General features: G+C 44.2%; 81 protein-coding genes, 6 pseudogenes and 1 riboswitch (1 of these 88 running past the window's edge). Of the genes and pseudogenes, 64 read left to right on the top strand and 23 right to left on the bottom strand.

Annotation, left to right across the window (positions count from 1 at the left end; genetic code table 11):
- Together ASG93_RS28275 and ASG93_RS28280 are read left to right on the top strand one after the other, a co-directional pair.
- Positions 1-816, top strand: the 3' portion of a protein-coding gene (locus ASG93_RS28275; protein ID WP_056837514.1) for a protein phosphatase 2C domain-containing protein. It extends 45 nt beyond the left edge of the window; the window shows 816 of its 861 coding nt (coding positions 46-861); its start codon lies off the left edge, out of view; its stop codon occupies positions 814-816.
- Positions 817-958: 142 nt separating this feature from the next.
- Entirely contained in the window at positions 959-1,216 is a 258-nt protein-coding gene (locus ASG93_RS28280; RefSeq protein WP_056837515.1) for a hypothetical protein, read from the top strand.
- A gap of 424 nt (positions 1,217-1,640) precedes the next feature.
- On the opposite strand, the gene ASG93_RS28285 is transcribed toward ASG93_RS28280, so the two are convergent.
- Both ASG93_RS28285 and ASG93_RS28290 read right to left on the bottom strand, forming a co-directional pair.
- Entirely contained in the window at positions 1,641-1,871 is a 231-nt protein-coding gene (locus tag ASG93_RS28285) for a cold-shock protein (RefSeq protein ID WP_056837517.1), read from the bottom strand.
- Between the two features lie 63 nt (positions 1,872-1,934).
- The gene (locus tag ASG93_RS28290; protein WP_056625586.1) at positions 1,935-2,135 is read right to left on the bottom strand and encodes a cold-shock protein; all 201 of its coding nucleotides are present in this window, start codon (positions 2,133-2,135) and stop codon (positions 1,935-1,937) included.
- A 264-nt stretch (positions 2,136-2,399) separates the two neighbouring features.
- Here ASG93_RS28290 and ASG93_RS28295 point away from each other — a divergent pair, with 264 nt between their 5' ends.
- The 6 genes from ASG93_RS28295 (at position 2,400) to ASG93_RS28320 (ending at position 7,686) form a co-directional block, all read left to right on the top strand.
- Entirely contained in the window at positions 2,400-2,693 is a 294-nt protein-coding gene (locus ASG93_RS28295; RefSeq protein WP_056837519.1) for a barstar family protein, read from the top strand.
- 31 nt (positions 2,694-2,724) lie between these two features.
- Positions 2,725-2,952, top strand: coding sequence for a hypothetical protein (locus ASG93_RS28300; protein ID WP_056837521.1), 228 nt, complete (start codon positions 2,725-2,727; stop codon positions 2,950-2,952).
- 141 nt (positions 2,953-3,093) lie between these two features.
- Positions 3,094-4,464: a UTP--glucose-1-phosphate uridylyltransferase gene (locus ASG93_RS28305; protein WP_056837523.1), complete on the top strand. Its 1,371-nt coding sequence runs from the start codon at positions 3,094-3,096 to the stop codon at positions 4,462-4,464.
- A 532-nt stretch (positions 4,465-4,996) separates the two neighbouring features.
- A complete protein-coding gene (locus ASG93_RS28310; protein WP_056837525.1) occupies positions 4,997-5,572 on the top strand; it encodes a dihydrofolate reductase family protein in 576 nt (191 codons plus the stop codon).
- Between the two features lie 185 nt (positions 5,573-5,757).
- Positions 5,758-5,919, top strand: a 162-nt coding sequence (locus tag ASG93_RS28315; protein WP_162262889.1) for a EutP/PduV family microcompartment system protein, incomplete at its 3' end; no start/stop codon positions are given.
- Positions 5,920-6,924: 1,005 nt separating this feature from the next.
- Positions 6,925-7,686: a metallophosphoesterase gene (locus ASG93_RS28320; RefSeq protein WP_056837530.1), complete on the top strand. Its 762-nt coding sequence runs from the start codon at positions 6,925-6,927 to the stop codon at positions 7,684-7,686.
- 305 nt (positions 7,687-7,991) lie between these two features.
- On the opposite strand, the gene spoVB is transcribed toward ASG93_RS28320, so the two are convergent.
- From spoVB to ASG93_RS28335, 3 genes are all read right to left on the bottom strand, one after another.
- Positions 7,992-9,542, bottom strand: coding sequence for a stage V sporulation protein B (gene spoVB, locus ASG93_RS28325; RefSeq protein ID WP_056837532.1), 1,551 nt, complete (start codon positions 9,540-9,542; stop codon positions 7,992-7,994).
- A gap of 1,600 nt (positions 9,543-11,142) precedes the next feature.
- Entirely contained in the window at positions 11,143-11,364 is a 222-nt protein-coding gene (locus tag ASG93_RS28330; RefSeq protein WP_056837533.1) for a hypothetical protein, read from the bottom strand.
- Between the two features lie 474 nt (positions 11,365-11,838).
- A complete protein-coding gene (locus tag ASG93_RS28335; protein ID WP_056837535.1) occupies positions 11,839-12,531 on the bottom strand; it encodes a DUF6022 family protein in 693 nt (230 codons plus the stop codon).
- A 258-nt stretch (positions 12,532-12,789) separates the two neighbouring features.
- On the opposite strand from ASG93_RS28335, the gene ASG93_RS28340 reads away from it, so the two are divergent.
- The 6 genes from ASG93_RS28340 (at position 12,790) to ASG93_RS28365 (ending at position 19,319) form a co-directional block, all read left to right on the top strand.
- On the top strand, positions 12,790-13,383 hold the full coding sequence (locus ASG93_RS28340) for a TetR/AcrR family transcriptional regulator (protein ID WP_056837537.1): 594 nt from the start codon (positions 12,790-12,792) through the stop codon (positions 13,381-13,383).
- 424 nt (positions 13,384-13,807) lie between these two features.
- On the top strand, positions 13,808-14,272 hold the full coding sequence (locus ASG93_RS28345; RefSeq protein ID WP_056837540.1) for an HAD family hydrolase: 465 nt from the start codon (positions 13,808-13,810) through the stop codon (positions 14,270-14,272).
- 315 nt (positions 14,273-14,587) lie between these two features.
- Positions 14,588-16,369 (top strand): diguanylate cyclase domain-containing protein, encoded by a 1,782-nt coding sequence (locus ASG93_RS28350; RefSeq protein WP_056837542.1) that lies wholly within the window; start codon positions 14,588-14,590, stop codon positions 16,367-16,369.
- Between the two features lie 472 nt (positions 16,370-16,841).
- A complete protein-coding gene (locus ASG93_RS36005; RefSeq protein ID WP_200984539.1) occupies positions 16,842-17,006 on the top strand; it encodes a hypothetical protein in 165 nt (54 codons plus the stop codon).
- A 447-nt stretch (positions 17,007-17,453) separates the two neighbouring features.
- Positions 17,454-18,140 carry a hypothetical protein gene (locus tag ASG93_RS28360; RefSeq protein WP_056837546.1) on the top strand — a complete coding sequence of 229 codons (687 nt, stop codon included), beginning with the start codon at positions 17,454-17,456 and terminating at the stop codon, positions 18,138-18,140.
- Positions 18,141-18,434: 294 nt separating this feature from the next.
- Positions 18,435-19,319, top strand: coding sequence for a DUF4846 domain-containing protein (locus tag ASG93_RS28365; RefSeq protein WP_056837549.1), 885 nt, complete (start codon positions 18,435-18,437; stop codon positions 19,317-19,319).
- A 284-nt stretch (positions 19,320-19,603) separates the two neighbouring features.
- Here the strand turns inward: ASG93_RS28365 and ASG93_RS28370 are convergent, their stop codons facing one another.
- Positions 19,604-20,683 (bottom strand): DUF5667 domain-containing protein, encoded by a 1,080-nt coding sequence (locus tag ASG93_RS28370; protein ID WP_056837551.1) that lies wholly within the window; start codon positions 20,681-20,683, stop codon positions 19,604-19,606.
- 323 nt (positions 20,684-21,006) lie between these two features.
- On the opposite strand from ASG93_RS28370, the gene ASG93_RS28375 reads away from it, so the two are divergent.
- The 10 genes from ASG93_RS28375 to ASG93_RS28415 all read left to right on the top strand — a co-directional run bounded on the left by ASG93_RS28375 (position 21,007) and on the right by ASG93_RS28415 (position 36,831).
- Entirely contained in the window at positions 21,007-22,359 is a 1,353-nt protein-coding gene (locus tag ASG93_RS28375; RefSeq protein WP_056837554.1) for an ABC transporter substrate-binding protein, read from the top strand.
- 144 nt (positions 22,360-22,503) lie between these two features.
- Complete coding sequence (locus ASG93_RS28380; protein ID WP_235550990.1) at positions 22,504-24,258, top strand: sensor histidine kinase; 1,755 nt, start codon at positions 22,504-22,506, stop codon at positions 24,256-24,258.
- An 8-nt stretch (positions 24,259-24,266) separates the two neighbouring features.
- Positions 24,267-25,886: a response regulator transcription factor gene (locus ASG93_RS28385; RefSeq protein ID WP_056837558.1), complete on the top strand. Its 1,620-nt coding sequence runs from the start codon at positions 24,267-24,269 to the stop codon at positions 25,884-25,886.
- 338 nt (positions 25,887-26,224) lie between these two features.
- Complete coding sequence (locus ASG93_RS28390; RefSeq protein WP_056837560.1) at positions 26,225-28,072, top strand: GH32 C-terminal domain-containing protein; 1,848 nt, start codon at positions 26,225-26,227, stop codon at positions 28,070-28,072.
- Positions 28,073-28,096: 24 nt separating this feature from the next.
- Positions 28,097-29,014: a carbohydrate ABC transporter permease gene (locus ASG93_RS28395; RefSeq protein ID WP_063891977.1), complete on the top strand. Its 918-nt coding sequence runs from the start codon at positions 28,097-28,099 to the stop codon at positions 29,012-29,014.
- Between the two features lie 19 nt (positions 29,015-29,033).
- Positions 29,034-29,870, top strand: coding sequence for a carbohydrate ABC transporter permease (locus tag ASG93_RS28400; protein ID WP_056837561.1), 837 nt, complete (start codon positions 29,034-29,036; stop codon positions 29,868-29,870).
- Between the two features lie 209 nt (positions 29,871-30,079).
- A complete protein-coding gene (locus tag ASG93_RS36870) occupies positions 30,080-30,208 on the top strand; it encodes a hypothetical protein (protein ID WP_268796067.1) in 129 nt (42 codons plus the stop codon).
- Positions 30,209-30,234: 26 nt separating this feature from the next.
- Complete coding sequence (locus ASG93_RS28405) at positions 30,235-31,740, top strand: glycoside hydrolase family 32 protein (RefSeq protein ID WP_056837563.1); 1,506 nt, start codon at positions 30,235-30,237, stop codon at positions 31,738-31,740.
- Between the two features lie 104 nt (positions 31,741-31,844).
- Complete coding sequence (locus tag ASG93_RS28410) at positions 31,845-35,657, top strand: GH32 C-terminal domain-containing protein (protein ID WP_056837565.1); 3,813 nt, start codon at positions 31,845-31,847, stop codon at positions 35,655-35,657.
- A 55-nt stretch (positions 35,658-35,712) separates the two neighbouring features.
- Complete coding sequence (locus tag ASG93_RS28415) at positions 35,713-36,831, top strand: Gfo/Idh/MocA family protein (protein ID WP_056837567.1); 1,119 nt, start codon at positions 35,713-35,715, stop codon at positions 36,829-36,831.
- A 31-nt stretch (positions 36,832-36,862) separates the two neighbouring features.
- Here the strand turns inward: ASG93_RS28415 and ASG93_RS28420 are convergent, their stop codons facing one another.
- Positions 36,863-37,726, bottom strand: a complete 864-nt coding sequence (locus ASG93_RS28420; RefSeq protein ID WP_056837569.1) for a helix-turn-helix transcriptional regulator — start codon at positions 37,724-37,726, stop codon at positions 36,863-36,865.
- A 148-nt stretch (positions 37,727-37,874) separates the two neighbouring features.
- Here ASG93_RS28420 and ASG93_RS28425 point away from each other — a divergent pair, with 148 nt between their 5' ends.
- On the top strand, positions 37,875-39,848 hold the full coding sequence (locus tag ASG93_RS28425; protein WP_056837571.1) for a glycoside hydrolase family 127 protein: 1,974 nt from the start codon (positions 37,875-37,877) through the stop codon (positions 39,846-39,848).
- A 644-nt stretch (positions 39,849-40,492) separates the two neighbouring features.
- On the opposite strand, the gene ASG93_RS28430 is transcribed toward ASG93_RS28425, so the two are convergent.
- Positions 40,493-40,915: an SRPBCC family protein gene (locus tag ASG93_RS28430; protein WP_056837573.1), complete on the bottom strand. Its 423-nt coding sequence runs from the start codon at positions 40,913-40,915 to the stop codon at positions 40,493-40,495.
- 223 nt (positions 40,916-41,138) lie between these two features.
- Here ASG93_RS28430 and ASG93_RS28435 point away from each other — a divergent pair, with 223 nt between their 5' ends.
- The 14 genes and pseudogenes from ASG93_RS28435 (at position 41,139) to ASG93_RS28490 (ending at position 50,731) form a co-directional block, all read left to right on the top strand.
- Positions 41,139-41,897, top strand: a complete 759-nt coding sequence (locus tag ASG93_RS28435) for a cyclase family protein (RefSeq protein ID WP_082615165.1) — start codon at positions 41,139-41,141, stop codon at positions 41,895-41,897.
- 37 nt (positions 41,898-41,934) lie between these two features.
- On the top strand, positions 41,935-42,111 hold the full coding sequence (locus tag ASG93_RS34585) for a CPCC family cysteine-rich protein (RefSeq protein ID WP_235551004.1): 177 nt from the start codon (positions 41,935-41,937) through the stop codon (positions 42,109-42,111).
- 228 nt (positions 42,112-42,339) lie between these two features.
- Entirely contained in the window at positions 42,340-42,660 is a 321-nt protein-coding gene (locus ASG93_RS28440; protein ID WP_056837575.1) for an ArsR/SmtB family transcription factor, read from the top strand.
- A complete protein-coding gene (locus tag ASG93_RS28445) occupies positions 42,653-43,096 on the top strand; it encodes an SRPBCC family protein (protein ID WP_063891978.1) in 444 nt (147 codons plus the stop codon). The genes ASG93_RS28440 and ASG93_RS28445 overlap by 8 nt, the downstream gene beginning before the upstream one ends.
- Positions 43,097-43,131: 35 nt before the next feature.
- Positions 43,132-43,578, top strand: coding sequence for a cupin domain-containing protein (locus ASG93_RS28450; RefSeq protein WP_056837578.1), 447 nt, complete (start codon positions 43,132-43,134; stop codon positions 43,576-43,578).
- A gap of 180 nt (positions 43,579-43,758) precedes the next feature.
- Entirely contained in the window at positions 43,759-45,786 is a 2,028-nt protein-coding gene (locus tag ASG93_RS28455) for a xanthine dehydrogenase family protein molybdopterin-binding subunit (protein WP_056837580.1), read from the top strand.
- Entirely contained in the window at positions 45,773-46,606 is an 834-nt protein-coding gene (locus ASG93_RS28460; protein WP_056837583.1) for an FAD binding domain-containing protein, read from the top strand. Before ASG93_RS28455 ends, ASG93_RS28460 begins: the two co-directional genes overlap by 14 nt.
- A 3-nt stretch (positions 46,607-46,609) precedes the next feature.
- Positions 46,610-47,110, top strand: coding sequence for a (2Fe-2S)-binding protein (locus ASG93_RS28465; RefSeq protein ID WP_056837586.1), 501 nt, complete (start codon positions 46,610-46,612; stop codon positions 47,108-47,110).
- A gap of 89 nt (positions 47,111-47,199) precedes the next feature.
- Entirely contained in the window at positions 47,200-47,589 is a 390-nt protein-coding gene (locus tag ASG93_RS28470) for a YmaF family protein (protein WP_056837587.1), read from the top strand.
- Positions 47,590-47,925: 336 nt separating this feature from the next.
- Complete coding sequence (locus ASG93_RS28475) at positions 47,926-48,318, top strand: DoxX family protein (RefSeq protein WP_056837589.1); 393 nt, start codon at positions 47,926-47,928, stop codon at positions 48,316-48,318.
- 273 nt (positions 48,319-48,591) lie between these two features.
- On the top strand, positions 48,592-48,990 hold the full coding sequence (locus ASG93_RS28480) for a VOC family protein (RefSeq protein ID WP_200984540.1): 399 nt from the start codon (positions 48,592-48,594) through the stop codon (positions 48,988-48,990).
- Positions 48,991-49,151: 161 nt separating this feature from the next.
- The gene (locus ASG93_RS28485) at positions 49,152-49,502 is read left to right on the top strand and encodes a YciI family protein (protein WP_056837591.1); all 351 of its coding nucleotides are present in this window, start codon (positions 49,152-49,154) and stop codon (positions 49,500-49,502) included.
- 20 nt (positions 49,503-49,522) lie between these two features.
- Positions 49,523-49,720, top strand: a pseudogene (locus ASG93_RS36665) (sigma factor); the annotation flags it as partial.
- Positions 49,721-49,831: 111 nt separating this feature from the next.
- On the top strand, positions 49,832-50,731 hold the full coding sequence (locus ASG93_RS28490) for an RNA polymerase sigma factor (protein ID WP_235551007.1): 900 nt from the start codon (positions 49,832-49,834) through the stop codon (positions 50,729-50,731).
- Between the two features lie 89 nt (positions 50,732-50,820).
- Here ASG93_RS28490 and ASG93_RS28495 read toward each other — a convergent pair whose 3' ends face one another.
- From ASG93_RS28495 to ASG93_RS28505, 3 genes are all read right to left on the bottom strand, one after another.
- The gene (locus tag ASG93_RS28495; RefSeq protein WP_056837593.1) at positions 50,821-51,414 is read right to left on the bottom strand and encodes an NAD(P)H-dependent oxidoreductase; all 594 of its coding nucleotides are present in this window, start codon (positions 51,412-51,414) and stop codon (positions 50,821-50,823) included.
- Positions 51,414-51,665 carry an SRPBCC family protein gene (locus tag ASG93_RS28500; RefSeq protein WP_082615151.1) on the bottom strand — a complete coding sequence of 84 codons (252 nt, stop codon included), beginning with the start codon at positions 51,663-51,665 and terminating at the stop codon, positions 51,414-51,416. Before ASG93_RS28500 ends, ASG93_RS28495 begins: the two co-directional genes overlap by 1 nt.
- A gap of 74 nt (positions 51,666-51,739) precedes the next feature.
- Positions 51,740-52,393, bottom strand: coding sequence for a TetR/AcrR family transcriptional regulator (locus ASG93_RS28505; protein WP_082615152.1), 654 nt, complete (start codon positions 52,391-52,393; stop codon positions 51,740-51,742).
- A gap of 192 nt (positions 52,394-52,585) precedes the next feature.
- On the opposite strand from ASG93_RS28505, the gene ASG93_RS36875 reads away from it, so the two are divergent.
- Entirely contained in the window at positions 52,586-52,720 is a 135-nt protein-coding gene (locus ASG93_RS36875) for a hypothetical protein (RefSeq protein WP_268796064.1), read from the top strand.
- 551 nt (positions 52,721-53,271) lie between these two features.
- On the opposite strand, the pseudogene ASG93_RS28510 reads toward ASG93_RS36875, so the two are convergent.
- Positions 53,272-53,603, bottom strand: a pseudogene (locus ASG93_RS28510) (winged helix-turn-helix transcriptional regulator).
- A gap of 201 nt (positions 53,604-53,804) precedes the next feature.
- Here ASG93_RS28510 and rpmF point away from each other — a divergent pair.
- Both rpmF and ASG93_RS28520 read left to right on the top strand, forming a co-directional pair.
- Positions 53,805-53,981, top strand: a complete 177-nt coding sequence (gene rpmF / locus ASG93_RS28515) for a 50S ribosomal protein L32 (protein WP_056837598.1) — start codon at positions 53,805-53,807, stop codon at positions 53,979-53,981.
- A 330-nt stretch (positions 53,982-54,311) separates the two neighbouring features.
- Entirely contained in the window at positions 54,312-55,067 is a 756-nt protein-coding gene (locus tag ASG93_RS28520) for an SGNH/GDSL hydrolase family protein (RefSeq protein WP_056837601.1), read from the top strand.
- 162 nt (positions 55,068-55,229) lie between these two features.
- On the opposite strand, the gene ASG93_RS28525 is transcribed toward ASG93_RS28520, so the two are convergent.
- From ASG93_RS28525 to ASG93_RS28540, 5 genes and pseudogenes are all read right to left on the bottom strand, one after another.
- Positions 55,230-55,997, bottom strand: coding sequence for an ABC transporter permease (locus tag ASG93_RS28525; RefSeq protein WP_056837602.1), 768 nt, complete (start codon positions 55,995-55,997; stop codon positions 55,230-55,232).
- Positions 55,998-56,253: pseudogene (locus tag ASG93_RS35545) on the bottom strand (ABC transporter ATP-binding protein); the annotation flags it as partial.
- Between the two features lies 1 nt (position 56,254).
- Positions 56,255-56,859: pseudogene (locus ASG93_RS28530) on the bottom strand (ABC transporter ATP-binding protein); the annotation flags it as partial.
- Between the two features lie 18 nt (positions 56,860-56,877).
- The gene (locus ASG93_RS28535) at positions 56,878-57,744 is read right to left on the bottom strand and encodes a pentapeptide repeat-containing protein (RefSeq protein ID WP_056837604.1); all 867 of its coding nucleotides are present in this window, start codon (positions 57,742-57,744) and stop codon (positions 56,878-56,880) included.
- Positions 57,745-57,757: 13 nt separating this feature from the next.
- Complete coding sequence (locus tag ASG93_RS28540; protein ID WP_056837607.1) at positions 57,758-58,087, bottom strand: PadR family transcriptional regulator; 330 nt, start codon at positions 58,085-58,087, stop codon at positions 57,758-57,760.
- A 257-nt stretch (positions 58,088-58,344) separates the two neighbouring features.
- Here ASG93_RS28540 and ASG93_RS28545 point away from each other — a divergent pair, with 257 nt between their 5' ends.
- The 16 genes and pseudogenes from ASG93_RS28545 to ASG93_RS28615 all read left to right on the top strand — a co-directional run bounded on the left by ASG93_RS28545 (position 58,345) and on the right by ASG93_RS28615 (position 76,280).
- Positions 58,345-58,824, top strand: a complete 480-nt coding sequence (locus tag ASG93_RS28545) for a DUF2975 domain-containing protein (protein WP_056837609.1) — start codon at positions 58,345-58,347, stop codon at positions 58,822-58,824.
- A 10-nt stretch (positions 58,825-58,834) separates the two neighbouring features.
- Positions 58,835-59,053 carry a helix-turn-helix domain-containing protein gene (locus ASG93_RS28550; protein WP_056837610.1) on the top strand — a complete coding sequence of 73 codons (219 nt, stop codon included), beginning with the start codon at positions 58,835-58,837 and terminating at the stop codon, positions 59,051-59,053.
- A gap of 2 nt (positions 59,054-59,055) precedes the next feature.
- Positions 59,056-60,303: a DUF4153 domain-containing protein gene (locus ASG93_RS28555; protein ID WP_056837612.1), complete on the top strand. Its 1,248-nt coding sequence runs from the start codon at positions 59,056-59,058 to the stop codon at positions 60,301-60,303.
- Positions 60,304-60,808: 505 nt separating this feature from the next.
- A pseudogene (locus tag ASG93_RS34595) lies at positions 60,809-60,946 on the top strand (RNA polymerase sigma factor); the annotation flags it as partial.
- A gap of 266 nt (positions 60,947-61,212) precedes the next feature.
- A riboswitch (cyclic di-GMP riboswitch) is annotated at positions 61,213-61,308 on the top strand.
- 76 nt (positions 61,309-61,384) lie between these two features.
- The gene (locus ASG93_RS28560; protein WP_056837614.1) at positions 61,385-61,849 is read left to right on the top strand and encodes a hypothetical protein; all 465 of its coding nucleotides are present in this window, start codon (positions 61,385-61,387) and stop codon (positions 61,847-61,849) included.
- Between the two features lie 15 nt (positions 61,850-61,864).
- Complete coding sequence (locus tag ASG93_RS28565) at positions 61,865-64,633, top strand: RICIN domain-containing protein (RefSeq protein WP_056837616.1); 2,769 nt, start codon at positions 61,865-61,867, stop codon at positions 64,631-64,633.
- Positions 64,634-64,803: 170 nt separating this feature from the next.
- Positions 64,804-69,231: a LamG-like jellyroll fold domain-containing protein gene (locus tag ASG93_RS28570; protein ID WP_056837617.1), complete on the top strand. Its 4,428-nt coding sequence runs from the start codon at positions 64,804-64,806 to the stop codon at positions 69,229-69,231.
- A gap of 279 nt (positions 69,232-69,510) precedes the next feature.
- Positions 69,511-69,756, top strand: a complete 246-nt coding sequence (locus ASG93_RS36670; protein ID WP_235550992.1) for a hypothetical protein — start codon at positions 69,511-69,513, stop codon at positions 69,754-69,756.
- A complete protein-coding gene (locus ASG93_RS36675) occupies positions 69,756-70,130 on the top strand; it encodes a reverse transcriptase domain-containing protein (protein WP_414858897.1) in 375 nt (124 codons plus the stop codon). The genes ASG93_RS36670 and ASG93_RS36675 overlap by 1 nt, the downstream gene beginning before the upstream one ends.
- 138 nt (positions 70,131-70,268) lie before the next feature.
- Positions 70,269-70,778 carry a hypothetical protein gene (locus ASG93_RS28580; RefSeq protein ID WP_056837619.1) on the top strand — a complete coding sequence of 170 codons (510 nt, stop codon included), beginning with the start codon at positions 70,269-70,271 and terminating at the stop codon, positions 70,776-70,778.
- A gap of 741 nt (positions 70,779-71,519) precedes the next feature.
- Positions 71,520-71,948, top strand: coding sequence for a hypothetical protein (locus tag ASG93_RS28585; protein WP_056837621.1), 429 nt, complete (start codon positions 71,520-71,522; stop codon positions 71,946-71,948).
- A gap of 297 nt (positions 71,949-72,245) precedes the next feature.
- Positions 72,246-73,208, top strand: coding sequence for a C45 family autoproteolytic acyltransferase/hydolase (locus ASG93_RS28590; protein ID WP_056837623.1), 963 nt, complete (start codon positions 72,246-72,248; stop codon positions 73,206-73,208).
- Positions 73,209-73,235: 27 nt separating this feature from the next.
- Positions 73,236-74,111, top strand: coding sequence for an AraC family transcriptional regulator (locus ASG93_RS28595; RefSeq protein ID WP_200984541.1), 876 nt, complete (start codon positions 73,236-73,238; stop codon positions 74,109-74,111).
- A 484-nt stretch (positions 74,112-74,595) separates the two neighbouring features.
- Positions 74,596-75,183 carry a signal peptidase I gene (gene lepB, locus ASG93_RS28605; RefSeq protein WP_056837626.1) on the top strand — a complete coding sequence of 196 codons (588 nt, stop codon included), beginning with the start codon at positions 74,596-74,598 and terminating at the stop codon, positions 75,181-75,183.
- Between the two features lie 40 nt (positions 75,184-75,223).
- Positions 75,224-75,700 carry a hypothetical protein gene (locus tag ASG93_RS28610; RefSeq protein WP_056837627.1) on the top strand — a complete coding sequence of 159 codons (477 nt, stop codon included), beginning with the start codon at positions 75,224-75,226 and terminating at the stop codon, positions 75,698-75,700.
- Positions 75,701-75,845: 145 nt separating this feature from the next.
- Entirely contained in the window at positions 75,846-76,280 is a 435-nt protein-coding gene (locus ASG93_RS28615) for a hypothetical protein (protein ID WP_056837630.1), read from the top strand.
- Positions 76,281-76,352: 72 nt separating this feature from the next.
- On the opposite strand, the gene ASG93_RS28620 is transcribed toward ASG93_RS28615, so the two are convergent.
- Positions 76,353-76,910: a 5' nucleotidase, NT5C type gene (locus ASG93_RS28620; RefSeq protein WP_056837632.1), complete on the bottom strand. Its 558-nt coding sequence runs from the start codon at positions 76,908-76,910 to the stop codon at positions 76,353-76,355.
- Between the two features lie 290 nt (positions 76,911-77,200).
- Between ASG93_RS28620 and ASG93_RS28625 the strand changes: the two genes are divergently transcribed.
- Complete coding sequence (locus tag ASG93_RS28625; RefSeq protein WP_235550993.1) at positions 77,201-77,677, top strand: GyrI-like domain-containing protein; 477 nt, start codon at positions 77,201-77,203, stop codon at positions 77,675-77,677.
- A gap of 114 nt (positions 77,678-77,791) precedes the next feature.
- Here ASG93_RS28625 and ASG93_RS28630 read toward each other — a convergent pair whose 3' ends face one another.
- Positions 77,792-78,151 carry a winged helix-turn-helix transcriptional regulator gene (locus tag ASG93_RS28630; protein ID WP_056837634.1) on the bottom strand — a complete coding sequence of 120 codons (360 nt, stop codon included), beginning with the start codon at positions 78,149-78,151 and terminating at the stop codon, positions 77,792-77,794.
- Positions 78,152-78,327: 176 nt separating this feature from the next.
- Between ASG93_RS28630 and ASG93_RS28635 the strand changes: the two genes are divergently transcribed.
- The gene (locus tag ASG93_RS28635) at positions 78,328-79,074 is read left to right on the top strand and encodes an NADPH-dependent F420 reductase (RefSeq protein ID WP_056837635.1); all 747 of its coding nucleotides are present in this window, start codon (positions 78,328-78,330) and stop codon (positions 79,072-79,074) included.
- 182 nt (positions 79,075-79,256) lie between these two features.
- Here the strand turns inward: ASG93_RS28635 and msrA are convergent, their stop codons facing one another.
- Together msrA and ASG93_RS34600 are read right to left on the bottom strand one after the other, a co-directional pair.
- Positions 79,257-79,784 (bottom strand): peptide-methionine (S)-S-oxide reductase MsrA, encoded by a 528-nt coding sequence (gene msrA, locus ASG93_RS28640; RefSeq protein ID WP_056837637.1) that lies wholly within the window; start codon positions 79,782-79,784, stop codon positions 79,257-79,259.
- Position 79,785: 1 nt separating this feature from the next.
- Positions 79,786-79,980, bottom strand: a pseudogene (locus ASG93_RS34600) (peptide-methionine (R)-S-oxide reductase); the annotation flags it as partial.
- Positions 79,981-80,479: 499 nt separating this feature from the next.
- On the opposite strand from ASG93_RS34600, the gene ASG93_RS28645 reads away from it, so the two are divergent.
- Together ASG93_RS28645 and ASG93_RS28650 are read left to right on the top strand one after the other, a co-directional pair.
- Positions 80,480-80,935 (top strand): hypothetical protein, encoded by a 456-nt coding sequence (locus ASG93_RS28645; RefSeq protein ID WP_056837638.1) that lies wholly within the window; start codon positions 80,480-80,482, stop codon positions 80,933-80,935.
- A 176-nt stretch (positions 80,936-81,111) separates the two neighbouring features.
- Positions 81,112-81,696 carry a suppressor of fused domain protein gene (locus ASG93_RS28650; protein WP_056837640.1) on the top strand — a complete coding sequence of 195 codons (585 nt, stop codon included), beginning with the start codon at positions 81,112-81,114 and terminating at the stop codon, positions 81,694-81,696.
- On the opposite strand, the gene ASG93_RS28655 is transcribed toward ASG93_RS28650, so the two are convergent.
- Positions 81,693-82,946 (bottom strand): sensor histidine kinase, encoded by a 1,254-nt coding sequence (locus ASG93_RS28655; RefSeq protein ID WP_056837643.1) that lies wholly within the window; start codon positions 82,944-82,946, stop codon positions 81,693-81,695. The two genes, ASG93_RS28650 and ASG93_RS28655, sit on opposite strands and share 4 nt — an antisense overlap.
- Positions 82,947-83,379: 433 nt before the next feature.
- Between ASG93_RS28655 and ASG93_RS28660 the strand changes: the two genes are divergently transcribed.
- Together ASG93_RS28660 and ASG93_RS28665 are read left to right on the top strand one after the other, a co-directional pair.
- Complete coding sequence (locus tag ASG93_RS28660; protein WP_056837645.1) at positions 83,380-83,700, top strand: hypothetical protein; 321 nt, start codon at positions 83,380-83,382, stop codon at positions 83,698-83,700.
- A 206-nt stretch (positions 83,701-83,906) separates the two neighbouring features.
- Positions 83,907-84,497 (top strand): hypothetical protein, encoded by a 591-nt coding sequence (locus ASG93_RS28665; protein WP_056837647.1) that lies wholly within the window; start codon positions 83,907-83,909, stop codon positions 84,495-84,497.
- Positions 84,498-84,699: 202 nt separating this feature from the next.
- Here the strand turns inward: ASG93_RS28665 and ASG93_RS28670 are convergent, their stop codons facing one another.
- Positions 84,700-85,017, bottom strand: coding sequence for an NIPSNAP family protein (locus tag ASG93_RS28670; protein WP_056837730.1), 318 nt, complete (start codon positions 85,015-85,017; stop codon positions 84,700-84,702).
- Positions 85,018-85,623: the final 606 nt, after the last annotated feature.

Below are 85,623 nucleotides of genomic sequence, written 5' to 3' on the forward strand. Positions count from 1 at the left end.
GTTGGGGTACTAAATGAGGATGCTATTATTATGCATCCGAAAGCAAATTTGTATGGAGCTTTGGATGGTGTATCTTCCTTGGTACCCTATCTAAATTCCAAAAAGGAAACTGGCGGTTTTATTGCTGCGAATCTGGTGAAAAACTACTTCGAATCTGTTACTGATCCTGGAAGTTTAAAGGACTACATGATTGAGGTGAATGATCTTCTTAGGGAACAAATGGTGCTCGCTAATATTGATCTGGAGAAAAAGGAAGAACTCTGGGGAGCGGCATTGGCAATCGTTCGTATTCAGGATGATGGTGTGGAGTTCATACAGACAGGGGATTGCATGATTCTAGCCGTGTATGCTAATGAAGAGGTTCGCCCATTAACATGGAGACAAGTTTCTCACTTAGAAGCTCCAGCATTCGCTAAATGGCAGGAAGGAATAACAAAAGGCTTAAAAAGCCAGAAAGAGCTTCATGAAACCGTTATTGATACAATAAGAAAGAACCGATATCGCGCTAATACAGATGGTGGTTACGGGGTTTTAAATGGGGAAAAGGATGCAGTTCGTTTTTTCGAATACGGGAAAATTAATCTGACGTATTTAAAACATATCATTTTGTTGACTGATGGGATGTTTTTACCAACAAATATCGTACCCGAACAGAGTTCGTATTGGAGCTTTGTTGCGCAAAGAATAATGAATAAAGGTATAAAACTTTATACTCAAGAATTAATAGAACTTGAGGATAGCGATCCTGAGTGTATTCGACATATTCGCTTTAAGAAATCAGACGATAAGACCGCAATGGTGATTAATTTCCATTAGCAATTATGCTAACGAAAACGATAGTTCGGTGGCCACAAACTTTGGATCACCTAATCAAAACATGTTTGAAGCTGCCGATTAGGTAGCTTTGTTTGTTTTTTAGGATAAGATGTTGGTATGAAATGAAAGGAGTAAAAGACAAATGAAGAATAACAAACCATTAAAGTTGGATGATCTAGTCGGTGAAATTGAACTTCAAATTGATGATGATACTTTTACTTTTATAAACACTAAAACAGGCGAAATTATTACATTAATGAGAGAAGAAATTGGGGCTACAGAAGATGAAAAGCCACTAGAAAAAATTCCTGAATGGCAGAGGAAGAACATTGAAAAAGCAATAAGCATAATTGAGGATGAAGAAGGGGTTTACGAGCATATCTTTTTCTTTGATTTTTGACCAGAACTGGGTAACGATAAGTAGTTCTTGTCATTAATTGCCGCGTAAATCGCGGTTTTTTTATTTTATGGGGTCAAATTCTTGTCAAAACCCAATGACTAGAACTTGATCCCATTCCCGATTTTGACAAGAACTTGATCTCATTCCCGACGGATCCGGCTCAAGGCGTAAAACCAATCATTGTTTCTACGTCATCCATAAAGATGATCTATTGACAGCTTAGAGGGGAAACATATGAAAAAACTAAAAAAATGATATTGCCGTTAGTTCTGGTATTTTTAACTGCTAGTTTGTGATGGGAAAGCGGATATTTCAGAAAACACGACTCCACCCAATATGATTGGAATAATCACCGCTATCGACAACAACGAAGAAAGGTTTCTAATTGTTTCATCTGACAATTCCTTCGCCTGCGACGAAATGCTTAGGAGATCAGTCTGCCTTTATGAAGAGACTTCATATTTTTATTGGAGTTAGAAATGATAGGGAGCATTTTCAAGCTACTTATCATGGGAAAAAGGCACTGATGGCAAGTCGGAACGTACTCAAACGAAAAGTTGTCCCGAATCCACGCCTTACAGGCTTCGTTATTACATACCCAGACTTTCGTGTCTTCCTGAATGAGATCTTCTACCGATTTTTTTCGAAAATACAACGTTTTCTCCTCCTTAAATTAAAAAACTGCCCTTAACACTTGTTAAGGACAGTTCATTGTGTATTACAGTTTTACAACATTTTCGGCTTGAGGACCACGGTTGCCTTGGGCTACATTAAACTCAACGCGTTGTCCTTCGTCCAATGATTTGAAGCCATCCCCTTGAATTGCGGAGAAATGAACGAATACGTCATTACCGCCTTCCATTTCAATAAATCCAAAGCCTTTCTCTGCGTTAAACCATTTTACTGTGCCTGTTTCCATAATTAAAATACCTCCAAATTGTTATTTAACATGCTTTTTTAAACGAAAAAATCACACATTGAAAAAGGTACCATTGCACAAATGATCACTTTTTCAATATGTGAGTTTATGTCCAAGCTGTTTATTTTAGTATTATAGCACACATTAGTATGACAAGCAAATTAATGTGTGCTGCGTCACCTTTGACAGGGAATTCCACATGGAGTGTTGAAAGAGCAGTATATGGTATTATTGCTTTGATGAAATGATTTATGGGGGAAACGTATGGAAGATGAAAGAAACGAACTCGTGCTAATAGATGTTTCACATATTACAACCTACAAAGAACTCCATTTACTGCTTAAAAAGCAACTTCAATTTCCCGATTTCTACGGCATGAATTGGAACGCATTTTGGGATGGGATTACAGGACTTATAGAGATGCCTAAAAGTTTGAGATTTATAGGATGGAATAATTTGAAAACTAACCTTCCTGATGACGCTCAAATAATGCAAGAACTATTGGACGACTTAAATAAGCAATATCCTTCTTGGGGTTGTAACGTGGAATACGAATGAAAGCACGATTTTATAGGAGGTAGGTAATTAAATGAATTACATATGCCCCATTTGTGGTTTTGATAAATTAGTTAATCCACCTTATGATGAAAAAGGGAATGAGTCATATGATATTTGCCTTTGTTGTGCTTTTGAATATGGAGTAGATGATTTTAATTATGGACTCGTAAATGTTTTCGAAAGATACAGAATGGATTGGATTAATGAAGGTGCAAAATGGTTTTATCCTTCTCATAGACCAGTGAAACGGGAACGATAGCGCGGCGATGGAACCGATCCATCGCTTGTTTTAGCTATTATCATGACCTGTGCACTTCGAGTTAATCTATGGTAGTTTTCCCTGTGATAAAATCAAGGAAGATTACGAAGCGATTGGTAGTCATTACATAGGAGGTTTTTCGTGGATAAACGATACGACGAACTCTATAAAAAGGCGCAAGCCTGCGGCCAGGAGCATATACTCAGGCTTTACCCGTCGCTTTCCGAAGCTTCGAAGAGCAAGCTGCTGGATCAGATAGAACAGCTGGATTTTGCCGCGCTCCGCGAGCTTTTTCATCATACGAAGCAGCCATCGGTAAGCACCGACGGTATTTCGCCTATGGAAGCTTACGATTCGGAGGATTACAGCGAGGAGGAGCGGAAGCAATTGACCGAGACCGGCTGGGACCGGCTTCGTCAAGGCAAGGTCGCAGCGCTTGTCGTCGCTGGAGGGCAGGGAAGCCGCCTGGGGAATGAAGGACCGAAGGGAACCTATAACATCGGGCTGCCGTCAGGAAAGTCGCTGTTCCAGCTGCAGGCCGAGCGCTTGCTCAACTTGTCCCGGAGAGCCGGGCGGTCCATCCCCTGGTACATTATGACCAGCCCGGAGAATCATCAGGAAACGGTGCGATATTTCCAGGCATCGCTGTATTTCGGCTATGCCCCGGATGACATTTTCTTCTTCCGGCAAAATGTCCTGCCGGCACTGGATTCCGTAGGACGCGTCCTGCTCTCCGCCAAGGACGAAATCGGTCTTACCCCCAGCGGGAACGGCGACGTCTTTGCTTCCATGAAGCGATCTGGCGCCTTGGACGACCTGAAACGTCGGGGAGTGGAGTGGCTGTTCTATTACAATGTCGATAATGCCTTGATCCGAGTCGCCGATCCGCTGTTTGTAGGGGCTGCTGCGCATCATAACCATCCGATTGCCACCAAAGTCGCGGAAAAAGCCTACCCCGAGGAAAAAGTCGGCATTCTTTGCCTGAAGGACGGCCGACCCGCCGTCGTGGAATACATGGACTTGCCAAAAGAGCTAATGTACGAAACCGATAGCTCGGGCCACTTGACCTACGGGCTGGGCAACCTTTCGATCCATCTGTTTCGCACAGATTTTATCGAACGGCATGCGGATACGAATATTCCTTATCACGCCGCTCACAAAGCGGTCAAATACATAGACGATCAGGGCCATCCGGTCCAGCCGGCGTCGCCAAACGCTTTTAAATTTGAAAAATTCATCTTTGATTTCTTCCCGCTCGACGAACGCATGACGGTATTGAAAATACGAAGGGAGGAAGAGTTCGCCCCTATCAAAAACAAGGAGGGCAAGGACAGCCCGGCGACAGCACGCCGACTTGTGCAGGATTTGTATAAGCGGTGGCTCCTGGAAGCAGGCGCAGCCCCCTCCGTGCTGGAAGGCCGGGATATCGAAATTTCCCCGTTGGTTTCTTATGCGGGGGAGGGACTGACTCCGGAAGTTTTGAAAGCTCTTCTTGACGCACAGTTTAACTGATAGTTAGCATTATTTATTGCAAAACGGATGGCTGTATCGGTTGCCGGTCTATAAGATTTTTTTTGTTGAAGTACGGAGAACGATAGTTGAATGATAGAAAAAAGCAGGCCAAGACTGTATTGTTCCTGTTTTGGACTGCTTTTTGTGTTTCTCCCACAAGAATACATTGAATACATGTAAACAATGTAAAAAGCTTTATATTTCAAGGGATTTTCACATGCTCGTTTAGATATCGTTAATTTGTTGGTGGTACCCCTTATGGTGATTTTGTCACCAAAATATACTCGTGAAATAAAAAAATCGTAGAACTTGGTTCTACGACCTAAAATTAATATCTTGTGGGGCGCCACAGATCTCTTCTCGCCTTCCGGAAACACAACCCTTTCTAACGTCGCCAAGGGTGCTGGGTGAGCATTAAACTAAACCGAGGGACGGGCAGTTTAGCTTAGCAATCCATAAGAAACAATCCAAGCTGAAATGTGCTAAAATGTAACTAATGTAGACATCCCTCATTAACAAAGGAGCACTGAAAATGAGAAAACTCGTTCTATTTTTGCACGCATCGCTTGACGGTTTTGTAGAAGGGCCAAACGGTGCAATGGACATTGGCTGGATTTCCTACGATGGTGATTTAGAGAAATACGCGAAAGAAATTCTAAGTACTGCCGACACCGTCATTTGGGGACGAGGGACTTATCAATTAATGCACGGTTATTGGCCATCTGTGCCTTCGAACCCATCAGCTTCGCAACATGAACGGAAACATGCCGAGTGGATCGATAAGACAGCTAAAATCGTTTTTTCCACGACGCTGGACAAAGTCGAATGGAACAATTCCAGACTGGTGAAAGAAGATGTCGAGGAAGAGATCAAGAACCTCAAACAGCAGCCAGGCAAGGATATGGTCATCCTCGGCAGTCCTAGGATCGCACACCACCTTATGCAGCTTGATTTAATCGATGAGTATAAAATTACGGTTTCTCCCGTCCTGATCGGCAGCGGGTTGCCGTTATTCCAAGGTCTCAAGGAGAAGGTCAATCTTAAACTTATCGAAAACAAGACCTTTGATTCTGGAGCCATAGGTCTCGTTTACCAGTCGGTTAGATGACCTTTTTCTCCTAAAATAGATTACGCTAACGGAAACTATAGCACAATAACAACAGGCTGCCGAAGATAAACTCGGTGGCCTGTTGTGCTAACGGGCAGTTATCTATGGCTTAACTTACATTAAAAGGAATCCCTACATATATGACGAAGAAATATGTATCACCGATATTAGGAGCCAAAAAAGGAATGAAAAAAATCCTCATTATTGGAATTGTAGCTAGTGGTAAGACGACATTGGCAAAACGCTTATCAAAGAAAATTAATGTACCTTGGTATGAACTCGATTCCATTGTTCATCATCAAACGTCAACCCTTTTATTCAAAATGGTTCCTTCCAGAAGCTTGATGNTTTCATAATTCAAAACCTTATTCATGAATGATTTGAGTGAAGCTCAAGAATTTGGCGTAAAGAAGAATGTGAAAGTCTACTTGCTAGATAGAGAGAATGTATAAATCGATAGCTAGGCTAAAGGTCAAGCTTATCAAAGAAAATTAATGTACCTTGGTATGAACTCGATTCCATTGTTCATCATCAAACGTCAACGGGGCGGTATAAGCGTACAGCAGAAGAGCAAATTGATGTTTTAATGGAAATTGATAAAAACGGAACATGGATATTTGAAGGAACTGATAGAGAATCCTATCAATGTTTATATCAAATGGCAGATACAATCATATTTCTTGATACTCCATTGTGGAAGMGTAGAATAAGAATTCTAACTCGATTCCTTAAGCAAAAACTCGGAATTGAAAAGTGTCMTTATAAACCAGATTTTTGATGTTAAAGATGATGTATAAATGGACACGGGATTTTGAACAAAATAGAAGCAGTTTTGAAACCAAGTTAAAACTATACAATGATAAGCTGATCAGATTAAATAATGACCTGAACTTTCCCTAATCTGACAAAGATTACGCTAACAGAAAACGATAGTACCATGACGAGCAGGCTGCCGGCATCATCGGCAGCCTGCTCAACTATCGGGCAGTAATGTGCAATGAAAATGGAATTTTAGGGTGAAACTTAGACAAACTTTGTTGCGTCTTATTTACTATTAGGAAGATATTGATGTGGGGGTGATTACGGTTAATAAATTGCCCCAAAAGCAAAAAATAGAGGATTGCAGTTTCAATGATCTCAAAATCAAGCAAGTCCAATATGCCTATTTATGTATTTGAACTGACATACGAAGGTAATACAAATCGGCTAACGAGCAGTAGCCTGTTTATATTGAGATAAATGGCCGATACGATAGGGAATTGAAATTACCTAACTCCAGATCTATTAATCCAAAATAATCTAGAACTAATGTTACTTCCACGAAATGAATCTTATAAGAGGAGGATGCTGAAGTGATTTATATTTCCATAGTGATTCTAATATTCTTATTTTATATAAGTTTAATTTTACCTACACAATGGTTAAAAATTGAGCAGATTAAACATCCTCTGAATTTAAATTTGAAAATCCTACAGATTAGTGATTTGCATGTAGAACGACTAAGAATAAGTCCATCGAAAATTACAACTATTATTCATCGCGAGAATCCAAATTATATTATTATTACAGGTGATTTTACCAAACGAAGTAAAAGTCTCTCCAAACTAGAAAAGTATCTAAGAGCATTGACTATTTGTAACGTGCCAATTTATTGTGTTCTCGGAAACCATGATTATCAGCAAAAAAATGTTAAGGATTTAATCAATCTACTTAGAAAATATGGTTTGCATTTATTAAGGAATGAATCGGTACATTTAGATCAATTTGAGTTAATTGGAATTGATGATTTTGATTCAGGTATGAGCAACATTGAAGCATCGTTCCACGCCGTTGATCACAATAGAACTAAAGTCGTTATTACCCACGATCCTAACGTAGTCTTACATTTAAATAAACACTATGACTTTTTAATGGCTGGGCATCTTCATGGTAAACAATTTAATATCCCATTTTTTTTTAGTATCAAAAATGCAGGAGACTTACCTAGGAGGGGAATATATAAAGGTCTCCATAATAATCAATATGGTACTTACTATATATCGAAGGGAATTGGACAGACGGGGATTAATGCAAGATTTCTAGTCAGAAGTGAGATAACATTGCACCATCTTTAGCTAGATAGAATTAAGCCTAGACGAGTAATTCGCATAGGCTTTTTTGTGTTGTTTGAATTGGGGAGTTTAACGCAAAGCGATAAACTTCGATTCATTTCTAACAGGGTTATGCAGGATGCTCAATTAATAACTAAAACGCGGCTGCCGGCACAGATCGGCAGCCGCATTGTGTGGGATCAACACATCCAGTTACTGCCGATAAAAACCATTCTGTAACCGCTATGTTCAATGGAAAAAGAACATTACGCTTTAAGCCAGCAGCGAAAAAACAGCCGATCATGGCGCTTTTTACTTTTCAAGTAAACCTACCATGGAATCGAAAATCTGTGACGCGTACTTTTCCAATTCAATGTACCCGTCAATACGAGTGCGGCGAAATAGAGAAACAAGGAACAGACGATTGAAGTGATTACGCACCATAACTGCGGCATACCGTGGCTGGCAACATAGTTATAGGTCCAGTGTCCGCATATCACCATCAGCATCATGCAGATCCCAACCTTGACATAAGGACGAATACTCCAATAAAATCCGATCGAGCTTGAGATGGAAAAGAAGTTTAGCAGTGTTTGTATCACAATGCCGATACCGATGCCGTAAGCAACGCCAATAATACCAAATTGGCTGCCGAACAAGAAGATCGAGACACCCTTGAATACGGTGGCTATTACGTAATTCCACAGCGTAGCATTCGCGCGGCCGAGCCCGAGCAGAATCGCATGAAGCGGAGCGTCGAAATAATGCAGGAAAAACATCGGCGCCAGTATTTTCAGAAGCAGTCCTGCTTCAGGTGCATTATAGACAAGTGCCGTTAGTGGAGTTGCCCACTCGTACAAGATAACGGTTGCCGGCGCGCCGATCAGGAGTCCCAAGATCATTGCCTGATTCATCCTCTCATGTATGAGCAGACTGTTCTTGTTCGCCGCTGCCTCGCCAATCGCTGGAATGAGAGCGGTGGACAAGGACTGCGTGATAAAGCTTGGCATGAAAAGCAGTGGAAACGCATAGCCGGCCAGCTGGCCGAATTGCTTCGTGGCTAACGCCGTGCCGATGCCGGCCAGCGCCAGGCTGGTTGTAATAAGAAGCGGCTGGAAGGTGCTGTATAACGAATGAATGACACCGTGCCCAGTCGTCGGCAGTCCGATCTGCAGCAGCTCGCCGAGTGTGCTTCTTCCTTGTTTCAAATGGCTTGCCCAAGTCTCGCCCGGTATCTTCGATTCACCGTATAGCTTGTAGCTTATCACCAGGAATAGGAGGCTGATCGCTTCGCTGACAACAGAGGCAGCCATTGCTCCGGCAGCCGCATAAGCGACGCCGTAAGGCAGCAATAGGTGGACCAGCGCAAGTACACAAGCGATTTGCACCGTATGCTCCAGCACATCGGAAGCGGCAATGGTCTTCATCTGCTGCATGCCGCGGAAATATCCCTTTAATACGGCGGAGACAGCGACGATCGGTGCGATCGGCGTAATCGCCAGCATCGCGTAATAAGCGCGTTGGTCGCTTAGCAGAATGGATGCGATCCACTCAGATCCAAGTAACGATATGGTTGTGAGCGCTACGCTCAAGACGCCGGTGACAGCGAGCGAGACATGCAGGATACGCCTCACTTTCATCCGTTCGCCGCGAGTGTGGGCCTCTGCGACCAACTTTGAAATTGCCACCGGCAATCCAAGCTCCGTAATCGTAATGACGAGCGGGACGAGCGGATGCGCCATCATCAAGATGCCGATTCCCTCTGCGCCCAGTACGCGAGCGATATACATGCCGCTGATAAAACCGAGAATACGGTTGATGAAAGCAGCGACAGACAAGACCAGCGTACCTCTCATGAACGATTGCCCGTGTTGTGACATGACTTGTGTCCTCCTGTTTATCGAATACTTAAATGTATTCAAAAATTGGAAAAGCATGCGAACAAGCCGGTGTAGATGTCATTTTTGGACAATGATGGCGCATAGCGGCGCGGCGGTCCCGTCATCGATTCAAGGGGCAGGCTCTATGACATTATATAAATCCTAGGGCAACCCTTGCTTCGTACTTGTAATGGCAGCAAGGGGGATGCAGGTAAGGAGAAGAGTATGGTGCGGGTGTTTGAGGACCATTATGATTTAACATAGCCATCTTTTAAGTGAAATTAAGAACACTTAAGTAAGCCACGAGCCGATCGGAGCATGTAATTGCACCATTACCTACCGTCTTTGTTTTAATACGAAGTAAAAAGGAAAGACAGATCCGACAACCATGCCCAAGATTCCGGCAATATATAAAGGTTTCATAGGTTTCATTTTGTTCACTCCTGCTAGATTTTTCTAAAGTATTCCACATATGTATAATAACTATCCAAACGAAGGTTCCTATGCATTACAATGACATGAGCTCCATCCCACAAATAAGAAAGGCGAAGTTATTCGACAATACAATTTAGCTGAAAATGAGCAGACTACGTAACATTTCAAAGGAATGTCGGTTTTTTGTGAGGTCGAAAACCCGCGTTTTGCTGGGTGGGGATTGGTATATTATGTCAGGAGTGGCTTGTTGCTATATTTCCAACAAACCCGGTCAAGTAAACCGGGTTTGTTGATGCTTTGATAGTATTTTACCGGTTAAGTAACAACTTTACTTCGATTTCTTTTGTTCTCCAGTTTTACCTGATGACGTGGCATGCTTTGGGTTGTTAGTGTCTTTAGTTTTGCTCATGTTTATTGTTCACCTCCTATCTTATACCATAAAAGTGTTTCTCAAAACCGTAATCCTTATTAGAAAAATGGTTGTTTTAATAAACCAGAACTTTCGTTCGAATGACGAGACAAGAATCTATATCAATTCCCCACTGAATGAAAGCATCAGTAGCATTAGCCCCTCCCGAGACCGGACTTTCATCGGCTGAAGATTTGTGCTTACTTTTTGACTCATAACAAAACCTCCATATCAATAATTGATTTCAAGTCAATTATAAGTGACTCAAAGTCAATTGTTAATGAGTAATGCATAATGAAATAAGAATAGGCCAATGGGCAGATCTCTCGAGAATTTAATTCTGATGGTGGGATATCGAAAGATGAATTGAGTAATCTTCTTTTGAGAACACGGTCCGAATCGGCAAGTATATTATCAGTTTTGTCCGAGGAGGATTTAAAAAGGGAAGTCATAATTCGCTATGACTTGGAGGATTGGAACAGAATGCTTCGGGTTAACGCTTTAGAAGATGGATACCATGCAGGGCAAATTGTGCTACTCTCCAAATTATTAAAAGATTCGAATGAACACATAACAGGACAGTATCATTGATCATTCATTCAACGGAAACGATAGTGGGAGCTGCCGCAAGGATAGCTTCTTTTTTTGTCCATTGAACGGGCAGTTTAATACAGTAGCGTTTTCAATTAAGCTTCAAAGAGCAAGCGACTTTGAATGGTTTAGAAGTGCTGATAGCAGGTAATGGAACGCAAATTATCATTGCTGACAAAGCGAGCATTTTTCTCGTATAAATAAATTTGCGTATCCTTCTTCGTAGAATTGGATAGCTTCTTCTTCGTTATCAAATTGTAACCATGTTCCACCTTGAACTTGTCTATTGAATTTTTCATCTGGATAAGTAAGAGGGATGATAGGACAAGTTCTATTATGGATAATGACTACTTCAGAGCTGATCTGCAACCACCACATATTTTGCATTGAATTACCTCCTTAAACTCTTAACAATGGTAATCATTATTATACTGTAATCATAGTAGATTTTTGATCCCGTACAACAGACGATTAAACTAAACGGAAAACTATAGCCCAATAAAAAGTCGATAGAAGATAGAACACTATTTTTACTTGGAAGCATTGCTCCAGATGTTCACCTAAAGACGCATCACATTTCTTTATAGGTGATGTACGGGATTATTCAAGAAGCATTGATTACAAAGGATGTTTATATAAATATAGTTCGCAAGAAGAAAGTCAATATATATTGGGATATTTTACACATTTAATCTGGCTGAAAGGTTGTTATTTACCTTGGTTGAGAAACAGAATGGAAGCTAATAAAGAAGTATTGAATTTATATACATGCTTGGACTTCCTTCCGCGAAAAAAAGACTTGAGGCTTATTCGAAGCAACTCAAGTCATGTGTTATTGAAGTGAAGGTTTACAACCAAATTTTACGAAGCAGGTCGTTTAAAAAAAGCGATAAGACGGCCCTCATGAGGAACAACGGATGCGAGCTCCCAACCTTCTTTGCCCCACTTGGATAGTGCATAATCCAAGACGCTAACCTCGGTCTCATTTTGAGTTAAATAATCACTTAATCCTGTTTCTGCACTATAATCCCATCTTTGAATTTGATCATTTTCTCTATTTTGATGAACGACTCCGCGATATTTTTTATTTAAGCGTATATTTGCTTTAGAGATAGCCGCGATAATTGAATCTTGTTCCGTTTCGTCTAAAGCTAAAATATCAGGAGCGAGAGGAACCTTAAACTTAACGTGAGAGTGAAATACTCGTAATACAAATGTTCCAACGGGCTTTTCATGTTCATCCTTCACTACACACCACATGCATCTTTCTCTTTCTTCCGGCGGACCCCAATGTTCCAAAGAATGAGGCATATTAAACCCCGGTTTTAAGTTATAGCCGGCATTCGTCACTTCTTTAAGAATGGGCTGTAACAGTTTATGAATATAAACGCCATAAGAAGGTTCTCCTATTTTTTCAAAGGTGTCCGTCAATTCGTCATAGTGATCCTGTAATACCGACACCCACATCTGTTGAATATGTTGATTCACATATGCTGCCAAACTCTGAATCGTAATTTCTTGGTTTGTTTCAAAATATTCTTTCCACGCTTTCATTCCTCACAGCTCCTTTTGTTAATGTAATTTTCATGCCTGAACGACCTTCTTATACCTCTGTTGCATGAATGAGTTTAACCCCCACCTTTCCCAACACTTTTTCGTTTAAACAACATGACGTTGTTTTGCTATAATTATATGGCGAAGGTGTAGCCCCAACAACCGATTCATTTCTAGGTAATGTTGTCTATACGACAAACAGACCGTAAGTGTATTGGGAAAATGATGAAATCATACAAATGGAGGGAGATTGTTTTCATGAAGAAGTCAGTGGATCCGCGTGTGAAAAGAACCCGGAATATGTTAAAAGAGGCACTGCTCGTTCTCATCGAAGAAAAAGGATTTGATGCGATCACGATACGTGATTTAACCGAACGCGCTGAAATCAATCGCGCTACGTTCTACCAGCATTACCAGGACAAATTCGATTTACTGGATCAAACCATTGATGAGATGCTGTTATCTTTTGCGACATATGCTTCTCCAAAAAGCTCGACAGAATTTACGGATAACGATGGTACAATTCCAATTTTCTCAAGAATGTTTGAATTTATCTCAGAGCATGAATTCTTTTTTCAAGTGATGATGGGGAAGCATAGTGTTCCTTTTTTCCAGAACCGCTTCCTTAACATTACCCGTAAGTTTATGGACGAGAAGATGAAGAATATTCATCCGCATCCTGAAAAAATGTCGATCCCGAAGGAGATTTTTATACAATATATGGTATTTTCAAATCTTGGTTTGATCTCCTATTGGTTAGAAAGCGATATGCAGTATTCGGCTAAATATATGGCAAAGCAGCTGTCCGAGTTGACAATTAGAGGTCCATTTACTGCAGCCGGACTAAAGTAAAACTCTTGGATGCCGAGGTGAACATGGGTCAGAAAGTCTGATTTGCCAGAACATAATTACTCTCAAGCACTTCGTTATCCGATTTAAACACGCCAAAATAATAAGACTTCATATCCATAGGCAATGTGTTCAACTTCCCTTTCCAAATGCCATAGGCATCAATTTCCTGGAGATACGAATCGGGGATCGAGGGATCCTATGCAGAATCGAGCTAGACTGCGATTGGTACGTTGCCAAATTACTTTAATCAATATCTACAGAAAGTTGCGAGTATAGGATTCAATAATAGGGTAAATATGAATAAACAACGTTACGCTAACGGAAACGATAGTTCAAGCATAGATAGCTGAAGGCGTACATCCTGTTTTCTGCCGATATGTATATGTTTAAAATGTAAAAATGAGAGAGCGAAAGGTGAAACGCTATGCAGCTGCTTATTCCTGGACAAGATAACCTACTAATAAATCATCTTGTTTTAGATTTTAATGGAACGATTGCTTTAGACGGACGGATTTTACCTAATGTCAAGGAGACGCTGTTAGAATTAGAGAAACTACTTAAGATCCATGTATTAACCGCTGATAGTAACGGTAGTGCCGCTAGAGAATGTGAGGGACTACCCGTAGAGCTGCACGTTATCGGCCAGGATGATCAACGAGAGGAGAAAAGAAGATTTGTTCGTACGATTTCACCAGGTGTTGCTGTTATTGGCAACGGGGTAAACGATGAACTAATGTTTCATGAAGCCGATCTATCAATCGCTGTAATAGGGCAAGAAGGCTGTGCAACGGCGACTTTATTGAGTAGTAAAATAGTCGTCACAGACATAATTGATGGATTGAATTTGTTGTTAATGCATCATCGGCTCATTCCAACGCTCAGAAAATAACAATTTTGTTAGTTCATTCTGCCAACGAAAACGATAGTTGAGGGGCTTGCTACGCGGCAGCTCCTCTTTTGTTTATTAAAGTAAAGGGTAGATTAGTACACGGAAGAAATGATTCTATGGAGATATGTGGAACTTATGATTTAGTAAATTCAATTAGAGGGAACGCCGGATGCCGGGAAACTGCGGAGGGATGGCATTTATTATCGTATGAAAAGGTGGTTTCTGTATTGAGCGAGTAAAATATATAATGATATAGTTAAGAGGTTCAGGTCTATTTAGACCGAGAAGAATTTTATTCACAACCGGAGGCATGAAATGAAATCATCTTACGACATCGAGACTCCGGCGTATACGTTATTTAACGTACCGTCTGATCATTCGCAGCGCCGAGTAGCCTTTATTATTGGGGCTGTCCTCGCTCTCATCACGCTTCTGTCCGTGCCGTTTGCACAGATCGAGTTACCAAAAAATAATACGTACTTGCCGACTTTGCTTGGGGCGGTTGTTTGCTTCGAATTCATTACTGTGTTTGTGTTATACAGCCAGTTTCGAGTGAACCGATTGCCACTTACTCTGATCTTATGCGGGGCTTATCTGTATTCCGCGCTCATGACACTGATGTATTTGCTGACGTTTCCAGGCTTCTTCCCTCCCAATAGTATCCGCGTCGGTGCTCAGACTGCAGAGTTGTTGTACGCGCTTTGGCATGTGGGATTCCCGCTCGCCATTCTCCTTTATACGATGATGGCGCATCGGTTGGAGAGGGTTAGCTTAACTAGGCGACAATCGTTGTGGGGGACAGTGCTCGTCGGACTGGGAGTGACGGGGATGGTTACGCTGATCGTTTATTGGGCTATTGTCTATGAGCCACATATCCCTATTCTGATGGACCACGGAAAAGTCACGGATTTATTCACATACGGTTTCGCTCTGCCGATTCTGCTGCTCAGTGCTGCCGCTCTGGTAAGCTACTACCGGCTGACGCGCGGAAGCACGGTCACTTCCTCCTGGCTATGTGTCGCGCTGCTCGCGACGATGCTGGATGTGGGCATTGTGCTGTTTGGAGGGAGTCGGTTCAGTCTTGGCTGGTATGTGTCCAAATTCGACACGTTCATCTTCTCTAATGTGGTGCTCGGCGGGATGATCTATGAATTTACCCGAATGTATGTGAAAATGACGGATCTCTATGAAGAGAGCCGCGTGGCGCAGCAAACCATCTCAGAGCAAAACAACATCATTGAGCGCATGCTGGCTTCAAGTCATGAAGGCATAACCATGTGCGATAGTCGGGGAAGAGTGCTGTTTGCCAACGGGAGATTCGAAGAGCTGTTCGGCAGACCACTCTCGGTAGGCGAGTCGCTGGAGTTCTATTGTGAAGGCATGAAATTGTTAGGTGGCGAAACGCTTAGCGGATCGATCCGTGCGTATTTAAACGGGCGGCAGGCTGCGATTCGAGAACTGGTAACGATACAAAATGAAACAAACGGCGAAGCCTGCTACTACGAGTATTATGTGAACCCGATCACAGGAGACAATGGGGCCACCTTCCACGGGCATTTGTTTGCCTTCGGAAACCGGACGGAAACGGTTCGTAAAGCTCATTACGATGAGCTGACCGGATTGGCGAACCGCCGCTATATCCGCGAGTGGCTTGAGCGGAGGGCTTCTCAGGAATCGGGCCTATCGGGGCCTTATGCTGTACTATTCCTGGACCTGGATGGATTCAAGCAGGTTAACGACACCCTCGGGCATGAAATGGGAGATCGGCTTCTGCAGGAAGTCGCTGACGTACTTCGCCGCTGCATAGGCGATCAAGGCATTGCAGGCCGCTGGGCCGGCGACGAATTTGTCATTGTGGTGGAACGGTTCGAGCAAGTACGGGAATTAGAGCAGTTGGCGGATGGCGTCATTACGTCCGTGCGGGGCATTCAGACGATTGACGGTTCGCCGGTTCACGTCTCGGGCAGCATAGGCATTACCGTAGTCCCATCGTCCGGTGAAGAGGCGTCGACATTGCTCCAGCAAGCGGACCAGGCCATGTACAAGGCCAAAGCAAGCGGCAAGAACCGTTACTGCTTCTATGGGCTGAGCGCTTAGTTTAAGCTGGATACATACCCTCGCTGGTTCATCCTTTGCTGCAATTAAACTGAAGAAGAGACTATGGGTACCTTTTTGTATACTGAAGTAAGCAGCGGAGGGATGACATGAGTACTATAGTGATATGCAGCTCCTTCTTTTTTTCATTGACGGGCAGCCGCAGATGACCCTTTGTAATTGGAGTCTTGCTAAACTACCGGAAACTATAGTTCAATAACGAAAAGGCTGCCGAATGGCAGTCCTTTTTTACGCTAATGAGCAGTAGAGTTTCAATTTCCGAAATATGGAAAAAATATATGAACGGAATATTACAACTAACGAATTCCAAAGGTACAATTAGAAAAGCTTTATATTGCGGAAACACGATGTTAAGCAGTGTAACATCCATGATTACTAATACTAAAAAATCCACATTGGGATATCCTATCCATGAAATGAAAAATAAGTTGAACAGGATAATGGAGGTGAGTCTGTGATCAATCGTAACGATGTCATTGAAGCAGATGGACAAAATTTTCATGATCAAACTGAAGATGTAGTCAAAGCGGTGCCTGCAACTACAGATGTGGACGAAGCAGTGGAAGCCATAACAGCGCATATTAATAAATATGATGTTCCCGAAGAAAATGAAAAGTAGAGGAAAACACCGGATTTTAAGCATTTGTTAGGCTAATGAAAAACAAGGAAGGAGCAGCTTACAGCTCCTTTCTCTTTTATTAAAGTAAACGGGCAGAAAATATAACGCGATCTCAGTAAGATCTGTAAGTCTATATTTTTCAACTAATCCGAAGCGCTTACTGCTCGTTTATTAACAATATTAATAGCCAATATACGTTTGTTACATATGGAAAACCATAATACCTCCACTACAGGGGGTATTTTTAATGCGACAATCAAAGTCAGTGGATATTTTCGAAACAAAGACAACCATTAAAACGTCTAAATAGTATCATTGGAATAATAAGGAATTAAATTCGTTCTTTCTTAAGTACACAGCGTCGCCTGACATCCCGAGCTAGGTAGATCATCGCCGTCGGACATCAAATAGTTCGAATGCGTCCAGCCGCTAGAGGAGACTATCAGAATGAAAAACATTATCCCACTGGGGATATTATTGCTCGTCTTTATGCTCATAGGATGTGGGGACAGGGGAATTGGTCCATATACGTCTGTATCGTCCCTTCCCCCAATGCCTGCAGCATCTGAGTCTCCTCCCAGCCCAACGCCAGTATCATCTCCTTCAGCTACAGAGGCAAACTTAGCGATAGAAGATGACTCAATCAGAGCGATAGGTACGCATTCGGAGGGGCGACTACTCGTCAAACCTGCGAACAAAGCGAGCGTAGCCCCTTTGGGCGCACCTAGCTGTTATGGGGCGGAGACTGATCTCCATTGGTCAGGAGACTATGAGGTGGTATGGGAATCCAAATCTGAGGGAATTGCAACCCCAATTAGTACATTTCCAATTGACTTCGAAATTGTACAACAAGATGACTCACCAGTCATCATGCAGCCATTTACCCTTGAAGATATGGATATATTTGCTTATGTTCCTCGTTACGCCGATTGTCATGGTCTCGAAACTTACCTTTTTGGAGTAAGTAATGGGAAGGCTTTTCCGATATCGCTTGAGATAAAACCTGGAGTGAATTGGGCTTCTATAAGCCAATTGCCGCACCATCCATTCAAAGTTGCCAACGGAGAATTTATCGTGACTGGCGGTTATGGGGCGGGCCAGGATTTCATTAACGTCTATCACTTTCAGATATGATCCAAAGAAAAAGTCAATGATTCTGAAAAGTACAAATCAAGTGAAGCCTAACGATATATAACTACTGCGAGATTTGGAACGTCCGCCAGGTGCTAGGCAGGAAGTACAGGACCCAAATGGAAGTAATACACAACTCTACCTTATTTGGAGGTCGTGAAATGGCGTTTCCGACACATATTGTATCGGCAGGCGGAATGCATAAGGGTTACGTGGTATGATATTGCTTGGTGATATAAACTATTATAAGGCCCGCATCGTCTAATTAATGACTTCCAAATGAACGGAGTGCTGCTATTGTTGAACAAAAGAGGTATGCTTATATTCATATCCTCTGCATTCATGCTTGTTTCCTGTCAAGGAAATCCGGGCCAAGGACCGGAGGGCATCGATTCTCCTGTGTCTGCCGTTAAGCCGTTGAAGGCCGATCTGATTCAACCAAATGGGACAAATGTGGCAGAACGCATTGCTGTGCCCAAGGGTTTCGAACGAATGCCTGTTGTGACCGGATCATATGAAGAATATTTACGTCAGTTTCCGCTTAAGCCTCATGGCTCCAAGGTTCATTTATTTAACGGTGAGTTAAAGGGGAAAGAGGTTTACGAAGCGGTATTGGATGTGGATGTGGGGGAGCGGGATCTCCAGCAATGTGCCGATTCGGTGATGAGACTGCGGGCGGAATATTTATACGGTAAGGGATGGTATGACAAGATACATTTTAACTTTACCAATGGCTTCAAAGCTGATTATGCTGCATGGACGAAAGGAAATCGGATTGAGGTTTCAGGGAATAAGGTTTCCTGGGTGAAACGCGGAGCCAGCTCCAATAGCTACGAGGGCTTCCGCAGCTATCTGAATATGGTGTTTGCGTATGCAGGCACTCTATCCTTGGCAAAGGAGATGGAGCATATAACTCTATCGGATATGCGACCCGGAGATGTTTTCCTCGAAGGCGGATCACCAGGACATGCGATTATAGTAATGGATATAGCCCAGAATCCAAAAAACGGCGAGAAGCTCTTTCTCCTGGCTCAGGGATATACGCCTGCACAAGAGATCCACATTCTGGAGAACCCTGCTAATGGCAAGGGAAATCCCTGGTACAATATCTCCTTTGGAGATAAATTGCAAACACCGGAGTGGAAATTTACGAATGAGCAGCTGTTTCGATTCTATAATTGAGAGCCAATGACTAGAACTTGATCCCATTCCCGATAGAATCAATTGAGCGCTCTCTATTGGGCTGGGAGCTTTCTAAAATCAAACATCCATGCACAACATGCCGAAAATAAAACAGGGCAAAAATGTGTCGCAAAAAAGCGACGGGTTTTTGCCCTGTTTTTAAGCTTGAGACAGACAGACAATGGTAACCTGGTCTTTGATCGTTAGCTTCTAAATCGTTATCTCTTCCCAATAAGGGAACAGACGACGTTAACGGAGTACAGTATATTAATAGCCTAGCGGTTTTATTCTTGTTTGCTACCTTTATTTTTATCGTGTCCGTTTCCATTCCCTTTTTCGCTACCTTTGTGTTGGCTATCGTTCTTTTTCTCTTTTGCTTTATCAGGTTTATTCATATGCTGGTTATCTTCGTCCTTCTTCGCTTGATCTGATTTTGTTACCAAGCTTTCCTGTTTCTCTTGGTCCGAGACAGGCTCGTTCGAGACTGGTGTTGGAACTGGAGATGGAACCAGCGAAGCAACCGGGGTCTGCTCTTCCTTAGCTGTTACGTTTTCATTCATCTTCCCCAGCTTCTCTTTTTTTTCGATTTTGGACAGTTTTTTATCCAGATGAGCAAACGACTTTTCTATATTTTTCATTAGAGCTAGTTGGGCTTTCGGATTTCCCACCTTTTCCAATGCTGAGGCTAAGGCTACAATATTGTGCTGTAAATCAACCTTTACCTTCAGTACCTGCTCCGGATTTTTCACTTCTGTTATAGGATTGATCAAATCTTCGGCTTCCGTTTGCTCGGGATCTACTGTCTGCTCGCTGTTCGGCTGAGCTGCGGCTGTTGTTGTAGTTTCTTGTTGTGTTGAATCCTCTGCTTTAGTAGCTTCTTGTGTAGTCTTTACGGTTGTCGATATGCCAGAAGCCTGACCTGTTTTTTGAACAGCACTTTGCTGAGTTTCCAGCGACTTCTGGAGAGATAGATTCGCCTCTTTCGTTTTTCCTTGAGCCAATAAGGCATTCGCTTCCTGAAGTCGATCTTGGGCAAATGCGGTAAGTAGTCGCGCCTCTTTCACGTCATTGACAGTTAGGGCCAATCGAATGTTTTCGTATATTGTTTTTACAAAGTAGAAGAAGTCTCCTGGCAAAAGATCTGGAGTCTCCGTTTTGGATTCGTTCAAAGTCGTACCTACTTGTGAGGAGAAAGTCGTATTCTGAGTGTCGCTCATGGATGCGGGACTGGACGACGGTGTTGTTGTTGTAATCTCCGAAGCTAATACGCTACCGGTACCCATGCTAAAAACGAGTATGCTGACCATGGCGCTTTTGGCAAGAAGGTTGGACCATTTTTGTTCTTTTGTAAACTTTACTATCAAGATTATTACCACCTTATGAAAGTATTTTAGCTGCAGCTGATACTAAGTTATACGAGACCCAAACGTATTTTCTGGGGGCAGGTAGGATTACGAACGTGGAATCAACGTATTTCCCAAAAGCTAAATGAACACTATTTGTTGGTGTACAATATAGCTTTGACGTAGATAATATGTTGAGATGAAGCTTGTTGCGCCCTTGTACAATAACCAGAATCATGATAATTTTATAAGTTCGAAGCAGAGAATATTGAATTTAATATCCCGGCCCCTTTGATATGATGATGACAAGAACAACAACAGATAAATGAAAGGGGCAATCACATTTGAAAAAACTAAGTCAAACAGTAGTAAGCGCTATCGTAGTCGGTGGTTTATTGGCGGGATGTTCAACGCAAAGTGAAGGTGGAAATACGTCGTCAGCAGTACCCAAACAAACGGATAATGCGGTTAAAAAAGAAGAGAAAGTCAAGCTGACGTTCTGGAGAAACTCGGGGAATGATACGGAGAATGCAGCCTATGACAAGCTTGTTGCTTCCTTCATGCAAAAGTACCCGGATATTTCTGTAGAAATGACACCGATTCCGTACTCCGACTATGACACGAAATTAAGAGTATCCATAGCTTCGGGCAGCCCGCCGGATATTATGGCGCTAGATGCTCCTACGGTCGGTTCGTACGCAAATGCCGGTGCTCTGAAGCCTTTGACCACATACTTCAAGACAGACGGGAATATCGATGATGTTCCTAAATCAACACTTGCGACCTACACGTATCAAAATGAAATCTATATGGCGCCATTAACGGAATCTTCGATTGCCATGTTCTATAATAAAAAGATGTTTCAAGCGAAGGGCATTTCGCTTCCTTCCAAAAATCCGGATGAGCCGTGGACATGGGATCAGGTGCTCGATGCTGCCAAGAAAATCAATGATCCAGCGAGTGGCATCTTTGGTATTGATCCTGCCCAAGGCTTCGGCAATGCGGGTGGCACGGCTTACTTCAAGTATCCGATCATTTGGCAGCTTGGCGGGGAGATTATGAGTCCTGACGGTAAAACGTCGAAAGGCTTTTTGGATTCACCGCAAACGAAGAAAGCCATTCAATTCTTCTCAGACTTGTATAACAAAGATAAAGTATCTGCTCTGGAGTATCCACCGGATCCATTCCCGAACGGCAAACTGGGAATCACGATTGATGGCTCCTGGTCTCTGGCGAATCTGAAAGAGAAGTTCCCGAATTTCAAGCTTGGCGAAGACTATGACATTGCTCCTCTGCCAAAAGGAACTGCACAAGCGGTAGCGAATGGCAGCTGGGCGCTTGGCATTTCCTCCAAAAGCAAACACCCTGATGAAGCTTGGAAGTTCGTCAATTGGGTAACTGGGCATGATGGACAAAAGACGTATGCTGGCATGACTAAGGATATCCCGTCCCGTTATTCGGCAGCGAAGGATTTCCCTGAATTGAATGAGTATCCGAAGAACATCTTCGTCATTCAAAATCAGAAATACGGCAGACCGCGTCCGATTACGCCGATCTTCCCGCAAATGTCCGATGCTGTGAACAAAATGTTTGAAGATGTGACCATCGGCAAACGGAATATTGACGCATCCATTGCAGAAGCCATCACGACGATCGATAAGGCTTATGCGGATGTGCAGGCACAGCAGAAAAAGTAGGTTTTTGAAGGTCATAGAGACGAATCATTTCGATGATCGTCTCTTTGTCGTTGTTTCCCTATAAGGTTGACGTGTATGATTAAAGGTGTGATGACTGGATAAGAAACGGGGGATTTCATGTTTTTTTCATTGAGGAGCCGTCTGATGGCTGTTTTCTCTATTTTGCTAATCCTCCCTTTTGCCGCACTTGCTTATATTCTTAGTGAGGAAGCGACGAAAACGATTAAAGCTTCGATTGAATCTTCAACCGCTCAAACCATCGAACAATTTGCTTCGCATGTCGTGACTCTGCTTACTCAAGTTGAAGATACGGGCAATCAGGTCGTGAGCAGCCGAACGACGCAGGAATGGCTAACGGTTCATTTGAATCCCGATAATACGATTCAGGAGCGAGTGCTTACGAAGCAGAGATTACGGGAGTATTTTTCTTCGTACGCAGTTAACAACTCTAACGGCATTTCGATCAGCGCTTTTGCCGAGGATGCCGGTGGATTGTGGACGCAAGATAGAACCTATAGAAATAGCAAATGGTTTACTGCATTTATAACAGAGGGCAAGCGCTGGACGACAGCGCATAAAGATATCGATCAGTCGGACGAATTCATGAGAGCAAGATCGATTAACAGCTTCCTTTTTCCACTGGTACAACTGCAATCGTTAAAGAATGTCGGGTTCATTAAAGTCAATTACCCCACAACCTTGCTTCGAAATGCGATTGAGAAGATTCGGGTCGGGAAGACGGGGAAAGTCATTTTGCTAACGAGTGAAGGCAATAGTGTGCTGGATCAAAATATGTCAGAGGATCGGGACATACTAAGGAGTGGTCTAGAGCAAATCGATAAACGATTCGAGGGGGAGATTAGCGGGATTTTCCCTATTGAGGATAAAGGGAGTACGAATCTGCTTTTTTTCCGCAAATTGCCTGCTCAAAATTGGACCATCGTAGGCACCGTTCCCGAAGGAGAATTGTATGAGAAGATCACTCATATCAGGCAAACGATGCTTTTGGTTACTGTCCTTTTGCTTATTCTCGCCATGCTGACAGCCTTTTGGTTGTCCGCAGGTATTACCAAACCGCTTAGTGTGATGGGGAAAGCGATGAAGCATGTACAGCGCGGCGAATTTAATCAGGCTCTGCATGTGATGCCGAAAGTCCGGGAAGGGCATAGTGAAGTGGACTATGTGACCGGAGTTTTTGAGCAAATGACGCATAGGTTGAGATATTTGATCGAAACCGAATTCGAAACGAATTTACGCCGAAAAAATGCCGAATATAAGGCGCTGCTGCTGCAAATTAACCCGCATTTTTATAATAATACGCTTGAAATCATTAGCGGTCTGGCGGCTATGAAGCGGGAAGACCTGGTCATGGACGCCACCGAGGCATTAGGTAAAATGATGAGGTATTCGCTGAACTTGAACAGTGATTTGGTTCGAGTAGCCGAGGAAATGAACTATATTCGTGATTATCTGTTCATTCTCCATTTGAGACATGAAGCTCGGTTACAAGTCGTCATAGAGGAAGATACCGAGGCTAAGGATTTCATGATTGCCAAGTTTATTATTCAGCCTCTGGTGGAAAATGCCGTGAAGTATAGTCTGGAGAAGGACGGCGTCGCACAGGTTACGCTGCGCACACAGGTGTTAGACGATAGATTGTTGATCTGTGTCAAAGATAATGGAATCGGCATGTCTCCCGAGTTGGTTCAAGATTTACTGGCTGAGATTAAGACGGGTGATTCTATTGCGATTCTAAGCAGCGAGGGGCAAAGCATCGGACTTCGCAATGTTTTATCACGATGTAGGTTGAATTATGGGGAGCATTTTCACTTAGGCTTACATTCCAGGTTGGGCGAGGGGACGGAAATGACCTTGTACCTCCCTCTGCTAAGGAGCTGACGACATAAATGTACAGAATCATGCTGATTGATGACGAAGTCGGCGTACGGAACAGTATTAAAGCCAAAATCGATTGGAAATCCGCCGGATTTGAAATTGAATTAGAAGCAGCTAATGGGCTGGAGGCTATGCAGCTTCTTAGTGAGCAGCCGCTGCCCGATGTTGTGATTACGGATGTCCGAATGCCGAAAATGGACGGTATTGCGTTTATCAAAGCTAGTAAAGAGAAGTTCCCCCATCTTCGGATCATCGTGCTTTCGGGTTACTCGGATTTTGAATATATGAAGGCTGCCATTCAGTTGGGTGTGAAAGATTATTTGTTAAAGCCTGTCGTACGCAGCGAATTAACGGCACTCCTTGCCAAATTATCCGAAGAATTGGAAGATGACCGTAATCGAATACGCGAACAAGACCAAGAGGAAATGAAGAATCATCAACAGCTTCAGCTCATGCAGGAGCAATTAATTTGGCAGTTGGTGAAGGATGAATGGTTTAGTGTATCAACCGTGAAAGAACGGATGCAGCAATTACAGCTGTCTTCATTGACTATAGAGGATGTGCATGCGCAGTTTGTGACGGTGGAGATGAGAATTCCGCAAGGACGGTTGGACGACTGGAGTGAACGGAAAGACTTGCTTTACCTGGCATTCCAGATGATTTGCCGGGAGTCTGCTGAGAATTGGGAGCAGGTGTATCCCTTTTATCCTATTAGTCATCCTGCGATGATGCATTTTCTGATCCTTATTCAAGATCCTGTGCAGCATAGTCGTTTCATGGAGGGCTTCGCTAGCAAGCTCAAGCGGAATATCAAAAGCTACCTGAGAGTAGAGAGTGTTCTTGGCATTGGTGAGCCTATCAGCGGACTCAGGCAGTTGAAGGATGGTTATGCATCGAGCATGCTGGCCTGGAGCCAAGGCACGATCCAATCAGACAAGGCTGAACCAAACCGAAATATGCTGGCATTGACACATGCTTTTTCGCCGGAAGTAGAGCGCAAGCTGATGCAAACCATTGAAAATCTGGATATGCCTGCATTTACTAAGCAGCTGCAACTCATTTTCTCCGCCGATCGAGACACGCCGATGTTTGTATTTACTTTTTTGACACTTCGGATTATTTTGCTGTTCAATGCGATTGCCAAGAAGTTCGAACTCGGTGATGCATCGCTGCAAAGCTATCTATGGAACTGTCAGATGACGGTGAGAGACTATTCCTCAAGGGAGCAAGTGTTGGAGCAGCTTCATGAAATGGCGCAATTGGTGATGAATGAAGTGAGGAAAACGAGATTCTCCAGCGGCCAACAGATGATTGAAGCGATTCGCAACTATGTGGATGAGAACTTTTCCTATGAGCTCACGTTGGCTTCCCTTGCGGATATGTTTCATCTCAATGAGACTTACTTATCCGGATTGTTTAAAACGAGCGTTGGCGTTACCTTTAGCGATTATGTCACGAAATTGCGTTTAAGTAAGGCCACGGTGCTGCTGGAAGAAAATGAACTGAAGCTTACGGATATTGCTACGCTAGTTGGCTACTCCAGTTCAAGTTACTTTAGCACCGCTTTTAAAAAGTATTATGGTAAAGGACCGAAGGAGTATCGGGAAGAGCTACTAAATAGAAAAGTGTAGCAGCTCACAGATGCTGATTTGAAATAGGGCTGTTCCAAAAGGTCTATTGACCTTGAGGAGCAGCCCTTTATTCGTTTATTGCTTGTGGGAGAGATAGCTATTTGGAGAAATAAGAGTCTTCAAGAGCTTCTATTTGCGGAGAAAGTGGCTAAATGAGAGGGATAAGAGCCTTTGGAGGCTCTTATTTGTCGTTGATAGGGTGGGAAATTAGCTATTTGGAAGTGATTTAATGCAAATAAAATTAAAAGGCAACTCCCGATGATTTTGAAATCTTTCTTCGTGCGGACTCGGTACAATAACCATACAGAAAATGATGGCGACATGCACAAGGAGGAAGTATGCGGAAGAAATTAGGGTTATGGGCGGTTGGTGCTGTCGCGGTCGTACTTCTAGGATTAGGGGTGGCGGTTCTGGTTAAATGGGATGGCAGATCATCGGACACAGCAGAAAGCTCAGCTTTTTCGTATGCGAGTGATCCGAATTATTATACAGAAAAGTTCCGACCGCAGTATCACTTATCATCGGAATCCGGCAATATGAGTGATCCGAACGGGATGGTCTATTTCGAAGGTGAGTATCACCAATTTTTCCAAAATAGCGGTCAATGGGGACATGCGGTAAGTAAGGATCTGACCCACTGGGAGCATCTCCCTGTAGCTTTGGCTCGGGATTCTCTAGGTGAGATTTGGTCTGGGAGCGCTGTGGTAGATAGCAAGGATACGAGCGGGTTTTTTGACGGCAAAGCGGGCTTGGTCGCGATTTTTACCCATTTCAAAGGCGGCGTTCAGTCGCAAAGCATTGCCTACAGTTCAGATAAAGGCCGGACATGGACCAAATATGAAGGAAACCCGGTGATTCCCAATCCGGGCTTGAAGGATTTTCGAGATCCGAAGGTCATCTGGCATGCGCCTACCCATTCTTGGGTGATGGTAGTGTCTGTGGATAACCGTGTTCGTTTCTATTCATCGCCCGACCTGAAATCGTGGGAAATGAAAAGCGAATTCGGAAGCGATCAAGGCTCGCACGCGGCTGTATGGGAATGTCCGGACTTGTTCGAGCTGCCGGTCGAAGGCTCCAAAGCGAAGAAGTGGGTGCTAGCGGTAAGTATCGGCAGCAACGATACGACCAAGGGTTCCACTGCGCAATACTTCGTCGGTACGTTCGACGGGCTAACGTTCAAGAATGATAATAAGCCCTCTGACGTGCTTTGGACGGATTATGGCAAAGATTTCTATGCCGCTGTGTCCTATTCGGATATTCCGGCCAAAGATGGACGCCGCATCTGGCTCAGTTGGATGTCGAATTGGCGTTATCCGTTCGCGATGCCGACGGGCAGTTGGAAGGGGAACATGTCCATCCCTCGCGAGCTTAGGTTGAGGAATATTCCTGATCAAGGCTTGCGGCTGATTCAGGAGCCGATTAAGGAACTTCAGATTTTACGAGGTAAGGAAGTTATTCTGCCCAAACAGGCGCTATCTGCAGGGCATAATCCGTTCGGTGCCATCAAAGGAACATCTTATGAGTTGGTTACGGAACTATCCGTTCAGCCGAATGCAAAATTGGCGTTCAAGCTTAGAAAAGGAAGCGGCCAAGAAACGAGCGTCAGTTACGATGCCAAATTGGAGCAGCTGACGGTAGATCGAACACACTCCGGCATCACCTCGTTCGAGAAGGGCTTCGCAGAGAAAGTTTCAGCGCCGCTGAAGCTGAAGGACGGCAAGCTCAAGCTCCGATTTTTCGTAGATGAATCTAGTCTTGAGGTATTTGGGAACGATGGCGAGGTTGTCGTCTCTAACCTGATATTCCCTGATCCGACGAGTAACCGATTAGAGTTAACTGCCTTGGAAAGCAGCGTAACGCTAGACAATGCTCATTTTTATCCGATGCAAACGGTATGGCGGAATGAGGATGTGAATGCCGTAAAGCTTCAACGGATTGTGCTAAGTAAGAGCACGCTCGATGTGGCAGTGAATGGCAGTCAGCAGGTCGAAGCTTCGGTCATTCCATTAAGCGCTCCGCAGCTGTTGAAATGGCAGTCCAGCAGTGATGCGATTGCAACGGTTACAGCGGTTGACGGAGGAGCTATGGTGAAGGGCGTTCAGGCCGGACAGGCGGAGATCAAGGCGATCAGCCCAGACGGCGGCGTGGTTTCGAGCTTCAAAGTTTTTGTCTACGACGGAAAATAAAGAAGTGGAATGGAGAGATAGACCATGGATACAGCGATACAAACAGCGGTAGAAACCAAAATAAAATCGCGAAGCTTCCGAAAGCATGAGCAAGCAACCGCATTCTGGTTTATTTTCCCGGCGATAGCCTTATTGCTTGTCTTCGTGTTCTACCCAATGCTGCAAGCTTTCATCATCAGCTTTAAAAACTACTCGCTAGTTGGCGCGGGCGATGTATTTGTCGGAATGGATAATTATGTTCATTTGATGAAGGATCGCGCCTTTTTTAACAGTCTGAAGCATTCGTTTTATTTTGCTATTATCGTGATTCCGATTCAAACGAGCATTGCTCTGGGGCTAGCGTTATTGATCCAGAAGAAAACAGCGGCGGCAGGTCTGTTCCGAACGCTTTATTTTATCCCGGTTATTATTTCGACAGCCGTGGCTGCAACGGTTTTTAAGCTGATTTACAACAAAGAGTTTGGGCTTTTGAATAGTGTTCTCAAGGCGCTGCACCTGCCGGTTACAAGCTTTCTATCTGATCCGGACACGGCGATGAATGGCATTATTGTGCTCGGGATCTGGAAAGGCGCCGGATTTTTCATGATCATCTTCCTTGCAGGCCTGAACAATATTTCCCCTGATCTGTACGAAGCTGCCAGGGTGGATGGCGCATCTAGGATTCAGCAGTTTTTCAAAATTACGCTCCCACTATTGAACCGGACTATGGCCTTCGTTGTTATTATGACCACGATAGATGCTATCAAGCTGTCAGGGCTCGTATTCGTATTGACAAATGGAGGACCTAACAGCTCGACGGAGACGGTTGTTTTCTATATATATAAGCAGGCTTTCACGCAAATGAGAATGGGGTATGCGACAGCGGCGGCTTTTGTGCTCTTTGCGATCGTGCTAGCCATTTCACTTATCCAAATGAAGCTATTTAACAAAGATGCTGATTAAAAGAAGAGGGGAAATCGCTATGAAGAGGATAACCAACATCGTAAGATTGATCATCATGATTGTGATCGCTCTGATTTCTGTCGCTCCGATCCTATGGATGGTCGCCGGTTCATTTCGTCCGTACCAGGAGCTTTTTAAATATACGTCTCTGAATATTCATTTGCTGATACCAGTGGAATGGACGGGACGTAATTTTCATAATGTCATTTTCAATGCGCGCAATCCGTTTCTTCGTTATATCTGGAATACTTTGTTCGTGGCTTCGATCGTAACGGCGCTAGTGCTTATCATTAACTCGATGGCGGCCTTTGCGTTTGCTAAACTCAAGTTTCGTTTAAAAACGGTCGTTTTCGCTCTGTTTATGTCCGCGATGATTATACCGGGTGAAGTTACGCTCGTGCCCAACTACTTGCTCATGCATGATCTGGGTTGGCTTAATTCTTATAAAGCGCTGATCGTACCTTCGATGTTGTCCGTGTTTGGCATCTTTATGCTTCGGCAATTCTTCGCAGAGGTTCCGAACGAAATGATGGAAGCGGCACGTATAGATGGAGCTAGCTTACCACGCACATTCGTATCCATCATGCTTCCGGCTGCTGTTCCCGCATTGATTACCCTCGGGCTGATGACGTTCCTGGGCAACTGGGATTCCTATCTCTGGCCGCTCATTGTCATCAATGATCAGAAAATGCAAATGATCCAAGTAGGTATTTCCACGTTTTCCTCTAACGAAGGGACGGATTGGTCCAAAGTATTAGCGGCGAACACACTTTCGACAGTGCCGATTCTGCTGCTGTTCTTGTTCTTGCAGCGTTACTATATCCAGGGTATCACGATGTCAGGTATAAAGGGTTGAGCAAAAAACTTGCATATTGGCAAGAAAGGAAATTTAAGATGAACTATGATGCAGTTGCGCTAGGGGAGTACTTAATTGATTTTTACACCTCAAGGGCTATCAAACGCCGGACAGCCTGTGTTTGAGCGCAATCCGGGAGGAGCTCGTGAACGTTGTTGCCGCTATGGCTAAGCTCGGCATGAAGACCGGGTTCATTGGGAAGGTGGGAAATGATCCTTTTGGTAGGTATTTACGGGAATGCAGCGGGTGCTTTAGCGACGACTCGAAAAGGTGCCATTCCTTCCCTAGGAACAATAGAAGAGATTCATACGTTAATGCAAACAGAAAATGTGTATTAAAAGATAATGAGTGAGGGTGAGATAGGATGATTCATCAGGGTGACAAGGAACAGAATAAGATTCACGAAGAAAGAGTAGTACTAGCCAATACCACGTTAGCGCAATCTTCAGTTCTCGTGGCAGAGGACAACTTCAGGCTTAATTATCATTTGATGCCTCCAGCGGGATGGATGAATGATCCGAATGGCCTGATTTATTTTAACGATGAATATCATGTGTTTTATCAGCATTATCCCTATGAGCCCAAATGGGGACCGATGCACTGGGGACATGCTAAAAGTAAAGACTTGGTGAACTGGGAGCATCTGCCCGTAGCGTTGGCACCATCGGAAATTTACGATATGGGAGAAACCGGTGGATACGGTTGCTGGTCGGGCAGTGCTGTGGACAATAATGGTGTGCTGACGTTGATCTACACGGGGCATGTCGATGGACGCACACCGTCTGAGGTTCAGTGCATTGCCACAAGTACGGATGGGGTTAACTTCAATAAAGCAGCGGTTAACCCGGTTATTGCTGGTGCGCCAGAGGAAGGCGGCTTCGGATTTCGGGACCCGAAGGTTTGGCAGCATGATGGTGTATGGTACATGGTTATTGGTTACGGGAAAGACGGCCTGGGCAAAGCGCTGCTGTATAAGTCTTCGGATCTGCGTGATTGGAGCTATATCGGGGTCGCAGCTGAAGGCGATGGCACGATGGGGGATATGTGGGAGTGTCCGGATTTGTTTCCACTAGGGAGTGGTGATGACCATGTGCTTGTCATTTCCCCTATGAATATGGGAACGACGAAGACGATGTATCTAACCGGCAAGCTTAGTTATGATAGCGGCATATTCGATTACCGTTACGCAGAGCGGCTGGACTATGGCTTCGATTTCTATGCGCCGCAAACTTTCGTAGACGGACAAGGGAGGCGTATTCTCATTGGCTGGATGAATATGTGGGGCGCTCAAATGCCGGAGCAAGAGCATGGCTGGATGGGGGCATTTACCCTGCCTCGCGAGCTTACACTTTCAGAGGACGGAACGCTGCGGATAGAGCCTGTGGAGGAATTGAAATCCATACGCGGGACTCATCACCGTGTCAGCAAACTATCCATCAGTGCAGATACGGAAGTACCTTTGGCAGAAATTCATGGGGATGCGCTTGAACTTATCGCCGTTTTTAACACGAATCAATTAGCTGGTGATGCTGAGTTCGGTTTGCTGCTTCGCTGTTCAGAGGATGGTTCCGAGAACACGGAAGTTAGCTATTCGGCTGTTGACCGTAAGCTTAGGGTGGATCGAAACCTATCTGGTACAGGCGAAGCGGGTGTGAGTGAAGTGGACCTGAATCCACTAGAGGATGGCCGCATTAAGCTGCAACTATTCATTGATCGCTCTTCTGTTGAGCTGTTTGCTAATAACGGGATGAAAACCGTAACGAACCGCATTTACCCGAAACCTGACAGTCTGGGAATCAAGTTGTTTGCCAGGAATGGAGAAGCCTATCTAGAGAGCTTGGACGCTTGGAAGTTAACAACGGAAGGATAAGCAGGTCATCGATTGTAAGATTAGCGCGAGGAGGCGCTTTTCTCATCCCTCAACATAAAGCGCTTATATTTAATGTGGATATGAAAATTTGGAGATGAGCATGCATGAAAATAGGGATCAAATGGATGTTGAAGGTACTTCTAATGCTTGTCGTTTCAAGTGCGGCATCATTAGGAGTTACTACAGCTTACGCTTCAAGCTTCAATTCGAATATGCCGGGCTATACACCAATATCCGGAACCTGGTCTATCCAATCAGGCAGCGGAGTTAAGGGAGTGAGCACAGCGAATACGAATGCTTTTGCCATGTCGACGACTACGTCCGGGACTAATTTTGCGTACGAAGCCGATGTGACAGTAGACAGCGCCTCTGCATTCGGCGTAGGTTCCCTTGTCTTCCGAGCCAGCGAAGACGGTACTAATGGGTACGTGGTCAGCATAGACCCGAATCTCGATCGTGTAAGACTTTTCGACTATGCTACTGGCTCCGACGTGGGAACACCGTATGCAACGATGATAAATACAGGAACTGCTTATCATTTGAAGGTTACGGCTGACGGACCGCAAATAAAAGTATATCTAGGCAGTGTGCTGGCAATTTCCGTCAGTGATATGAAGTATTCCACAGGGATACTGGGCTACCATGTGTATAACGGAACGGCTTATTTCCAGAATGCGTTCCAGTATGAAACGACGACGAATGTAACAGGCTGGAATGTGACATCAGGGACATGGACGCCTACGACACAAGGCTGGAGAGGGACGGCTTCCAGCGGGCAAAATGCGTATGCAATCTCATCTACGAGCTCGGATAATTTTACGTATGAGGCGGATGTGCTTATTGAAGACACTTACGCGGTATCCACGCTGCTATTTCGTACGAATGCCAGCGCAACACAGGGATACGGCCTGCAGATGGACCCGAATCTGGACAGACTTCGTCTGTTCAATATCAGCGACGATGTAACGCTTGGCACGCAAACAGTCACCCTGGATACCGGCAAAGTTTATCATGTGAAGGTGAAAGCTGAAGGCACTGTGCTCAAGTTTTATTTGCAAACCAATTATTTGCAGGCGGATGGCTACGATCCGATTCTGACGGTTACGAATTCAACTTATTCGTCAGGCTTTGTTGGGCTGAATGTCTATAACGGCAGTGCCAAATTCCAAAAAATTCTGATCAGCGACGCGAACACGAATTTAGCAGGCTGGACGGCCATTAATGGAAAATGGACTCCGCATTTGGACGGTGTGAAAGCCGTTAGCTCCGGGGCGGCTGACACTTTCCGAATCGCTTCGAACACCGCTTCCGATTTCGTGCTTGAAGGTGATTTGAAAGTAGACACCGGCTCGCCTTTCGCAACAGCAGGGCTTCTGTTCCGCGCAAATGCAAACGCTTCCAGTGGTTATGTACTTAACATTGATCCTAACCTGGATCAAATCCGCTTATTCAATGCGGGCACCGGAACGACAATTGCGGCATCCGCGCGTACGATCGATACCGGCAAAACGTACCATGTTGAGATTACCGCAAACGGTTCATCTATCAAAGTTTATGTGGACGGTTATGCGACCTTGGCGATCAATGCCACAGACGGCAGCTATTCGAGCGGACAGATTGGTCTGAATACGTATAATGGAACAGCTTACTTTCAGAATGTGACTTTGACCGATTTAAGCGCATATTCGAATGAAATGTACCGTCCTGGGTATCATTATACGCAGGAAGCAAGCAAGGCAAGCGATCCCAATGGACTTGTCTATTATGAGGGTGAATATCATCTGTTTCATCAGGACGAAGGCCGGTGGGGGCATGCAGTCAGCACGGACCTTACGCATTGGAAGCGTCTTCCTATCGCGCTTCCCTTCAATGATTTGGGCAATGCCTGGTCAGGTTCGGCGGTCGTGGATACGAACAATGTGACAGGATTATTTGGCGGCGGCTCTGGTCTCGTTGCTTTCTATACGAATTATGACCCCGATAAAGTTGGAGGCAATCAGCAAATCAGTCTCGCCTACAGCACCGACAATGGGAGAACCTGGCTGCAGTATTCAGCCAATCCGATTGTGCAAAATCCCGGCGGCGTGAACGGCGGATGGGACTTCCGTGACCCTAAGGTTGTTTGGGACAGCGACCACAATGAATGGGTAATGGTGGTATCCGGCGGGGACAATATCCGTTTCTACACGTCCACCGACCTGCTCACCTGGACATACACAAGTTCATTCGGTTTTGGCGCCTATCTGCACGGAGGTACATGGGAATGCCCTGATTTCTTCCAGCTTGGGGTAGATGGGGGGGCGACGAACAAGAAATGGGTGCTTTCGATCAGTACAGGTCCAGCAACGCAAACGAATGGGTCATCGTCTGAATATTTCGTAGGTTCCTTCGACGGGTCGGCTTTTACCAGCGACAATCCGGCCAACACCGTGCTTAGAAGCGAATATGGCAAAGATATGTATGCTGCTATGGCCTTCTCGGACATTCCTTCGAATGCGCGACGAATTGAAATCGGCTGGATGAGCAACTGGGAGCATCCATTCAGTGAGCCAACGTTCCCGTTCCACGGGCAATTGTCGATACCGCGCGAGCTTACACTGGTAACGAATCCGGAGGGTGTACGGCTTGCCCAGAAACCAGTTACTGAGATGAATAATCTGCGCGGCACAGCCACTACATTTAACAACATAACCATAACACCGACGAGCACGAATTTGTTGTCCGGCTTATCCGGCAACGCTTACGAAATCGATGCTGATTTCCTGATTCCTACATCGGGCGCAGCCTCTGAGTTCGGGCTTAGTCTTAGAGAGCTTGGCAGTCAAAAAACAGTTGTAGGTTATCTGCCGCCTTCTTCCAAAATGTTCGTGGACCGCGTGAATGCGGGCCGGACCGATTTCACAGCCCATTTTGCTTCGCGAAATGATGTAGTCGTCACCCCAGTCAGCAATCATGTGAAAATGCACATTTATGTTGATGAATCCTCTGTTGAGGTATTCGGCAATGACGGCAAGGTCGTCTTCTCCGATATTATCCTGCCGGATTCAGCCCGTGACGGCTTGAATTTCTATTCGACAGGCGGCAATGTGACAGTACTCACCATGAGTGTTTATTCGCTTGCCAATACATGGCGGACTGAACCGACAAGCGGAACCGTTCCGCAAAAAGTGGTAATGGATAAACCCAAGATGGAAATCGGCGTTGGTTCTACGCAGCAGCTCTACACGACTGTATTGCCGCATACAGCAACGAACAAGAATTTGACTTGGAGCAGCAGTAATACGGCCATTGCGACTGTATCCACTATGGATGCACGCAGTGCCGATGTAACCGGCATCAGTCCTGGACGCGCCGTAATTACGGCGACGACACAGATCGGCTCGATTGTGGGCACTATGGTCGTCCAGGTTGGTTCTGCATTCAGCACGAATTTGACAGGATGGACTTCGACCAACCAAGCAGAGTGGATTCCGACGGCTGACGGGATTGCAGGTTATTTTGATCTGGACAGCAACTATATGTCCACGATAACGGGCGGCAACTTCACCTATGAAGCCGATATGAAGCTGGATACGCTTGGAGGAGCGGGTTCCATCATCTTCCGCGGCGATGCCACCGGTTCGAACGGCTATTATTTCAATGTCGATCCAAGTTTGAAAACATTGCGCCTGCTCTACAAGCTGAACGGCAGCTTTACAAGCTCGCAAATCATTGCCAGCGTGCCGATGCTTCTGCAGTCCGGTAAAGCTTATCATGTGAAAATTGTGACCAGCGGAACGAATATCAAAATTTATTTTGACGGTGGCTCCATGCCAGTAATAGATGTCAACGACGAGCATTTCAGCAGTGGTATTTTCGGTCTTAATCTGTTTGGAGGCAGAGCCTATTACCAGAATGTGACTTGGGCCTCCAATTAATCAGTAACCTGTTAAGTTTATCTATATCATTGTTCAAAGGAATGGGGAGATTAGTATGAAAATCGGGTTCATTGGCTGCGGAGTGATTTCCGGTGCACACCTGGAAGGCTTAAAGAAATTAAAAGATGAGAACAAGCCAACCTTTCAGCTGACGGCTGTTTGCGATCTTAAGTTAGAGAGAGCCGGGGCTTTTGCCGCAGAGGTGGAGAGCCAGCTTGGGCTCCGACCGGATGTATACACAGATTATCGCAAGATGCTGGAGCAAGGCGGTCTGGATGCGGTATCCGTCTTACTGGATCATGATCTGCATCATACAGTGACGGAGGATTGCTTCTCAGCAGGCATTCACGTGCAAATGCAAAAACCGCTGGCGATTTCACCTTCCTTTGGCCGCAAAATGCTTGCTGATGCCAAGAAGTACAACAAAGTATTGACGCTTTCCGAGCCGAGTGTGCTTGGCGCTGGTAATGTTGCGATGGCGCGCGCAGTAAAAGCCGGCTTAATCGGCGATGTGTATATGATCATGGATTACGCAGCGGTCACACTGGGGCGCTCGTTTTTTGCTGGAACAGCTTGGCGTCATATGAAAGGCCGCGCGGGCGCAGGCTGGATTAACGATCATGGGGTTCACCGCACTCATTTCTTCACGGAAGTGAATGGGCCTATCCAAGAAGTGTTCTCCTATACGCGAATTTTTGAAAAGGAATTAAACAATGGAGAAACAACCATTCACCCTACCGGAGAAGATACATCTGTCACTGTATTCCGTTTTGAGAATGGAGGTCTGGGCCATTGGATGTGCAGCACAGCAGCCCACGGCGAGAAGACTGACGGGGTATGGATCTATGGGAGCAAAGGATGCCTGCGTCCTGGTCAACACGTAACACTTGAAGACAAATCAATTGTTACCCATTCCGAAATCATCCAGCGTTACGCGCCTGAAGTTGTAGAAAACCCTTTTGCCCACTCTTACATTGAATTGTGGGAAGCGATTGCTGAGCAGAAGCAGCCTATTTCCAGCGCTGAACGTGGACTCGAAGCATTGGGAGTCGTGTTCGCCGCCTTGGAGTCCGGACATACGGGTCAGCCAGTAAGTGTCCAAGACATCATTCGAGGTGAAAAGCATGCCTATGAAGATACGGTTCTAGCAGAAATGAAATCAGCCCGTTCTTGAATTAAACTGCGATGGTCCTCAATTAGTAAAACTAATGTGAATACTGCTTGCGGAAACGCAGAGGCGAGATGCCAGCATACTGTTTGAAGCAGTTGGAGAAGTATGGGGCGTACCCAAAACCGACGCGTTCGGCGATCAGCCCGATCGGCCAATCGGTTTTGATCAGCAGCAGCTTAGCTTGTTCCAGTCGATACTCGTGCAGATATTCCATCGGAGTACAGTGGTAGATCTCTTTCATACACCTAACAATATAGTTCGGGTGAAAATGAAGGGCCTCCGCAAGAGATTTATTCGTCACGTCGGATTGATAGTGCTGCCTAAGGTAAGCTTCCGCTTTCTCTGCGAGCTTTAAAGCAGGGGAGGCGTCGCTTCCACTATACCCTTCCTCTAATAGACGCAGCAGTTCCATGAACAGCTGCTGCTCGTTCCAAAAGGTCGCCGAGCGATGCTGGTCTGACGACGCGAGCATTTTGCGAAGGTGGCATTCGGCAAGGGTAAATTCCGGCGGCGAGGCAAACTGCCGAATCCGAATCGTATAGGGGTTTGCCCATGCGTGCTGGATCGGGTAGGCTGGGTTTGCAGCATTGTCCGCCGCTTGGAGCCAACTCCCTTTAAAGTCGAAATGATTCCAATAGAAAACAGTCTCTGTCTCACAAGGCTTCACCGCATAGTGATAACGGTCGGGCAATAGCAGCAGTGTCTGTCCTTCCGTTACCTCCCACTGCCTATCCTCTTCTCCGATATATAACGTCCCTTTGACAACCCAAAGCAGGTCGAAGATGCCGATATTCCGCCGGCTCGGGTGCTGTTCTCCCGGACTTAAGGTTGATAAGCCGGTCGAAATGTAATAGGGCACTGGCGGCAGCTCCATCCAAATGATTCCCGATTCGTTCATTCCCGATCCCCTCCCAATTGTAGTGTGAAATTTTATAAAAAATAGGTTCGTTTTATTCGTAGTTTATCCCTAAATTCAAGGATAAACTGGATGAGTGCGATAATCAAATGTCATATAAAACACATACAGTTTCTAGGAGGAAATGCATATGGGGATTTCAACGAGCATGCGGCTGAGTGGAAGGCGTGTACGCATACAGGATGGATTTTGGAACCAATTTACAGAGCTGGTGCGGGGGACGGTTATTCCCTACCAATGGGAGGCGCTTAACGACCGGATTCCAGATGCGGAGCCGAGTTATGCGATCCGTAATTTCCGGATTGCGGCCGGGATGGAGGAAGGCGAATTTGGAGGGATGGTTTTCCAGGACAGCGATGTGGCGAAGTGGATTGAAGCGGTCGGATACTCGCTTGCAAGCCAACCCGATCCCGAGCTGGAGCGAACTGCGGACGAGTTGATCGAGCTAGTTGCCAAGGCTCAGCACAACAATGGTTATCTGAACACGTATTACTCGATAAAAGAACCGGGTAAAGAGTGGACGAATCTTTATGAAGCGCACGAGCTGTACTGTGCGGGTCATATGATAGAGGCAGCGGTTGCGTATTACGAAGCCACGGGAAAACGGAAACTGCTTGATGTCGTGTGCAAATTTGCCGACTATATTGACACCGTATTTGGTCGTGAGCCAGGCAAACTGAGAGGGTATGACGGTCACCAGGAGATAGAGCTGGCGCTAGTGAAGCTGTATCATGCGACGGAAGAGGAGCGCTATTTGAAGCTGGCGCAATTTTTCATCGACGAGCGCGGTCAATTGCCGAACTTTCTGATTGAGGAATGCAAGCAAAGAGGCGGGTACAGTCATTGGGCGAAGAAGGAGCTGCCGATTCCGACCATCGAACAAATAGCCTATAATCAGGCGCATGTGCCAGTTCGTGAACAGGACGTCGCTTTAGGCCATTCCGTACGGGCGGTTTATATGTACGCGGCGATGGCGGACCTTGCAAGCTTGACAGATGACCGGGAGCTGCTCGAGGCGTGCCGTCGATTGTGGGACAACACAACGAAACGGCAGATGTACATTACAGGCGGCATCGGCTCGACGCATCAAGGCGAGGCGTTCACCTTCGACCACGACTTGCCGAACGATACCGTATATGCGGAGACGTGCGCTTCCATCGGTCTCATCTTCTTCGCTCGTCGTATGCTGCTTCTGGAGGCGAAGAGCGAGTACGCTGACGTCCTGGAGAGGGCGCTGTACAACAATGTTTTAGGCAGTATGTCGCGGGACGGGAAGCATTATTTCTATGTCAATCCACTAGAAGTGTGGCCGAAGGCTTCCTTGAATAACCCGGACCGTAGGCATGTGAAGTCGGTGCGGCAGAAGTGGTTCGGCTGCTCCTGCTGCCCGCCGAATGTGGCGCGTCTTCTCACCTCGCTGAACGATTATATTTATACAACTTCTGCAGAGGATAACAAAGTTTATACGCATCTGTTCATTGGCAGCGAAGCGCAGTTCGAGCTTGCTGTCGGTCAAGTGGTATTGAAGCAGCAATCGCGTCTTCCTTGGGAAGGTTATGTGCGAATTGAATTAACTGCTGTTCCGGACGCTGCATTTACGCTTGCGCTGCGCATTCCATCTTGGTGCTATGGGCAAGCTGTGTTGAAAATTAACGGCAAGATTTCGGACTATGATGTTGAGAATGGATATGCGGCCTTATCTAGGCAATGGGCAGAGGGAGACATCGTGGAATGGGAGCCCGTGCTTGAGGCGCATTTGATCACCTCACATCCGGCGATCAGGGCCAATGCGGGTAAAGCTGCTATCGAACGCGGTCCGCTAGTTTATTGTCTGGAGGAAGCGGACAACGGCAGCTTGCTTCCTAATTTGTCTATCGATCGCAACGCGGAGCTGCAATCGTCTTACGACACCGAGCTGCTCGGTGGAGCGGTCGTCATTGAAGCGAAAGGTCGCGCCGATGAACGAGCTTCCTGGCAAGAGAACATGGCGTACCGCCCGCTTGCGCAGCAGCAAGTGTCTGAGCCGGTCAAGCTTAAAGCTGTACCTTATTATTTGTGGGGCAACCGACAGCCTGGCGAGATGACTGTCTGGATTCGTGTTTGAATGATCTTCGAAACGTCTCGTTTCGAAATTAATCATGCTCTTAGGTCAGTGATTTCATAATCGCGATCATGTGAACCGTAGAGGGGGAACGAGGAGGCGTTATTTGAACGAAAATGCCCGAAATCAGGATAAAGAGGAACGAGGAGGCGTTATTTCGCGGTTTTTGCCTCTGGATCGTTCTTTTCTGATAAAATAGCGTCCTCACGTTCCTCTTATTCGATTTCATGCGCAGAATTTCCGAAATAACGGCTATACGTTCCGCTAGCGAAAGATGTGGTGACTTTCCTTTGCAGTCGACAGAAAAAAATGAGAAGGCAAGAATCTTGCCACCTCATTTTTTTTGTTTTCTGTGCCCCTTCTTTCATTGTACAAACAGCTGTGAAAGTTTATCCGCATTCGGACTCCGGTACTAACGAGAAACAACAACTTAATATCGACATAGAGGCAGCCGGCTAGTGGCTGTGTTTATGCTAGTGAGCAGATTAGGTTAAACGGACGATCAACAAAGCTTATTAACTACATTTGCATGCAGTCCTTATTTCTAAACTTTAATGTTGATAGCATAAAAAAACCTTCCGAAAGGAAGGTTTAAATTAATATATCAATGATTATGATTAAACCCATTTATTTTATCCTAATCTTGTTTAGAAATTTTCACTATATTTTTTGAAATTGTCTAGAAACGTCTGCCAGCCTGCTTTTTGCATCTCAATGGAATTGGCGGTTTCTGCTTCAAAAACTTCAATTACCTTAGTTTCGTTTTCTTGACTAATAAAAGTGATCGTAACTTTTCTTCCATCTCCCAAAGTGTAAGAAATAAATTCATTTATCCTCACTTCATCATAAACTCCACCGAAATCAAATCCAAAGCTTCCATCCTTTGCTTCCATTCTTGTAAGAAATTTTCCGCCAACCCTTACATCATTTTCGGCATTTGGTGCATGCCAGTCATCAGAAGCAAAAGACCATTTTGTTATATGCTGTGGTTCTGTCCAATACTCCCACACTTTTCCAACTGGTGCATGAACTGTAGTTTCTACCGTGATTATTTGATTACCTGTTTCCATTATAATTACCGCCTCACTATATGTAATTTAGATCATCTATGGGTAATTATACCATTAAACTAGGGGCGAGCAATAGCCCAGGCTGCCGTCATCGGCAGCCTCTTCAGCCGGCTCGAAGACTCACTGTTTCGAAAGGAGGCCGTCCCGTGCAAGAGTGGACAATCGGCAATTGGAGCAATATGGTATAATGGGCTTGAATCGGGAGACAAGGGAGGAATATGTGATGAAGCTTATCGACTTAAGTGTGCCGATTAGTCCGCGCATCCGCGAGCCTCTACCGGCGAAGATCGAGTATGCGAACCATGAGGCCGGGGCACTGCAAGCGTCGGTGGCACTCGGACTTAAACAGGACGATTTTCCGGAAAGCAAAGCGTGGGCGACGGAAACGGTGACCCTGAACACGCATGCGGGTACTCATATCGACGCACCATGGCACTACTGGCCGACTTCGGAAGGGAAGCAGGCAAGAACGATTGACGAACTGCCGCTCGAATGGTTTTATTCCGACGGTGTAGTGCTCGATTTCAGCACGAAGCCGCCGGGTTACGAGATTACGACAGATGATCTGAAAGCGGAGCTGAAACGGATCGATTATACATTGAAACCGTACGATATTGTTCTCATCCGGAGCGATGCGGACAAACGGTTGTACCACGAGCATTATGCGTTCCTTCACGCCGGGGTATCTGCCGAGGCTACGCTGTGGCTACTGGATCAAGGCGTCAAGGTAGTCGGTACTGACGGCTGGGGCTGGGATATCCCGCTTAACCTGCAAGCTGAAGCGTACAAAAAGCAGCCAAGGGAAGGCGTCCTGTGGGCAGCGCATTATGTCGGCAAGGATCGGGAATATTGTCAGATCGAGAAACTGGCCAATTTGGAGAAAATTCCGAAGCCGTTCGGCTTCAAAGTATGCTGCTTTCCGATCAAAGTGGAAAAGGCGAGTGCAGGTTGGACACGTCCGGTCGCAATTGTGGAGGAATGAGACAGAAAAAGTGCTACAGCACGTACCATGTGTAGTAGTGCTTATTTTCAGTTATAACGAATCGGACTATGAAGGTGGGGCAAACAAGGTATCGCTAAGACAAGGGCAGTTAAATTTTAAAGATTTTGGTGCTTGTGAAGAGCGATGCAAACAATTCGTCAGAGTTGTTACCAATAAAGATATTCGTGACCCCAATTGGAAACCACTGAGTTAATGGAGAACGATACTACAGGAGCTGCATTGAAGCAGCTCTTTTTTTAATTCCATTGAACGGGCAGATTAGTTGAAATGGAACATTTCTTAGGCCCATGTGAAACTTCAATTCATTACTTTACCATTTCATATAGGAAGCTCCTATGGAATGGTTGTTTGAATCCCCGCAGGAATATCGACGTTTATACAAATGTTGACATGCAACTAAATTGTTGCATATAATAGAGACATGGATAAACTTTTTAAAGCACTTGCAGATGGAACACGCAGAGAATTACTCGACCTCTTGTTCGCGAATAACGGACAATCCTTGGGAGAACTCTGTAAACAAATGACGATAACTCGTCAAGCTGTTACAAAGCACCTTCTGCTGCTGGAAGAGGCAAATCTTGTTACTGTCGTTTGGCAAGGCCGTGAAAAGCTGCACTATCTTAATCCGGTACCTATCGGGGAAATTTATCATCGCTGGATCGGCAAGTTTGAGCATCACCGGGTTGAGGCATTAAACACACTAAAGCAAGCCTTAGAGGAGGATTCTGAACGTGAATAAGACTTCATTCGTTTATGCCACTTACATCGCAACTACACCCGAGAAGCTTTGGGCAGCCCTAACTAACAGTGAATTCACCAAGCAGTATTTTTTCGGTCGTGAAATCGTTTCAGATTGGCAAGTTGGTTCCAGCTTTAAATTGATGAATAAAGATAAGGTTGACCATCATGGTGAAGTTCTTGTATGCGAGCCGTATCGGTTACTCACAGTTACTTGGAGCGTTAAAGACGGTGAAGGGGAGAGAATCTCCAAGGTTACTTATGAATTAACACCCATGAACGCCACCATAAAATTGACGCTCCGGCACGAGGATTTATTAGAAAAGGATATTCGCAAAGATGAAGGCAAGATGGAAGGATTCAATAACGGCTGGCCTGCCATTCTCAGTAATTTAAAGAGCCTGCTCGAAACAGGCAAAACCCTGCCAGCCTTTTAATTTAACATTATTGATTCAATTAGATCTAAGGAGAGGTGAACAAATTGGAGCCGAATCAAGCGAATTATTCCATTAACCACGCAGGTGCATTTTCCAATTTTAGAAATGTAACGGAAGGAATGCTGAAAGGAAAAATTTTCTTGAAAGATTCGTTAAATCTTACGAGTATGGAAGTATCCCTCAATAATCTGCCCCCAAAGGGGGAAGTCCCCTTTTATCACAAACACAAACAAAATGAGGAACTCTACATCTTTCTTAAAGGACAAGGTCAATTTCAAGTGGACGGAAACGAATTTGATGTGTTTGAAGGAACTTCAGTTCGAATCGCTCCAGACGGAGTGAGAGTGTTACAGAATACGTCTGCTTCGGAAGACCTGTATTTTATCGTTATTCAAGCCAAAGAGAACAGCCTTACCCAATGGGTGGAGACAGACGGGATAATTCTGGAACAACCTGTCGAATGGGGAAAGAGCGTTGAGTAATTAACGGGGCGAAAAGCACCCGATAAAGGCCAGATATTCCTCTCACATGGGAATATCTGGCTTATTTAATTGATAAGGTCTTTTATTTATGGCTGGATTAATACGGACAATAGATCTGTAATATATATGAACTATAGGAGGGGAAAAATGTGAAATAATCATTCGTTGGAGGAGGGGACTATGAACGAAAGATCAATTGGAAAAAGCACGATGAGGAAGGAATCTTGGGAAAAGGTAACCGGAACGGCCAAATATGTGGATGACTTTTCGAAAATTGGCATACTACACGCCAAATTAGCGGTCAGTCCTCACGCCCATGCAAAAATCATATCCATTGATTCGTCGGACGCCTGGAAAGTTCCAGGTGTGAAGGCAGTCCTTATAGGTAAAGATCATCCAATTCTAACGGGTTCACCTTTAGAAGACCGCCCCCCCATTGCAATTGATAAAGTCAGATATTATGGTGAACCCGTTGCAATTGTCGTTGCGGAACAAGAATACGCTGCTGAGATGGCAGCACTGCTAATCAGAGTGGAGTATGAACTTTTACCTGTTCTGCACTCTCCAATGGAGGCCTATCAACAAGGTGCTCCTCTCCTTCATGAGCATCTATCCAATTACAAACGTCACGAAAATGTCTACCCGGAGCCTGGAACAAATATTGCTAACAGAACTAAAATACGGAAAGGGAATATGGAGGAGGGATGGAAGAAAAGCGATCATATCATTGATGTTCACGTTACCTTACCACAGTCAGACCATGCAGCTATGGAAACACGACGCTGTACTGCGGAAATTTTACCTGACGGAAAAGTAATTATTTCTTCCGCATCACAATCCCCCTATATCATTCGAAGAACGATCAGTCAAACTTTTCACATTCCTCTTCAAAAAATTATCGTTCATACACCTTTAGTCGGAGGATCATTTGGTGGAAAAGCAGCCATTCAGTTGGAATATCTCGCCTATTTGGCTTCCAGTGCTGTTGGAGGAAAAACAGTTAAACTCGTTAATTCCAGAGAACAAGATATGATTTCTTCACCCGTTCATATTGGACTAGATGCCAGAATTAGACTTGGTTGTACGAACGAAGGGAAACTTATGGCGGCTGAAATACTATTTTTATTCGATAGTGGAGCCTATTCAGATCGGGGAGCGGTGATGAGTCGAGCGGGAGCCGCCGATTGTACGGGGCCCTATAAGATTAATAATGTTCATTGCGACTCTTTATGCATGTATACAAACCATCCATATGCTACGTCATTTCGCGGATTCGGTATTGTTATGTTTAATCCCGACGGAAGTATCAATCTGCTTTGTGGAGCCGTGGAAATCGGTCAAGGCACGAGGACTGCACTTACTCAAATTTTATCCGAACGGTTAAGCATGGATGATCGGATGATACACATTTCCACGGATGTGAATACCGAAACTGATCCCCAGCTTTGGAAAACCGTGGCGAGCAGAAGCACATTTTTGGTTGGCAATGCTGTTCTTGCAGCAGCTGAGGATGCCATCATACAGCTAAAAGATATAGCATCTCAAGTACTAGAATGCTCTCCGAACGAGTTGGATGTTGGTAAGGGGAGAGTATACTTCAAAAATGGTTCCGGTACCGGAATAGAAGTTGAGAAAATCGCCAACGGATATAAATTCCCTGACGGCCACACGATAGGTGGACAGGTAATCGGACGCGGGAGTAACGCCATGCGAAATTTAACTTTAATGGATCCGGAAACGGGTAAAGGAAACCCCGGTCCCGAGTGGACGGTAGGTGCGCAAGCGGTTGAAATTGAATTGGATACGAGAGAGTACACATATAAAATCATTAATGCGGCAACTGTCATTGACGCAGGAAAGGTAATCAATCCAGGATTAGCTCGGGGTCAAATCACCGGCGGTATGAGTATAGGCCTGAGTCTAGCCAGTCGGGAAGTATTAGTTAGTAATGATAGTGGGGTCATACTAAACCCGCAACTACGGACATACAAGTTGATTCGTTATGGAGAGCAGCCGAAGTACTTTATTGATTTTGTCGAGACTCCTCATTTAGAAGCGCCTTATGGATTGCGTGGAATAGGCGAACATGGTGTGATTGGAATGCCTGCCGCGTTGGCGAACAGCTTGTCGACTGCCATCGGTCTAGGACTTAATCATTTGCCTTTAACGCCCGAAGTGATCTGGAGGACGATCCATGATTCCTTTTGACTTTGAATATTATAAACCTGCTTCAGTTCAAAAGGCCGTGGAATTATTTCAGTACCTGCAAACGCAGGGGAAAAATCCTCTGTATTTTTCCGGTGGAACTGAAATTATTACATTTGCCCGTAGAAATTTCATTCACCCAAGAGCAGTCGTCGATTTGAAGGCCATTCCAGAGAGCAACGTTACTGAATTACAAAAGGATGGTCTGGTTATCGGATCTAGCGTCTCGTTATCGAGTTTATCCGCATCGAATCTGTTCCCGTTATTGAGCGAAGCCGCCAAAGGAGTCGCGGATCAAACAGCTCGGAATAAAATTACGCTCGGAGGGAACATCTGCGGTGAAATACATTATCGGGAGGCTGTCCTCCCTTTGTTGTTGGCAGACAGCCGTATGATTATAGCAGGACCAGAAGGGATAAAAGTGACTAATATTCATCATGTTTTCTTGCAGCGGATGAGATTGGATAGTAATGAATTTCTATTACAAACGATCATAGATCGTGAATATTTAACTTTGCCATGGATTCATTTTAAAAAAAGGCAAATTGGTAACGTAGGCTATCCTCTTGTTACTGTGGCTGGGTTAAAAAAGGGAAAACAGATTCGTATAGCATTTAGCGGCGTTTGCGCATTTCCTTTTCGATCTATTGAAATCGAACAAATAGTAAACAACGCAAGATTGTCCTTAGCAGAAAGAATTGATCAGATAATCCGGAACCTTCCGGCTCCCGTTTTAAATAATACGGAAGGCTCTGCCGATTATCGAACGTTTGTGCTCAAAAATACGTTGTTCGAAACAGTAAAAAGGTTAGAAGGGAGGTAAAGTATGTCACTTCAGGAAACTGGCGTATATCCAGTCATATTCCAAATTAACGGAGAAAGAAAGACTATACAGGCACGAGGTGCAGACACTCTGCTGTATGTGCTGCGAGAAGGTCTCGGTTTGACGGGGAATAAATCCGGTTGTGACAATGGCGATTGCGGTGCTTGTACCATATTAGTTAACGATCTCCCTATGAAAGCCTGCCTTATACTCGCAGTGGAAGCGGAAGGGCAGCATATAACAACGATCGAGGGATTAAAAGATTCCCCAGTACAACAGGCCTTTGTTCAAAAACAGGCGTTCCAATGCGGATACTGCACTCCCGGGTTTATTATGAATTGTCATGGTTTGGCGAAATTGCACCCAGATGCAAACGAGGAAATGGTTCAGTTATGGCTTGAGTCCAACATTTGCAGGTGTACGTCTTATCTAGAAATATATGAAGTAATGAAAACAATCTTTGCTTTTGAAAGTCGTATTGAACCAAAAACGTTTGGGGATTGAAGAGAAAACTTCATCACCTAAGCAGATGCCTATGTCAAATTCCTTTAAACATACATAATGTGAGTAAACTGGGATAAAGGAGTTAAGACATGAATAAGGTACCTGTAACAGGTTTTGTATTTCACTCAAACGACTCATCATCAGATCATTCGCATGGATTGTACATTACTTCTTGGGATGGCAGGCCATACTTGCATCGGCATATGTTTTCAGGCATTACTTCATTAAATGATGGTCATGTACACGAATACATTGGCATTACGGAGCCAGCTCCGACAGGCGTCCCTCACGTTCATCGTTATCATACAGTTACTTCCTTGAATGACGGTCACACTCATATTATTGAAGGAGCAACAGGTCCAGCAATCGATCTTCCCACTGGAGGGCATGTTCATTATTTTGAAGGATTTACAACAGTAAATGGCATGCACCCACATACTCATCATTATAAGGGAACCACAGGAAATGAAGTTTGTTAGGCGGAGAGGGGCAAACTAAAATGTTCATCTATAGTCGATGAATATTCTTGAAGAAAATGTAATTAAGAGAACTTTTCTATGTCTAATCGGACATTAGGGAAAGTTCTCTTTTTTTTAACTTCCTAAGAACAACGGTGTAGCTCAATATAATTTTATATTGGATTTTGTTATAAATCACGGAGTTATTTGCACCAGGAAGTTTGCATTGTATAATTAGTCCAAGAACCTTCCTTTTAAAAGCCCAAATGTGAGAGATTGCTGAATGTACTTCTATGTTAAAGCGTCTGATTTGTTCTGGGTCAGTTATGGGAACACCATTAAAAGGAGAGATAGACGATGACAAGAACAATTTCTAAAGGCCGACTATGGACGGCGAGAGTGATGAGCGGAATAGCCATTTTGTTTATGCTGCTTGACAGTATCATGAAATTATTTAAACCTGCGTTTGTTGTTGATTCTACCGTATCACTTGGTTATCAGGAACATCATATTTATTTGATGGGCATACTCGGACTTATTTCTACTATTCTTTATGCATTACCTCGTACTACGATCTTAGGTGCAGTGTTGTTGACCGGTTATTTTGGCGGCGTGATTGCGACACAGGTTCGTATAGATGCCCCACTTTTTTCTTCGATCCTATTTCCCGCTTATCTTGCAGTGTTGGTTTGGGGAGGCCTTTGGTTGAGGAATGAGCAAGTGCGCAAATTATTTTCTTTGCAAAAATAAATGAGAGACTTTTAGTCTAATAATTATTCATCACGTTTCACGCAAAGCCGGCAGCGTCCCTCAGGATGCTGCATTTTTATTATCTCTGCACAACCTCTACATACTTGAGTTCAAGAATTCATGGAGAGGGATCCCTTTTTGAAACGCACTTTTGAACCTTTTTAACATACAAGGTCGGGACGGAAAACGGTAGTGCCATAATTGTAAATAGAAGGAAAATTATGATGGATACCGAAATGAATACATATTACCAAAATCCGGGGGTGTTGTCTGGTGAAAAAATTAATTAAGAGAATTTCAGCAGTTGAAATTCCTGTTTCAAATTTAGAAGGCTCAATAAATTGGTATGTTAAGGTATTAGGATTGGAAGTACAGTACAGAGGTTCAAATGATGCCATGTTAACTTTTAATGAAATAGGTGTACCAGGTATTTTTCTTTGTCAAACGAAGGATATCCAAAGATTGCAATTCGTAAATACTTCTAACGATATAACCCACAGTGTTATAGATTTCTATACTGCTAATCTGGAAGAATTTCGTAATTATCTAATAGAACAACATGTTGAAGTTGGGAAGCTGAATATGAACCTCGACCACGGGGGATTTGGCTTCAAAGACCCAGATGGAAATTTATTAAGTGCGTGTAATGCCATTCAAAGAGGACAGGTATAATTTTTTTCTTACTAGAAGAGATTCGGTTCTACAGGCTGCTTTGAGTTGCGTCACCTGCCGTTCAAAACATATTTCTCACGATGTAGAAATTCATAGATTTGGATCGTCATTATAGTGAAGACATGAAACACCCCATTATGAATGTCGAGAGGAGCAATAACATGAATTACACACTGCTAATGTATGAAACGACGGAGGATTTCGCCAAACGAGCCGATCCGATTCACAAGGAGGCGTATGCCGCAAGCTGGGCCCATTATGTCACAGCATTGCACGATTCCGGCATTGTTGTAACCAGCGCAGGCCTCCAGTCTCCGGAGACGGCGACCACGCTTAGCCGCAAAGGCGGCGAATTGCTGGTTCAGGATGGCCCGATTACCGAAACCAAGGAGCAAATCGGCGGTTTGGTCATCATCGACGTACCAGATTTGGACACCGCATTGGAATGGGCGGCACGTTGTCCAGGCAGCTCGGTTGAGGTCCGCCCCAACTTGCATCCGATCTCGAAATGAGCGCCATGCATGCTCACCAAATGATCGAACAGACGGCCCGTGATTCCTACGGCCGTCTGGTTGCTTTTCTGGCTGTGCATTGGCGTGACCTGGCCGCAGCGGAGGATGCGCTTGCCGACGCTTTCCTAGCCGCGTTGGAATCATGGCCTGTGACCGGAGTGCCAGATAAGCCCGAGGCCTGGCTGCTTACTGCTGCGCGGCGCCGACTGATCGACGGCACCCGGCATGCCCGAGTGCACGCCGGTGTGAAGGAGACTTTGATCGCAATGGCGCAAAACGCGCAGCAATGGGCCGGACCCGACTCGTCTTTTCCAGATGAAAGGCTCAAGATGCTGTTTATTTGCGCTCATCCCGAAATTGACCCTGCCGTGCGCACACCGCTCATGCTCCAGTCCGTGCTTGGCCTTGACGCAGCCCGCATTGCTTCTGCCTTCGTGGTTAAGCCTGCTACGATGGGGCAGCGTCTTACCCGCGCGAAATCGAAACTGAAGAGCGACGACATTAAATTCGACTTACCAGGAAAGGATGAATGGCCTGAGCGCCTTGATGCTGTGCTTGAAGCCATCTATGCAGCCTATGGGAGCGGCTGGGATGATGTGGCCGGCGTAGATCCACGCCGGAAAGGACTGGCCGAAGAAGCGATTTTCATGGGAAGACTGATCGTACAGTTCATGCCAGGAGAACCGGAAGTGCTGGGATTGATGGCACTTACGCTGCACTGCGAAGCTCGCCGCCATGCACGGCGCGATGAGGCAGGCGGCTATGTTCCGATAACCGAACAGGATCATTCCCGTTGGTCAATCACGATGATCGAGGAAGCGGAGCATTGTCTTCGTGCTGCCGCACAAGGGAACCGCATCGGACGGTTCCAGCTTGAAGCGGCGATTCAGTCTGTGCATGCCCAGCGTGCCTGGACTGGCCGAACAGAGTGGGAAGAGATTGCGTTGCTGTACGAGGGGCTCGTGGGTATAGCTCCAACGATCGGTGCAATTGTCGGCCGGGCGGCAGCCGTTGCTGAGGCGCGTGGAGCTGAAATCGGGATGGCGCTGTTGGAAGAAGTACCGGTCGAAGCAGTCAAGAGCTATCAGCCTTATTGGGCGCTGAGCGCTCATTTGTTCAAACGGATGCAGAGGTTCGAAGAGGCCCGTACCTCATACAGCCGCTCCATCGGACTGTGCATGGATCCTTCCATTCGCGCGTTTCTGGAGAAGCAAGCTGATGAATGTTAGTTGTCAGGTCTGTCGTCATGGATGTCCATATCCAGGGACAGACCTTTTTTTTTGGTGTTGTTCTCGAAATCGCTTCTGCTATGCCCGCTTTATAAGGGATTTGAACTAGCCTTACTCATTTCGTCGAGCATACGTTTTCGAACGATCATGGGGTTAAGATCGGGTGAGGAGATGTGTTTCAAATAGTGTGAGGCACTATTTTCGATTTGGTCATCCATCGCCTTGACTGCGCCGTAAAATTTATAATGCGGTAGGAAAGTCATGCCGATTTGATTGGCAAATGCTTGAAAGGGTCGGATCAGTTCGCTGATTGTATAGCCAATCATGCCACCCGACTGGTAGGACGATTCATCGCCTCCAATCGACATGGCAAGGATTAGTTCTTTCCCCGCAACGGCTTTACCGCCGGCTCCGAATAGCCAGGATGTCGTAAACACGCTATCGAGCCATTGCTTGAGTAAAGCCGGCATACTGTACCATTGGATTGGAAATTGAAATACAATGCGGTCGTGCCTTGCAATGAGGTCTTGTTCATTCTCAGCGTTGATTACATAATCGGGGTATGCTTTGTACAGTTCTTGAACGGTAATTTGATCGGGATATCCATGCAATTCCGCCAACCAGCGTTTATTTACACGTGACTGTTCGATGTTCGGGTGAGCTGCAATGACCAGAATTCTCATCAATCTCCTCCCTTTGTTTCGGCCTCGATGGTCTTTTTCATAACCTCTGCTCCGCGTTTTACTCGTGCTTGAATCTTAGTAGTGAGATGACGTACCATGCCGCCATTTGGCAGGATGAATGTTCTTTCGTGACCGTCCATAAGGGTATTCTCGGTATAGCCGGGGACCAAACGATAATGGACAGCACCTACGTCGCTCACCGCGTCCCATACCTGCTCCGGCGAGGCATCAATCACAATCTCCTTGTAAATCGTTGGGAAATGATCACGCTCCTTGAGATCATTATATTTTTGATTGAGAACTCAGTCAACAATAAAATGTACATTCAATCCGGCTTGAATAACGAAATTGCCGATTCGGCGATTTGTTGGAATTTTTCACCCATTACACGGTTAATTTCCGTCTCTTTCAAGCCCTGAGCAGCGAGATCCTGAAGCAGTTGATCCAGATAACTCATTCCTTGGGAAATAGCTCCCCAATATTGCATGGCCATAAGGTTCACGTCTCCCTGACGGATGACACCATGCCCAATTCCTTTGTCAATTGCTTGGGCCATTGGCTTGATAAAGCTCTTCATCCATTCAAATGGCGACATTTCTCCGGGCTCATATAGATGATGCAGATCCAGGCTGATTCGCATATAAAAACGCTGGGTCTGTGGATCCTTGATCACACGCTCACAGATGAGCATGGCATAGTTTTTGAATTGCTCGAGCACCGGCGAATCCTGTTCAAAATACACTGTTGTGTAGTGTAGGGACTGGTCCATCATGTTTTCGTAAAGCTCTCGAAAAAGCATCTTTTTATTCTTGAAGTAATAATATACCAGACCATGTGCAAGACCCGCCTGATCTGCAACATCGCTCAATGTCGTAGCCGAATAGCCCTTTGCCACATAGACGTGAACGGCAGCATGTAAAATCTCTTGTTTACGTTGCTCACGAATGAACTCATTCTGTTTCTTTGTACGGGGAGACATGTCATCACACCTTGTTATGATTTTTTATTAATAGTATACGTTACAGCGGTTAAGATGGAAAACGATTAAACACGCCCTTCGTCGGAGTGACTTCCCTTGCCAAAAATAAGAAAAAGCCAGAGCTTGCATTTTTATTCATTTTCTAAGGTAAACTAAGCTTTGTTCGCTCAAAAAAATGTGGAGGTGTTCGTAATGCGTCAGACAAAAAAATCAATGATCGTTGCATCAACTGCAGCCGCGGCAGCAGTCGTGGGATCGGTTATTTTTGGCGTTTACAGGGCAAGAAACAGCAACATTATTGAGCGGATAAAAAACAGATTGACCTAAGGAAAGGGGGCGGGGAAACCGCCTCCTTTCTACCATTCAGTGATTTAAAGCGAAGCGTCATCGGAGAGAACCGGTGGCGTTTTTTTGTTGTATAGGAAATTAATTAAGCTGCTGATTTGTGGATAAGTGGTGTAAAAGGAACTGGGGGGGAATGGGAAGATCGTGGTAAGAAAGCTAAATCTGAGGGTTAGATGAACCTTCGGCTAGAAGAGTTTATTCACCCGAAGGGAGATTCCGGTTTTTCCAGAAATAGCTTGGCGCGTTTGCTTGAACCATTGGATTTTATCCAATGATTTTCCTATTCAGGCCTAACAATGACATCTTACATTGGATTATTTCCAATCGAATTACCTCGAAATGCCAATATTCATGGAAAATGTTAGTTTCTATTGGATTTTCTCCAATGAAAGTAGGATATCCAAAGCCCGAATTGATATTCTATTGGATTTTCTCCAATGTAATTCAGAGAACACATAGCTTGTGAAATCCAGTTTGTTCTTTGCCAGAAGGATAATAGCTAATCAAAGTCGAGAAAACAAGAAAAACCAGCGTTAAGACGCTGGTTCTTCTTGTTTTCTCTCATTATGATTTTCTCCCCAAGCACACATGACTTCTATTACAGGGATCAATGTTCTGCCATATTCACTAAGTGAATATTCTACTTTGGGAGGGACGGTGGGGTACACCGTTCTTTCAATACGCCTTCTTGTTCCAAGTCACGAAGATGTTGCGTAAGCATTTTTTGGGAGACATCAGGTATTAGCTTCTCCAGATCATTGTACCGCTTGGTTGATTCCGTCAAATGCCATAAAATCATCGGCTTCCATTTTCCACCTAAAACGTGAATGACGGTCTCGATTGGACATTCGCGCTGATGAATCATTGATAAATCACTTCCTTACTTTTAAGTAAGCGGCAACGACGGATCTCATGCTCATCTGGGATTTATTCACTAATATCAAATTTTGAAAGCAGGTTTTAATGTCTTCGCATCACATAGAATTCAATAACATTGACAAAGTAGATCGAGAAAGATATGATATCACTTGTTGTATTTATGAAAGTAACAGGAGGTGTTTTGAATATGGCTGTTCCTCAAAGAAGAACGTCCAAAACACGTCGCGATAAGCGCCGTACTCACTTTAAACTGGTTGTGCCAGGAATGGTGAAGTGTGAACAATGTGCAGAATTAAAAATGGCACATCATGTTTGCAAAAACTGCGGTTCATATAAAGGTAGAGAGATCGTAAAAGCTCAATAATAATATGAATTGCATCCTTAAATGACACTCTAAACAATTAGAGTGTCATTTTTGTATTTGACTGGGATTGCGGGGTTTCTCGGTGCAATGTTTCGAGGTTGGCTATACGAGGGAATGGTAAAGTATTCTGGGTTCAAACGGATTTCTACAGGAATCGGCATCATCCTACTTTTGCTAAGACTGATTGGGCGTGGAATATTTAATAAGAGTTGGGACCTGTAATCACACTTTGCATAAAAAATAATTTTCATTATCTATTTCGACATTATTTTATATCTGGTTCAACTATAATGAGAGACACATTCGTACAAGAAGGAGTGTTTCAATTAAATGATGAAAAAGGTTGCAACAACGATCGTGATCGCTGTAATGGCAGGTACATTGTTCTCATCTTCCGCCTGGGCCAAGAGCGATCAAGCAAGGAATCAGCTTGTGGCTTTGGGAGATTCCATCACGTACGGGTATAATTTAGGGGTGGATAACGAGACCCCTTCAGAGTTCGCGTTCCCTTATCTAATGAAACAGGATGCGAAGCTTAAAGTTAACGATCTGGCAATACCTGGTATTACATCAACCCAGTTATTAGACGTCGTACAGCAAGATAAACTGATCCGTCAAGACGTGAAACATGCCGATTACATAACGCTGGACATCGGAAACAATGACTTGCTGCAAGCAGTCGCTGCCGCCACTAATAATGGGGTTTTAAACATAGCAGCACTGCAACAGAACTTGCAGAATGTTGTCGTTCCCAATCTGTTATATACACTTAAAAGTACGATTTTAGAAATCCGGTCTTTGACGGATGCTCCTATTGCGGTCTACAACATTTATAATCCCTATCAGGTCACCAATCAACCGATGTACACCTATTCGGAGTTACTGCTGACCCAACTAGTCAATAATAACTTGGCATCCTTAATTGATTCGCTTAAAAGCTCGGGCATAGATAATCTCGCGTTAGCCAATGCGTATTTGGCATTTAAGGACAAACAGAATCTCTATGTGCGGCCAAATGACGTTCATCCAACAATCGAAGGCCAGAAAATTCTAGCGGAAATAGGCATAGAGGCACTTGGTCTTTAGGAAGCCCCAAACTCTGACTTCATAAGGTCAGAGTTTTTTTGCGTTATGTGACTGGCATCACGACCTACGATTCAAAGCACACGTCATTTTATAATGAGAGTGGATTCAAACCTTGTTCTGGAGGATTGTTATTGATCAATTCAGAAGAAGCTGTCTTTTTTTTCACACCCGTTTTTTATACACTCTCATTGCAAAGAAATATGCTACGAACAAAATCCCGACGCACCATGCAAGAGCAATCCATATATCGTTGCCCACCGGCTGACCTGACAGTAGTGCACGGATGGCTTCCACTATCGAGGTCACCGGCTGGTTTTCGGCAAAGGCTCGAACGATTGAAGGCATAGACTCGGTAGGCACAAACGCCGAGCTGATAAACGGCAGGAAGATAATCGGGTAGGAAAAGGCGCTTGCGCCATCCACCGATTTTGCGGACAGTCCGGCAATCGCCGCGACCCAAGTTAATGCCAAGGTAAACAGAGCGAGTATACCGGCTACTGCAAGCCAAGGCAATATCCCCGCGGACGAACGAAAGCCCATAATTAACGCTACAAGAATGATGACAATAACCGATAGGGCGTTGGATACCAGCGAGGTCAGCACGTGCCCCCACAGTAAGGTGGAACGTGAAATCGGCATGGAGTGAAACCGTTCGAATATGCCCCGTTGTACATCAATAAAAAGGCGGTAAGCGGTGTAGGATATACCGCTAGCAATAGCAATTAGGAGTATACCAGGCAATAAGTAATTCACATAATTATCCGTTCCGGTTTGAATTGCACCGCCAAAGACATAGACGAAGAGCAACATAAAAGCGATCGGCATGACGGTAACCGTGATAATGGTGTCCATACTGCGGAAAATATGGCGCATGGAACGTCCAAGCATAACGCCCAGATCGCTGAAGAAGTGTTTCTTTACCGTCTCCATTTATTTTCCCTCCTTTTTGCCGACGATTGCGAGGAATATCTCCTCTAATGTCGGCTGTTTTTCAACATATTCCACCTTTGCGGAGGGGAACAGCTTTTTTAGATCCGAGAGTGTGCCGCTGGCGATAATCCTGCCCTCATGCAGAATGGCAATTCGGTCGGCAAGCTGCTCAGCCTCCTCCAAATACTGTGTGGTTAGGAGTACCGTCGTGCCGCCGTCGGCAAGCTCCTTGACAATCTTCCAAACCTCGATGCGCNTCGGCAAGCTGCTCAGCCTCCTCCAAATACTGTGTGGTTAGGAGTACCGTCGTGCCGCCGTCGGCAAGCTCCTTGACAATCTTCCAAACCTCGATGCGTGCCTCGGGGTCAAGCCCAGTGGTCGGCTCGTCGAGGAAGATGATCTGCGGTTTTCCCACGAGGCTTAAGGCGATGTCGAGCCTTCGACGCATACCACCCGAATAAGTAGACACCCTGCGGTCGGCGGCGTCTGTCAGGCCGAAGCGTTTAAGCAAGTCGTCCGCAACCTGACGCGGATCCTTGAGGTAACGCAGCTTCGCAATCATGATAAGATTTTCCCGTCCGGTTAAAATTTCGTCCACCGCGGCAAATTGCCCGGTCAGACTGATCGCCTGCCTTACATGATCGGGTTTTGACGCAACATCGAATCCGTTGATGGCGGCGGTTCCGCCGTCCGGTTTGAGCAGCGTGGTGAGGATTTTGACAACCGTTGTCTTGCCTGCCCCGTTGGAGCCGAGGAGGGCGAAAATACTGCCCTTTTCCACCTCGAAATCTACCCCTTTTAGCACTTGATGCTGCTTGTAGGACTTTTGCAGGCCAATGACTTGAATGGGCTTGGTTTGCATCGGATTCCCTCCCTTAAATTAAATGACGGTAACTTTTGACAAATTGGCCCCCATGCCTTTAAGCGAAGCATAAGTCAGCTTATCCATGACTGCGCCGTCAAAGCAGATGGTTTTGATGCCACGGTAATACTTATTGGTCAAAGAGAAAAATGCCTGAAAAGACACATTCTTGAGTGTAGCGCCCCTAAACGAAACTTCGTTTACTGCCGATTTGTCAAACTTAACGCCGATAAAGATTTGCCCGTCAAGATGCAGCCCGCTCAGGTCGGAATCTTTGAAGTCCACGCCGTCAAAGATACAACCTTCAAAAATAGTTTTTCTTAGGTCGATCTTGGTTAGCGTGACGTCAGTCAGTTTTACGCCTGTGAATTTTGCTCCCTCCAGCCCCGAAATGTTGAAGTTGGTGCGTACAAGGATGGATTTATTGAAACTCGCATCCGAAAGGTCTAGTACGGATAGATTACAGTCCGTCAGATTCGCACCGTCAAAATTGGCTTCGCGTAAATCACTGCTCTTAAACGAACTTCCGGTCAAGTCTGCACCCGCAAAGTCGGCACCGCGCAACGCGCTAGCATTAAATTGACCTTTATGGGCCGTAACGCCTGCAAAGTCGCTTTTCGCAAGGTTGCTTGCGCTAAAGTTTGTCACGACTTGCCGTTCCAGCGAGCGGGAGAGGTTGGCGACCTCCAGTATCGTTTGTTCGATGTCGCCGATGCTCTCAATGGTCATCTTAAACGCTGTTTCATCGTCTTTGCCCTCGGCTTTGAGTTCACGATATCGCTCCTGTAAATCGGAGTGCAGGTCGGCTTTTAATTCGGTGACGCTTTTTACTCCATCGTATGGCGTAAACACGCCGTTCAAATAGTTCGCTAATTTCTGATTCATAACATCAAACTCCTTATAATAAATTTTCTAGTACGCGCTTTGAATACTCCCAATTGCTTTTGTTGCGTGCGTAAGCATCCTTACCTTTATCGGTAATCCTAAAATACTTGCGCCGTCCGCCCTGAGATTCGTCACCCCAATACCACTCGATATCGCCGTCTATCTCAAGCCGCCGGACACTGGAGTACATCGTGGCTTCCTTTAATTCATACTCGCCGCCCGAGCGCTCGGCAATCAGTTTGACAATCTCGTACCCGTAGCGGTCAGCTTCGGATAAGAGCCGTAAAATCATCGTATCGGTATGTCCGCGCAGCAGGTCGGATGTAATTTTGTTCTCGCTCATCTAATCACCTCCGCCTTTTTATAATACGACACACTACTATGACTGTCAAGGTAGTATTTCAAATAAAATACTTTGTTTGAAAAGTAATGTATATATTCATTACGATATCTAACCGATTCATTCTCTTTTTTCGTGCTTTATCTAATTTGAACTTTCATAAAACAACAATAATATATTTACAACCGGTAATTATTTATTGCAAAACGATAAATTATGCATTAAAATCAAATTGACAATAACTAAGTGAGGTGCATGTTATGAATCGTGAAACACTCTTTTTAAAAGTAGTTGTTTTTCTAATTGGAATTCCTATTCTTGCTTTGTGTATATTTTGGTTGCCTTGGATAGGTAATGAAGCAGCAGAACATTATCCAGAGTTGGCTTATTGGAAATATCCCGTTTTAATAGGGCTGTATGTAACGGCGATAGCGTATTTCGCTGCATTGTATCAAACGCTAAGACTTTTAAGCTATATTGACAAGAACAAAGCTTTCTCGGAATTATCCGTGAAGGCTTTAAAGACAATAAAATACTGTGCAATCACAATTAGTGTCTTGTATGCGGCAGGCATGCCACTCATAGTCCATATGGCGCAGGAAGACGACGCCCCAGGTCTCGGAGTACTCGGATTGGTCCTTACTTGCGCTCCAATTGTGATTGCAGTTTTTGCTGCGGTACTTCAAAAACTTTTGAAAAATGCCATAGATATAAAATCAGAAAATGACTTAACGGTCTGAGGAGAATAACATGGCGATTATAATCAATATTGATGTGATGTTGGCTAAAAGGAAAATGAGTGTGACAGAACTTTCGGAGAGGGTTGGAATAACTATGGCTAACCTTTCGATATTGAAAAATGGAAAGGCAAAAGCAATTAGGTTTTCAACTTTAGAAGCAATTTGCAAAGCATTAGAATGCCAACCTGGAGATATTTTAGAATACAGAAGAGACGAAGGGGAGGTATAACCATGGACAGTAACAATTTGATTATTGAAAATATGGCTAACCCCCATGAGCTCGAGAGATTGTTTAGAAAAGAACCAGAAGCTTTTAAAAAGTCGCTCTCATATGCTTGGGAACAAAACCCGAATTCGCAGGTTCTTGCCGTTTGGTATGAACGATTGCATTTCAAGGAGACGGAAAATACAGAAAAAGCTTCCTTACTTCAGAAAGATTTCTTATTAATGGGCATTTTAGCAATTCTGGCCGGGATTAGCACTAGGATCATTTTTCATTTTGTCGAACAGCAAGCTATAGCCCCTATTAACCTTGTATTTGGTATTCTTCCCTTAATTGCCATCTATTTCGTAACCAGTAATTTACCGAAAAAAAAGATTCTGTTCACCCTAGCATCGTCATTCGTAATCTCCGGGATTTATCTAAATATGCTCTCATTAGAGCAGAAGGACAGTATTATCCTGGCTTATATTAACCTACCCATATTCTTATGGGTATTAGTAGGGCTTGCATTTACAGGAAATGATTATGGCAGAGGCAGCACAAGATTAGCCTATCTTAAATTTAATGGGGAACTTTGCATTCTTTACGCCAGCCTGGCAATTAGCGGAATGCTGCTAACAGTATTAACCATGCAGTTATTTAAATTTGTCGGCTTGGATATATCTGAATTCTATTTTAAAAATATTGTTTTATTTGGTGCTGCCGCTCTCGCAATTGTGGCTACATATCTGGTATCAAGGAACCTTAAACTTGCTAAAAATATAGCACCATATATAGCCAAAATATTTAGTCCTCTTGTACTGGCCACATTGTTGGTCTATCTTATAACGGTTATTTGGGTCGGGAAAAATCCATTCTTGGATCGCAATTTTCTCATATCCTTCAATGGAATACTCCTTAGTGTATTGGCCGTTACCATATTCTCCATTACCGAAAGCGGCACAGACGAGAAAAAGAACATTTCTGATTATATAAATTTCGCCCTAATTGTGCTTGCTCTTATCATTGACAGTGTGGCTTTATCAGCCATAGTGTTCAGGCTTTCTTCTTATGGGATTACGCCCAACAGACTTGCTGTTTTAGGCGCAAACATACTTATCTGGGCCAATCTGATTTGGATTATGCTCTCCTATTTGCGTTTTCTACAAAACAAAACCGGACCGTTGGCCATCCAAGATGCCGTTACTAAGTATTTGCCGATCTACGGACTTTGGGCAGCTTTCGTTACATTTACTTTTCCTTTAATTTTTTATTAGAAAGGCTCTGTTAATGTAATTTCAATCAGACCTACTATAGATACGAGTTTGTAAAAAGTATTTCAAATCTTTTTTGTACTAACAACCGATTCAAAACTTTAGTTGTATTTTGTTTTCGTGATAAAAAGTCTTGAATTAAGAAAATAACTTTTTGAAGTAATTAGGCGTTCACTTTATTGGGTGAACGCTTATAATATTTTCTTGTAACTTTAACTTTAACATACAAATTTCCGCGCTGTTGATGGAACTGAGGTGTTTGACATCCAGAAAGGTGAGGTTGTGAAAAACATAAAAAAACTCAGCAAGTTTGCAAAGTGAAGTTGAAAAATGGTCATCTTCGATTACTGGACCCGTTGGCTCATTAAATATTGAGCCTATTTGAAGAAGTTTTCTCGTTTTGGGAACCATTTCCTTATAGGATGGTCTAATTACGAAGAGGTGATGAAATTGGAACCACATTATTTGAAATATTTGGCGGAACCCAAGATAAAGATTACATACTACTGCACATTACGGTCTAACCGCCAAAGAAACCGCTGAACTGCTGAATATATCCCAAGGCACGGTAAAATCTAGGCTGCATAGAGCACGTACGAAAATAACTTATATTGGAAACGCTTTCATTTATGAAGCCCTTTTGTGAGATTTATTATAGGCTCAGTTCCTTAAGGTCGATGAAAAATTTTAATTAATTTACAATAAAAAAATATCTCGACCATATAGTTATTCACCAGAGTAAAAAATCATCCCTTAAGCAGTTGTATTTCGTTATTTCGTGAAATATGACCTATATTCATTTTCAGAAAACAAGTATATAAGAACCATTTACATCACATGCAATGGAGAATTACGATTAAGTTGCTGCTAAATATTGACTAGAATATAGAAAAAAATTCATTATTCATCAAGTTCCGACAATGGCAAACCTGGCGAAAGCCAGCGACGCAAAGCTATAGGGGCGTAACCGCGGCGTTAATGAACGCCGCAAGCCAGCCAGCTACCGAAGGACGGGGACATCGAAGGACCCTCCTGATTGCAGGATGGTCCTTTTTACATAGAATCACTGTCAGGAAAGGAGCCGTTGTACATATTCCCGGAAAGCGATGCCGACATCACGATTCCGAAGGAGCATTATTTGGCATTTTCGTGGACGACTACAACAATGGCTGCGGGCTATAGCATTCCTTACAATACGGAAGTGCCATTGGCATCTGCCTACGATGCGCCCGGGCATGCCGCAGGCAAAATATCAGCCGACGGTTTCCGTAAATCCGCAAACTTTCTGGTTTTGCCGGACTTCATAGGCTGCGAACGCGAGGGAGGAAGGTGCCTTACCTTAGTCAATGAAGCGATACGAAGCCATGCCATCGAAGGCGTCGATCGGGTATTCGATATAGTGGAAGAGCTCTCTCAAGTCGCTCCATGCGATAACCTGCATACCCTGAATATATGTCCGATGAGTGGGTTAAATAAGATTAAACAAGTACAAGCACCGTTCGATTTTCGAGACGCTGCAGCCGTTAAACCAAAGAAGTTACAAACTTAGAAGGAAGGGATCTAAATGAGTAAAAGCAGGCTCAAACACATCACTTTACTCGCATTGACTGTTATGTTCCTTGCAGTACCCGGTTTTCCAGGCCCTAAGCAGGTTCATGCTGCCGTAACAAGCGAATCGTACACGTTCAACAGCGTCAATACAGGTGCCGGAGGCGGTTATGTCGACGGCATCGTGTTCAACAAGACAGAGAGGGATCTTATTTATGCGCGTACCGATGTCGGCGGTGCATACCGTTGGGACAAGATGAATAACAGCTGGATCCCGATTACCGATATGGTTGGTTGGGACAATTCGAACAAATACGGTGTGGATGCGTTGGCAACCGACCCGGTCGATCCTAATCGGGTGTATCTAGCAACCGGCTTGTACACGAACAGTTGGGACGAGCAACCCGGCTCCATCTTGAGGTCGACCGACAGAGGAAATACCTGGCAGACGACTGCGCTCCCGTTCAAGGTCGGAGGCAACATGCCGGGCCGTGGCATGGGCGAGCGTTTGATGGTCGATCCGAATAAGAACAGCATTTTGTTTTTTGGCGCCCGCAGCGGCAACGGACTTTGGAAAAGCACCGACTATGGCGTAACCTGGTCGAAGGTGACGTCTTTCCCGAACGTAGGCGGGTACAGACTCTCTGATTCGGCCGATCCCTACGGCTTCGGCAACGATATCATCGGTCTGTCCTGGATTGCATTCGATAAGGCGTCGGGCACGCCGGGCAATCCAACCCAAACTATCTATGTCGGCGTGGCGGATACAGGAACGAGTGTATACAAAAGTACGGACGGCGGAGCGACCTGGTCGGCGATCCCGGGGCAGCCGACTGGCTTTATTACGCACCATGGCGAGCTTTCCTCGAACGGCTATCTATACGTCACGTATAGCGACGATCCGGGGCCTTATGTCGGCGGAAAGGGCGATGTCTGGAAGCTGAACACGGCAACCGGCGTCTGGACGAATATCAGCCCGGTACCGAGCAGCAGCCCTAACAATGGTTACGGCTACGGAGGCATTGCCGTAGATGCCCAGCACCCTGACGCGCTGGTTGTTGCAACACTGAATCAGTGGTGGCCGGACAATCAGTTCTATCGGAGCACAGACGGCGGCGCTACGTGGAAACCAATATGGGAGTGGGGCGCTTACCCGAACAGGAATCTTCATTATACGCAGGATATTTCCGCAGCTCCATGGCTCGATATGGGGGATCACCCGGCCATGCCGATCGTTTCGCCCAAGCTCGGCTGGATGATTGACGATATCGAGATCGATCCATTCAACTCGGATCGGATGATGTACGGGACAGGCGCTACGCTGTACGGCACGAACAACCTGACCGCATGGGATACCGGCGGAACCGTCAATATTTCCGTCATGGCCAAAGGAATCGAGGAACTCGCCATTCTCGGCTTAATCAGCCCGCCATCGGGCGCGCATCTGGTGAGCGCGGTCGGAGATGTCGCCGGCTTCCGGCACGACGACCTGCTAACGCCACCATCGCAAGTATTCTTGAATCCGCACTGGGCCTCCACGTTCGGCATCGATTACGCCGAGCTGGTTCCGAACTATATCGTGCGAGTCGGATTTGGCGATTACGATAAGGATCCGAATACAAAATCGCTTGCAATCTCCACGGACGGCGGAACGACCTGGAGCAAGCCAACCTCGGAACCTACATGGGGCACAGGCAATAAGGGAGGCGGTACGGTAGCGGTCGCCGCTGATTCAAGCTCCATCCTTTGGAGCACGGATAAGGCAGGCGTATTCTATTCCAAGGACGGCGGCGCTACGTGGACGCAAAGCGCGGTTTACGACGGAACCATGCTGCCTACCGGAGCGAAGATTGCATCCGACCGCGTGAACAAAAACGTATTTTATGCATTCGCAGCCGGCAAAATGTACACCAGTTGGGACAGCGGCGCGCATTTCAGCATTAACGTTACTTCCGGTCTGCCTACGGCGGGCAGCGCGGAGCTGAAAGCCGTTCCGGGCAAAGAGGGTGAAGTCTGGTTCGCGGGCGGAAGCGCCCGAACAGGTCAGGTTTACGGTCTGTGGCATTCCTCCAACTACGGCGGTTCGTATACGAAGCTGGGCAATGTTGAACAAGCAGACAGTATCGGCTTCGGCAAGGCGGCCCCAGGCCAAACTTACAGTGCGCTTTATACGGTCGCGAAGATCGATGGCGTACGCGGTATTTACCGCTCGGATAATGTAGGCGCAACATGGGTGCGGATCAACGACGACCAGCATCAGTACTCGCGTCCAGGGACCATTACCGGAGATCCGCGCATTTACGGCCGCGTCTACTTCGGCGGCAGGGGAGCGTTGTTCGGCGATCCGACCTTAAGCGGAACCTATAAGATCACGAACAGGAAGAGCGGATTATCCCTTACCTTGCCGGGATCTTCCGCAACCTCCGGTACTCAATTGGTACAATCGGCGTATAGCGGAGGCCTTAATCAGCAATGGAATATCATCCCGAACAGTAATGGCACTTACAGGGTCAAAAGTAATAGCAGCAGCCAATCTGTTGATGTAAACGGCGGAAGCTCTGCAGACGGAACGGCAATCATACAGTGGACGGATCATACCGGACATAATCAAGAGTGGATACTGGAGCCAATTGGCGACGGCAATTATAAATTGATAAGCAAGCAAACAGCCAAGGCGATCACTGTAATGAATGCATCGACCGTTGATGGGGCCAATATCGCTCAGGGGCCTTACACCAACGATGCAACAACGAATGACGAATGGATCCTTGCACGAGTTCAATAATCAAACCTGCACCTGCAGGTGAATCACAGCGAACTAAATGAAATATGGAATTAATTAAAAAATCCCCCTGCTCAAGTAGGAGGAAAGCAATTTAGATGGTATGAGGAAACCCTTGTCCCATCTGTCTCGGCGAATGCCGAGAGGTTATATCCTGCCAAGGAGGGAACGATATGAAATTGTCCAGATTAAGGGGAAGCAAACGTTATCAGCGTACAATTAACAGTGTTCTTTGTTTTATACTTGCAATTACAAGCTTTATCGGCTTAGGGAGCGGCGATAAAGCGTATGCAGCCGTTTCGCCTCTGATTACCTCCTTCAAGCCACAGGTACAAAATGTTGATACGAATGTTTCCTACAGGGATTCTTCAGGGAACACGATATCGGGAGTCATCCACCATCCGGGTATTGCAATGCGACAGGCCGATCTGGACAATATGCGCGATCATGTAAGAGCAGGGGATGAGCCCTGGAATACCGCGTTTAATGCTTTTGCCAGTGACAACCAATCCAGTACATCTCCACCTATATTATACCAACAAGGAAATGACATATTTGTTAATATTCTCGGCCCTTGGGCCGCAACGGTAAATGGTGTTTATTATAGCAACCCCAGTGATTATGTAGGAACGCGTGCCAATACGGATTCCCAAACCGCTTTCATGCAGGCCATTATGTGGTATATTACCGGCAATGAAACATATCGCTCCAATGCGATGACGATCATAAGAGATTATTCTGCTATACAGTCTGTTGTTAAACATACAAGTTTCCGTTTTGCAACGATGACTTATTTGCTTGGAGCAGCGGCAGAAATTTTACGCTATTCCGATACGCCAACGTCCAGTCTAGATTGGACGACTACGGATACGACGAATCTCACCAATGTGATGAACCTTGTTTCGGTTACTTATAACGCTCATACCTTTTTTATGAATCAGCATCAGTTCACAGCTGGGGGAACGATGGCAAGAGCCATCTTTACAAATGACTTGCAGCTTTATGCAGAGGCCGTAGAAGCAACGACCGTTAATTCCGCAGGAAATCAAGGCGGAAGAAATGGTTCGATTAAGTATGAGATGCGCATGATGACAACTAATGAAGTAACAGGAGCGGCTTTGGACCCAGCCGATTATCACGTGCAGTTAGCTGAAATGGGACGTGATGTGGGGCATTCTTATGCCGATATCGCTGGACTCTCTACATTGGCGCAAATGATCTATGCCCAAGGCACGAAGGTTGATCCAGTGAATGGAACGATGTCCACTGCCGCTAACGCGGTGAATCCTTTCAACTTCCTGAATGACCGGTTGTTAGAAGGAACCACCTATGCGCTGAAGTATCATCTGGGCTATGATGTGTTATGGACACCTGAATGGGCAAACCAAGATAGTACTTATCAATATTATGATAAGATCAATGCAGACGGCAGGGGCAGGATCGATGCTTTCTACAGTGTTTTATATAATTATTATAAATATATCGAACAAAGGGATATGACTGGGGAAAAATACAAATATTTGGCCTATGCTTATGAAACGAGAATGCCGGAAGTTGCAGGAAAGGATTATCCGCTTGCTACTTTATTGTACACACCTGATGTTGCAAAGGCTGTTGGCTTGAGCAACCAGAAGATTTTAGGTGGAATAACAGGGTTGACAGCAACGGCAGCAGGCACAGATACAGTAAACTTAAGTTGGACGGCCGTTTCAGGAGCATTGGGTTATAACTTATATAGATCTACAGCAGCAGATGGGGTTTATACAAAGATTAACAGTGCGCCAATTACAGCAGCCTCATATAGCAGTGCAGGGTTAAATCCGAATACGATTTACTATTATCAGGTAAGTGTAGCCGGAGGATCGACGTCAGGTGTGGTATCTGCTGCAACAGGAGGAACTGGCACTCCAGCTTTGGATGCAAGCAGCTATACCATTATGGCAAATGATACACATAAAACGGTATTAACGGTCATGTTTTCTGATAGGAGCAGCCAAGACCTCACATCTCAAGCAACTTACACTTCATCAAACACGGCCGTGGCAGCAGTGAATGCAGCAGGTGTAGTTACGGGGATAAGTGTAGGTACAACTACGATTACTGCCACATATAACGGAAAAACTTATAATGCCATAGTACAAGTAGTAATGGATACTAGCTTAAAAGCCTGGTATCAATTTGACGAAACGAGCGGGATCACAGCCGCGGACTCGTCCGGATACGGGAATAACGGGACGGTAATCAATGGTGCAACCTGGACAGCAGGTAACAGCGGCAACGCAGTGAATCTTGACGGTGCAGACGACTATATTGCTCTTCCTGCCGGTGTTGTTTCCAATGCAAACACGGCCACGGTGGCAACTTGGGTTAACCTGGATACCCTGAGTAACTGGACGCGTATTTTTGACTTTGGCTCCGGAACTTCTACCTATATGAACCTTATCCCGAAAAATGGAGCAAATAGTAAAATTCGCTTTGCGATAAACAATGGTTCGAGTGAACAAATCATTGATGGGACGTCGGCGCTGGCAACAGGAGGCTGGCATCATGTAGCCGTCACATTAAATGGCGCAACTGGTATTCTCTACGTTGACGGTGTTGAAGTAGGGCGTAATAGCGCTATGACCATTAAGCCCTCCGATATGGGTGCCACCACACAAAATTACATTGGCCGCTCCCAATTCGCCGATCCCTATCTCGATGGACGAGTAGATGATTTCAGAGTCTATAATCGTGCTTTAAGCTCATCTGAAATTACCAGTGTGATGAATGGGCAAACACTAGCAACAGTGCCGACAGTACCAACTGGAACAACGGCAACAACAGACTATAGTTCGGTAAACCTAAGCTGGTCAGCAGTAACAGGAGCAACAGGTTATCATGTATACATGGCTGATTCTTCAGCAGTTAATGCCATTTATACAAAGGTAAATACGGATGTTATTAGAGGAACAACATTTGCCAACCTAGGATTAAAGGCTAATACAACTTCCTATTATAGAGTAACAGCAGTAAATGCACTTGGAGAATCAGGTGTTTCAGCTACTGCTTCAGCAACAACCTCGACTGGTATTCCGGATGCTAATCTAATAGGCTGGTATAAATATAACCAAACAAGTGGCACTACAGCCGCAGACTCATCAGGATATGGCAGTAGCGGGACAGTAATTAATGGTGCAACTTGGACAACAGGCAACAGAGGCAACGCAGTGGATCTTGATGGAACAAACGATTATAGTGCTCTTCCAGCTGGTGTTGTCTCTAGTGCTAACACTGCAACTCTTTCAGCTTGGGTTAATCTGGATACCGTGACGAACTGGATGCGCATTTTTGATTTCGGTTCTGGAACTTCTACCTATATGAACCTCACGCCGAAAAATGGATCTAATGGAAAGATCCGTTTTGCGATCCGAAACAATGGCTCGAGTGAACAAATCATTGATGGGCAGTCCGCGGTAGCAACCGGAGGCTGGCATCATGTAGCCGTGACATTAAATGGCGCGACGGGCACCCTTTACGTTGACGGTCTTCAAGTAGGGCAAAATACCACGATGACCCTTAAACCATCCGATCTGGGTGCTACCACACAAAATTGGATTGGTCGCTCCCAATTCGCCGATCCCTATCTCGATGGACGGGTGGATGATTTCCGAATCTATAACCGTGCGATTAGCGCATCAGAAGTGACGAGCGTGATGAACGGGGAAACGTTAACCGTTCCTGCAGTGCCGACTGGCGTATCAGCCAAGTTCGTAAGCGGATTGACAACCAATTTGAGCTGGACGGCTGCTGCGAATGCTACCAGTTATAACGTTAAGCGTGCAACCGTCAGCGGCGGGCCGTATACAACCATCGCTACGGGCGTGCTTGGAACGAGCTATACGGATTCGGGCCTGACAGCCGGTACCTCGTATTATTACGTCGTTAGTGCCGTCAATCCGGGGCATGAAAGCGCCAGTTCGACCGAAGCAGGTGCAATATTACCTATAGTACAGCTTAAATTTGACGAGACAAACGGAACAACGGCAGCTGATGCCACCGGAGGCGGCTGGAACGGCACGCTTGTGAACGGCCCATTGTGGGCTGCCGGAAAGAGCGGCAACGCAGTAGATCTGGACGGGACCAACGACTATGTTGCCCTTCCTGCCGGCGTTGTCTCTAGTAGCGACACGGTCACCGTTGCGGCTTGGGTGTATCTGGATGCCGTGAGCAACTGGATGCGTATATTTGATTTCGGTTCCGGAACGTCTACCAATATGTACATCACGCCGAAGAACGGAGCTAATGGTAAAATCCGCTTTGCGATAAAGAACAATGGCTCGAGCGAGCAAATAATCGACGGTACGTCGGCGCTGGCTACAGGAGGCTGGCATCATGTCGCCGTCACATTAAACGGCGCAACAGGCACTCTCTACGTGGACGGCGTAAATGTCGGGAGCAACAGTGCTATGACCCTTAAACCATCCAATATGGGCTCGACGACCCAAAATTGGATTGGCCGCTCCCAATACAATGATCCATATCTCAATGGACGAGTGGACGACTTCCGTATTTATAACAAAACGCTGACTGCCGGCGAGATTGCTGCCCTTGCGCGATAAATTAACACGCAGCAGAGCGAATCAGCCCTATAGGACGATTCGCTGCTTCCGCAAGCTAGGCGCCAACATTATTATCCGAATTAAGGTCCGCGGGAAAACCGCGGGCTTTTTCTTTGTGTGCCACGCATGGCGATTAACTAGGTGGTGAAAGTCCGCTGTGGGGGTTTGTAGTTACCAACCACTAGCCAAGAGCAAGGGTGTCCATCGCGAGGTGGAATCTGAAGGAAGCTGGAGGCAAAATTCCGACCCGAGGAACACGAACGTCATCAGGAGGAAACCGTGAGCAGAGACAACATGAACCAAGCGTTCAAAAGAGTCAAAGCGAACAAAGGCACTCACGGGATCGATGGGATGAAAGTAGATGAACTTCTGCAATATCTCAAAGAAAACGGGGAGACAATCAAGAAATCCATTCTGGACGGAACATACCGTCCGAGTCCCGTTCGAAGGGTAGAAATACCGAAGGAGAACGGAAAGAAAAGAAACCTAGGAAAACCGTCGTTGACCGAGTCGTTCAACAGGTAATAGCACAGGTACTCACGCCAATCTATGAGAAGCAGTTCTCAGAGAACAGTTTTGGCTTCCGCCCCAAGCGGAGTGCGTACGATGCCATGAGGAAAAGCCAAAGTAACGTGGTGGAAGGGTACAAGTATGTGGTAGACATGGACTTGGAGAAGTATTTTGACACCGTGAATCAAAGTAAACTCGTCGAGGTACTAGTGAGAACCATCAAAGATGGACGCGTTATATCGCTCATTCACAAGTACCTGACGGCAAAGATAAATTTTAACATTAGCCCTCCACGGAAAGTTTTGAGGTTATTCTTCCCATTTGTCATTCGAAAATTACTAAAAAAGTGGGTGGGGGGTATTGAACTAACGGAAACGATAGTGGAATAAACTAAAAGGCTGCTTAAGGCAGCCTTTTTTTACGTACCTGCACAGTGTGGATAAAAAAACATACTTATGAGCAAGAAACTTTACTGATTCTGGAAACGTCTAATGATTGAATTTAGATTGAGTTACTGGAGGCTTATTTTGAAACTTAAGAACAAATTCATCATAAGCATGTTTGTTTTAATTTTGATTGGAATGGTAGTTGTTACAAGCTGGTATCGACATACAGATCCATTAATAGACGATGGACTTCAAGAAGTCAGCTATCAGGGTGGGGGACAAAAAGAGTATGTAATTCAGTTTAGAAATGAGGGCTACGGAAAAATCGACATTATAAGTGTAAAAACTAATGGGGAAACACCCGCTACTGTTCAACTTGGTGTTTCATATGACTCAGCAGCTTTGGTACAAGTTCTTCCGGATTCCGATCAAGCAATTAAGTTCATGGATATCAGAGCAGCTTCCATATACCCTAAACTTTCAGTGAAAGAATTTCATGAAGCGTTGGAGAAAAAAGTACACACCCCAATACATTATGGATTACGCATTCGTTATGACAAACAGCCGATTGAAAGAGTGACCATTAGATATAAATATTTAGGGTTCACTAAAGTCAAAATCATAACAAGATGGTTCAATGATGGCAAGTAATAACCAAAAGCTCATTAAACTAACGGAAACGTTTGTTCAATACACAGTAATGGGAGGCTGCTGGCACGATCGGCAGCCTTTCGCTGAGGGACGGGCAGATTTGCGCAACAATTGATAATCGACAGCGTCTACATTAAGGATAACCATAAATGGAAATAAGTGAGGGAGAAAATGCGTAAATCCGTTCAATGAATAAATTTTGTTCTACTACTTTGGCGGGGAGGATTTTATGGATATTTCTTTTGCACTACTAGCATTTTTGTTTATGTTGTTCTTTTTAAGCACAATCCGTGCATTTATAAATAATTCGGCTAAGCAGACGGAACTAACCATTGTTACATCCGTACTTTTTGGAGTTCTAGTTTGGGTTTGTCTTTTTATTTTTGCACGTTAGAAATTATTGAATTAACTGGGAACGTTACTGTAGACCTGCTTCTATAACCAGCATCATTATGTAAATGAGGGAAATAGCAGATGAATGACTTCGCCCACTTTATACTATTTGTAACGTTTGGAATCCCAATAATCGTTATTGCAATTGTTTTTTTAAGTATGCTTGGTTCAAAAAAAGCTGATTAGCTATGCCTATATCAATCAGGGCAGTTTATTGAACTATCGGGAACGATAGTTAAACCGATAGTTCAGTACCAAAGGGCTGCTCAGTGGCAGTCCTTTGTTATTTTTACAGGTAGATTAGCGTCAGTTCCTTTTATACCTAAATCATGGGAGGGGGAAGAGTTTATGGAAGAGAACTATAACGAAGAAATTTGGCACTTAACCCATACTATATTGAATGATGTCCAGATATCATTCAAAGCCAAGGGACTTTTTTTATATATTGTTTTAGCGAACGAGAAAAAGGGCCTTACCTTAGAAATGATTCAAAAAACGAGCAAAGATAGTGAACGTTCTATTAAGATGGGAATTAACGAACTTGAAAAACATGGTTATGTGATCCGAAATATGCTAAAAAACGAAGAAGTCAGATGGACATACCATTTAAAACGGAATATAAACAAGGAAAAAGAAGTAGAAGCCAAAGTATCAGATGTAAAGCAACATCCCCAAAGGAAAAAAAACCAAAGGAAAAAAAGCACAAGAAGACGAACTACAACCAAGAAAAACAGCTTCAATCATACTTTGAGCAAATTTTTCAAAGAATTTTTCTAAAACCTTCCGGATGATATAGTGTTGTTGTATTAGAGATCGACCTCGAAATCAGGAAAAAACTACCGACATCAATGGATCAGCAGTTTTCTTCACTAACGGGAAGTTTAGTTTAAAAAGGGGTTCCAGGTCCTGGGTACATTTGAGCCGATAGAGATTCATCTACGTGAGCAGAAATGAACAGGTATTCTCGACTGAATTAAGGTAAGGTAAAGATGCAATAGAGATGGAAAAATTGTAATGATTCCGGTGTTGTCTAGGAACAAATACCTGCATATGAAATGAAAAGGAGGCACAGAGATGGAGAGCTTGATGAAGCATTTTTGGTTCAAACGCCTGCCAATCCTCAGATGGAACGCAGCGACGTGGGTTTCCCACATGGAGCAGTACTGGAATACCGATCTATTCCGTCCGCAAGACGTAATTTCGACCCATGAAATACGACTTCTTCTCGATCGGTTTATGCCTGAACTGCTCCCTGAATTTGAATCCCTGTTATCTGCATCACCAGACCATGCAGGCCAGGCACAACTGCTCGCTATGTATAACTTGCCCCCCTTCTTCTCAGGTTGTAGCAACTCGATTTCCCATCGTTCAGGTTATCCAACCTTAATTCGAAATTACGACTTCGGCATCGATGAGTTCAGTGGTGTTTTCCGATACGAGCCTTTGCCGGATGGAGGTTGGATCATCGGCTCCGCAGAAGGCGGCTGGGGCTATCTGGATGGCTTGAACCACCAGGGTCTTGCTGTTGCCATCACATTTGGCGGGAACTTTAAGGTGGGCAACGGCTTTAGTATACCGTTGATTGTTCGCTATCTCCTAACGACTTCGAAAACAGTTTCAGAAGCATTAGAACGACTACGCGCAATCCCGCATCGCCTTTATCAAAACATTTCCCTCTTAGATCGGGAGGGGAGTTACAGCGTAGTATACACCTCACCAGAAGGAGTGTCAGCAGATCATGCTCTTATCTGCTGTACGAACCACCAGAGACAGATCGAGAAATCGGCGCATGTTGAACACCGTACAGTGGAACGGTTTGACCATCTCTTCAGGATGGCAGGAGCCGTATCTCCGGAGGATTTTCTGGAAGATCCCCTGTATAATCGGAGGTTCTCGGAACACTTCGGTACACTTTACACCGTCGAGATCGATCCCATATCCAGGATCGTTCACTATCACTGGCCTGAGGGGAGGCAGTTGTTTATCTCATCTGAGTCGCCGGAGACTGAGATAACAATTCCTTTGTTAGGAAAGTAAAGATAAGACAAACAGGAGGTGACCGGATTGGATTGGCTGGAAAGGATGAAAAGTGCGATTGACCTCATCGAAAGCAAGCTGACTGACAAAGTTGATGTAGAGGAAATTGCAAAGCAGGCCTATTCTTCCTCGTATCACTTTCAGCGAATGTTCCACTTGCATACAGGAGTTACAATCGGCGAGTACATTCGCAAACGGAGACTCACGTTGGCCGCGCAAGATCTGGCCATGTCGTCGGTAAAGGTTATGGACATTTCCCTTAAATATGGGTACGAATCGCCGGAGTCCTTTGCCAAAGCTTTCCGTAAGGTACACGGGATTTCTCCTTCTGAAGCGCGCATGCAAGGGGTAGTACTGAAAGCTTTTCCTCGCATTTCTTTGTATTTTTCACTGAGAGGTGATCGGGATATAGACTACCAGATTGTGAATCGAGATGAATTTCAAGTTACAGGGAAAACGATTCGAGTTTCATTGGAAGATGGCGAGGACATGCGGCTCATTCCCCAGTTTTGGCATGCGTGTGAGTCGGATGGAACCGTAGAAAGACTTCGTGCGCTTCATCTAGACAGGATACTGCTTGGCATTTGCACTACGGATTACCAAAGGGAAGAACTAACGTATGCGATTGCTGCGGAATCCGATGTCCCGACGACAGATAAAGAGCAGGTTTCATTACATATTCCCGCTTCAACTTGGGCTGTATTTACCTCAACCGGTGCATTGCCAAGTACAATTCAAGGCGTGTGGAGGCGTATTTTCGAGGAATGGTTCCCGGCAACAAGTTATCAGCACACTGGAGGGCCGGAGCTCGAAGTCTATCTTCCCGGAGATCCCCGATCCGATGATTATAAGTGTGAAGTATGGATTCCAGTTAAGATTAAAAAGCAGTGGATAACAGACTGACTCTACAGTGAGGGGAATCTATCCTTTTTGTTTAACAGAAGCGATTGTTAAAACACGATTTATTAAGCTAACGGAAACGATAGTTGAAGGGAACATATAGATTAACATAGCCAAAAAGAAAAGGAACACCTGTGAGATAAGCACACCGATACGCAGATTCAATAAATCCCTGAGAGTTATAATCAAAAGCCTGGTCATTTGACCAGGTTCTATTTCCTGTATAAAAGGAATTTGACAGCACGATTGACAGGGGGCTATCCGTCAACAAATGAAGAAGGAGCTGCCGCATAGCATGCTCCTCATATGTTCTGTGTTAGCCTAAAAATTGATTTGCAAAAAGTAAAACTATGCACGCTAAACAACGTCGTTATGATATTGATACGCTAAAAGGATATCATTTACCTAATGTGAAATTCACGATATATTTGGAATTTTTTAGGCTTTATTTCTCTTTTTCGAGTAATATAAGAAAGGAGGGGATTTTATGAATAAAGTTGCACATATAATGATTTTTTTAGCTTTCGTTCTGTTAACGGGGTGTAGTGAAAAACAACCTATTACGGATGAACTGACGAAGTACGATTTGCCAATTACCGAAAAGCTCGATTCCAATCAGATCATACATGTCATAAAGAGTGATGGCATGTACCGTTCTGAACAGTATAGCGGCAATTCGCAATTGGTGATTGACCGAGGTTTTTACGATAACAAAGGAATCAATAGAGGTGACGTCGTTTATTTTGATACAGAGGCAAGTGATGAACAAATAAAAAATGGTAACCAAACGCAATACGATATTGCAAGAGTCATTGGACTTCCTGGTGAAATGGTTACCATACAGAAAGGTCAAGTATTTATCAATAATCGTAAACTAGATACATTCTACGGGAAAGAATATTACACAAGTGGTTTTATCAACGGGACTGAAAAGGCGCATTCCATAGATGAAGTAAAACTCACAGAAGGTCATTATTTTCTTGTTGGTGATGTTTGGTGGAGAAGTGGCTTTAATGAACATGTATCCAAAAATAGAATCAAAGGGAAAATCGTGGGGTGGATGAAGAAGAAATGAAAAGAAAAAAATTCTTTAGCTGGGAAGGAGCTTACAGTCTATGGACTATCCATTCAAACAACTATTTATGAGAAAAATCATAAGTGCGGCAATAGCGACCTTCTTTTTCTCCATCATCTACGCTTGGTTGAAGCCCGATCTATTCGGTGTCGGAAGCATATATTCTATTGGTGACCACTCACGTGAAGCATTTCGAATGATCAACGTCTATATGCTGTATGCCGCACCCGCAATTTACATTTATGGAATTTCTACCTCACTGATCAGTGAACTAATCGCACGTGAAGTTACCCACCGCCAATGGTTGCGGCTGACTGTCTCGACGATATTTCATTGCGTCTTCGGGCTTATTTTACTGTACATCAGCCTCTTAGCGTCCCTCCTTTTCTTACTTTGTGATACTATGCTTGCTATAAACATGAAGAAACCACTCAATTTGAAAATAACCATCGCAAGCCCTCTTTTCCCACTATGCTTGTGGTTCATGAGCGTTGCTTATATTAATATTGCAGGATAGAGAGCTGCTATTCAGTCTAAGTTCCGTTCGGATCGGGCAACTTTTTTGAAGGGCTGCCGCGATTAGCAGCCCTTTGTTACGCTAACGGGCAGGTTTATGCAACCAATCTCCATTTTTTATCGTCTAAAAGCAAAGGGGGATTCGTATGCGGAAACCTATATTAGCATGTGTTATTTTAGTTCTTGTGGTTGGAATGATGGTACTGTGTAAGTTTCAATTACCATCTGCTTCGCTTAGTTTTGATGAAATTCTTCCATCAGGAGATGCCGTAAAGATTGAATATCGACACGGGGGAAACGGCTTACTCTATGAGACAGAGGATAAGACAGAAATTAATCATTTTATCCAGTTATTGAGAGCAACCTCATATAGCAAGACAAAGCCGAATCCATGGACAGGTAGCGGAAGTTTTCGACTGTACGATAAAGAAAACAGAGAGATAATGGGTTTGTCGTTCGGACCGAAGCAAGATATCCAAATCAATGGAGTTTATTATCAAATGACTAATGAAATAAATGACCGACTAATGAACTTTTTTAATGAATTTTTAATTGATAGTAATGTCATTAAGGGCAAATGAGATTAAACTAACGTGAGAACGATAGTTCCACTCAAACATTTATGAAGCTGCCAGTGGATTGATATTGAACGATCATAAATTGATTGGTAAATTCTTGAGATGCTTCTTTACTTCGTTCCAGTCTGTAGCGCGATAGACCATGTTGTTTGCAATGTGTCTATTATATGGCTGGTCATAGAGAATGACGGGTTTATTCTGGTAAGCGAACTCTTCAGCATAATGCGGTGCATCATCGATTAAGACGTCAATTTTCAAATCGGTGCAGGCTTGAAGCTTATTTTCCGTGAAGGTTATATTATGGTACATAAACTTGTATAACTTCAGCCAGTCGGTAGTAACAGTACGGAATTTTTCTGGGCGCGCGGTAATGAAGGACACCTGGTGGTCTTGGATAAGCTGGCCTAGTGCTTCAATTGCCATAGGATAAGGTTGCGAATTCCAGTGAATGTCATGCCCGTATTGGCGAAACACCTCATCTCGTTCTTCCGGACTCCAGCCATATAAGCGATATATATAGAAATCATTTACATCGTCAGCCGTTAAGGATAATCCTGACGCTAAATTGTAGTAGTGCAAGTGCGAGGAAGTGCCATCGAGAATGGTATTATCTAAGTCTACTCCAATGCGCAAACCGATCAACTCCAATCCATCTAAACAGTTCTTGGAATTAAACTATACCATATGTTGGATAATCGTAATAGACAAGGTTGATTATTCAGGCGCCTGAGATAGGTAGTCTTTGCGGTATTGTACTAACTGGTAAAAAAACTATAGAATTGACGGGTTAACCGGCGTAATTGCATTAGACCCTATGGTTGCTAAACTAACGGAGAACATAGTTCAATAAACCTTGATAAGTATAATATGGTAAAATGTACAAGAAACATATGTTTTATCGTTAATACAAGAGGGAAGAAAGAGTGGTCGATATAATCGAAAAACAGCAGTTTTCAGTTATTGGTAAAATGGGGGAAGGACTTGCGATTGAAGGCACAAAGTGGATACCTCCATTATGGCAAGAGGCAAATAGTAACTTTGCTGAGATAAGCAATCTCGCGAAGTTGGATGCTGAAGGTAACATTACTGGGATTTGGGGTGCTATGAGTGATGTTGATGAGAAGTTTGAAAGGTGGAAAGAAGAAGGTAAATATTTAGCAGGATGCGAAGTTACAGACGACGCTATTGTCCCAAATGGATGGACAAAATGGGTCATTCCAGCATTCAAATATGTTGTAACAAAATGTACTCAAGATTCATATCAAAACATTTTTAATCATATGATTGCAAATTATTTATCTCAAAGCAATTATCAAATCGTTGGAGCAATTCAAGAATTTTATAATCCTAAAGATAATACCGGTGAATTGTACTTATACTTCCCAGTTGAAAAAATATAATTACACTCACATTACGCTAACGGATACTATAGTTCAATGCAGCAACGGCAGCCGGCTACACGATCGGCTGCCGTTGTCCATTGAAGTAACGGGGAGGGTAGTTTAATAATATGGTCAGTCTACTTTATCGCCAAACCTCTTCCCGAATTCTTCCATTAAATCAATAATAGGAATCAATGCCTCCCCTTTTGATGTTAATGAATATTCAACACGCGGAGGCACTTCTGGATAAATTTTGCGATTAATTAAGCCATCTGTTTCTAGTTCTCGTAGTTGCTTTGTTAGAGACCCTTGTGAAATCCCCCCTAAAAAAGTTTTGATTTCATTATAACGACGCTCTTTAAACTTCAAAAACCAAAGAATCAGATATTTCCAACGTCCCGAAAGTATATTTTGGGTATAGGCAATGCCATATACTTCTCTTTGTTCCTTTATACATTCTTCATCAAATCCATCCTTACATATTCTAGACACCTTTTCACCTTCATTCTGCTGTTAGGTACAAAAAAATGTACTATGTCAATTATTATTGCCCTCTTCAAAAATACGAGCAATGAATATATTCTAGTCCATGTAACCAAATTACTCAATCGAGGGAATATAACTCTTTTAGAATTGGAAGAATAGGATATTAATTAGGAGGAATTAAAATGAGATTTGGAATTATAGGTGCAGGACCAATCGGGTCAAATATTTCTAAAAAATTAGTTAAGAATGGACATGATGTCAAAATTGCAGATGCTCGTGGGATTGAACGTCTGGAAGGAAAAGAACTTACAGGAACACCTGTGAGTGTAGAAGATGTAATTACAAATATTGATGTTCTTATAATTTCTATTCCTTTCCACGCAATGCCAAGCATTCGCAACGTTGTAGATAAAGTTAGGGAGGAAGTAGTCGTTGTAGACACTTCAAATTATTATCCTTTTAGAGACAATAAAATCGAAGAAATTGAGAACGGGATGGTTGAAAGTGTTTGGGTTTATAATCAATTAAGTAGACCTATAATTAAAGCTTTCAACAATTTATTAGCCTTTACTTTAGAAAATGAAGGAACTCCCGAAGGTACTAGTGGACGCATTGCCATAGCGATAGCTGGTAATGACCAGTCACAAAAACAAATAATCATGGATGTAGTAAATGAGCTTGGCTTCGACGCAGTAGATAGTGGTTCTTTAAGTGACTCTTGGAGACAACAGCCAGGAACTCCTGCTTACTGCACAGAGCTAACAAAAGATGAACTAACAATAGCATTAAAAAAGGCTAATAAAGAAAAAGCACCATTACTACGAGATAAGGTGATGGAAAGGTTTGCAGAGCTCCTTGCAGAAAAAAAAGAAGTTGCATTTTCGCATAGGGATGTTGTGAATTTAAACAGAGAAATATACAATTCATAAGTTAGAACCATTATTGAACTGATGTGTTTGAAGCTCAAATAACGGGAGTCGTTATTTACAAGGAGGGCTGCTCTTAAGCAGTCCTCCTTGTAGTTTCATCCGATTGGTTTAAGCGGTTTCAGAAGAAATTAACAACCTTAGTCCGGTGGAGTACCGAACTAAGGCTGCTTAGTGCTCTTATTTCATTGTTGTCTACTTGACGGGGCGCCACCGGCCTCCCGTCTGGGAAGGACCCAGTTGGGGCGCGGGAAGTGGCAGGTGTAGCCGCTCGGATAGCGATCCAGATAGTCCTGGTGCTCCGGCTCTGCTTCCCAGAAGTCGCCAACAGGCGTCACTTCGGTGACCACCTTGCCCGGCCACAGATCCGACGCGTTCACGTCGGCGATCGTCTCCTCCGCCACCTTTCTCTGCTCGTCGCTCGCATAGTAGATCGCCGAACGGTAGCTTGTGCCGATATCGTTGCCCTGACGGTTCCGCGTCGTAGGATCGTGGATTTGGAAGAAATACTCCAGGATGCGCCGATAGCTCGTCTCCGCTGTATCGAAGACGATTTCGATCCCCTCCGCATGAGTGCCATGGTTTCGATAGGTCGCGTTCGGAGTGTCACCGCCAGTATAGCCAACGCGAGTCGAGACGACGCCGGGAAGCTTGCGGATCAAGTCCTGCATTCCCCAGAAGCATCCCCCAGCGAGTACAGCGCGCTGATGCATGTTAAACCTCCTCAATCTGATCGAGATATTTGCCGTAGCCCTCGCTCTCCATGTCGTCGCGATGGATGAATCGGAGCGACGCGGAATTGATGCAGTAGCGTAGGCCACCGCGATTAGCCTAGTCATCCGGGAAGACGTGACCGAGATGGCTGTCGCCGTGAGTGGATCTAACCTCGTTCCTTATCATCCCATGGGACTCGAAGCTCCTTGTCTAGGATGTCCCATATCCGCATTGGAAAGGCAATGTTTTTCTAACTAACTTAGAGCTTCGTTAGATCCTCAACCATTATACCCGCGGCATGCGTGACTCAAACCTGTTGTTTTTTACAGTTGAAGAACTATCTAACAAGTTCAGAAATAGGTAACTCAGTACGTTTTTATGTCCTCAAGTTCTTGTCAAAATCAGATGACAAGAACTTGAGGACATTCCCGATTTTGACAAGAACATTATGACATTCCCGATGGATCCCACTAAGCATTGGATTTCTATGTATTCTTAATCACGTCAGTTTCTGGTTGATTTAACTGGCGGGGGAGCTAAATAAAAACGTCGGCGTGAAACGGTGGCCGCGTTACGCTAACGGGCAGGATAATAAAATTACGTTTACCTTCATTAGGCTACAATAGAATGCCATAATATAAAATACCAGCATATGGTATGATTTAGAAACAAGTCTGTAGAGGTGAGTGAGAGAGTGAAAATATTCCCAAGCGTTGCCGATGCAAGCATTTTAGAACAATTTCAATCTCCGTTAGGTAAAACACTAATGAATCATGCTTTTAATACATGTGGAATTGAACAACATTTAGCAGTTGCTAGCGTCTTATGTCCTGAAATAATCGAGGTTAAAGGCTACATACTAATTTCGGAGTTTTACAATGGGAATATTGACAGAATAGAGAATCAGTTTGACTTTGACAGAAAGAAAATTGAGCAGTTTATAAATAGTTGGTCTTTGGGTGACTTCTTTTTACTTTCAAGAGACGAATCGGTTGAGAATGAGATTTTGTTTGAACAATTTGGTAAGGTCCTCCAACATTTTTGGCGAATGCGATTCAATGAGTTGTTTCCTAACAGAGAAATAATCGTGGAATTGGGTTATGGAGTTATGGGGGAAAATGGATTAACTATTACGGTTTATCAAAAATAAATGTACATTGAAAGTCCGAGGCAATTGAACTAACGAGAACTATAGCTTAATCACAACACGATCGGCTGCCGTTATCCGTTGAAGTAACGGGTAGATTTGAGGGATAAATTGTTATGATATAATTTTAAGCGCAAGTTTACCATAGCGTAGCAATGAATACCCATTAAGGAGCTAAAATGAAAAACGTTGAACTTTTTCTGAATCACATTGAAGAGGTTTTTGGTGACAATTATCAAATAAAGAGGATCGAATCAAAAGATGGCGGTACTCCTGTACATTTGTTCATATACCGGGATTTACCTGAAACTGGTTTGATGACTTTTATAACCTACGGACTCTCAGAAGTTGACCATTCTGAATGGATAAATGGAAAACCTGAATTGATTCTAACCTTGGAAACTAGTGATCTTTCCTGGGGTTATGCAATAGCAGGCTTAGTCGCTGAACGAAGAGGAATAAAGAGATTTTCATACGGGGATCTATTTACTTCTGATGAGCCGATAAGTGATGATTCTGAAATGGTTGGTTTCTTTGTTTTTTCACCTTCTGGACTTGATAAGGAATCACAGAAAATAGTTACAGAGGGCAAACCGATTTTCTTAGCGGGAATGTATCCAATTTATCGAGAAGAAGTTCAACTTTATAACCTAATCGGTCTCAAGGAATTCTGGTTTACGGAGGGCTTTGAATTATACAACCCAAGGCGAAAAAATTTAGCGTCGATGGCAGCCGCGAAAACAGCTGTTATTACATCTTATTAACTTATCTTCGGCAAGTAGATGGAAAACTCTGTCCCTACGTCTTTCTCACTGTTGATTTGTACTCTTCCCTGTAAATTGCGAATTATCTGTAAGCTCACCATCATACCCAGGCCAGTCCCACTTTCTTTTAGTGAGTAGAATGGTGAACCTAACTTATCAATCTGATCCTTTGTCATCCCGATCCCTTGATCCTTAACGCTTATCTCAATAAATCCATCGATTTTTGGAGCGCAGGTCAACCAAATTGTCCCGCCGTTCGGCATTGACTCAATAGCATTCTTCAGGATATTAATGAGTGATTGATTCAGCTTCTGAGGATTAGCATGAATCCAACAGTCATCATGATAGATCGTTTTTATCTCGACATTGCTAGACAAGGCGTAGGTTTGAATAATATTTTCTACGTGACGTAGCTCGGACGCCACTTCAATCGGCTGATTCTCGGTTGTTATTGGTTTTCCAAACGCCAACAGATCATTAATAATGGCATTTGCACGATCTATTTCATCAATAGAGTATTTAATGTACTCCTTCTTTTTATCAGATAGTTCCGGTTGATTTAGAAGCTGAAGGAACCCTCGAGTAATCTGCATTGGATTTCTGATTTCGTGGGCGAAGACGCTTGTTAAATCACTTATGACCCGGACCCGTTCCGCCTCTGATTGCAGCTGCTGATTCTTTAGGTTTATTTCCTTTATATTTTCGATTAACGAAGTGAAGAACCATACAACCACAACAATAAAAATTAGATGAATTATCTGTACCTGAAGGACCTTAAGTGAAGCTCCTCTTAATATTGCAGACCATGTTAGTCCAGTAAGACAATAGTATATGGAAAGTATGAGCGCAATTTGTATCCTCTTATTTTTCTTTCCTTTAACGAAGATCTTTTGAAAGAATAAGAAAGCCGGCATGGCAGTTAAGATTGTCAGAATAGTATTATAGAATCCCAGATCGATTCCAAGAAAAAGTCGGTATAGGATGATAATCGTAGATAGGAATAACCCTGTTCTCGTACCAATGTATAACGTCCCTAGCAGTAAAGGGACGATTCTAATATCCAGACTGACATAGGAGTTAACATTAGTCCGAAAGGACATACATAAGAGGATGGATAGCCCACTTAGTGCGGTCGCGATGATCTTTTCGGTGCTATTTCTCTTTGACCTCTCCACAAAAAAAATATGATAAGTGAATATTAATATCGTTATAAGCGCTAATTGCAGCAAAAAATCTTTGATTTCGTTCATATTACGTTCCATCACCTTTTTAAATAAGTGCTAGCATTTTCTTTTTAGCTGCTGTTGTATGTAATTCGACGATTTTTTCTAATTCCCTGCTACTTTCACCCACATCAGAATGTTGAGATTAACGTTTCAATCATTACCCCTCAGACCTGACGACGAGAGGGCAATCTGCCACGCGTAGCGCGTTTCCCCTAGGGGTTGCCTTTTTTCCGCTAACGGAAACGATAGTGAAGGAGCTTGCCTTACGGCAGCTCTATTTTTTGTTCATTCAAGTAACGGGCAGTTTAGTTTGGTGGTAGCTAGCATTTTGTTGTGAAGTGATTAGCCTTGTAGTATAGAATTTCATTTAATAAGCAGAAAGTAACGGATATAGAATTTCATTTAATAAGCAGAAAGTAATGGATCACAAATATATTGACGTTAAGGAGGGGCAATAGTGGAAAATAATGAATTGATAGCAAAATTGAAAAGTGTTTGTAAGGAGTTGATACTACAACTAAGAGGTAATAAAGGCGAAAATAGAAATGCATTGATTGATCGTAAATTGATAAGTGATTTGCACTTATATATTGATTTGTATAAACATTCAATAAGAGATGATAACATGGTTTCTAAAGAAATTGTCGGTATTCTACTTTATACTTGTAGTAGATTTTACATTCAAAGCAAATACTCAAAGAACTCGGATGATTTATTGAAAGAATTCGATAGGTTAAACGGTAAATTATTGGGGATATTTGTACTAAAGGACATGTGATTTTCTATTAAGCTAATTATGGTGAACCGTTGCATAAATAGAAGTCAGGTCGTTGAACTAACGCAGAACTTTAGCTCAATAAAATACCAAAACAGGCTACCGCAGATTTATTCTCGCTAGTTTGTTCCGAGGGACGGGCAGGATAGTTTTAATCTTTTCGCGAATAATCTATTGGCATGGTATCTTGAACTACGAAGGTGGATTATTTGAATAAAGAGCCTATTTTTGAAATCAAAAGTATAGAACCAGCTATAACGGAAATGAAATACATTATTAAAGGAATTGCATTAGATCGTATCAATGAAGGTGACATACTTTATATTTCGCATCAAATGTCTCAAGACGATTACTTCGTTGTGGAGAGTTTTGAAATTAAAGATCGTAAGATAAAAAGAGCATACGCCTTTATGGAAATCACGATAAGAGCAAATGGAGTTTTTTCGATTATTCCAGAAAAGTATTTATTTGATTTAGTAGAAGAATACATCGCAGAGATTGACTTTCACCAGGCGAAGAACATTGCTGAGAATGCTGCTTTCAATAGTTTAAATCAGTTTAGAACAGATCCCCAGATTGCATTGTTGAGTGATGATTTCATCGAAGGTGAATGTTGCTGGATTTTCTTTAGAAACAAAGAACTCGCTGGACCTCCAGAACAAGCACTAACTTGGAGTTCTAATTATGTTATAACAAAAAAAGGGAATATTTTCACAATTGGTGATAGGCCAGATACACTCGAAGAATCGAAAGAATATATACAGAGATATTCATCACATTTGAAACGAACAAGAGAATAAGAATTTAAAAGCAAATTCAAAGAAGTCGCCAATATCATACTCTAGCTCATTCAACTAACGGAAACGATAGTGTAATAATCGCCTCATGTGTGGCAGTAGCAATAACGGCTGAGACGACTCCCTAAATCAAAAACGGAGCCCGCCGGCTAGTCTGTAAGCTCCGTTCCTGTATTATCCCGTTGAGGGGCAAATGCCAAACGCGCTATCGTATAAAAAAATCGGCCCGATTCATAAATATTTCCTCAATCTTCTCCACTATGGGCCCGCTTTCCTCGGATTTGCGTTTCACCTCGATCCATTCCGGGTCTTGTCGAAACGCCCCCCACAGCCGTTGCCGTTCCTCCATATCCTTATATTCCATCACGTAATACAACTTCGGAAGCCCCGTCTGATCGATCCAGAAATCGTACACCTTTATTTCCAACCGCTCGAAAATACTAAGTGTATGCTGGCTGAAACGTTGCAGAATCGCTTCCATTCTCCCCTCATGCATGGTATAAATGCGCAACTCGTAAAGCATGCCCATTCCCTCGCTTTCTGCAAATCGTAGAGTTTTTTCGTTGATCGTTGCCTACTCTCAGTTATTTTACCAGTAATCTTCGACCCTGGGCAATAAATGTTATAAATAATAACCCGACTAATGCATTTCATGTTAGATTGGGTGATGGTAGGTGGTTTGTGTTTGATCCTGAACATTATCTCTTTTCACATTTAAGGAATAACATTTTAAAATCATACGATTTAATCAATAACAAGGAATATGACCATACTGGCAAGTATATTGAAAAGAATAAGTTTAAAGCAGGTCATTTCGTAATTTATGAAAATTCAAAGGATTCTTCTATTTGTGATATGATAACTGATGATGTTATACATTTTTTAAAATACGAAGTAGAGCCTCTTTGGAAAAATAAATGAACGTGGAAAGAAACATGTCTCTTACTTTTGAAATCTTTAGTTATACCCCCTATAAAATATGAACTTAGACCCTCAGCCCGTTGTTGTGGGTCTCTTGTGCGTTATTAAACTAAAAGGCGGCTTAGTATATTTGGATTGACAATATCAACGTATGTTATCATGATATCAAGCTATGAATAAGTTAGAAGCTAAGCTATTACTTGGAGGG

The sequence above is a fragment of the Paenibacillus sp. Soil787 genome (assembly GCF_001429545.1).
GTDB lineage: Bacteria > Bacillota > Bacilli > Paenibacillales > NBRC-103111 > Paenibacillus_E.

What these genes read in the sequence shown, in the direction of transcription:
- ASG93_RS28330 (WP_056837533.1), bottom strand. Translation starts at nt 11,364, where the DNA reads ATGCAAAATATGTGGTGGTTGCAGATCAGCTCTGAAGTAGTCATTATC.
- ASG93_RS28495 (WP_056837593.1), bottom strand. Translation starts at nt 51,414, where the DNA reads ATGAGAATTCTGGTCATTGCAGCTCACCCGAACATCGAACAGTCACGT.
- ASG93_RS28380 (WP_235550990.1), top strand. Translation starts at nt 22,504, where the DNA reads ATGGCTGTTTTCTCTATTTTGCTAATCCTCCCTTTTGCCGCACTTGCT.
- ASG93_RS28435 (WP_082615165.1), top strand. Translation starts at nt 41,139, where the DNA reads ATGAAGCTTATCGACTTAAGTGTGCCGATTAGTCCGCGCATCCGCGAG.
- ASG93_RS28470 (WP_056837587.1), top strand. Translation starts at nt 47,200, where the DNA reads ATGAATAAGGTACCTGTAACAGGTTTTGTATTTCACTCAAACGACTCA.
- ASG93_RS28615 (WP_056837630.1), top strand. Translation starts at nt 75,846, where the DNA reads ATGCGGAAACCTATATTAGCATGTGTTATTTTAGTTCTTGTGGTTGGA.
- ASG93_RS28335 (WP_056837535.1), bottom strand. Translation starts at nt 12,531, where the DNA reads ATGAAAGCGTGGAAAGAATATTTTGAAACAAACCAAGAAATTACGATT.
- ASG93_RS28385 (WP_056837558.1), top strand. Translation starts at nt 24,267, where the DNA reads ATGTACAGAATCATGCTGATTGATGACGAAGTCGGCGTACGGAACAGT.
- ASG93_RS28340 (WP_056837537.1), top strand. Translation starts at nt 12,790, where the DNA reads ATGAAGAAGTCAGTGGATCCGCGTGTGAAAAGAACCCGGAATATGTTA.
- ASG93_RS28610 (WP_056837627.1), top strand. Translation starts at nt 75,224, where the DNA reads ATGGACTATCCATTCAAACAACTATTTATGAGAAAAATCATAAGTGCG.
- ASG93_RS28290 (WP_056625586.1), bottom strand. Translation starts at nt 2,135, where the DNA reads ATGGAAACAGGCACAGTAAAATGGTTTAACGCAGAGAAAGGCTTTGGA.
- ASG93_RS28345 (WP_056837540.1), top strand. Translation starts at nt 13,808, where the DNA reads ATGCAGCTGCTTATTCCTGGACAAGATAACCTACTAATAAATCATCTT.
- ASG93_RS28465 (WP_056837586.1), top strand. Translation starts at nt 46,610, where the DNA reads ATGTCACTTCAGGAAACTGGCGTATATCCAGTCATATTCCAAATTAAC.
- ASG93_RS28420 (WP_056837569.1), bottom strand. Translation starts at nt 37,726, where the DNA reads ATGAACGAATCGGGAATCATTTGGATGGAGCTGCCGCCAGTGCCCTAT.
- ASG93_RS28410 (WP_056837565.1), top strand. Translation starts at nt 31,845, where the DNA reads ATGAAAATAGGGATCAAATGGATGTTGAAGGTACTTCTAATGCTTGTC.
- ASG93_RS28310 (WP_056837525.1), top strand. Translation starts at nt 4,997, where the DNA reads ATGAGAAAACTCGTTCTATTTTTGCACGCATCGCTTGACGGTTTTGTA.
- ASG93_RS28670 (WP_056837730.1), bottom strand. Translation starts at nt 85,017, where the DNA reads ATGCTTTACGAGTTGCGCATTTATACCATGCATGAGGGGAGAATGGAA.
- ASG93_RS28650 (WP_056837640.1), top strand. Translation starts at nt 81,112, where the DNA reads ATGAAAAACGTTGAACTTTTTCTGAATCACATTGAAGAGGTTTTTGGT.
- msrA (WP_056837637.1), bottom strand. Translation starts at nt 79,784, where the DNA reads ATGCATCAGCGCGCTGTACTCGCTGGGGGATGCTTCTGGGGAATGCAG.
- ASG93_RS28485 (WP_056837591.1), top strand. Translation starts at nt 49,152, where the DNA reads ATGAATTACACACTGCTAATGTATGAAACGACGGAGGATTTCGCCAAA.
- ASG93_RS28520 (WP_056837601.1), top strand. Translation starts at nt 54,312, where the DNA reads ATGATGAAAAAGGTTGCAACAACGATCGTGATCGCTGTAATGGCAGGT.
- ASG93_RS28390 (WP_056837560.1), top strand. Translation starts at nt 26,225, where the DNA reads ATGCGGAAGAAATTAGGGTTATGGGCGGTTGGTGCTGTCGCGGTCGTA.
- ASG93_RS28655 (WP_056837643.1), bottom strand. Translation starts at nt 82,946, where the DNA reads ATGAACGAAATCAAAGATTTTTTGCTGCAATTAGCGCTTATAACGATA.
- ASG93_RS28415 (WP_056837567.1), top strand. Translation starts at nt 35,713, where the DNA reads ATGAAAATCGGGTTCATTGGCTGCGGAGTGATTTCCGGTGCACACCTG.
- rpmF (WP_056837598.1), top strand. Translation starts at nt 53,805, where the DNA reads ATGGCTGTTCCTCAAAGAAGAACGTCCAAAACACGTCGCGATAAGCGC.
- ASG93_RS28570 (WP_056837617.1), top strand. Translation starts at nt 64,804, where the DNA reads ATGAAATTGTCCAGATTAAGGGGAAGCAAACGTTATCAGCGTACAATT.
- lepB (WP_056837626.1), top strand. Translation starts at nt 74,596, where the DNA reads ATGAATAAAGTTGCACATATAATGATTTTTTTAGCTTTCGTTCTGTTA.
- ASG93_RS28395 (WP_063891977.1), top strand. Translation starts at nt 28,097, where the DNA reads ATGGATACAGCGATACAAACAGCGGTAGAAACCAAAATAAAATCGCGA.
- ASG93_RS28565 (WP_056837616.1), top strand. Translation starts at nt 61,865, where the DNA reads ATGAGTAAAAGCAGGCTCAAACACATCACTTTACTCGCATTGACTGTT.
- ASG93_RS28545 (WP_056837609.1), top strand. Translation starts at nt 58,345, where the DNA reads ATGAATCGTGAAACACTCTTTTTAAAAGTAGTTGTTTTTCTAATTGGA.
- ASG93_RS28505 (WP_082615152.1), bottom strand. Translation starts at nt 52,393, where the DNA reads ATGTCTCCCCGTACAAAGAAACAGAATGAGTTCATTCGTGAGCAACGT.
- ASG93_RS28295 (WP_056837519.1), top strand. Translation starts at nt 2,400, where the DNA reads ATGGAAGATGAAAGAAACGAACTCGTGCTAATAGATGTTTCACATATT.
- ASG93_RS36870 (WP_268796067.1), top strand. Translation starts at nt 30,080, where the DNA reads ATGATCCTTTTGGTAGGTATTTACGGGAATGCAGCGGGTGCTTTAGCG.
- ASG93_RS28525 (WP_056837602.1), bottom strand. Translation starts at nt 55,997, where the DNA reads ATGGAGACGGTAAAGAAACACTTCTTCAGCGATCTGGGCGTTATGCTT.
- ASG93_RS28350 (WP_056837542.1), top strand. Translation starts at nt 14,588, where the DNA reads ATGAAATCATCTTACGACATCGAGACTCCGGCGTATACGTTATTTAAC.
- ASG93_RS28550 (WP_056837610.1), top strand. Translation starts at nt 58,835, where the DNA reads ATGGCGATTATAATCAATATTGATGTGATGTTGGCTAAAAGGAAAATG.
- ASG93_RS28585 (WP_056837621.1), top strand. Translation starts at nt 71,520, where the DNA reads ATGGAAGAGAACTATAACGAAGAAATTTGGCACTTAACCCATACTATA.
- ASG93_RS28535 (WP_056837604.1), bottom strand. Translation starts at nt 57,744, where the DNA reads ATGAATCAGAAATTAGCGAACTATTTGAACGGCGTGTTTACGCCATAC.
- ASG93_RS28540 (WP_056837607.1), bottom strand. Translation starts at nt 58,087, where the DNA reads ATGAGCGAGAACAAAATTACATCCGACCTGCTGCGCGGACATACCGAT.
- ASG93_RS28405 (WP_056837563.1), top strand. Translation starts at nt 30,235, where the DNA reads ATGATTCATCAGGGTGACAAGGAACAGAATAAGATTCACGAAGAAAGA.
- ASG93_RS28425 (WP_056837571.1), top strand. Translation starts at nt 37,875, where the DNA reads ATGGGGATTTCAACGAGCATGCGGCTGAGTGGAAGGCGTGTACGCATA.
- ASG93_RS28360 (WP_056837546.1), top strand. Translation starts at nt 17,454, where the DNA reads ATGAAAAACATTATCCCACTGGGGATATTATTGCTCGTCTTTATGCTC.
- ASG93_RS28635 (WP_056837635.1), top strand. Translation starts at nt 78,328, where the DNA reads ATGAGATTTGGAATTATAGGTGCAGGACCAATCGGGTCAAATATTTCT.
- ASG93_RS28555 (WP_056837612.1), top strand. Translation starts at nt 59,056, where the DNA reads ATGGACAGTAACAATTTGATTATTGAAAATATGGCTAACCCCCATGAG.
- ASG93_RS28455 (WP_056837580.1), top strand. Translation starts at nt 43,759, where the DNA reads ATGAACGAAAGATCAATTGGAAAAAGCACGATGAGGAAGGAATCTTGG.
- ASG93_RS28400 (WP_056837561.1), top strand. Translation starts at nt 29,034, where the DNA reads ATGAAGAGGATAACCAACATCGTAAGATTGATCATCATGATTGTGATC.
- ASG93_RS28490 (WP_235551007.1), top strand. Translation starts at nt 49,832, where the DNA reads ATGCTGTTTATTTGCGCTCATCCCGAAATTGACCCTGCCGTGCGCACA.
- ASG93_RS36875 (WP_268796064.1), top strand. Translation starts at nt 52,586, where the DNA reads ATGCGTCAGACAAAAAAATCAATGATCGTTGCATCAACTGCAGCCGCG.
- ASG93_RS28440 (WP_056837575.1), top strand. Translation starts at nt 42,340, where the DNA reads ATGGATAAACTTTTTAAAGCACTTGCAGATGGAACACGCAGAGAATTA.
- ASG93_RS28300 (WP_056837521.1), top strand. Translation starts at nt 2,725, where the DNA reads ATGAATTACATATGCCCCATTTGTGGTTTTGATAAATTAGTTAATCCA.
- ASG93_RS28430 (WP_056837573.1), bottom strand. Translation starts at nt 40,915, where the DNA reads ATGGAAACAGGTAATCAAATAATCACGGTAGAAACTACAGTTCATGCA.
- ASG93_RS28475 (WP_056837589.1), top strand. Translation starts at nt 47,926, where the DNA reads ATGACAAGAACAATTTCTAAAGGCCGACTATGGACGGCGAGAGTGATG.
- spoVB (WP_056837532.1), bottom strand. Translation starts at nt 9,542, where the DNA reads ATGTCACAACACGGGCAATCGTTCATGAGAGGTACGCTGGTCTTGTCT.
- ASG93_RS28460 (WP_056837583.1), top strand. Translation starts at nt 45,773, where the DNA reads ATGATTCCTTTTGACTTTGAATATTATAAACCTGCTTCAGTTCAAAAG.
- ASG93_RS28590 (WP_056837623.1), top strand. Translation starts at nt 72,246, where the DNA reads ATGGAGAGCTTGATGAAGCATTTTTGGTTCAAACGCCTGCCAATCCTC.
- ASG93_RS28280 (WP_056837515.1), top strand. Translation starts at nt 959, where the DNA reads ATGAAGAATAACAAACCATTAAAGTTGGATGATCTAGTCGGTGAAATT.